Raw genomic sequence first — 112,212 nt, 5'->3', positions numbered from 1 at the left:
TCTTGGACACCACCACGAACAGCGTGCTCGCCGGGTCCAGGTCGGCGGTCTTGTCGTGGATGTCGGTCGGGTCGATGTTCGACACGAACCGGCAGCTGATGCCCGCGTCCCGGTACGCCTTCAGCGCCTCGTACGCCATCACCGGCCCGAGGTCGGAACCGCCGATGCCGATGTTGACCACTGTGGTGATCCGCTCGCCGGTGTGGCCCCGCCATGAGCCGGAGCGCACCCGCTGCGCGAACGCCGCCATGCGGTCCAGCACGGCGTGCACGTCGGCGACCACGTCCTGGCCGTCCACGGTGAGCGACGCGTCCGGCGGCAGGCGCAGCGCGGTGTGCAGCACCGCCCGGTCCTCGGTGGTGTTGATGTGCCGTCCGGCGAACATGGCCGCGATCCGGTCGGTCAGCCCGACCCGCTCGGCGAGCGCGCCGAGCAGCGCGATCGTCTCGTCGGTGACCAGGTTCTTGCTGTAGTCCACGTGCAGGTCGGCGACCTCACCGGTGAGCCGCTCACCCCGCTGCCCGTCGGCGGCGAACAGGTCGCGCAGGTGCGTGCCGCGCATCGCCTCGGCGTGCTTGCGCAGCGCCTGCCATTCGTCGGTGGTGGTGACGTCCACAGCCATCGGGTCGATCTTCTCCTTCACGACGGGCGGTCGGCCGGCCTGCGCCGGCGAACCCCACAAGCCTGCCACCCGGACCCGTCCCGCGCGACGCGACCCGGCGGCGATCACCGTGCGGGCGGCTGTTTCCGGCCACCGCGCCGGGACACGCCGTTGGGACGTCTGTACGACACGCCGGTCACTGAATGACATCTTTCGATAGCGGAACGTAGTATCCAGCGTTGCTGCCCGAACGTGTCGAGGGGGTGCCGTGCCCGGGGTGATCCGTCCTCGTCCACCGTCCGGCCCGGAGGAGCCTGCCGGGGAGACGACCCTGCCCGAGCTGGTCGATCCGCACTGGATGCACCGGGCCACCGAACTGGCCCACACCGGCTTCTGGTCGGTGGCGCGCCGGTTGCCCGCGCTGATCCGCGAGGCGATCAGTCTCGCCTGGGCGACCAGCCGCCGGGACACCGCCGCGTCGCTGGGCCTCAACGTCGCCGCCGGTGTCCTCACCACGCTGGGCCTGCTCGCCACCACCGGGGTGCTCCACCAGCTGTTCGCGGCCGGCCCGACGCCGGACCGGATCCGGGCCGCGCTGCCCGCCCTGGCGGTGGCGGCGGCTGGTGGCCGCCCGCGGGCTCTACCGCGACGCCCGGCTGCTGATCTGCGACGAGCCGTCCGCCGCGCTGGACGCGCGTGCCGAGCACGCCCTCTTCCAGCACCTTCGGCGGCACCCGGACCGGGCCGTCGTGCTGATCACCCACCGGCTGGCGAACGTCCGGCACGCCGACCGGATCTTCGTGATGGACCACGGCCGGCTCGTGCAGTCGGGTGACCACGACACGCTGATGGCCCAGGGCGGCCTCTACCGTGAGCTGTTCGAGTTGCAGGCGGCCGGCTACCTCGCCGGCAGCGCGGAACCCGCCGACGGTTGACCTCCAGCGCACTCGAACTCCTACCGTGGCCGGACCGCGCGCCACCCGGCCGCGCGGTGCGACCCAGGGAGTTCACATGCGCTATCGCGTCCTCGGCGGCACCGGCATCGAGGTCAGCGTCCACTGCCTCGGCACCATGATGTTCGGCGCGGTCGGCAACCCCGACCACGACGACTGTGCCCGGATCGTCCACGCGGCACTCGACCGCGGGATCAACTTCGTGGACACCGCCGACATGTACTCCGCCGGCGAGTCGGAGGAGATCGTCGGCAAGGCCCTGCGCGGCCGGCGCGACGACGTGGTGCTCGCCACGAAGGTGCACTTCCCGATGGGTGAGGGGCCGAACCGGGGCGGCAACTCACGACGGTGGATCGTCCGGGAGGTCGAGGACAGCCTGCGCCGGCTGGGCACCGACTGGATCGACCTCTACCAGGTGCACCGTCCGGACCACACCACCGACGTCGAGGAGACGCTCGGCGCGCTCACCGACCTGGTCCGGGCCGGGAAGATCCGTGCGTTCGGCTGCTCGACCTTCCCGGCCGAGGAGATCGTGGAGGCGCACCATGTCGCCGAGCGGCGCGCGCTCGGCCGCTTCCGCACCGAGCAGCCGCCGTACTCGATCCTGGCGCGCGGCATCGAGGCGTCGGTGCTGCCGGTCTGCCGCCGCTACCGGATGGGTGTGCTGGTGTGGAGCCCGCTGGCCTCCGGGTTCCTGTCCGGCCGCTACCGGCAGGGCCGGCCCGTCGACCTCGGCGCGGGCCGGCCCGCGCTCACCCCGGCCCGGTTCGACCCGGCGCTGCCGGGCAACGCCGCCAAGTACGCCGCCGTCGAGGACCTCGTCGCGCTCGCCGACGAGGTGGGCTGCACGCTGCCGCAGCTCGCCGTGGCGTTCACCGCCGCGCACCCGGCGGTCACCTCGACCATCATCGGACCGCGCACCATGGATCAACTGGACGCGCTGCTGGCCGGGGCGGAGTTGACGCTCGGCGACGCGGTGCTGGACCGCATCGACGAGATCGTCCCGCCCGGCACGAACCTCTACCAGCCCGACGGCGTCTGGTCCCCGCCCACCCTGACCGACCCGTCCCACCGCCGCCGCCCCCTTGCCGAGCGGGCCGCCGCCTGACCCACGCCCTTCCCGCCCGCCCGGTCCCGCCCGCTCACCCGCCCTTCCGCACGTCCCGCCTCCGTCCCGACCCTCGGCTCCCGGCTCGTCGATCATGGGCTTCCTGCCCCGGCAAAGAGCGCGAACCGGGCATCCGAGGGGCCGAAACCGCAAGATCGACGGGGCGGGGCGGGGCGACGCGGGAAAGGCGGGGCGAAGGGCGAGGCCAGGCGACGCGGGAGCGGCGGGAGGGCGCGGGGGGAGGGGGAGGGCGGGCAGGGGAACTGCGTCGACAGGGGACGGCTGCGGAATCACACTGGGCGGGTGGAGCATCGGGATCTCGTTCGGGTGAGCAAGCGGCTGTCGCTGGCGTTGCGGCACCGGCCCGACGCGTTCGGGCTGCGACTCGACCGCGCGGGCTGGGTGCCGGTCGCCGACGTGCTCGCCGGGCTGCGGATCAGCCGCGCCCAACTGGACGCCGTGGTCGCGGGCAACGACAAGCAGCGGTTCGCGGTGGAGACCGGCCCGGACGGGGCCGACCGGATCCGCGCCAACCAGGGGCACTCCGTTCCGGTCGACCTCGGCCTGACCCCGGCCGCGCCGCCGCCCCGGCTGTTCCACGGCACCGGCGAGGCCGTGCTGGACGCGATCCGGGCGCAGGGGCTGCGCCGGGGCGGCCGTCACCACGTACACCTGTCGCCTGATGTGGCGACGGCGCGGCGTGTCGGCGCGCGCCGGGGCGGCGCGGTGGTGGTGCTGACTGTGGACGCGGCGGCGATGGCCGAGGCCGGGTACCTGTTCTACCGCTCGGCCAACGGGGTGTGGCTCACCGACACCGTGCCGCCGCCCTACCTCAGCACCACCTGAAGCAGCGGTCAGCAGGCGGTGACCGGGTGGGCCACCACGGCGTCGAACAGGTATGCGAGGTCGTTCGGCGCGGCCCGGTCGGGCTGCCGCGCGCCGGTACTGTCGGTGGCGCGGGCGCGCAGGACGTGCCGTCCGGCGGCCGGCGGGCGCCAGCGGACCGTCCAGCGCTGCCAGGCGCCACCCCGGTCGGCCTCGACCAGGTCGGCGGGGCGCCACCCGTCGCCGGTGTCCACCTCGACGTGGGCGATCGGGCCGTTGCCGGACCAGGAACGGCCGGTCAGCAGCACCTCCTCCCCGGCCGGCACCCGGGCGTCCCAGGGCAGCTCGAACGCGCTGCGCACCGGCTGGGCGGTGAGCACTGTGCCGTCGGCCGGGTGACCGGGGCCGAACATCCGGTAGAACTGCGTGTTCCACGGTGAGAACAGGGGAGTGGTGGAGACCTCGATCGCACCCACCCACTTGATCGAGGAGATGCCGACCCATCCGGGCACCACGACCCGCACCGGGAAACCGTGGTCGGCGGGCAGCGGCTGGCCGTTCATCTCGTACGCCAGCAGCACGTCGTCGAGCGCCTTCGCGACGGGCATCGGACGGCGTACCCGGCCGAGGTTGACCCCGCCGCTGACGTAGTCCGGGTCGAGGCCCTCGGGCATCACGTCGACCGCCTCGTCACGCAGCCCGGCCAGGCGCAGCACCGTGCCGAGCCGGACGCCCCGCCACCGGGCCACGCCGACGCTCCCCAGCCCCCACGCCACGCCCGGGGCGGGCTCGTCCTGCTGCTCGGCGAAGTAGCGCCGCCCGTTGCCGGCGCACTCCAGCAGCGCCGCGTGCTCCTCGGCGGGCAGCCGGCGCAGCTCGTCGAGGTCGAACTCGACCGGGTTGTCGCGAGTGGGCGCACCGCGCAGGCCGTCGCCGAACAGCCGCAGCCGCCAGGTGGCCGCGTCCAGGTGCGGGGTGAGCGTGTGGTTGCGGACGAAGAAGCGGTCGATCGGGACCACGTACCCCTGGCCGGCCATCGACGGCCAGCGCATTTCGGCGTTGGTGTCCAGCGGGCGCAGCAGCTCCGTCGGCAGCGGCTTGACGATCGGCGCGCCGGGGTCGACGCCGACCGGCGCGGACGCCACCGCGACCGGCTCGCGTTCCGCGGCGGCGGCGGTCACCGCGGCCATCGCCGCGCCCACTTCCAGCAGCCGGTCGCGGTCGACGCCCGGCCCGTGCGCCTGCCCGGCGAGCCACTGACGGCTCCGGTCGGCGTCGTGGACGGCTTCGGCTGAGGACGAGGACTGACTCACGACTGACCTCCGGGGTGGGCGACGCTGCCTTTCCTATTCAATCAGTAGGACTTTTCGTCGATCCATCGCAGGTGGGCGGCGGCTCCGACAGTCAGCCGGCGGGTACGCCGAGGCGGTCGAGCAGGTGGCGGCGCAGCGCGCCGAGGGCCGGGTCGTCGGGGCTCGGGGACGGGCCGAGGCGTACCGGCACCTCCTCGGCGATCACTCCGTCGTCGAGGAGCAGGACGCGGTCGGCGAGCAGCAGCGCCTCCTCCACGTCGTGCGTCACCAGCAGCGCCGCGAAGCCGTGCTGGGCGCGCAGCCGCCGCAGCAGCCCCTGCATGCGCAGCCGGGTCAGCGCGTCGAGCGCGCCGAACGGTTCGTCCAGCAGCAGCAGGTCCGGTTCGCGGACCAGCGCGCGGGCCACCGCGACCCGCTGCGCCTGGCCGCCGGACAGCTCGGCCAGCCAGGCCCGGCCCCGGTCGGCGAGCCCCACCTCGGCCAGCGCGCGACCGACCCGCCCGCCCACGTCCGGCCCGGCCAGGCCGAGCGCCACGTTGCCGGCCACCCGCTTCCACGGCAGCAGCCGGTGCTCCTGGAACACCACGGCGGCGGTGCCGTGCACCGCGTGCTCGCCGCCCGCGTCGCCGTCGAGCCCGGCCAGCACGCGCAGCAGCGTGCTCTTGCCGGATCCGCTGCCGCCGAGCAGCGCCACCGTCTCCCCGGCGGCGATGGTCAGGTCCACCCCGGCCAGCACCACCGCCGGGCCGAAGGACCGGGTCACCGCCCGTGCGGTGAGCACCGGCCCGGTCAGGTCGCCCGCAGTCCGCGTCGCCACGCCAGCGTCCTCCTCTCCGCGTACCGGATGAGCAGGTCGGAGGCCAGCCCCAGCAGCGCGTAGACGAGCAGGCCGAGCACCACCACGTCGGTCTGGCTGAACTCGCGCGCCTCCATCATCAGGAACCCGACGCCGGTCTGCGCGTTCACCTGCTCGCCGACGACCAGGCTGAGCCAGGCCGCGCCGATGGCCAGCCGCAGCCCGAGGAACAGCGCCGGCAGCGCGCCGGGCAGCACCACGTGCCGCAGCCGGGCCGCCAGGCCGAGACCGCAGGTGCGCGCCGCCTCCACCAGCCGCTCGTCGATGTCGCGGATGCCGGCGTACGTGTTGAAGTAAATCGGGAAGAACGCGCCGAGCGCGACGAGCGTGACCTTCAGCGACTCGCCGATGCCGACCCAGATGATCAGCAGCGGGACCAGGCCCAGGTGCGGCAGCATCCGGGCCATCTGCACCGGCGGGTCGACCAGGTCGTCACCGAGGCGCAGCAGCCCGGCCGCCGCGCCGAGCACCAGCGCCAGGCCGCCGCCGATGAGCAGGCCGAGCGCGGCGCGGGTGAGGGAGTCGAGCAGGTGCACGCCGAGCGTGCCGTCGCGCGCCAGCCGCCACCCGGTGGCCAGCACCGCGCTGGGCGCGGGCAGCTTCTCGGCGGCGAGCAGCCCGGTCCGCGCGGCGACCTCCCAGCCGAGCACCAGCACGAGCGGGCTCACCGCGCGCCGCCACCGCCGCGAGGCGCGGACCCGCGACCGCCGCGGCGTCGCCCGATCGGGTACGACCGCCGGGGCGGCCTCGGCCAGCGCCGGACCACTCACTGGAACGCCTCGTTGAACCGGCCGTCCACCCGCCCGGCGATGTCGACCGGTCCGGGCACCAGCTTCAGCTCCACGAAGCTGTCCGCGATGGCCTGCAACTCGGCGCCGATCTCCGGGGTGACCGGGGCGAGCGGCTTGGCGCTGCGGGCCAGCGCCCGGGTGGTCACGTCGAGCGGGATCTTCAGCTCCGGGGCGAGGACGGCGGCCCGCTCGGCCGGATGGGCGATGCCCCAGTCCGTGGTCTGCCGGTACGTGTTCAGGAACGCCCGTACGTCGTCGGTACGGTTCTTCACCGCGTCCGGCGCGGCGAGCACGTACTCGCGGTTGCCGGCCAGGCCGGTGGCGTCGGCGAGCACCCGTACGCCCGGCTGCTCGGCCAGCGCGAAGTAGGGATCCCAGATGATCCACGCGTCGACCTGCCCGTTGTCGAACGCGGGCCGCCCCTCGGCGGGCTTGAGGTACTTCACGTCGATGTCGGCGAGCGTCATCCGGTTCGCCTCCAGCAGCTTCACCAGCAGCCAGTGCACGTTGGAGCCCTTGTTCAGCGCGACCGTCTTGCCCCGCAGGTCGGCGAAGCCGCGGTACGGGCTGTCCGCCTTGACCAGAACCGCCTCGCCCTGCGGGATCGGCTGCGAGGTGCCGACCACGGAGAACGGGATCTTCCCGGCGGCGGCGAACACCGGCGGCGCCTCGCCGACCTGGCCGATGTCGATCGAGCCGGCCTTGAGCGCCTCGGTCAGGGCCGGTCCGCTCTCGAACAGCGACCAGGTGACGTTCTTCGCGTCGCCGCGCGCCTTGACCAGGCTGAGCCCGCCGAAGCGCTGGTAGCCGATCCGCAGCGGCCCGTCGCCGCCGCTGGCGTCGGCCGCCTCGCCGCCGCAGGCCGTCAGCGCCGTCGCGGCGAGCAGCGCGAGGGTGGTGAGCAGCGCGGCCACCGGCCGGCGCGATCTGGGGGTACGCATGGCGACTCCTCGGGGAGGGATGGACCCGGCCGTCGGCGGGCGAGAGCAACCTACCAACCCGATAGGTTTTATGGGTAGTCTGTCGGCGCGGTCGTCCCACCACTCAGGAGGCGGCCCGTCCGATTCCGCACCGGAGGTACACCATGTCGCTCACCTTCCACTGGTTCCTGCCGACCTACGGCGACAGCCGGGACATCGTGGGTGGCGGTCACGGCGTACCGGTCGGCACGGCGGGTGGCGCGCGACCGGCCAGCGTCGCGTACCTGGGGCAGATCGCCCGCACCGCCGAGCAGCTCGGCTTCGCCGGGGCGCTCACCCCCACCGGCGCCTGGTGCGAGGACGCCTGGCTGACCACCGCCATGCTCACCGAGGTGACCGAGCGGCTGAAGTTCCTCGTCGCGTTCCGGCCCGGCCTGCTCTCACCCACCCTCGCCGCGCAGATGGCGTCCACGTTCCAGCGCCTGTCCGGCGGGCGGCTGCTGCTCAACGTGGTCACCGGCGGCGAGTCCGCCGAACAGCGGGCGTACGGCGACTTCCTGGACAAGGACGCCCGCTACGCGCGTACCGACGAGTTCCTGCACGTGGTGCGGGCGCTGTGGCGTGGTGAGACGGTCGACCACGACGGCGCCCACGTGCGGGTCGAGGGCGCCCGGCTCGGCCGGGTGCCCGACCCGGTGCCGCCGGTCTACTTCGGCGGGTCGTCCGGCGCGGCCGGGCCGGTGGCCGTCCGGCACAGCGACGTGTACCTGACCTGGGGCGAACCGCCCGCGCAGGTGGCCGGGAAGCTGGACTGGATCCGTGGGCTCGCCGCCGAGGCCGGTCGCGAGCTGCGGTACGGCATCCGGCTGCACGTGATCAGCCGGGACACCGCCGAGGAGGCGTGGGCCCAGGCCCGCAAGCTGCTCGACGGCATCCCCGAGGCCGACGTGCGCGCGGTGCAGGAAGGGCTGCGGCGCAGCGAGTCCGAGGGGCAACGGCGGATGCTCGACCTGCACGGCGGCTCCCGCGACGGGCTGGAGGTCTCGCCGAACCTGTGGGCCGGATTCGGGCTGGTACGCGGCGGCGCGGGCACCGCTCTGGTCGGCAGCCACACCGAGGTCGCCGACCGGATCGCCGAGTACCACGCGCTCGGCCTGGACGAGTTCATCCTCTCCGGTCACCCGCACCTGGAGGAGGCGTACTGGTTCGGCGAGGGCGTGCTGCCGATCCTGCGGCGGCGCGGGCTGTGGCGACACCCGGCCGGTGAGCCGGAGACCGAGGCGCCGGCCGCCGTGCCGTTCTCGCCCCAGCCGGTCCCGGCGCGCGGCTGACCGCGCCGTCCCCGTCCCGGGCTGAGCGTGCCGGGCCCTCCGGCGCTGCCGGATTCGTCGCGGTCAGTCCGGGCGTTGGCCGGCGAGGAAGTCGGCCAGCACCCGGGTGTGTGTGGAGAAGGCCAGCTCGACCGGGTCGGTGAGCACCAGCCACTCGGTGGCCTCCTCGGTCGGTGCCGACGGCGGCAGGTCACCGACCGGCCGTTCGGGCAGCACGCCGAAGACCATCATGGTGCCGCCCGCCGGTGCGCCGTGCACCGCGAACAGCCGCGCCTCGCCCGCCTCGGCCAGCAGGCCGGTCTCCTCGCGCAGCTCGCGGACGAGCGCCTCGGACCACTCCTCGCCGTATTCGATGAAGCCGCCCGGCAGCGCGAGCTGCCCACGCGCCGGTTCGATGTCGCGTCGCACCACCACCACGCCGAGCCCCTGCGGCGTGCGGACCGGCAGCACCGCCACCGCCACCGGCAGCGGATTGCGCCACACCGTCTCGCCGCAGGAGGAACAGACACGCGGCCACCCGGCGCCCGCCGGGTAGGCGGCGCCGCAGAACGAGCAGTGCGAGTACGCGGTCACGCCGCAGCACGTTACCCGCACCCCCGGCCCCAGGTCAGGCGTCACCCCCTCGGGCCGGCGAGCGTGGCGCGCGCCTCCATCAGGGCGAACCCGAGCAGGTTGTCGCCCCGCCACGTCGCCGGGTCGGCGGCGCGTGGGTCGCCGGCGGTCAGGCCGATGCCCCAGACCCGGTCGGTCGGGCTGGCCTCGACGAGCACCCGGTCGCCGGTGCCGAGCAGGAACCGCCGCAACGGCTCGTGCCGGGCGAACTTGGCGACGCTGCCGGCCACCACGATCTCGTAGCGCCGGGCCGCCCAGGTCGCCTCGTCGAAGTCGCGGACCTGCCGCCCGAGCGCCTTGGCCCGGTGCGGATGCCCGGCGGCCAGCACCCGCTCGGCGATCGCGTGGTCACCGAAGAGGGTGGCCTTGTGCCACATCATCCAGTGCTCGGCGGTGGCGAACTCGCGGCCGTCCACTGTGAACGCCGCCGGCCACCACTGGCTCAGGCAGCTCGCGCCGATGCTGCCGTCAGGCCGTGGCCGGTGCCCCCAGAAGTGCAGGTACTTGAACGTCTCGCCGGTGCCGAGCGCGGCGGTCAGGTCGGCGACGGAACGGATCGGCATGCCCCGCAGTCTGCCCCACCCCACCGACGTCCCACCCCCGCATTTCGCCCCCCGACAAGGCACCGCCCGCCTCCCGCGCACCGGCTTTGACCGTCTCGCCACGCCCGTCGCGCGTCTCCCGTCGACGCAGTCGCCCGAAGCCCGCCTCCAGCCCGCCTCCTGCCCGCCGCACGAGGCGCGATCTCCCACGTCGAGGGAAGTGCGTTCCGCATCCCGGGAGGCAAAGACATCTTGGTAGCAAGAGGCCCCTATGAGGGCCCTTTCCTACCAAGATCTCGGAGAACCCGGCGAGGAGCCGCACCATGTCCCGTGACCCTCGCCGATCTTGCACTTTGGTGGCCCCCAATCCAGGTGAAATTGGGCATCCCAAGGGCCCGAACTGCAAGATCAGCGAGGGCGAGGGCGAGGGCGAGGGTGGGTTACGGGGTGGGGGAGGCGGTGTAGAAGGACCGCACGCGCTCGCCTGCGGCGTGTGCCTCCTCGGCGGGGGTGCCGGCCTCGACGCTTGCCGTCGTCCAGCCGGTGCTGGACTCGGTGACGAAACGACGGCCCTCCTCCGAGGCCATCCATTCGGCTGCGGCGGCCGGGTCGACGCCCGTGCCGTCGGTGGCGAAGTGGGAGGCCAGGCCGACCAGCGCCAGGTCCCAGCCGATGCCGACCGCGCCCGGGCCGTACTCGGCCCACCGCTGGTCGTCGACGTGCGCGACGTGTTCCAGCTCGAAGCGGGTGCGCCCCGGTCCGGCCTCGCGCAACCGCACCTCGATCCAGCTCACCTCGCCGCCGAACTCCCAGGTGGCGGCGAAGCCGTGCGGCGGGTCGCAGCGTTGGACCGTGCCGCCGGCGTTGCCCTCCAGCTGGTACCGGCCGCCGAGGCTCAGGTCGCCGGTGACCGGCAGGAACCAGCGCGGTATGCGTTCCGGGTTCGTGCACGCGTCGAAGACGTCGGCGACCGGTGCGTCGTACGTCTGGGCGATGGTGAGCACCCGCGCCTGCCCGGCGGGGAGCGTACGGGCGCCGATGTGGCGCTCGACGGCGCTGATCTGTCCGGTCACGTCGATCATGGGTCGGTCCTCTCGTCGTCGGTGCTGTCCTCGCGCAGCCGTCGTTCGCGGCGGCCCCGGGCCAGCTCGGTGGCGAGCGCCGCCAGTGGCGGCGTCCAGAAGCGGCGGAACCCGTCCAGCCACGCGTCGATCTCGCGCAGCGGGCCGGGGTCCACGGCGTAGAGCCGGCGGGTGCCGTCGGCGCGCACCGTGGTGAAGCCGTGCTCGCGCAGCACCTTGAGGTGCTGGGAGACGGCGGGCTGGCTGATGCCGAACTCGCGCCGCACGGTCTCGCCGAGCGCGCCGGCGGGTTGCTCACCGTGGGCGAGCAGTTCCAGGATCCGGCGGCGGACCGGGTCGCCGAGGACGTCGAAGGCGTGCACCACGCCTTTGTATCAGACTCGGCTTATATAAGCGAGGAATGACACTGACACGACGCGGGGCGCCCGTCGCACCCGGGCGCCCCGCGTACCCCCGTGGTCAGCCACCGAGACGGGCGGCGACGGTACGGCGCAGCTCCGGCAGGCGGCCGTGCAGCAGGCCCGGGCACTGCGTGTCGTTGAAGTCCTTGTGCCCGTAGATCTCGGTGGGCGCGATGCCGTACTGCTGGCAGGTGAACGCGCAGAACGTGACCAGGCTGTTCCAGAGCGCCTGGGGCGGCTGCACGTCCACGTAGATGCCGTCGTTCTCGATGCCGATGGCCTGGCTGTTCTGCCCGACGCAGTGCGCGCCCTGCACCATGGTCTGGCCGTGCAGCAGCGCGTAGAGGCTGCCGTGCCGGCCCTCGGTCAGGTAGCCGCCCCGGCTGTTGGTGAAGTGCTGCCCGGAGTCGAGCCAGCCGTTGCTGTCCATGTGCAGGTTCTGGATGTCGCGGGAGTTGCGGTACGCCTGGGCGAGGCTGTAGTCGGTGGTGTTCGGGAACGCCGTGTGGTGGACGATGATCTTGTTGGGCCGACCGGCCACCACGCTCACCGGTGACGAGGGCGGGCGGGCGCCCCAGGTCGCGCAGTTGGCGATGGTCGGCTGGTCGACCCGGGTGGCGGCGGCCCGCGCGTCGGGGCCGGAGCCGATCCGGGTCAGCGCGCCGACGCCGGCGGCGGCGCCGAGCAGGACCGCGCCGCGCAGCACGGTCCGCCGGGGTGCGGGAAGGGACATCGCAACCTCCTCGGGAGAGAGGGGCGGCCGGGCGTGGCGGGACCGGCACCGCCCGCCACGCCCGGGCCGGGTCAGCAGGGTCCGTTGCAGGCCAGTACGCGCAGCCGGTCGAGCGAGCCGTTCCACACGTTCTGGTCACCGGGGAAGACGCCGGAGGAGGACCACTGCCAGAACGAGTACGTGCCCCAACCGGCCGGCAGCGTGCCCACGCTGCCGGCGTAGCGGGCGATCCACAGCGGGTTGTTGGCGGCGAACTGCGAGGTGTTGCCGGTGCAGGTGCTCCACCAGTCGGTGGTGGTGTAGATGGTGGCCCACCGGCCGGTGCGGGCGTAGTACTGGTTGACGAACGAGGCGATCCAGCTGCGCATCGACGCCTGGCTCAGCCCGTAGCAGGTCGCGCCGTACGGGTTGTACTCGATGTCCAGCGCGCCGGGCAGCGTCCGCCCGTCCTTCGACCAGCCGCCGCCGTGGTCGACGAAGTAGTTGGCCTGGGTGGCGCCGGTCGTGGTGTCCGGGCGGGCGAAGTGGTACGAGCCGCGGATCATCCCGACGTTGTACGAGCCGTTGTACTGCTGGGCGAAGTACGGGTTGGTGTAGTAGGTGCCCTCGGTCGCCTTGACGTACGCGAACCGGGCGCCGTTGGCCCACGCCCCGGACCAGTTCACGTTGCCCTGGTGGCTGGACACGTCCATGCCGGGCAGCCCGGCCGGGGCGGCGCCGGCGGGGGCCGCCCCGGACAGGACCGCCGCGGCGACGGTGGCGGTGGCGAGCAGCGCGGCTCCGGCCGCGCGCAGCGCCGATCGGATCGAACGGTGCATCTGTCCTCCCTGGGGGTTGCCGCGCTCCGGCGGCGGGAGTATGACGAAAGGAACTGTCGTCATTAGGTCACAGGGCGGAGAAACCTTTCAATAGATTGCATCGAAGAATCTCACTGGATTGGGTGCTCAGCCGAGCTGGGCGAGCGCCTCGGCGGCGGCGCGCTCGCCGGCGGTCACCGCGCCCTCCAGGTAGCCGCTCCACCGGGTCGCCGTCTCGGTGCCGGCCCAGTGCACCCGGCCCACCGGCGCACGCAGCTCCGGGCCGTACGCGCACCACGCGCCGGGCGGCAGGACGCCGCAGAAGCAGCCACGCGTCCACTCGTCGGCCGACCAGTCGTACTCGACGAGGTCGTCGGGGCGCGCGGCGGCCGGGCCGAAGATCGCGGCGAGCGCGTCGCGCAGCGCGTCCCGGCGCGCGTCGTCCGGCAGCCGGCGCAACGCCCGCGCCTGCGCGCCGTAGCTGAACGCGGTGAGCACCCCGCCCGGCGCGCCCGGCAGCGAGTTGTCCACCGTCTCCGTGAGCGGCCCGGTGTCGGTGCTGGACACGCCGGAGCGGCCGTCCGCGCGCCAGAACGGCTCCGGGTAGAGCGCGTGCACCTTGAGCGCCACACCCATCGGCATCCGCTGGGTCAGCCCGTCGCGCAGCGGCGGCAGCGGCGGGTCGTACCGGATGCGCCCGGCCAGCGCCGGTGCCAGCGCGACAACCGCCGCGTCGCCGCGGTACGTCTCGCCGCCGGCGCGCACCCGCACGCCGTCGCCGTCCTGCGCGACGCCGTCCACCGGCGCGCGCAGGCACACACTCCCCGGCGGCAGCGCGGCCGCCATCCGCTCGGCCAGCACAGCCGGGCCGCCGACCAGCCGGTCCTGCTGGGCGCCACCGGCCATGCCGAGCAGCGACCGGGTACCGCCGCCGCTGCGCAGGTAGAACAGCATGTGCAGCAGCGAGACCTCGTCCGGCGACGCGGCCAGCAGCCCACCGGCGAGCAGCCGGCCCGCGTACCCGGCGGTGACCGCGTCGGCGGCGCTCGCGTCGAGCCAGCCGCCCAACGTGATCCGGTCCCACCGGACCGCGTCGTCCGCCCGCCACGGCGCGGCCGGGTCGAGCCGGGCCGCCATCTCGTCGAGCGTGCCCAGCAGCGCGGACAGCCCGGGCGGTTCGCCGGTGGCCGGGCGCCCGCCGAGCAGCAGCGTCGGCGCGCCGTGCGCGGGGGAGGGGAAGGTGGCCGGACCGTACGCGGCGACGAGCGCGTACATCCGGTCCTGGGTCGGGCCGATCCACTGCGCGCCGAGATCCAGCCAGCCGCCTCCGGGCAGCGGGCGGCTCAGCGTCCGGCCGCCCACCCGGTCCCGCGCCTCCAGCACCCGCACCTGCGCGCCCGCCGCGTCCAGCGCGAGCGCGCACGCCAGGCCGGAGAACCCGGCGCCCACGACGACGACCCGGTGGCGGCGCACGCGACGGCGTACCCCGCTCCCGGCCGGATTCACCCGGCCCGGCGTGTCGAAACGGGCGTCAGTCGTTCGTGTGGAGGGTGAAGGGACGGCACCGGGCCGTCCGGCGGTGACGAGGAGAAGCCGATGAAGCAGTACCTGATCAGCATGTACCAGCCGGCCGGGCAGGGCCGTCCCGACCCGGAGTTCCTGGCCGGGGTGATGCGCGAGGTCGAGGCCATCGGCCGGGACCTGCGGGAGGCGGGGTGCTGGGTGTTCGGCAACGGCCTGCACGACCCGCAGACCGCCACCGTGCTGCGCCCGGCCGGTGACGAGGTGCTGGTCACCGACGGGCCGTTCGCCGAGGGAAAGGAGTACCTGGGCGGCGTCACCGTCATCCGGGCGCCGGACCTGGACGCCGCGCTGGACTGGGGCCGCCGCTACGCCCTGGCCACCACGCTGCCGATCGAGGTCCGCCCGTTCCAGGGCGAGGGATGACCGACGTCGAACGGGTCTTCCGGGCCGAGTACGGCCGCGCGGTAGCCGTCCTGGTCCGTCTCCTCGGCGACATCGACCTCGCCGAGGAGGCGGTCCAGGAGGCGTTCGCCATCGCCGTGACGCGCTGGGCCGCCGACGGGCCGCCGCCCAGTCCGGCCGGCTGGATCATCACCACCGCCCGGAACCGGGCGATCGACAGGTTGCGGCGCGAGGCGACCCGGGAGGCGCGGCACGCCGAGGCCGCCCTGCTGCACGCCGCCGACCCGCCCGCCGAGGAGGGGCCCGTGCCCGACGACCGCCTGCGCCTGATCTTCACCTGCTGCCACCCGGCGCTCGCCGCCCCCGCCCGGGTGGCGTTGACGCTGCGCCTGCTCGGCGGCCTGAGCACCGCCGAGATCGCGCGGGCCTTCCTGGTACCGGAGCCGACGATGGCCCAGCGCCTGGTCCGGGCCAAGGCGAAGATCCGCGACGCCGGTATCCCGTACCGGGTGCCGCGCGACGCGGACCTGCCGGACCGGCTGCGCGGGGTGCTCGCCGTGGTGTACCTGATCTTCAACGAGGGGCACACGGCGAGCGCGGGGGAGCGGCTGGGCCGCGCCGAGCTGGGCGCCGAGGCGATCCGGCTGGGCCGGCTGCTGGTGACGTTGATGCCGGACGAGCCGGAGGCGCTCGGCCTGCTCGCGCTGATGCTGCTCACCGAGGCGCGCCGCGAGGCCCGGACCGGCCCGGACGGTGTGCCGGTGTCGCTGTCCGAGCAGGACCGTGGCCGGTGGGACCGGGAGCTGATCGCCGAGGGGCAGGAGCTGGTCCGCCGGTGCCTGCGACGCGGCCGGCCCGGCCCGTACCAGATCCAGGCCGCGATCGGCGCGGTGCACGCGGACGCGGCCACCGCCGCCGCCACCGACTGGGGGCAGATCCTCGCGCTCTACGACCAGCTGACGGCCGTCGCGCCCGGGCCGGTGGTGGCGCTGAACCGGGCCGTCGCGCTGGCCGAGGTACGTGGACCGGCGGCCGGACTGGCCGCTGTGGACGGTCTGGACCTGGGCGGCTACCACGTGTGGCACGCGATCCGGGCCGACCTGCTGCGTCGCCTGGACCGCCCGGCGCAGGCCCGGGCGGCGTACGACGCGGCGATCGCCGGTACCGGCAACGCGGCGGAGCGAACGTTCCTGCGCCGTGCCCGCGACCGCGTGCCGGGATGATCGCACCGACCGTGCACGTAGGAGCCCGGGAGCCCGGAGAAAGGAGCCGTGATCGTCGGGGCATTGACGCGGCGGCAGAGAAAAGTACACTCCCGGTGTAATTAGTTTTTCCGCGCTCCGTCGACCGGCACGAGGTGACGATGAGCCCACCGGACACAGCCGCCGACGGCCTGGCGCTGCACCACGTCGGCGTACGCTTCGGCGGCCTGGTCGCCCTCGACGACGTCTCGCTGCGGGTGCCGCCCGGCCGGGTCGTCGGCGTGATCGGGCCCAACGGCGCCGGCAAGACCACGCTGTTCAACGTGGTCTGCGGCTTCGTCCGGCCGACCGAGGGGTCGCTCACCCTGGACGGCCGGCCGTTCCGGCCTCGCCCGCACGCCCTCACCCGGCTCGGCATCGCCCGCACCCTCCAGGGCGTCGGTCTGTTCGCCGGGCTGACCGTGCTGGAGAACGTGGTCGCCGGCGCGAGTCACACCGCCCGCGCCGGCTTCGCCGCCGCGCTGTTCGGCCTGCCCCGCAGCGACAACGACGAACGGCGGCTGCGCGCCCGGGCGCTGGACCTGCTCACCGAGCTGGGCATCGAGAAGTACGCCGACGCGGTGCCCGCCACCCTGCCGTACCCGGTGCGCAAGCGGGTCGCGCTGGCCCGCGCGCTGATCGCCCGGCCCCGGCTGCTGCTGCTCGACGAACCGGCCGGTGGTCTCGGCGCCGAGGACGTGACCGAGCTGGCCGACCTGGTCCGCGCGCTGCCCGGACGCGACGACGGCTGCGCCGTGCTGCTCGTCGAGCACCACATGGACCTGGTCATGTCGGTCTGCGAGGAACTGGTGGTGCTCGACTTCGGCAAGGTGATCGCGGCCGGCCCGCCGGAACGCATCCGCGACGACCCCCGGGTCACCGAGGCGTACCTGGGCGCCGACGTGCCCACCGAGGGGAGCACCCGGTGACCGCCGTGCTCGAGGTCGAGGCGCTCAGTTGCGGCTACGGACCCGTGCCGGTGCTGCGCGACGTCGCGTTCACCGTCCCGGCCGGCACCGTCACCGCCGTGCTCGGTGCCAACGGCGCGGGCAAGACCACGCTGCTGCGTACCCTTTCGGGTCTGCTCCGGCCCACCGGCGGCCGGGTCCGGTACGCGGGCGAGGACCTGCGCGGCGTCCGGGTGGAACACCTGGTCCGGCGCGGCCTGGCGCACGTGCCGGAGGGGCGCGGCGTGGTGACCGAGCTGACAGTGGCGGAGAACCTGCGCCTGGGCGGGCTGTGGCGGCGCGACCGGGCTGACGCCCGGCGCGCGCTGGACGAGGTGTACGAGCTGTTCCCCGCGCTGGCCCGCCGCCGCGACCACGCCGGACACCAGCTCTCCGGCGGGGAACGGCAGATGCTCGCGATCGGGCGGGCGCTGATCGCCCGGCCCCGGCTGCTGCTGCTCGACGAGCCGTCGCTCGGGCTGGCGCCCAAGGTGGCCGCGCAGATCATGGCGCTGCTGCGGCGGCTGCGCGACGAACGAGGGCTCACCGTGCTGCTCGTCGAGCAGAACGTGCGCACCGCGCTGTCCGTCGCCGACCAGGGCATCGTCATGTCGCTCGGGCAGGTCGTGACGGCCGCGCCGGCCGCCCGGCTGCGCGACGACGACCAGCTCCGGCACGCGTACCTCGGATTCTAGGAAGGGGTCGCGGATGGAGCGGTTCTGGTTCCTCACCTTCGACGGGCTCGCCGCCGGGGCGGTCTACGCGGCGTTCGCGCTCGCGCTGGTGCTCATCTGGCGGGCCGCCCGGGTGGTCAACTTCGCCCAGGGCGCGATGGCGGTGGCCACCGCCTACGTCGGGTACGCGGTCGTCTCCGCCACCGGCTCGTACTGGCTGGGCCTGGCCGCCGCGATCCTGTCCGGGCTGGCGCTGGGCGCGCTCGTGGAGCGGGTGCTGATGCGCTTCGCCGGCCCGGGCGGCCCGCTCAACCAGGTGATCGTCGCGCTCGGGCTGGTGCTCGTCATCCAGGCGGTGCTGGGCATGGTCTTCGGCAACGACTACCGGCCCGCCCCGGCGCCGTTCGACACCGACGCGCTCACCATCGCCGGGGTGGCCGCGCTGTCCCCGTACGACCTGTGGGTGCTCGGCGCGGCGCTGACGGTGGTGGCGCTGCTCGCGCTGCTGTTCACCCGTACCCCGGTCGGCCTGCGGATGCGGGCCGCCGCGTTCGCGCCCGAGGTGTCCCGGCTGCTCGGCGTCAGCGTCGGCCGGATGCTCACGCTGGGCTGGGCGCTCGCCGCCGGGGTCGGCGCGCTGGCCGGGATGCTCGTCGTCCCCACCGGACTCGGCCTGCACTCGCACGCCATGGACCTGGTCTTCGTGGTCGCGTTCACCGCCGCCGTGGTCGGCGGCCTGGACAGCCCGGTCGGCGCTGTCGTCGGCGGCCTGCTGGTCGGGCTGATCCTGTCCTACGTCACCGGCTACCTGGGACCGGACACCACCCCGCTGGCCGTCCTGGTGCTGCTGCTGTCCGTCCTGCTGGTCCGCCCCGGCGGGCTCTTCTCCGCGGCGAGAGCGAGGCACGTGTGACGAGCACACCCACCGAGATCGCGTCCGCCGCGCCGTCCCCGCTGCGGCGGCTGCTCCCCGGCGCGCCGGCCGGACGCGAGGCGCGCGGCTCCACGCTGCTGCGTCACCTGGCGGTGGCCGTGTTCGCCGGCACGCTCGTCGTGCTGGTCACCAACCAGCTCGCGCCGTACCAGAATCTCCAGGTGGCGCGCGTCTGCGCGTTCCTCTGCGTCACCGCCGGGCACACGGTGCTGGTCGGGCTCAACGGCCAGCTCTCCCTCGGGCACGGCGCGCTGATGGCCACCGGCGCGTACACCATGGCCCTGACCCAGCAGGCCCTCGACGAGCGGGCCGTACGCGGCTGGTGGACGCTGCCCGCGTCGCTGCTCGCCGCCGTCGCGGTGACCGCGCTCGGCGGGCTCGTGGTCGGGCTCGCGGCGGCCCGGCTGCGCGGGCCCTACCTGGCCGGCGTGACCCTGGCCGTGGCGACGCTCGTCCCGGCGGTCACCACGATCTTCACCGGCGTGTTCAACGGCGAGCAGGGACTGCCGTTCCCGGCGCAGACGCCACCGGCCGCGCTCGGCGCCTACTTCCAGCCCGAGCGCTGGCTGGCCTGGATCGCGCTGGCCGCCGCGCTGCTCACCGTGCTGCTGCTGGCCAACCTGGTGCGCAGCCGCTTCGGCCGGTCCCTGCGGGCGGTCCGCGACGACGAGGTCGCCGCCCGGCTCGCCGGCATCCCGGTGGCCCGCACGCAGGTGCTCGCGTTCGTGGTCAGCGCCGCCTGCGCCGGCCTGGGCGGCGGCGTGTACGCCATGCTCACCGCCACCGTCGCGCCCGGCAAGTTCCCGCTGGACCTGTCGCTGTTCCTGCTCATGGCGATCGTGATCGGCGGGCTGGGCAGCCTGGCCGGCGCGGTCTGGGGAGCGGTGCTGCTGGTGGCGCTCCAGGACCTGCCCGGCCTGCTCACCGAACACCTCAGCCTGTCCGCCGGGCTGGCCCAGCGGTTGGAGGGCAACCTCGCGCTCGCCGTGTTCGGCCTGGTCCTGATCGTCGTCATGCTCGCCGCCCCGGGCGGCCTGCAGGGCGGGGTGCGTGCCCTCACCACCCGCCTGCGCAGGGCTGTCCGCCGTCGTCCCGCCACCCGCCGGTCGCCGGACCGCTGACCTCACCGGTTCCACCCACACCGTTCGCACCGTCGCACCGGAATGGAGAACCATGCGCACCACCACCCGCCGCGTTCTCGCGGCCGCCGCCGGCCTGGCCCTGCTGGCCGCGCTGCCGGCTTGCGCCGACGACGAGAAGCAGGCCGCCGAGAACGTTCCCGGCGTCAGCGACTCCGAGGTCGTCATCGGCACCCACCAACCGCTCACCGGACCGGCCGCGCCCGGCTACTCGAAGATCTCCGCCGCCACGAAGGCGTACTTCGAGCACGTCAACAGCAAGGGCGGCGTGCACGGCCGGAAAATCGTCTACAAGGTCATGGACGACGGCTACAACCCCGCCAACACCGAGAACGTGGTCCGCAAGCTGGTGCTCGACGACAAGGTCTTCGCGCTGCTCGGCGGCCTGGGCACGCCCACGCACACGAACGTGCTGGAATTCGTCAAGACGCAGAAGGTGCCGGACCTGTTCGTCGCCTCCGGCAGCCGCAACTGGAACCAGCCGGACAAGTACCCGACCACGTTCGGCTGGCAGCCCGACTACACGGTCGAGGGCAAGATCCTGGCCAGCTACGTCAAGCGGGAGTTCCCCGGCGCGAAGGTCTGCCACTTCGGGCAGAACGACGACTTCGGGCGGGACTCGCTGGCCGGGGTCGAGCAGGTCCTCGGCCCGGTCGCGGCGAAGCAGACGTACACCACCACCAACCAGCAGGTCGGCCCGGCCATCGGCGCGCTGCGCGCGGCCGGCTGCCAGGTGGTCATCTCGGCGACCATCCCCGGCTTCACCGCACTGGCCATGGGCCAGGCCGCCGGGCAGGGCTTCAAGGCGCAGTGGGTGGTGTCCAACGTGGGCGCCGACTACACCACGCTGTCCGCGCAGCTCGGCGACAAGAAGGTGATTCTCGAGGGCATGGTCGCCGACAACTACCTGCCGATGGTGGGCGACACCGCGAACCCGTGGATCCAGGAGTTCACCAAGATTCACCAGAGGTACAACGCGGGCAACCCGGTCGACGGCAACGCGATCTACGGCTACTCGATGGCGTACACCTTCGTCCAGGCGATGCTCGCCGCCGGGCCCGACCCCACCCGGGAGAAGCTGGTCGAGGCCGTGCGCAAGGGCGGCTTCCGTGGCCCGGGCCTGACCCCGTTCCGGTACGCCGAGGGCGTGCACGCCGGCTACGGCGGCGTCCGGCTGACCAAGGTGAGCAACGGCGCGCAGGAGTACTTCGGTCCCGCGTACACCACCGACGACGGTGACGGCGCGGTCACCGAGTTCAGCGAGCCGCCGACGAACCCGCCGGCGGACGCCGTGCCGACGTCCTGACCGCGTGCTGTCGCCGGGCGGCCGGGTGCCGGTCGCCCGGCGGCACGCACGTAGAGTGGCCGCCGGCAGACGAGCAACAGGAGAGCCCGTACCCATGATCGAGCTGGAGACCGACCCGCCGGAGCGGGTGGACGGCCGGGCGGCGCGGGCCGAGCGGACCCGGGCCGCGATCGTGGAGGCGCACCTGGCCCTGATCGACTCCGGTGACCTGCGGCCCACCGGGGAACGGATCGCCGAGCGGGCCGGGGTGTCGCTGCGCACGCTCTGGACCAACTTCAAGGACATGGAGACGCTGTTCGCCGCGACCGGGCGTCGCGTCGGCGAGCGGCAGGCTTCGCTCTGGCGGCCGGTCTCGCCGGACCTGCCGCTGACCGCCCGGATCGCCGCGTTCTGCGACCAGCGCGCTCGGCTGCTGGAGGTGCTGGCGCCCTCGGCCCGCGCGTCGGCGTTGCGGGAGCCGTTCTCCCCGCAGTTGCGCCGCAACCGGGAGGCGGCCGTCGCCCGGGTCCGGCAGGAGATCGAGGCGGTGTTCGCCCCGGAGCTGGCGCAGGCCGGGCCGGGCCGGGAGCAGTTGCTGGACGCGCTCACGGTGGCCGGCACCTGGTCGGCCTGGTCGATGATGCGCGACTCGATGGGGCTCGACGTCGACACGGCCCGCGCCGTGATGGCCCGTACGCTCGGCGCGCTGCTGGTCGACGCGATCGCCGCCGGCCTGCGCTGAGCGCTCCCGGCGGCCCGGGCTGAGCGCCCGCGGCGGCCGGCGGCTGCCTCGGCCCCGCCGGCCTCCGCGTTCAGTCCTCGCGCAGCAGGCGCAGGATGCGGGTCAGTTCGGCCCGGTCGTCCGGCGAGAGCGCGCCGAAGAACCGTTCCGCCTCGGTGGCCCGCGCCTGCCGGATCGCGGTGCCCACCCGCTCGCCCTCGGCGGTGGGCGCGACCAGCGTGGCCCGCCTGTCGCCCGGGTCGGGTCGTCGCTCGACCAGGCCCCGCTCCTGCAACCCGTCGACCACCTCGGTGGCCGAGCGCGGGGCGATGCGCAGGTGCTCGGCGAGCGCGCCGGGCCGCAGCGCGCCGTGGCGCATCAGCACGCCGAGCGCCCGCGCCTGCCCGGGGCTGATCTCCCACGGCTGAAGCGCGCGCTTGGTCTGGTGCCGCAGCCGCCGGGTCACCGCCCAGAACGTCTCGGCCAGGCTCTCGTCGCTGCCGTTCACGGGGAATACGGTAGCAGGCTTTCGTGTTGTTCCCTCATGTTGAGGTAACCTCAGCATTGTCGGTAACCTCGGCATTCGTCCCCCACACGAGGAGCACCCTTGGATCGCATCCCCGACGGCCGCCGTGACGGCCGAAACGTCTCTCCCGCCGAGAAGGCCCAGGCCCGCGAGGTGTCCCTGCGCCGCATCGGCGGCCTGTTCACCGCCCACCGAGGCCCGCTCACCACCGTGGTGGCGATCATCGTGGCGTCCTCGATCATCGCGATGGCCACGCCGTTCCTGCTGCGTACGGTGATCGACCGGGCCCTGCCCGAGCGTGACCTGACCCTGCTGGCCTGGCTGGTCGCGGGCATGGTCGCGGTGGCGGCGGTCACCGCCGTGCTCGGCGTCGCACAGACCTGGATCTCCACCCGCGTCGGCCAGGAGGTCATGCACCGGCTGCGCGCCGACGTCTTCGCCCACCTCCAGCGGCAGTCGATCGGCTTCTTCGTGCGCACCCGCACCGGCGAGGTCCAGTCGCGCATCACCAACGACATCGGCGGCATGCAGGCGGTCGTCACCTCCACCGCCACCTCGATCGCCGCCAACCTCACCACTGTGGTCGCCACCACCGTCGCCATGCTGGCGCTGAGCTGGCGCCTCACCCTCGTCTCGACGGTCGTGCTGCCGCCCGCGCTCTGGCTCACCCGCCGGGTCGCCCGGCTGCGTCGGGAGATCACCGCCCGGCGCCAGCGCGAACTGGCCGACCTCACCGTGGCCATCGAGGAAGGGCTGTCGGTCAGCGGCGTACGGCTGGCCAAGACGCTCGGCACCGGCCCGGCCCTGGTCGACCGGTTCACCGCCTCCTCGGCCCGCCTGGTCGACCTGGAACTGCGCTCGGAACTGGCCGGACGCTGGCGGATGGCCGCCATGAGCATCGTCTTCGCCGCCATCCCCGCGGTGATCTACCTCGGCGCCGGCCTGCCCGGTACCGCCGGCACGCTCACCATCGGCACACTCGTCGCGTTCACCGCGCTCCAGGGCAACCTGTTCCGGCCGCTGATAGGCCTGCTCAACGTCGGCGTCACGCTCACCGCGTCGCTTGCCCTGTTCGCCCGCATCTTCGAATACCTCGACCTGCCCGTCGAGGTCGCCGAGCCGGCCCGCCCGGTCCCGCTGGACCCGGCCACCGCCCGCGGCCACCTGCGCGTCGAGGACGTCACCTTCAGCTATCCGGGCAGCGACACCGCCGCCCTCGCGGGCGTCAGCCTGGACGTCCCGGGCGGCACCAGCCTCGCCCTGGTGGGGGAGACCGGCTCCGGCAAGAGCACGCTCGCCGCGCTGATCAGCCGCCTGCACGATCCGGACGCCGGCCGCATCACCATCGACGGGATCGACCTGCGCGACCTGCGCCCGGCCGACCTCGCCGCCGTCGTGGGCGTGGTCAGCCAGGAGACGTACCTGCTGCACGGCACCGTGCGGGACAACCTCCGGTACGCGCGCCCGGACGCCACCGACGCCGACATCGAGGCCGCCGCCCGCGCCGCCCGCATCCACGACCTCGTCGCCGCGCTGCCCGACGGGTACGACACGATGGTCGGCTCGCGCGGTCACCGGTTCTCCGGCGGCGAGCAGCAGCGCCTGGCGATCGCCCGGACCCTGCTCCGCGACCCGCGGATCCTGGTGCTCGACGAGGCGACCAGCGCGCTGGACACGGAGACCGAGCGCGCGGTCCAGCGGGCGCTGGACGAGCTGGCCCGGGGCCGGACCGTGGTGACCATCGCGCACCGGCTCTCCACCGTCCGCGACGCCGACCGCATCGCGGTGCTCGACCACGGCCGGATCGTCGAATCAGGCACCCACGACGCGCTGCTGGAGCGGCGCGGCCGGTACGCCGCCCTGGTCGGCTGAACTCAGGAGAGCCAGCCGCCGGGACAGAAACCTGATCTGCAAGACGTGATTTACAGAGCACCAATGGGTAGAGTGGCGCGGTGCGCAGCGGAGTTCAGGCTCAGGTCCCGGTGCTGAACGTCGGTGACGCCGACGCGGCCGGCCGGTTCTACGCGCTGTTCGGCTACACCGGGCAGCGCGGTGAGGACGGCCGGTCGTGCCTGCGCTGCGGCGACCTGACCCTGCTGATCGTCGAGGGCACCCCGGCCCCGGCCACGCTCTACCTCCACGTCGACGACGTCGCCGCGACCACCGCACGCCTCGTTGCGGCGGGTCACCCGGTCGAGAACGCTCCCGGCGGCGAGTGCCGCACCGCCGACCCGGACGGCAACACGATCCTGTTCGCCCGCCCACCGGGCGTGCCCGCCCCGAAGGTCGAGCCGGACGGGCGACCCGTGCCGGTGCGCCGGGCCGCCCAGGTCGCCGCCCGGCGCGACGGCGCTCCCGGCCACTGCCAGATCGGCGGACCACGAGGCGAGCCCTGCACCGAGCCGGCCGAGGTCAAGCTCGCCGACTCGTGGGGTGACACGGCGTGGGGTTGCCTGACCCACGCCGACGAGACGCTGGTGAACGCGCGCGGCGCGTTCCTGGCCACCGAGGACGGCACCGGGCTCGCCGCGTACCTGGCCGCCCGGCAGGTCCGCCCCGAGACGGCCGCCGTGCCGGGCTGACCCTCCGGGCTCAGACCTGGGGTGGCTCCGGCTCGCCGGGGCGCGGGCGCTGTCCCGGGGCCGGGCGCGGTGCGGGCGGGGGGAGCAGTGGCTCCAACGGGGTGAACGACTCCACCGGTCCGTCCGGCCGCGATCCGCGCCGCGCCCGTCCCGCGTCGCCCGCCGTCCTCGCCTGCTCCGGCGGGTGGTCGCGCCGGTCGCGTTCCTCCGCGTACTCGGCGCGGCGCCGGGCCAGGTCGCGTTCGCACTCCAGCGCGATGCGCTGCTCCCAGTACGGCTGCAGCAGCTTGCGCACCCGCTCGTCCAGGTGCACTGTGACGTCCGGCTCGCAGGCGAACGTCACCTCACCACGCGCGTACGTCCAGGGCGACGGGTCGTCCTCGGCCAGCGCGGCGGTCAACGCGGCGTGCAGGTCGCGGGGGCGGTGCGGCGGCACCTCCGCCGCGCACCGGACGGCCAGCCGGTGCAGGCGCTGCGCGGCCTGCTGCTGGAAGTAGTCCACGTACCAGCCGAACAGCTCCGGCCGTGCCGAGTCCGACGACCAGGTGTAGGTGGCGCGGACCAGGAACACGTACACCTGGCCCTGCGCCGGCACCGCGAGCGGCTCCGGGACGCGCCGGTCGACTGTGGTCACCGGCGTCGGCGGCTCCTCGGTCCACCAGAGCTGCCGCAGCGTCGGCTGCGCGCCGTCCCAGAAGCGCCGGGTCCGTACGCGTGCCGCCTCGCCCAGCGCCCGCGCCCGTACGCTCCAGCGGCGCCGCCGGCTGTCGACCGGCGCGCCGGGCGCGGGCCTGCGGTCGCCCGGTCCCGGATCCTCCGGCACCGCGGTCATCGCACCCCCTCCATGCCGGATCGCCGCACCGCGTCCCGCGGCGTCACCGGGACGCGCGGGCCGTCGGGCGAGGGGTGGCCGGACCGCCGTGCGGTCCGCGATCCACGCTAACAACCCCGGCCGGTGTACGCGCGCAGCCGCGCGTCGGGTGTTGACCGATCGGACGAGCCGCCCCGTAGTCCTATCCGTGGGACTCGAAGCGGGTTCGGTCCCGTTCACGGGACCGACCATCCAGACTCGATCGGCACACCTTGATCCGTGTCCGTGCGGCTCCATAGCGTGAGATTCCGTGATCCTTCGGGGAGGACCAGAACGCATGGGTGTTGACGCTCGCCACGCCGCCGGCCGGACCGTGCGGTTCCTGCGGTCCCTCGCCGAGCGGCAGTACGACCGGGTCTGGACCCCGGACTTCCTGCACCTGACCCCGGACGTGCAGGGCTTCGCCGTGTTCCACCGCGGCGGCCTGGTGCTGGTCTACGGCGCGGTGTCACCGGAGGACCCGGCCCGCTGGGTCTTCCGGATGGCCTGCGTGGCCGGCGCCGACGTGCCCGACATCTCCGGGGCGATGGCCTGGGCGAACATCCGTAACCGGCTGGCGGAGGCCGGGCGCTACTACTGTGTGGTCAAGTCCGACCAGAGCGCCTGCCACGTGGTGTTCGCGCTCGACGTCCGCAGCCCGCTGCTCGACGACGTCACAGCGCCCGACGCGCAGGCGGTGCGGGAACTGCTGCACTTCTCGCTCGCGGTGTGCGTCCACAACGCCGTGGCGGACTTCCGCGACCTGGCGTCCTATCTGCCGGCCCGGCCGCTGGCGCCGACGGAGATCGACGCCTGGACGCTGTTCGCCGGCACCCAGGACTGACCGGGCGGTGGCGGCTCGCGGGCTCGGCGCAGCCCCGCGACCTGCACGAAGATGTCCCGCTTCGCGGTCGCGGTGCCCGGCGGTTGAGCACGTAGCCGGTCGGCCAGATCCAGCCCATGTGCGTCACCTCGGCGCCGACCGGCACGACCCGGAACGTCAGCGCCCGGTCGCCGCCGAACTGCACCGACGCGCGGCCGTCGACTCGCAGCAGGTCACCGGGTTGCGGTGCACGCACGGCTCTACCAGTGGCCGTCGTTCGGCGGGCGGCACTCGCGGGCGTGCATGGCCTGCCAGTCCCGCAGGGCGCGCTTCAGCCTGTCGTTCTCCTGCGCGAGCAGGCGTACCCGCCGGTGCAGCTCGGAAAGCTCGTCGGCGACCCGGGTCTGGAACTCGCGTACCTGATCGGGGTCGACACCCCGCCGATGCGGGTCGAAGGCGTGGGTGCGCACCTCGTGCGGGGTCATCCGGGCCGGTGGGCCGCTCAGGTGGAGCCGCCCTCGCAGCCCGGATCGGCGGTACGGAGGTGGAGCAGTCCGGAGGGTCGGGGCGGGTGCGCACCCGCCCCGACCGGGGGATGAGCCGAACTCGTTGCCACGCGAGGAGTGCCATGCGAGAAGTGCCGGATTACTGGCGCATCGCCGACGATGTGATCGCCGATGTCAGAGGGAAGAAGCTGAAGCCGGGGGACAAGCTGCCCTCAATCGCTGAGCTGCGCGATCGCTACCGCGTGAGTCATGGGACCGTCCAGATGGCGTATGCGCGTCTCGAAGCGTTGCGGGTGATCCGGCGGCAGCAGGGCAAGGGCGTCTTCGTGACGGACCCGAAGACCTGGATGCGCGAGCCGTAGCCGGCGTCGGTCCAGCAGTGCCGCAGTGGGTTGTCCAAGGCTCAACCCCCGACCCGCCGCCCTGCGACTCGCCATACTGTCGTCGATGACTGCGGACGTGCGTACCGAAGACGGTTGTCGCCTGTGGGCCGACCGGGTCGGCGCCGGCGCGCCACTGGTGCTCTGCCACGGCGGCCCGGGCATCTGGGACTACCTCGGCCCGGTCGCCCGGCTGCTCGACGGGCACGCCCGCGTCGTTCGGTGGGACCAGCGTGGCTGCGGGCGTTCTCAACGGCGCGGGCCGTACACGATCGGCCGCTTCGTCGCCGACCTCGACGCGGTACGCGAACACCTGGCCGGACCGCGAACGGCAGTGCTGGGCCACTCGTGGGGCGCGCACCTGGCGCTGCGGTACGCGATCGAGCACCCGGAGCGGGTCAGTCACCTGATCTACGTGTCCGGCACCGGCATCGACCCCGAACGCGGCTGGCATCCGCACTACGAGCGGAATCTCAGGCGGCGGCTCGGGCCCCATCTGAACCGCTGGGAGGCGCTGGGTGCACGCACCCTCACTCCTGCCGAGGAACGCGAACGGGCGGTCCTGCAATGGTCGGCCGACTTCGCCGACCCGGACGCCGCCATGCCGCACGCCGAGGGCATGGCCACGCCGTGGCTGGGCATCAACCACGACTGCAACCGGGCCGTCAACGCCGAGGTCAAGCAGGAACTCCGCGCCTCCCAGATCGCCGCGCGGTGCCGGACGCTCGACGTCCCCGTGCTGATCATCGACGGCCCCGAGGACATCCGCCCCCGCTGGGGCGTCGACTCACTGGAGCAGGCGCTGCCGAACTGCGAGCGGGTCAGTCTCCCCGGATCGGGTCATCTGCCGTGGGTCGAGAATCCGCGCGACTTCCGCCGGGCCGTGGCAGCCTTCCTCGCCGCCGTGCCGTGAGGCGGCGACGGACGGTGGTGAGGCTGACGGGTATCTGACTTCAGGCTCAGTCGTGTGTATGAAGATCCGCTAAGGTCACCCACAGCACCCGCATCGCTGCTTTGCGTATCGCTCGCCGACCATCTGGAGGTGTGATGGCGCCGACCAGGCGTTCGGCCGTGCTCATCGGAGTGAACACCTACGGGGCCGACCCGCAGTTGCCTGCGCTGCGCTTCGCCGAGGACGATGCGCGGGAGATGCGAGCCGTGCTGTTGGACCCGACCATCGGCACCTTCGACGACGTCGATCTCTTCGTAGGTCCTGACGCCAGATGGCGCAACATCAAAAGGCGGCTCCGGGGGATCGCTATCGATTCCAGTCCCTCCGACCTCCTGCTTGTCTACTTCGCCGGTCACGCGCTGGTGCCCGAGCGGAACAGCCAACTCGATGCGTACCTGGTCACCGCCGACCTGGACCCGGGCGCGCTGCGTATGGAACCCGACGACGGGTTGCGGCTGGCGTTTCTGAAGCGCGACGTGTTCGAGACGTTCGCCGGGACGTCCTTCCTCATCCTCGACTGCTGTCATGCGGGGATCTATCGGGATGCCGCCCTGCAGCACGCCGAGGTGGTGCAGACCTACCGCACGCAGGTTGATCGACACAGCGCACTTCTCGCCTGCCCCAACGGCTCGGCCGCGCGGGAGAGCGACGAACACCGACACGGTTTGCTGACCCATCATCTACTGCGTGGTCTGCGTGGCCAGGCTGGCGACAACGGGCGAGTGTCGTTCGGCCAACTGGCCGAGTACGTCGCGTCGCAGGGTCTTGAACCACCACCCGTACCGCTCGTCCAGACCTACGCGCCGACCACAGCCCTCACGCACCCGCCGGTGTCACGCCACGAGCGTCAAAAGCTGACCGCCTCTGCCAGCCCGGGCACGATCCAGCCGTGCAAGAGCCCTCTCGATGACCGCGCCAGTTCGATCCTGCAGATGCTCAGCCGAGTGTTTCCGGCCAGTTCTCAGCGATCTCCGGCGCATCAGCAGGGCCAAGTCGGACGCGTGGAACTCATCCGACACGCCCTCGATGCCGAATCTGCCGCAGTCGTCGAGTTCTCGGGCGGCCGGATCGGCGTGGTCAACTCGACCGCCCGTTTCGACAAGGACGAGTTGTGGCCGCTGCTTGAGCGTAGCGCCCCCGACACCATGCAGTTCCGCACCTCGGTCCCGGGGCACATCGTCTCGGATGACTCCGACCGGCGCCTGCTCTGCGTGCCCGTGTCGTTCGACAACGACCGGACGCTCGCGCTGATCGTAGCGAACCCCGCACTGGCCATGCTGGACATGGGTGAGCCGCTGGCCATCATCTTGCGAACGATCTGGGAGTCGGATCCGCTGGACAACCCGACGGAAGCCGAGATGCGAGTGATGACCGCCCTGCGCACCAACTTCGGGCGACTGCCGCTCACCCTCTACCAGTACGCCTTCAGCCTCTATCAGAAGCTGATCGGCTCGATGACGATGGTCTTCCAGCCGGTGGTGGAGCTCGCCCAGCGACCGGCCGGAGTGAGCATTCAGAGCTACGAGGCATTGGCCCGCCGTACCGAGAAGGAGAAGCGTGCTCCCTTCATGGCGCTGCAGATGGCGCATGTCTGGGGCGACCGGTTCATCATCGAACGCGATACTCAACTCCTCGAGAAGGCAATCACCTCCTACGCCGATGCTGATGCCGATGCGCCCTGGCAGGGTACGAAGCCGCTCTCGGTGAACGTGGCGGTCCGTTCCTTGCTCAGCGACTCCTACCTGAGTCATGTGAGCAGGGCGCTCGCTGAGGCCGGCTTCCACCCGCGAACCTTGACGCTGGAGATATCCGAACAGGACCCGATCCAGCCGGACCCGGGCGAACAATGGCCACAGGAACCGCTCGCCTACTTTCACAGGCGGCTTACCCATCTGGCTCGCGAGCTGCGGATTCAATTCGCGGTCGACGACTTCGGCGTCGGCTATGCGTCGCTGGCGCGCATGGCTGAGTTGCCGTTGACCCAGATCAAGGTCGATCGGGCTGTCCTGCACCATCCCTTGGCTGTGGAGGAACTCGCGCTGGTGGCCCGGGTGGCGCGAGATGCGCTCGACCGGGGGCACGCACCGCAGGCACGTGCGGTCATCGTGGAGGGCTACGACGACGAGGCGCCAGTGGGTCTTAAACAGATCTACGATCTCGGCATCCACCACGTCCAGGGGTACTTCTGCGGAGAGGTGGCGACGACCGCGTTGCATCCGCTCGATCAGACGGTCCGGGACCGTGTCGCCACCCGGGTGAGAGGTGAGGAATGACCACCGTCAAGTTGCTCTTGCCGGCGGACGTCATGGAGGAACTTGATCTTCCTTATGAGGGCGTTCGTGATGTCGCTGCGATAACCCTCGCCGTCGACGCGGTAGCCGTCATGGCGAATCTCGCCACTTTGGCCACCTTGCAGCCTCAACTCGGTGAGCTGGTCGCGGCAATCCGCAACTGGCGGCTTCGTGATCCCCGGCCCTCGGCGACCCTGACCGTCAAAGGGCCAGGAATCGACCTGAAGGTTGACCTGCCCCGAAACGTCAGCAGGGCCCAGCTACTCGCGCAGCTCCAGCCACTCCTCGAGGACGAGTGACCCAGGCCCGACACGCCTCCACGGCTCGAACAGACCGCGATCCGCCGCCGCCGCGCAGATCTTGGTACGAAACGGCCTCCATGAGGGCCGTTTCGTACCAAGATCTATTCGTATCTCGTCTAGTGGGAGGTCCGTCTCGAGGCCGCACGGGTGGAGCCGCCGTGGCACGCCGCCGAGAAATCGACGCAGCAACATTTACGGATGTTCGGATGGTGTCGGACGGTTGATCGTCCTGGTCGGATGGCGGAACGGACATCGCCGTTCGACGATGACAGGAGGGACCGTGCGCACACCATCCCGTGCGTTGACGGGGACCACCGCGCTGCTGCTGGCAGCCGGTCTGGTCCTGACCGCCGCTGGCGGCGGCCAGGCGGCACCCCGGGAACAGACCCGTACCCAGGCGCCACCCGACCACCTGCCGGGCGACCGGCACGACACCAAGGCCAAGGACAACCGCAAGGGCCGCGTCGCCGCCAGCGAGCGGCAGCGGGACCGGGCCGCCGCGCTCGGCGCGCGCGTGCGCTGGACCGACTTCGGTACGCCTGCCACGCTCACCTCGACCGGCAAGCCGTTAGCCACCGGACTGCCCGCCGACCCGGCCGCCGCGGCGCGGGCGTACGTGGCCGCCAACCGGGACGTGCTGGGGCTGACCGCCGAGGGCGCCGCCGCGCTGGAGCTGCTGACGGTGGCGCCGATGGGGCAGGGCGCGACGGCGCTGTTCCGGCAGCGCTTCGGTGATCTGCCGGCCGCCGTCGACGGCATGCTGTCGGTCGGCGTACGCGACGGAGCGGTGTGGCACGTCAGCTCCTCGCTGGCCCGTGACGCCGGTACGCCGGCCCCCGCGACGATCAGCGCCGAGCAGGCCCGCCAGGCTGCCATCGCCGACGCCGGCCGTGCCGACGCGCAGGTCGTGCGTACCTCCTTGGTCGCGGTCCCCACCGCGGACCGTGGGCCGCGCGCGGCGTGGGAGGTGGTCCTCGGCGCGGACACCACCGGTGCGGACCCGGCCGCCTACGCCACCTACGTGGACGCCCGCGACGGCGCCGTGCTGGTCCGCGAGGACCTGATCGACCACGACGCCGACCACCCCTCGTGGGAGGTCTTCCCGAACTCGCCGCGTGTCGACGGGTCCTCGGTCGACACCCGCAAGCGGTGGTGCGCCGTGCCGGCGCGCGGCTGCGCCGAGGTGGTGGGCGTGCCCGGGCACCCGGCGTGGGACGTGGACCCGGCCACCGGCCAGTCCACCACCACGACCATGGGCAACAACGCGATCGCGGTGCAGAACTGGAACAGCAACGACCCGTTCAGCGTCGGCACCGAGACCGCGACGCCCCGCCCGGACCGCAGGTACGACTACCCGTGGACTAACCAGTGGCAGGAGCAGCGCTGCAACCCGGAGGTGTTCACGTCGCCGCAGGCCAACGACATCGACGCGGCGCGGGCGAACCTGTTCGCCATGCACAACCGGATGCACGACTGGACCTACCACCTCGGGTTCACCGAGGAGACCTGGAACATGCAGCAGGACAACCTCGGCCGTGGTGGTCTCGGTAACGACCCCGAGCAGGGCAACGCGCAGGCCGGCGGCATCAGCGGCGGTCCACCCGCGTTCGCGGCGCGTAACAACGCCAACCAGATCACCCCGCCGGACGGCATCGCGCCGACCACCAACATGTACCTGTGGCAGCCGATGGCGGGCTCGTTCTACGCGCCCTGCGTGGACGGCGACTTCGACATGTCGGTGATCGCCCACGAGTACGGCCACGCGGTCACCAACCGCATGATCGCCGGCCCGAGCGCGGGGGTCAGCTCGCCGCAGGGCATGAGCGAGAGCTGGTCGGACCAGCTCGCCATGGAGTACCTGTTCGAGCACGGGTACGCCGCACCCGGCCGGCGTGGCTTCACCATCGGCGAGTACACCACCGGGGACCCGAACGCGGGCATCCGCAACTACAACATGAGCGACAGCCCGCTGAACTACAGCTCGGTCGACTACGACTTCGTCGGCCTCCAGGTGCACGCCTCCGGTGAGCTGTGGAGCGCCACCAACGCCGACATCCGCGCGGCCATGATGCGCCGCTGGGGCAGCGGCACCCCGGCCGTGCAGAAGGCGTGCGCCACCGGCGCCCGCGACGTGACCGCCTGCCCGGGTAACCGGCGCTGGATCCAGCTGGTCTTCGACTCGTTCCTGCTCATGTCGGTCAGCCAGGTCAGCATGGTCGACGCCCGGGACGCGATGCTCGCCGCCGACCGGATCCGCTTCGGCGGGGCCAACCAGGACCTGCTCTGGAACGCCTTCGCCGGGCGCGGCCTCGGCGAGACCGCGGCCAGCGTCGGCCACACCGACCCCGACCCCACGCCGGGCTTCACCTCGCCGTACGCGCGGGAGGGCTCGCTGCGCCTTCTGCCGGTCGGCGAGCGCGGGCCGGTGGCCGGCGCGCAGCTGTTCGTCGGGCGCTACCAGGCGCGGGCGGTGCCGGTGGCGGACACCGACGCGGCCACCCCGCTCACCGACCGGGTGGACCTGGTGCCCGGCACGTACGAGTTCGTGGTGCGGGCGCCCGGCTACGGCCACACCCGCATCGGCCCGGTGAAGGTCAAGGCGGGCCAGAACCGGACGCTGGCGGTGACGTTGCGGCCCAACCTGGCCTCGGCCACCTCGGGCGCCGCGGTCACCGGCGACGGGATCAACCTGCCGCAGATCGCCGACGACGACGAGGCCACCAACTGGGCCTCGCTGGGTGCGCCGGTCGCCGGCCGGCAGGTCACAGTCGACCTGGCCGGTGACGTCCAGCAGGTACGCCGGGTGCAGGTGAGCGCCATGCTGCGCCCGCCGGTCGCCGGTGACGCCGACGCCGGCACCCAGAGCCGGTACTCCGCGGTGCGGCAGTTCCGGGTCCTGGCGTGCACCGCGACGGGGCCGGTGACCTGTGCCGACGCGGCGGACTTCCGGCCGGTCTACACCAGCCGGCCGGACGCGTTCCCGGCTGTGGCGCCGCGTCCCCGGGCGCCCGAGCTGATCATGCGGTCGTTCGACATCCCGCGCACCAAGGCCACGCACCTGCGCGTCGAGGTGCTGACCAACCAGTGCACCGGCGCGCCGGACTACGCCGGTGAGCAGGACGACGACCCGCGGGCGGCGACCGACTGCGCCACCGCCAGCCCGCAGGCGCAGAACGTGCGGATCGCCGAGTTCCAGGCGTTCACGCACTGATCCACGAGGCGGGTGCGGACGGGCGGCTCGGGTCGTCCGTCCGCACCCGCCATCGTGTGTTCACACGGGGTTCGGGACTCCGTCGCCGGATCGGGGCTGTACCGCGGGCAGGATCCTCGACAGACTGAGCGGCGACCAGCCAACGATGCTGGTCGATGTCCTGCCGGCTCGCTCAAGGAGGATCCCTTGGCCCCGTTCCGCGCCGCCGTCACCCGCGTTCGCCGCGCCCTCGCCGTGTCCGCCCTGGTCACCGCCGTGGCCGCCGCCGCGCTCGTCGCCCCGTCCACGGTCTCCACCCGGCTCGCCGAGCCCGCCGCGGCCGCCGTCTACGGCTCCTGCACGCAGTCCCGCTGCGCCGACGCGCGCACCGCCCGTTCCGGCTGGTCCGCCAAGAGCTTCCCGACCAGCCGCGGCTGGTACTCGTGGAGCGGCGGCCAGTGCAACTTCGCCGGTGGCCGGTTCTACAACTACGAGGGACAGCTGCCCACCGGCGCCACCTACTACGAGTACGACGTCTACCCGCGCGCCTGCAACGCCTCCCGGGACGCGTACCGGATCGTGGTCGACAAGAGCACCGGGGTGACCTGGTTCTCGCCCGACCACTACGCCAACTTCTACCGGCTCTGAGCAGCCTCGACGCCGGCCGGGCACTCCCCGCCCGGCCGGCGCCGTCGGGAAAGGACGGATCCATGGGCGCGGCGTCCTCGCAGGCACCGGCCTGGCTCGCGTACGACGGCACGCCGTCCGAGCCGGACGGCGGCGCGACCGTACCAGGCTCGGACGGCGGCCCACAGTCGGGCGGCGCGGCGCTGCCGGGTGGCGGGGTGCTGCCGGGTGGCGTGCTGATGTCCGGCGCGCAGGCCCGGACCCGGGCCACGCTGCACGAGACGCTGGCCGGGGCGCTGGAGCTGCCCGGCTGGTACGGCCGCAACTGGGACGCCCTCGCCGACGCGCTCGCCGACCACCTCGACGCCGGCCCGCTGACAGTGGTCGTGACCGACGCGGCGGACCTGCTCGCCGACGAACCGCCCGCCCAGCTCGGCACGCTGCTGGACGTGCTCGGCGCGGCCGCCGCCGGTGGGCACGAGACGCTGCGGGTGGTGCTGCGCGACCACCCGGACCGGCTGCCCGCCCTGCGCGACCGCGTCGCCGCGGTGCTCGGCGGCCACGTAGGCGCCCCACCCCCCGCCGACTGACCCCCCGCGACCCATCACCCGCGCCCGCCACTCGCGGACCGGGCGGTGATCAAGGACTTTGTGTCCGGATCAGGCCCCTACGGCGACACAAACTCCTTGATCAACGCCAACGGGCGGGGCGAGGGGAGGGCGATCATGAAGTTGGCGGCGGTGGGGAGCGCTCTCCGGGCGGTCAACTTCATGATCGGCGGGGTGGGGGAGGGGGCGGGTGGGGCGGGTGGGGTGGGTGGGGTGGGTGGGGGTCAGGCAAGGGGGTCGAGGATGGCGCTGAAGCGTTCCTCGGCCAGGTCGAGCTGGGCGAGGATGTGTTGCTTGACCGGCGGGGACAGCGGTGTGTCCGGGCGGGCGACCAGGTCGCGGAAGACCGGCACCAGCGGGCGGTACTTGGCGGCGGCGCGGGCCACCTTCGGCCCGACCGTGTGGATCACGCCCACGCCGTTGTCGGTGAAGTCGGACACCTTGATCACCCGCGCCCAGGGCTCCCGTTCCAGGCTCGCCGCCACGTGTTCCCGGTACTGCTCGTCGCGGTCCCGGCCCGGGTCGTACGCCGGGTTGGTGACCGCCGCGACCAGCCGGGCGACCCGCGACCCGAACCGGTCCGACAGCGCGGCGAGCGCCGCCGAAGTCACGTCGCACCCGGCGGCCGCGGGGTCGAGTCCGGCCAGCTCGGCGGGGTGGTCCTCGACCGCGTCGTGCAGCAGGCCCGCGACGATCACGTCCACGTCACGCACCTGGTAGTGGTGCATCAGCCGGATCGCCACCCGCAGCAGGTGGTTGAGGTAGGGCTCGCGTACCCGCCGGTCGTCGCGGTGCAGGTCGGCGGCCAGGTCGAGCGCCTCGGTCAGCCGGTCGCGGGCGGCCTCGTCGAACGCCTCGATCTCCAGCCGGAACCGGGCCAGCAGGCCGGGCTCACCGTGGATCTCGGTGATCGCGTGCATCGGCATGGTGGCGAGGTAGGCGGGGAACTCCATGCGTCCCTTATAGCTGATCTTCGCTGGATCCGGCGCCCGCCGGGCCGCTCACATCGCCGGTGAGGCGCTTGACCAGGCGTACGCAGGTGCCCTCCGGCGTGCCGACGATGGTGGCCTCGTCCATCACCCGCGCCATGATCAGCCGCCCGCGGCCCCGGTCGCCGCTCTCGTCGCCGTCGGCCGCGCGCCAGCCGCCGTGGTCGCGTACCTCGATCTCCAACCGGTCGCCGCGCAGCTCGGCCCGCAGCGTGGTGATCCCCTCCCGGGCGAAGCGGTAGCCGTGCTCGATGGCGTTGGCGCAGGCCTCGCCGGTGGCGATGAGGACGGTGTCGACGTCCCACTCGCTCACGCCCTGGGCGTGCAGCCAGCCGCGCAGCCGCTCCCGCGTGGTGGCGAGCCGGGCCGGGTCGGCCGGCAGGTCGATGGTGAGGACCGGGCCGACGTCGCCGGATGTCCCACCCGTCACGTCCGGCCCTCCGTCCCGTGCCCGTCCCCGGACCTGGGCGCCCACTCGCGCTGTCACCGCCTGATTCTCACCCTGTTGTCCCCGGTGACCGCCGATTCATTCGCCCGGCGGCGCTGTCCGTCAGACGTGATCATTGCGCATCGGGGGCGGCGTGTCAGCCGGTGGGCCGGTGACCACGCCGGGGCGGGTTCGGCTGAGGTCAGAGCGGCAGCCGGCCGGCGCCGGCCCAGGCGTCGACGACGAACGGGACCAGCGGGGTCGGCAGCGGCCGGGCGGCGCGCAGCGTGGGCGTCCACCCGGCGTCGCCGCCGAGGTCCGGGTCGTGGGCGGCGTTGTACGCGGCGCGCAGGTCAACCGGCCGGGGCAGGCGGTCACCCTGCCGGACCCAGCTGCCCCGCTCGGTGAGCGCGGTGCCGCCCCAGTCGTACAGCAGGTCGGCCGGGGTGGTGTCGCCGGTGAGCGTGAAGAAGTTGTTCTCCGCGTACAGGGCTGACTGCACGCCGACGCCGAGGGCGTACGCGAAGCCGGGACCGCCGAGCCGGTAGTGGTTCTCGTGCACGTCGACCTGGCCGAACCGCACCCGGGGCAGCCGTTGCAGCGTGCCGTCGAACAGGTTGTGCCGCACTGTGACATTGAGCCGGCCCACGTCCGGGCCGACGGTGTTCGACGAGCCGATGAGCATCACCTTGTCCCGGCCGGTGAACCGGTTCCACGACACGGTGACCAGGCTGGCGGTGTGCGTGACGTCCAGCGAGCCGTCGTGCACCTGCCAGGGCCGCCCGAAGTAGACGGGCTGCGCGCTGTCCGGGTTGTCACCGTCGGTGAACGTGTTGTGGTCGATCCAGACGTGTTCGCTGCGCCGGACGGAGATCTGGTCGTACTGGGAGTTCCAGTTGCCGGTGTCGCCGTCGGTGGGGGACCAGGCCGGGAAGCAGTCCCGGGCGTCGGCGAACTCGATGTTGCGCACGATCACGTTGTCCACCCGGTCGATCATCAGCGTCAGGCCGCTGAGCCGCGCGCCGCGCAGCCCGACGATCGTGGTGTTGGAGCCGACGTTGATCTGGGTCTGCCGGGTCTGGGTGGCCACCGACCGTACGCGCGCGGCCTCCAGCGGGCCGCTCGGGTTCGTCCGGCCCCAGGTCGCCGGGTCGTACGCGGCCAGGTAGGCGGGCAGCGAGTACTCCGGGTCGGCCAGGTCCGCGCAGTCCAGCGGGGTGCCGTCCGGGCCTTCGAAACCGTTGACGGTTCCGGCCACGTACACGATCTTCGGGGTGGCGTCGGCGGCGTTCGTGGCGTTGTCGCCGCCGAGCGCGGCGACCAGCTCGGCCCGGGTACGCACGACGCGTACCCGGTCCGGCGCGGCGGCCGACCCGCCGGTGGTGCCGGTGCCCGCGGCGGCCCAGCCGTTGTTCGCCGGGAGGGTCTGGCGGGCGAGCAGTTCGGCGGCGCGGGACGGCCCGCCGGGTGCGGCCGGCGCGGGCGCGGCGGTGGTGAGGACGAGCGCGGCGGTCAGCGCCGCGACGACTGCGGTTCGGGTACGCATGACTCGTTCCGTTCTCCTGGAGGGACATTCACTGCGCGGGCAGGTCCACCACGTACGGCGGGAGCGCCCACGGCACGCCCGCCTCGGACGGCAGCGCGCCGGACTCCGCGGCGGCCCGCAGCACCGCGCCGACGCCCCGCACCATCCGCACCCGCTGCGGGCCGTCGCCCGCCTCGCGCACCAGGTCCCCGTCGAGCAGCGCCGGAACGGGTGCGTCCCGCAGCGCGTCCAGCACCGCGGTGAACGGCTCGGTACGCGCCAGCGGCGCGATCAGCGGCGTGCCGTCCGCGCGGTGGTCGAGCAGGTTCGCCAGCAGTCCCCGGCGGCCGGGCACCGGGCGGAGCGCGTCGTCGCCGGGTAGCCGCAGCCGGTCGGTCGGGTACTCCAGCACCGCCCGGCCCCGCTCGCCGGTGACGAGCACCTCCCCGGCGACGTGCTCCTCGGCGGCGAGGGTGAGCGCGGCCAGCACCGGCGGCCCGGCGTGCGGGGTCAGCCGCAGCACGGCGGTGTCGTCCACCTCGATCGGGCGGACCCGGTAGCGCTCGACCTCGATCCGGGCCGGGCGTACCGGCGCGCCGGTGACCGATTCGGCGACGGCGAGGCACTGCATCAGCGCGTGCGCGAGCGGGTTCGCCAGCGCGCCGTCCAGCGCCGGGCGGCCGTCGACCGACCGCCGTCCGGCCCAGGGGGAGCGGGCGTAGTAGGCGTCCGGGCGTTGCCAGGCGGCCAGTGTGGCGATGCCGGCGACCAGGCCGAGCCGCCCGAGCGCGCCGGTCAGCTCGGTCAGCGCGGCCGAGCCGAGCGCCTGGAAGTTGACCTGCACGGCCCGGCCGGCGGCGTCCGCGGCGGCGGCGAGCATCCGGTGTTCGGCGAGGTCGAGCACCGGCGGCTTCTCCAGCAGCAGGTCCGCCCCGGCGGCGAGGGAGTCGAGCGCGATCGGCAGGTGGGTGTGCGGCGGCGTGCAGACCACCACCACGTCGGGGCGGGCCGTGGCGAGCATGGTCCGGTGGTCGGTGAGGACGCCGGTCTCCGGCGGGACCGGCGCGTCCGGCTCGGCCTCCAACGGCCGCACGTCGACCAGCGCGACCAGGCGCAGCCGTCCGGCCGCGTGCAGCGCCGCGATGGTCCGGCGGTGCCAGCGGCCGTGCCCGTTCGCCCCGATCAGCGCCACCCGCGGCAGCCCGCCGCCGCTCACCGCTCACCTCCGGCCGATCGGCGCCCACTCGGCCTGCTCCCGCTCACCGGGCGTCCGCCAGTGTCGCCCGGACGCCGTGGCGTTCCAGCGCGGTTAGCCAGCCGGTCACATCGGCGCGGACCTCGTCGTCGGCGGCCAGGTCGGCCGGGAACACCTCGCGCAGCGCGAAGACCGCGTCCACCACCCCGGCCGGGGTGTGCGCTCCGGCGGCGAGCGCGGCGCGCAGCCGGTCGGCGAGCGGGTCGTCCAGCGGCAGCGGCCGGCCGTCGTCGGCGTACCCGAGCAGGAACCGCAGCCACGCGGCCACCACGAGCGCGCTCCACCGCGCCGACCGGCCGGCCGCCCGCAGGTCGGTGATGGTGTGCAGCACCCGCTGCGGCAGCTTCTGCGAGCCGTCCATGGCGACCTGCCACGTGCGGTGGCGGATCGCCGGGTTGCCGAAGCGGGCGAGCACCTGTTCGCCGTACGCGGTCACGTCCACGCCGGGCGGCGGGGTGAAGCTGGGCGCGATCTCCTCGGTGACCAGCCGCCGCAGCACCGTGTCCAGGTGCGGCAGCGTCAGCGCTTCGGCCACCGTCTCCGCGCCGGCGAGCGCACCCAGGTACGCGGTGGCGGAGTGCACCCCGTTCAGTGCCCGCAGTTTCAGCCGCTCCCACGGGCCGGCGTCGCCGGTGAGCACCGCGCCGGATCGTTCCCAGGCCGGTCGCCCGCCCGGGAAGTCGTCCTCGATCACCCACTGCGACCACGGTTCGGCGGCGACCGCCGCCAGGTCGGTGACACCGAGCGCCCGCCGGGCGGTGTCCCGGGTCTCGTCGGTGCTGGCCGGCACGATCCGGTCCACCATGGTGCCGGGGCAGGTGACGGCGGTGAGCACCCGCTCGGCTGTGGCGTCCGGCACCCGGGCCAGCGCGAGGCACTGCTCCACCAGCCCTCGCAGCCGCCGCCCGTTGGCGGGAAGGTTGTCGCAGCTCACCAGCGCCAGCGGCCCGGCGTCGGCGGCGGCGCGGGCGAGCAGACCGCGGACCAGCAGACCCGGCACGGTACGCGGGGGACGGCCGGTGGTCAGGTCGGCGGTCAGGTCCGCGTCCACTGTCAGCGCGGCTGTCACCGGGTCCAGCCGGTACGCCTTCTCGGTCACCGTCAGCGTGACCACCCGGATCGCCGGGTCGGCGAGCAGGCCGACCACCGCGTCCGGATCACTCGCGGCGTGCCGTACCCCGGTCAGCGCGCCGACCGCCCGGGTGGCCGCGCTCTCGGCGGCGAGCGTGGTGACGCTGAACAGGCAGTCCTGCGCGCTGAGGGCGTCGACCACGCCGGTGCTGCGCGGCGCGACCCCGATGATGCCCCAGTCGCCGCCGGCCGCACCGACCGCCGCCTCCGTGTGCACGGCCTGGTGGGCGCGGTGGAACGCGCCGAGGCCCAGATGGACGATGCCGGCCGGCACGGTGCCGGGGCGCAGCAGCGGCCGGGACTCCGGCGGCAGCCGGCGCAGCGTGGCCAGGCCGAGCCGGTCGGTGGTCAGCGCCATGCCGGCCCGTCCGGGAAGCGGAACTGCGCGATCGACTCCGGCCGCATGGTGGCGCTGTAGCCGGGCGCGGTGGGCAGCAGGTAGCGCCCGCCCCGGGTGCGGACCGGGTCGGTGAAGTGCTCGTGCAGGTGGTCGACGTACTCGACCATGCGCCCGTCCAGGCTGGTGCCGACGCGCAGGTGGTCGAAGATCGCGAGGTGCTGCACGTACTCGCACAGGCCCACGCCACCGGCGTGCGGGCACACCGGCACGCCGAACTTGGCCGCCAGCAGCAGTTCGGCGAGCACCTCGTCCACGCCGCCGACGCGGCACGCGTCGACCTGCATCACGCCGATCGCCTCGGCCTGGAGCAACTGCTTGAAGATGACCTTGTTGGCGGCGACCTCGCCGGTGGCGACCCGGCAGCGTCCGCCGGTCAGCTCCTCCACCGCGCGGGCGATCCGGGCGTGCCCGAGCACGTCGTCGGCGTGTGTGGGCTCCTCGATCCAGTACGGGTCCACCTCGGCCAGGACGCCCATCGCGGCGATCGCCTCGTCCACGTCCCACACCTGGTTGGCGTCCATCATCAGCAGCGCGTCCGGCCCGATCTCGGCCCGGATGACCCGGGCCCGCCGCAGGTCGTCCTCGATCCGCCCGCCGACCTTCATCTTCATCGCGCGCCACCCCTGCGCGTACGCCTCGCGGGTCAGCGCGCGGACCTGTTCGTCCGGGTAGCCGAGCCAGCCGACCGACGTGGTGTACGAGGGGAACCCGTCGCGTTCCAGCCCGGCCAGCCGGTCGGCCAGGCCGTCGCGTCCCTTGTCCAGGATGGCGGCCGCCTCGTCGGGGGTGAGCGCGTCGGTGATGTGGTGGAAGTCGACAGTCGCGACCAGCTCGTCGGTGGGTGCCTCGGCGAGGAAGCGCCACATCGGCTTGCCGGCGAGCTTGGCGCGCAGGTCCCAGACCGCGTTGACGAGCGCACCGGTGGCCATGTGGATCACGCCCTTCTCCGGGCCGAGCCAGCGCAGTTGCGCGTCGGCGGTGAGCGAGCGCCAGAACGCGACAGGTTCGGCGGCGATCTCGGCGACGGTGCGTCCCCGGACGTGGTGGGCGAGCGCGCGTACCGCCGCGCAGGTGATCTCGTTGCCCCGGCCGTTGGTGAAGGTGAACCCGGCACCGGTGGGCCCGCCGTCGGTGGTCAGCTCCACGTACGTGGCCGAGTAGTCGCCCCGGTTGATCGCGTCCGAGCCGTCGCCGCTGGCCGCGGTGGGGAAGCGCACGTCGTGCACCTCGACGTCGACGATCGTGGTCATGAAGGCCCACCTCCGAACTTGAAGACCTGCTTCGGCAGCCGGTACGCCAGGTCGACGATCGTCTCGGCGGCCTCGTCCCCGGTCATCCGGTGCTCGGCGACGAGGCGGGCGAGGAATCCGGCGTCGACCCGGCGGGCCACGTCGTGGCGTACCGGGATGGAACAGAACGCGCGGGTGTCGTCGACGAACCCGGCGGTGTTGTAGAAGCCGGCCGTCTCGGTGACCGCCTCCCGGAACCGGCGCAGCACCTCGGGGGAGTCCAGGAACCACCAGGGCGCGCCGAGGCGCAGCGCCGCGTACCCGCCGGCCAGGGGCGCGAGTTCCCGGGTGAACGTGTCCTCGTCGAGCGTGTAGAGCACCACTGTGAGCCGGGGGTCGTTGCCGTGCGCGTCGAGCAGCGGCGCGAGCGCGTGCACGTACTCGGTGGCCTGCGGCACGTCCCCGCCCACGTCGCGGCCGTGCCGGGCGTGCAGCCACCGGTTGTGGTTGCGCACCGCGCCGGGGTGCAGCTGCATGACCAGGCCGTCGTCGAGCGACATCCGGGCGAACTCCAGCAGCATGTGCGCCCGGAACCCCTCGGCGTCGCCCGTGTCGGCCAGGCCGCGCCGGCCCTTGTCGTACAAGGCGGCGGCCTGAGCCGGGCCGAGATCGAGGGTACGGGCGGTCGGGTGCCCGTGGTCGGTGGAGGTGGCCCCGGCGGCGGCGAACGCCTCCCGCCGCGCCCGCAGCGCCGCCAGGTAGCCGGCGTACGTGCCGGTGTCCTCCCCGGAGACCTCGGCGAGCCGGTCCACGTTGTCCGCCCAGTTGCCGAACTCCATGTCCACCACGTCGTCGGGCCGGAACGTGGTGACCACCCGGCCGCCCGGCCCGCCCCAGCCGTCGGCGGCGAGCTTGGCGTGCCGGCCCAGGTCGTCCAGCGGCGACTCGGTGGTGGCGAGCACCTCGATCCCGAAGCGTTCGAACAGCGCCCGGGGCCGGAAGCCGGGCTCGGCGAGCCGCTCGGCGAGCGCGTCGTAGACGGCGTCGGCGGTGGCCGGGCCCAGCGGCGTGTCGACGTCGAACACGTTGCGGAACGTCTGCTCCAGCCACAGCCGGGACGGGGTGCCGCGGAACAGGTGCCAGTGCGCGGCGAAGCGCCGCCAGATGGTCCGCCCGTCGGTCTCCACCGGGCTGCCGTCGACGCTCGGCACGCCCAGGTCGGCCGGGGGTACGCCCTGGCTGAGCAGCATCCGGGTCAGGTAGTGGTCGGGCACGATCAGCAGCCGGGCCGGGTCGGGGAACGGCTGGTCCTCGGCCAGCAGCCCGGGGTCGACGTGCCCGTGCGGGGAGATGATCGGCTGCTCGGCGGCGAGCGCGTACAGCTCGCGGGCCAGGGCGCGCAGCCCAGGCTCGGCGGGCAGCAGCAGGTCACCGCGGGAGATGATCGGCACAGCGAGGACTCCTCGGTCAGGGCAGGGTGAGCAGGTCGGCGACCCGGACGGGCGCGCCGGTCTCCAGCGAGCGGTTGGCGGCCAGGCCGGTGAGCAGGGCGAGCGCGCCGTCGCGGGCGGTGGCGGCCCGGCCGAGCGGGTCGGGTTCGCCGCCGAGCAGCACCCGGGTCATCCGGGCATCAGCGCCGCCGTGCCCGCGCCGGGTCCAGCCCTCCACCGGGATCTCCACCGGCGGCGCCCAGAACGGGCGCAGCGTGAGCCGGGCCCCGCCCTGCTCGACGGCGGCCTCGTCGCCGTGCAGCGCCGCGCCTTTGAGCGCCCCGGCGACGGACGGGCTGACGTGATCGCTCTCGGTCACCTCCAGTTCGAGGCGGCCCCGGCTGCCGTTGACCATCACCCGGTAGCCCTCCCAGGGGGCGTACGCGGTGAGGTGGTAGGTCATCGTCGCGCCGGTGTCGTAGCGGGCCAGCAGCGCCAGGTCGTCCTCGATGGTCACGCCGGGGGCGAAGACGTTGCGGTCGCGGTGGTAGCCGTCCTCGGCCTCGGCGTCGAGGTACAGCTCGCGCAGCCTCGGGTGGTCGGCCAGGCGCAGCGCGAACGGGTCGCCGTCGGCGGCGGGGGAGCCGTGTGCCCGGTCGTAGTCGCGGGCGTAGCCGTGCCGGCGGCCGTCCTCGCCGTAGAAGAACAGGCGGCCGTACGCGTGCACCTCGACCGGACGCGCGTCCAGCCACCAGTTGACCAGGTCGAAGTGGTGGCCGGACTTGTGCACCAGCAGCCCGCCGGAGACGGACTTGTCGCGGTGCCAGCGGCGGAAGTAGTCGGCGCCGTGGCGCACGTCGAGCAGCCACTCGAAGTGCACCGACCCGATCTCGCCCACCGCGCCGTCGGCCAGCAGCCGCCGGACCTGCTCGTGCAGCGGGTTGTAGCGGTAGTTGAACGCGACGGTGACGCGGCGGCCGGTCTCGGCGACCGCGTCCAGGATGCGCCGGCACCGCTCGGCGTCCACAGTCATCGGTTTCTCCACGACCACGTCGCGGCCGGCCCGCAGTGCCGCCGTCACGTACTCGTCGTGGGTGGCGTCCACGCTGGTCACCAGCGCCACGTCGACCCGCTCCTTCGCCAGCATGGCGGCGAAGTCGGCGGCGGCGTAGGTGGGCACCGGCGGCCGGCCCAGCTCGGTCAGCCAGCGGTTGTGCGCGTCCATCCTCCTCTGGTTGACGTCGGCGAACGCGACCAGCTCGGCGGTGTCGGCGTGGTCGAGGGCCAGCGCGCGGACGAACATCTCGGCGCGTGCCCCGGCACCCACCAGGGCGTGGCGGACCCGTTCCCGGGCCGGTGGTGACATGACGTCGGCCTCCCCGGCAGTCGGCTGCAAAGGTTTGCAGCCGAAGAAACCATGACGATGGATGCGTCGTCAACGGTTGCCGCCCAAGCCGCCCTATCCATCCGCATTGATGTGCTTTCCTGCATGCGGCGGGAACGCCGGCGCAATCGAGCCGCAACAATGGACCGTTGACACGGGCGCAACCGTTTGCATTAATGGGCGGCACCCGTGACCCCCACCACATCGGACGAGGGAGCCCGCCGTGCCAGCCACCATCCGGGACGTCGCCCGCGCCTCCGGTGTGCACATCTCCACCGTGTCCCGTACGTTCTCGGCCCCGCACCTGGTCAACCCGGAGACCCGGGTCCGGGTGCTGGCCTGCGCGGAGGACCTCGGCTACCGGCCCAACCGGGCCGCCCGGGCCCTCATCACCGGGCGTACGCACAACATCGGCCTGATCGTGGCCGACATCGCCAACCCGTTCTTCCCGCCGCTGATCAAGGCGGCGGAGGGGCAGGCCCGGCACCGCGACTACCACGTGTTCGTGGCCGACACCAACGAGGACCCGGTCGCCGAGGAGGACCTGGTCCACGCGCTGGCCAAGCAGGTCGACGGCGTGCTGCTGTGCAGCCCCCGGATGAGCAACAGCCTGATCGAGCAGGTCAGCCGCGAGGTCCCGGTGGTGGTGATAAACCGCCAGGTCGCCGGCCTGCCCTGCGTGATGATGGACGTCGGGCAGGGCGCCCGGGCCGCGATCGAGCACCTGCTGGGGCTCGGCCACCGCCGGATCGCGCTGCTCGGCGGCCCGCGCGGCTCCTGGACCGCCCGGGAGATGCGCCGCGCCGCGACCGCCGCCGCGAGAGGCGGGGGAGCGGAGCTGACCGTCCTCGGACCCAACCAGCCCACCGAGACCGGCGGCGGCGCCCTGGCCGAACAGGTACGCCGCAGCGGCGTCACCGCCGTGCTCGCCTACAACGACCTGATGGCGATCGGCCTGATCGAAGGGCTGGACGCGCTCGGGTCGCGGGTGCCGCACGACGTCAGCGTCGTCGGCGTCGACGACATCGCGCTGAGCCGGCTCACCCGCCCCAAGTTGACGACGGTGGCCACGCCGACCGCGGCCGCCGGCCGGACGGCCGTCGACATGCTGCTGCAACTGGACTCCGACGCGCCGCGCGGCGCCCGGGGCCGGGGCACGGCGACCGGCGACCGTCGCACCACCGCACAGGTAATGCTCCAGACCGAACTGGTCGTCCGCGACTCGACCGGGCCCGTCCCCGCGCCCGGCCGGGACGGCACCGGAGCCTGAGCAGGTGGCCCGGGCCCGCACAGCACTGCGGACCCGGGCGGCCCGTGGACGGCCGCCGGTGACGTCGTCGCCTCCCACAGCCGAGGAGTGAGCGCAGATGCACCCCGCAACGTCCCCCACCGCCGGCGCACCCGCCGGGCGGCATCACCGTACCCCCCTGACCCGACGCCGACTCGTCCGCGGCCTGGCCGCCGTCGCGCTCGCCGTGCCGCTCGCCCTGGGCGCGGCCGGCTGCGGAGACGACTCCGGCGGCGGCGACGGCGGCCCGGTCAAACTCTCCGTCTTCTGGTGGGGCGGCGAGGCCCGGGCCAAGCTCACCGAGGACGCCCTGGCCCTCTACACCAAGAAGCATCCGGACGTGACGTTCGAGAAGACCTGGCAGGCAAACCAGGGCTACTTCGACAAGCTCGCCACGCTGACCGCCGGTGGCAACCCGCCGGACCTGTTCCAGATCGACGACAACTACCTGGCCGAGTACGCCGGCCGCAGCACCACGCTCGACCTGGGCAGCTACCGCGACTCAGGCAAGCTCGACGTGTCGAAGTTCCCCAAGAGCCTGCTGGAGTACGGCGTGGTCGACGGCAAGCTCGCCGGTGTGGCCGCCGGGGAGAACACCCAGGGACTGGTCTACAACAAGACGCTGCTGACCAGGAACGGGCTGCCCGAGCCGACCACCGGGATGAGCTGGGAGGAACACATCGCCTGGGCCGAGCAGGTGGCGAAGAAGACGAAGATCCCCGGCACCCAGGACCCGAGCGCCGACTACAAGGCGTTCTGGGTGTGGCTGCGCCAGCAGGGCAAGGACCTGTACAACGGCAAGGAACTCGGCTTCACCGCCGAGGACGTGACCAAGTGGTTCGAGCTGTGGAAGGGCGCGCGGGACCGAGGCGCCACCCCGACGCCCGACGTCATCCACGAGGGCAACTCCAGCGACATCACCAAGCAGCTCGTGGTCACCGGCAAGTCCGCCACCTCCTGGGTGTGGGTCAACCAGATGCCGGACCTGAAGAAGAACACCAAGGACGAGCTGGGCGTCGTCGCGTACCCGGGTGACCCGAGCGCGCAGTGGGCGCGCGCCTCGATGTACTGGTCGGTCTTCAAGGGCAGCAAGCACAAGGACGTCGCCGTCGATGTGATCAACTTCCTGAACAACGACCCGGAGGCGGTGGCGCTGCTCGGCACCGACCGGGGACTGCCGTCGAACATGGATCTGCGCGCCAAGGTCAGCGAGACCGCCACCGACCCGGCCATGAAGCAGTCCATCCAGGTCGAGTCCGACCTGGCGCAGAAGTTCGGCGCCTCGCCCCAGGTGCCGATCAAGGGGCACAGCAAGGTCAAGTCCGAGCTGGTCAAGGCCGCCGAGAACGCCCAGTACGGGCGCGCCACCCCGGCCCAGGCGGCGGAGCAGTTCATCACCGCCTGCAAGTCCGCGATCGCCTGACCCGACGAAAGGACCGGTCCCGTGGCTCTCACCACGGCACCCGGCCGGACCCCGCGCACCGGACCGGCCGGCCCCCGCCCCACGCGGCGCGGGGCCGGCCGGGCCCGGCTCGGCGAGGGCCTGGCGGGGTACGTCTTCCTCTCGCCCTGGCTCATCGGACTGATGGGCGTCACGGCGATCCCGATGCTGCTGTCGCTCTGGCTGAGCTTCACCGACTACGACATCCTCACCCCGCTGTCCGAGGTGCGGTGGGTGGGACTGGCCAACTACGAGCGGATGTTCACCGCCGACCCGTCGTACTGGCACGCGGTCCGGGTCACGCTGACGTTCGCGCTGATCGCGGTGCCGCTGAAGCTGGCCGCCGCGCTCGGCGTGGCGCTGCTGCTCAACCGCGCATGGCGGGGCGTCGGGCTGTTCCGCAGCCTGTTCTACCTGCCGTCGCTGCTCGGCGGCAGCGTCGCGCTGGCCATCGTCTGGGTCAACATGTTCAACCGGGACGGCGCGTTCAACTCGTTTCTCGCCCTGTTCGGCGTCGAGGGGCTGCCCTGGGTCAGCGACCCGGACTGGGCGCTGGAGACACTGATGGTGCTGGCGATCTGGCAGTTCGGCGCACCCATGGTGATCTTCCTGGCCGGGCTCAAGCAGGTGCCCACCGAGCTGTACGAGGCGGCGGCGGTGGACGGCGCCGGGGCGTGGCGGCGCTTCCGCGCGGTCACCCTGCCCATGCTGTCCCCGGTGATCTTCTTCAACCTGGTGCTGGAGACCATCAACGGCTTCCAGGGCTTCACCGCCGCGTTCGTACTCAGCAACGGCACCGGCGGCCCGGTCGACTCCACCCTGATGTACACGCTGAAGCTCTACATCTCCGGCTTCACCGACCTGGAGATGGGCTACGCGTCGGCGATGGCGTGGGTGTTCCTGGTGGCGATCGGCGTGGTCACCGCCGTCTTCTTCAGCACCGGCCGGTTCTGGGTGCACTACTCGGACGGAGACGACTCATGACGGCGCTCGCTGCCACCCGCCGGCCGGGCAGCGGCCGAAACGTCCTGCGGCTCGTCGTGCTCGTGGCGATCGTCGCGGTGGTGCTCTACCCGCTGTTCTGGATGCTCGGCACCTCGGTCAAGTCGCAGGCCGAGATCGTCAACAACGTCGGCCTGCTGCCGGAACGGTTCACCCCCGGCAACTACCTCGACGGCTGGACCAACTTCGACATCAGCTTCGGCCGGTTCTTCCTCAACAGCGCGCTGGTCAGCGGGCTCACCGTCGTCGGCAACGCGCTGTCCTGCCTGCTCGCCGCGTACGCCCTGGGCCGGCTGCGGTTCCGGCTGCGCAAGCTGTGGTTCACCGTCATGATCGGGACGCTGCTGCTACCCGGGCACGTGCTGATCGTGCCGCAGTACATCCTGTTCCGCAGCCTCGGCCTGGTCGGCGGCGACTGGCCGTACCTGCCGCTGCTGGTGCCGCAGTTCCTGGCCACCGAGGCGTTCTTCGTCTTCCTCATGGTGCAGTTCATGCGGGGCATCCCGCGCGAACTGGACGAGGCGGCCACCATCGACGGCGCGTCCCCGTACGGCGTGTTCCGGCACGTCATCCTGCCGCTGAGCCGGCCGGCGCTGGTCACCACGGCGATCTTCTCGTTCATCTGGACCTGGAACGACTTCTTCCGGCAGCTCGTCTTCCTGTCCAACCTGGAGGACTACACCGTCCCGGTGGCGCTGACCCTGTTCATCGACTCGACCAGCCAGAGCGCCGTCGGCCCGATGTTCGCCATGTCGGTGCTGTCCCTGCTGCCGGTGTTCCTGTTCTTCCTGGCGTTCCAGCGGATGCTCGTCGAGGGCATCAACACCAGCGGGCTGAAGGGATGACCGCCGTGCCTGCCCTCAGCGACGCCGTACCCGCCCACCCCGACAGCGCGCCGGCCCGCGCCGACTGGCGGGACACGCTGCGCGAGGCGACCGACCTGGCGCTGCTCGGCTTCGCCGTGGCGCTGGCCGCGCTGCCGGTGCTCACGCTCGCCCCGGCGGTCGCCGCCGCCGGTGCCGCGCTGCACGACCGGTCGATCAGCGGTTCCTGGCCCGACGCGCGGACCAGCCTGCGCCGGTTCGGCCGCGCGCTGCCCGCCGGGCTGGCGGTCAGCGCCGTCGCGCTCGCCGCCGCCGCGCTGCTCGCCGCCGACCTGCTCGCGCTCGCCACCGGCCGGGTGCCCGGCGGCGGGCCCGCGCTCGCGCTCACCGCCGTCGTGGTGGCGGTCCTGCTCGGGTACGCGGGCCTGGTCGCCGTCGCGGTCGGGCGCACCGGCGGCCGGGGGTGGCGGACGGCCGCCCGTGAGGTGGCCCGCACCTGCCCGCAGCGCCCCGGCACCTGGGCCGCCGCCTCCGGCGTCTGCGCGTTGGCAGTGCTGCTGGGCGTGCTGGTCACGCCGGTGGCGGTGCCGATCCTCGGCGGGTACGCCCTCGCGGCGCTGCACGCGCTGGACGCCCGCCGCCCGGTCCCCGCCCCGGACCCGTCGTGACCGCCGAGCCGCGGCTGGTGGTGGACGGTGCCGAGGTGGCCCGGTACGTGGTCCGGCCGGACCTCGACCCGCGCCACGGACCCCGGCCCTACCTGCACCCGGTGCGGACCCGGGCCGGCACGCCGGTCACCGACGCGCTCCCGGCCGACCACGTCTGGCACCTCGGCGCGTCGTTGGCCGTGCAGGACGTCGACGGCGCCAACCTGTGGGGCGGCCGGACGTACGTGCGCGGCACCGGCTACACCTGGCGCGACGACCACGGCGTCATCGCGCACACCGGCTGGCGGGAGCGGGCCGCCGACCGGCTCGACCACGACCTGGAGTGGCGGGACCGGCACGGCCGGGTGCTGCTGCGCGAGCACCGGCGGATCACCGCCGCCCCGGCCGGCGACGACGCCTGGTGGCTGGACCTGTCGGCGACGCTCATCGCCGCCACCGGCGCGGACGTGCACCTGGGCAGCCCGGCCACGAACGGCCGCCCGGGCGGTGCCGGGTACGGCGGCTTCTTCTGGCGGGCGGTGGCCGACGGGGAACCACTCGTGCGCACCGCCGGCGCGGACGGCGAGGAGGCGGTGAACGGGTCGGCCGCGCCCTGGCTGGCGCTGTCCGCCTCCGCGCCGGGCGGCGGCGCGTACACGCTGGTGTTCACCGGTCTGGGGCCGGGCGACAGGTGGTTCGTGCGCACCACGATGTACCCGGGCGTCTGCGTCGCGTACGCCTTCGACAGCCCGGCGGTGGTCGCGGCCGGGCGGCCCCGGCACAACCGGCACCGGGTGCTCGTCGCCGACGGCCACCTGGACCCGGCCGACATCGCGGCCCGGCTGGACGCGGCGGTCGTCCGGTGAGCGAGCCGCTTGGCTCCGGGGTCGCGGGCCGAGGCCGCGCCGGGGGCGGTCCGGAGGTGGTCTGCGTGGGCGAGACGATGGTGGTGCTCGCCCCTGATGACGGCGGGTCGCTGGAGCACGCCGCGCGGCTGACCGTCGGCGTGGGCGGCGCGGAGTCCAACGTGGCGGCCGGGCTGGCCCGGCTCGGGCACCGCGCGGCGTGGGTCAGCCGGGTCGGCGACGACCCGTTCGGGCGCCGGGTGGTGGCCGAGGTCGCCGCCGCGGGCGTGGACGTCTCAGTGGTCGCCGTGGATCCGGACGCGCCGACCGGGCTCTACCTGAAGGATCCCGGGCCGGACCGCACCCGCGTGCACTACCACCGCGCCGGGTCGGCCGCGAGCCGCCTCGGCGCCGCCGACCTCGCGCGTCCCGGGCTGGCCGGGGCGCGCCTGCTGCACCTGTCCGGGATCACCGCCGCGCTCTCCGGCACCTGCCGCGACCTGCTGGAGCACGCGCTGACCGGCCGGTCGCTGCCGGGCGCGCGGGTCAGCTTCGACGTGAACCACCGGCCGGCGCTCTGGCCCGCCGAGCGGGCCGCACCGGTCCTGCGCGACCTGGCCGACCGCGCCGACGTGGTGCTGGTCGGGCTGGACGAGGCGGCGGCGCTCTGGTCGGCGGGCGATCCGGCGGCAGTCCGCGCGTTGCTGCCCGGCCCGGAGCTGGTGGTGGTCAAGGACGGGCCGGTCGGCGCGACGGCGCTGCCGCGTACCGGGCCGGCGGTGTTCGTGCCGGCGTTGCCGGTGGAGGTGGTGGAGCCGGTCGGCGCCGGGGACGCGTTCGCCGCCGGGTTCCTCTCCGGACTGCTGCGCGACCTCGACCTGCGCTCCTGCCTGCGGCTGGGTCACCTCACCGCCGCGCCGGTGCTGACCGTGCCGGGCGACACCGCGCCGCCACCCGACCCGGAGACGACCGCGCGGGCGCTGGCGTTGCCGGACGAGGCGTGGACCGAGCAGGCGCGAATCAGGGGAGGGAGCGGGAGATGAGCGGGCACGACTTCGAGGCGCTGTTCGGCGACGCGCGGGTGATGGTGATCCTGCGGGACCTGCCCGCAGGCGAGACGGTCCGGCTGGCGGAGCTGGCGTGGGATCTCGGCATCGCCGTGGTGGAGGTGCCCATCCGTACCCCGGAAGCGGTGCCGGCGTTGCGCGCCGCCGTGACGGCCGGGCGGCGGCGGGACCGGATCGTGGGCGCGGGCACGGTGCGTACCCCGGAGCAGGTCCGGCAGGCGGTGGCCGCGGGGGCGGCGTTCACCGTGGCGCCGGGCCTGGACCTGGCCGTCGCCGACGCGGCGGCCGGTCTCGGCGTGCCGCACCTGCCGGGCGTGGCCACCCCGACCGAGGCGCAGCGGGCGCTCGACCACGGCCTGGTGTGGCTCAAGGCGTTCCCGGCGGTCAGCCTCGGCCCGGCCTGGTTCCGCGCGGTCGCCGGGCCGCTGCCGGAGGCCCGGTTCGTGGCGACGGGCGGCGTCGACGCCGGGAACGCGGCCGACTTCCTCGCCGCCGGGGCGCGCGTGGTGGCGGTCGGGTCGGCGCTCACCGACCCGCAGCAGCTGCCGCGCCTGGCCGCGCTCGCGGCCGGCACGGTCACCTGACCGTACGACCGGATGTGGTGGCGGTGGTCCGGATCGCCTTGACGATCGCCGGGATCGACCCGATCAGCAGCACCAGCGCCCAGATCAGCGCCACCACGGCGAACACCACGGCGCCCAGGTCGTCGAGGATGCTGACCAGGATCACCGGCACCAGGCCGTGCAGGAACTGCAGCACCACTGTGCACAGCAGCGTGGTCAGCGCCAGCGCGACGAGGCCCTTGTTGCGCAGGAACCGGGGCTGGGCGGCGAGCAGCAGCGCGGCCCAGACCAGTTTGAGCAGCAGCGCCAGCCCGAGCAGCACCGCCGCGTCGTCGACCGGGAAGAACCCCCAGACCGCCAGGTAGGCCAGCGTGCCGAACGGCGGCGCCAGGAACAGCGACACCATCACTGTCAGCTCGACGAACGCGACGATCAGCAGGACCAGCGACACCAGCAGCAGCACGACCGAGAAGACGAGCGTCGCCACGCCCTGCACCCGGCCCTGCACCCGGTCCGGCAGCACCAGGCTCAGGCAGAACAGCCCGGTCGTCCAGAGCGCCACCACGTCGATCAGCGCCAGGTAGCCGATGCCCCGACCGGACGGCTCGGACACCGCGCCGACGTCGCCCAGCTCGACGCCGAGCTGACCGGCGCGCTCCCGCAGCGCGCCGCTCGCGTCCCCGCCGCCGGTCAGCGCCGCCGCGCCCAGCTCCACGCCGACCACGAGCGCCACCGCGAGCAGCGCCAGCAGCAGGAACGGTTTGCGCAACTCACCCATGCCGCGTCTCCGTCCCGGTCAGGACCGGGCCAGCGTGACCGCACATCCGCCACCTCCCGGACAGCGCAGGAGCACCTCGGTCTCCCGGTCGACAGCCACCTTCGCCACCGCCGGGCCGTCCGCGCCGGGCGCGACCTCGTCGGTGACCGTGACGTCCGCGTCGCCGGGTGCGGGGGCGGTCACCTCGAACGGCGTCGTACCCCGCAACACGAGCGTGCGCAGCGCGCCCGGGTCGGCCACCCGCAGCCGGCACGCGGTGCCGAACGCGAGCGTCACCCCGTCGGCGGTGGTGGCCGGATCGGCGGCCGGCGGCAGGCACGTCACCGCCACCGTCGCCGGGTCCACCGTCCCGGTCCCGCGCCCCAGCCGGGCCAGCGCCCCCGGCCCGGCCGCCGGATCACCCGGGTCGTCGCGGCGCCCGGCCACCGCCACCACGTACAGCGCCACCAGCAGCACGGCCACCGCCACCAGCAGCACCTTCTGCTTCGTGCTCACGGTGCCGTCTTGGTTCGCGACTGCGGGGCTCGCAACACCGGCTCACTCCTCGCGCTCACGGTGCCGTCTTGGTTCGCGACTGCGGGGCTCGCAACACCGGCTCACTCCTCGCTCACGGCCGGACGACGGGGGTGAAGCGGATCTCGTCCACCCCGGCGAAGTACCTGTCGGTGCCCTGGGTCTTGCTCACCGCGACGAGCGTCAGCTTGTGCGGGCCGCGGGTCAGCTCCACGGTGCCCACGTCCACCTCGTCGGTGCGGACGACCGTCGGGCTGAACCCGAAGAACGTGTCGCCGACCTGCCGGCCGTCGACCAGCCAGATCGTGTTCGCGTAGTCGAACGACGTGGTGCGCACGGTGGAGAACCGCCAGGTGCCGTCGGACGGCACGTCCACCTGCACCGTCACCCGGTCGCCCACGCCCCGGCCCAGGAAGAACAGCTGCGCGTCGCCGGACCACACCACGTCGCAGCAGTTCTCCTGCGCCACCACCTCCGCCTTCGCGCCGGTGGGGGACTGGACCGCCGCGCCGGAGACGAGCGTCTCCGCCTCCACCGTCACCGCGTCGGCCCGCGGCGGGGGCGGGGTGTCCGGTCCGCGGGTCACCAGCCAGGTCACCACCCCGGCCACGACCAGCACCAGCGCCGCGGCGGCCGCGATCCACGGCCACGGCGCGCGCTTCGGGGGTACGACGGCCCGCACGTCGTACGTGACCCGGCCGCTGGACCGGGAACTCTCCTCCGGCGCGGTGTTCGCCGAGTACGCGAACCCGGTCATGTCGTAGCGCCGGGGCGGTGTACCGGGCGGTACGGCGAGCCGGACCAGGAACGACACCGAGCCCTGCCCGGGCACCACCCGCTGCGGCTCGGCCACCGTGAACCAGCCGCGCTGGCTGCCCTCACCGGGCGCCACGTCGAACACGACGGTGTCCGGCGCGGTACCCGGGTTGGACACGGTGAACGTCAGCTCACCGGCGTTGCGGGCGTCCAGGGTGAACTGTTCGGCGGCGGCGACGACTGTCCATTCAGTGGTCATGACGGCTCCTCGGGCGGATCGTGGGCCAGGGGGGCGGGTACGTGCGCCCGGCCGACCGCGCGCACCGAAGCCACCCCGGCGGCGGGCACGGCGACGTCCGGCTCGGGCGACGTCGGGTCGGAGGGCGGGTCGGCTCGGGCGGCGACGACCTCGACGGTGACCGCCGCCGGTTTCTCCGCCTCGACGATGCGGGTGACCAGCGCGAGCCGGTCGGCGGCGGCCGGCGGCACCCGCACCACCAGGTGGAACGGCCGCTCGGGCGGCTCGTCCAGCACGAACCCGGTGACGCCGGTGGCCAGCTCCAGCGCGGTCCGCATCCCGTACGGGGTGCCGCGCCACCGGGCCAGCAGCGCGCCGTGCGCGACCAGGTCCCGCAGCCGGCCCACCGGCAACGGCAGCGGCGCGTCGGCGCGCGGCGCGGCGACCACGTGGTCCATCGCCACCCAGCGCGTCAGGTACGCCACGAACCCGTCCGGCGTCCGGTACGGCCCGAACAGCGCGTCGACGTCGGCGAGCACCGCCTCGTCCGGGGCGTGCAGCGCCTCCATCACGTCCAGCAGCGCGCCCAGCACGCTGCCCGGGCCGGCGGCCCGCTGGTACGCGGTCGGCAGCAGCCGCTCAATCGCCGCTCGGCGCATCCTGCCGCACCACCTCGATGTCGTGCTCGCCGGAGCAGAGCAGCCAGGTGCCGGGGACGGTGACCACGTCGGCGGTGGCCTGGTTGGCGCTCGCCGTCCAGTCCTCGCCGTCGCCGCTGCGGAACACGCCGCGCTCGCCGCCGGCCAGCACGAGCCGCCCGGCGCCCGACGTGCCGGTGGGCGCGGTGGCGGCGATGGCGTCGACCGGGACGAATCGGGTCCGGTCCCGCAGCGGCAGGCCGCAGTTCACCATCACCGGCGACCACTGCGGCTGCCCGGCCAGCGTGTCCAGCCGGACCACGCCGCCGCTCTGCGTCGCCGCCAGCGCGAGCGGGCCGCTGAACGCCAGGTCCCGGCAGGTGCCGCCGATCCAGCCGGACGCCATCGACTGCCACTTCACGTCCGACTCGAACAACCGGGTGCGATGGCAGCCCTGACCCGGTTTCTTCGGGTCCGGCTCGCCCGCGCCGCACCACAGCAGCGTGGCCGGGCCGTCGTACTGCACGGCGAGCACCCGGTTGTCCACGTTGGCGAGGCCGACGTGGGCGAACGTGCCGGGCCGTCCCGCCGCGGTGGACAGGTAGACCCCGAATCCGGCCTGCGCGGCCACCGCCACGCCGGGCGCGCCGCGCTCGGAGACGAACGCGCGCACCGCGTAGAAGCCCCGGTCGGCGTCGGCCGGGTCGACCAGGATCTGCAACGGCACCGCGCCGGGCAGCAGCGGCACCTCGTACAGGCCGGTGTCGGTGGCAAGCAGCAGCGCGCCGGTGCCGTCCCGGTCGATCCAGGCCAGGTCGCGTACGCCGGAGTCGAGGTCGGTCAGCAGCGTCCACGTCTCACCCAGGTCGGTGCTCAGCCGGACCCGGGAACCGCCGGCGTCGCGGGTGGTGACCACCGCCACCGAACCGGCCCGGGGCACGACGCCGGGGCGTACCGGGGCGGGCGCGGGAACCACCCGCACCACGGTCTCGTCGTCGAACCGGCCCGCCGGTTCCCAGCCCGCGCCGGCGTTGGTGGAGCGGAACAGCACCGGGCCGCCGCCCGCGTACCAGGTGTCGGCCTGGTACTGGTCCACCGCCACGGTGCGCACCCGCGCGTCGGGCGCCTCGTCGACCACGAACCGCACCGACTCGACGTAGCGCACGCCCGGCTCGGCGTGCTCCAGCATCCGGTACACGTTGGAGGCGCGCAGCGGCTCGCCGAACGCCCAGCCTGCCGGGTTCAGCGGCGTGGGCAGCGGGCTCAGCGTCTGGTGCAGCCGGTCGTGGATGCGGCGGCGCACCGCGTCCACGTCCTCCTCGCGGCGCACCACCACCCGCGCCTGGATGGACACCGCCTTGTACCGGGCCCAGCCCGCGCGCACCGCCGTACCCAGGGCGCGGCGCCGTTCCAGGTCGGCCTCGACCCGGCGGCGGGCCTCCTCCACCTCGTGCTCGCGCAGCACCGCCACCGGCAGACGGCCGCCGGGCCGGGCCGCCTCCGGCACGTACGGCACCAGCACCACCTCGACCTCGCCGGGCCGGGCGAAGCTGTAGACGGCGGCCCGGGTGAACGCCCGCGCCCGTGCCACCGCCCCGGAGCCGGTGGCCAGGATCTCGAAGTCCCGGGCGGTCACCGCTCGCTGCTGGGCGAAGAACTCGTACGGCCCGCGCGCCAGCACCGACTCCAGCGACTCCAGTTCCCGGCCGCCGGTGGCCGGTTCCGGGTTGTCCACCTTCACCCCCGGCAGCGGGTCGCGCAGGCTGGTGAGCACGCCCGCCGCGACGTTGCCGGCCGGACCGCCGCCGCAGCGGTACCAGAGCCGCACCTGCCGCCCGGCCGGCGGCACCGCCGCCACCGTGGTCGCCCCGGCCGCCCCCTCGACGGCCGGGGCGCCCCCGTCCGGGCGCAGGTCCAGCGCCGGGGCGAACGTGACCACCCCGGAGGCCCGGTCCACCAGGTAGACCTTCGCCTGCGGGCCGACACCGGCGAAGCTGTCCACCGGCCGCCAGATCTCGTACGTGCGCCCCTCGTGCTCCCGGGCCGCCGCGCCCAGCTCCACCGAGCCGGGCGGCACCTCCACGCCGAGCAGCAGGTCCAGCGCCTCGGTGGTACGCGTCAGCGGCGCGCGGGCGGCCCGGAACACCTGACCGGGCTGCCCGGTGCCGGTGCCCAGCAGCTCCGCCTCGACCGGCTCGCAGTGGTGCACGCGTACCGTCGCCGTGGTCTCGCCGGCGGGCAGCACCGCCGGTTCGGTGGTCACGAAGACGACCGGCCGGGGGTCCGCGCCGCGGGCCGCGGCGACGCGGGTGCCGGCCGGCACCCGCACCGGGCCGCGATCCGGGCCGGTGCGGGTCAGACGCACGTCCGCCCAGGCCGCCGCCGGTGGGTGCCGGGTGACGCCGAGCAGGTTCAGGAACGCGACGTACGCCTTCTCCGGCAACTGGTTCAGCCGGTAGATCATCACCTCGGTCAGGTACGCGAACGCCTCCACCAGCGCCATGCCCGGGTCGTGCGCGGACAGGTCGGTCCAGTCCGGGCAGGACCGGGCGATGCGTTCCCGCGCCTCGGTGACCAGGTCGAGGAAGGCGCGGTCGTCCAGGTGCGGCACCGGCAGCGTCATGGCGTGCCCTCCTCGTCAGCGGTGTCGCCGGGTCCGGTGCCGGCGGGTTCGTCGTCGGCGGGCAGCAGGTCGACGGAGAACACGAGGTGGCCGGGGGAGAGGCTGGCCCGGACCCGGTAGTCCAGCCGGATCACCAGGCGCCACGGGTCGTCCGGGTCGGGACCGGCGTCCACGTCCAGCACCTCGACCCGGGGCTCCCAGCGCCGGATCGCCTGCCGCACGTAGTGGATCGCCAGCCCGGCCGTGGTGTCGTCGTTGGGCGCGAAGACCAGCCGGTGCAGCCGCGACCCGTACCCGGGACGCATCAGCCGCTCCCCGGGCGTGGTGGACAGCAGCAGGTACAGCGCCTGGCGTACCGTCTCGTCGCCGTCGGTCATGGCGAGCCCGCCGGCGGCGGTGAGCGCGAGACCACCGGCGCGGCCGGCGTCGAAGCCGGCGCCGACGAAGCGGAAGGCCCTCATGCGTCCGCCCCCAGGAAACCCTGCCGCACGTCGCGGACCTGGTGGTGCACGGTGCCCGGCGGGGTACCGTCGGTGAGGCCGTCCAGGTGCGACAGCACCACCGGCTGCCGGTCCACCCGCACCCACGTGCTGTAACCCACGCTGACGGTGCGCGTGTGCAGGCACGGTTTGATGGTCGGGCCGTAGTTGGGGCAGGCGGTGATGTCGCGCCCCTCCGGGTCGGGACGCACCAGCACCGGCACGCCCCGGACCGTGACCCAGTCCTGGGACGGGCGGTTGCGCACCCGCCCGTCGTGTCCGCAGGTGATCAGCGAGTCGCGGTGGATCCAGCGCATCAGCCACCTCCGGCGGAACGGGCGAGCGTACGGGCCTGCGCGGCGGCGGTTTCGGCGTCCTCAGCGGCCGGGGCGTGCAGGAAGTCGACGGTGCGGCCGCGCACCACGACGGCCCGGCCGGGCGCGGAGAGCACCAGGTCACCCGCCGCGTGCACGGTGGTCAGCTCGGGACGAAGCTCGACGAAGCTGCCCGCGTCGGTGGCCAGCCGCAGCGTGCGGCCGTCGTCGTCGATCACGATCGACTGCCCGGTGCCGGTCCGCATCGACCAGCGGCGCGAGCGTCCGGAGACGATGCCCGCGTCGTACGGCTCGACCGCGCCGAACAGCGAACCGAGCACCACGCCCGAGGCGGGCTCGCCGCCGGGCAGCGCCACCAGCACGGTGTCGTCCGGATCGGGCAGCGCGACGATCCCCTTGCCCCGGCCCGCGCCCGGGCAGAGCACCGCGAGCCAGCCGGCGTCCAGATCGCCGTACGCGGGAAGCGTCACCCGGGCCCGTCCCAGCCCGTCCGGGTCGTCGACGTCGGTGACCGTGCCGAGCGTGACCGTGGCCGCCGGGGGCGCGGCCGACGGCGGCGGGCCGGGCGGCGCCGTGGAGAACCGGCTCAGGTGCCCGTCCGCGTCCACCGTGTGCACCACCTCGGTGAGCACGTACACCCCGGCGACCGGCTCCGGGACGCCGGCCAGGGCGATCCGCCGTCCCGGCCGCAGCGCCGGGTCGCCCTCCGCGGTGCCCTCGGCGGTGACCAGCGCCGCCACCCGGGCGTCCAGCCCGGCCTGGGCCAGCGCGGCCAGCTCGTCGTCGCTGCGCCCGGGCTGGTCCACAGCGGTACGCACGCCGTTCGCGCCCACGTCGCCCGGGTCCGGGCGTAGCGGGATCCGCCGCCCGCTGCGCGCCTCGTCCGCCCGTCGGCCCAGCGGCTCCGCGCGCTGCGGATGCCAGCCGAGTACGGCGCACTCCGCGCCCGCCCGGTCCAGGTTCTCGGTCACCCGCAGCGCGTGCACCGTCTCGCCGAGCGTCAACGGCAGCGGCTCCCCGTACCCGTCCAGGGTGAACAGCCGCAACCGGTCACCGTCGACGCCCAGGTGCAGCCCGGCCCGGCCGGCCACCTCGCACAGCAGGTCCAGGTCGGTGTGCCGGTGCTGGAGAAGCCGGTCCAGGCGCGGCCCGTCGTCCTCGGCCGCCACGCTCAACCCCAGCCCGGCGCACAGCTCACCGGCCAGCTCGGCGGCGGTCACCGACTCGAACACCCGCAGCTCCTGCCGCTTGCGCAGCCGGTGCAGCGGGTCGTACGCCCGGATCCGCGCCAGCGCGGCGCCGTCACCGGCGTACTCCCGCTCGACGGCTGTCACCTCGCCGGTGAACAGCGCCTCCGACTGCCCGTCCAGGCGTACGCCGACCGTGGCGCCGGGGCGTACCGGGGGGTCGAGCGGGCCCGCGCCGGGCGCGGCGGTGAGCGTCAGCTCGCACTGCGCCGGCCGGTCCAGGCGGGCGGCCACGCGGATGCCGCGCAGCCGGGCCGGGTCGGCCAGCGGCCGTCCGTCCACGGTCACGAAGGCGGCCCGGCTCACGGCGCGCCCCGGGTGGCTGCTCGCCGGGCGGCGCCGGTCGAGTGGCGCGTCACGGGGTGCCTCCCGTGGTGACGGCGTCGGGCGGGGCCGGGGCGGCACCGACCGGAGGAACGGCGAGCGCGGTGCCCGCGGGCACCGTGAGCGGGTCGGTGATGCGGTTGTGCTCGGCGAGCAGCCGCCAGCGCAGCGGCGAGCCCAGCGCGTCGTGGGCGAGCAGGTCGAAGCGCACCCCGGACCAGCCCGGCTCGGCTGCGCCGTCGGCGGCGGCGACCACCGCCGACCCGGGCGTGACAGTTGGTGTGCTCGCCGCGGCCAGTTCCTCCTCGAACCCGGCGCGCGCCGCTTCCGCGCCCTCCGCGACGCGGACCAGCTTCAGCCGCAGCCAGGACCGCCGGGGCGTACCGGTGAGGGTGAACGCGTCGAAGCGTTCCGCGACGGCCGTGATCACGCCGGGGACGTTCCAGGTCTTGCCCCAGACCAGACGGACCAGCGGCGGGCGCAGCCAGCCGTGCTCGACCGCCGAGTTCTCGGCCAGCATCCACAGCGGCCGGGTCAGCGCGCGGACGTCCTCCGGCCGGGCCGGTGACTCCACGAAGTCGACGTCGAAGAGCAGATCGAGGACCAGCTCGGTACGCCCGCCGCCGGTGAAGACGAGCGGGTCGTCGGCCAGCCCGGCACCGGTGAGCGGCCCGTCCGGCCCGCCGCGCGGGCGTACCCCGGCCAGCCGGGTCACCTGCACGGTCTCCGGGTTGAGCAGGCAGTCGACCCGGGTGCCGGACTCGTCCACGAGGAAGGCGACGCGCTCCATCAGTCACCCGCCTGTTCCCGGTCCAGCCGGGCCGTGTCATCCCACGGGGTGGCCCGCGCCGCCGGGGTCCACCACACCGGTTCGCCCGGCAACGCCGGCCACGGATCCGCGTGTGCTCGGCCGTCGCTCGCCCGGCCCGCGCCGGCCGGGCTCGGCGTCCGGGTCGAGCCGCCGTCGTCCGGCAGCGCCGGCCACGGGCTCCCGGAGGTGGGCCCCTGCCACCGTCGCGTCCGGAACTCGCCGCCCGGCGCCGGGTCGCGTCCGTCCGGGTACGGCGAGCCCGCGGCCCGCCCCGGGTGGTGGTCGACGGGTCCGTCCCCGGTCCCGCCGTGTCCGGCCGGCCCCTGCCGCCGGTGCGGTGACGCGGCCGCGAACGGGAGCGGGAGTACGTCTTCCCGAGCGGGCGACGGTTCCGTCCCGCTGGCGTCCGGCCGGTGCCGCTCCCGGCTCCGGCCGGCCCGAGCACGCCTGGCGAGGGCGTCCGCCCGATCCGCGTCGACGCCGGGCCACCGCGTGGGCGGCGACTGCCGGTCCGGTCCGCCGGACGCCGGTGTGCCGAATGATCCAGCCGTGTCCGCGGCGCGCGATCCGGCCGTGTCCGTGCCGCCGGTGGTGCCCGCCGTACCCGCCGATCCGGCCCCATTCGCCGACCCGGCCGCATTCGTCGATCCGGTTGGGCCCGACCCGCCCGCTGCGCCCGGCGTTCGTGCCCTTCCCGGTGTGCCCGCGGATCCGGTTGCGTCCGCGTCGCCTGCCGTCGTCCGCTCGCCCGGCGATCCCGCCGGACCGCGCGATCCCGTCCCGCACCGGCACACCGGCGGGAGGGCAGGCGCCGAGGCAGCGCCCGGCCCTGCGTCGTAACGGGTGTGGAACCCGGCAGTGGCCGCCGGTGCGGAAGACGCGGCCCCGGCCGATCCGCTTCTCGCCCCCGCCCGCCCCGTTCCGCTCTCCGCACCGGCGGTTCCGCTCCCCGCACCGGCGGTTCCGCTCTCCGCACCGGCGGTTCCGCTCTCCGCACCGGCGGGCCCGCTCCCCGGCCGGGCCGATCCGCTTCCCGGACCGGTCCAGGTAGACGCCGCCCGGATCGGTCCTGCGGCGGCGCGGTTCGCTGCTGCGCCCGGCTCTGCCGATCCCGGCGCCCCCGTCCCGCCCATCGGCACGCCCTGAAGATCTTGGTAGGAAATGGCCCCTGTGGGGGCCGGTTCGTACCAAGATCTCGACGACGAACCCGGATCGGCCCCGTGGGGGTGACGCGTTCGGGAACGGGTTGAGCCGAAGCGGTCGGCCAACCGCGCCTTCCATCCTCGCCACAACCGGCCCATCCCGCGCCGGCTCGTCTCCTCCCGTCGCACCGGCGTCCGGTCCGGGCTGCCGTTCGCGGACGGGCCGGTGAGAGGTCCGTGCTCGACGGTGGACGGGGGCGGGGGAAGGTCGCGCAGGAGGCCGGGAGCGTGCGCCGCCACCAGCCGTCGCCAGTGCTCGGGCGGCTGACCGGGCGGGCGCGGCACGTCCGCCGGAGAGCCCGGGGAGCCCGGCGAGCTCGGGGAACTCGGGGAACCCGGGAAGCCCGTTGAGGACGGTGCGTCCGGTGAATCCGGAGCGGACAGGCGGTCGGCGGTGGCCCGCAGGGCGCGGGCCACCCGGTCACGCGGTCGCCGGGGCGGCGGCACCGCCGGCCTCCAGCTCCAGGCCCTCGTACGCCAGGGTCAGCGCCTCGATGGCGATCTCCTGCGACAGCGTGTTCAGGTGCGCGCCCCGCCACCGGGTCGGCCAGGCGTTGATCATGTTCCAGCGCAGCACCTCGGCGGTGCCGGCCGGGTCCAGCAGCACCACCGACACGTTGCGCCGGTTGACGGTGCCCTTCGCCGCCGCGTTCACCCAGTCCCACAGTTCGCGTGAGCTGGTCAGGCCGAAGTGGAGGGTGACCGGGGCGTACTCGACCTGGCCGGGCACGGCCCGGATGCGCTCGTTGCCCGCCTCCCGGTACGACAGCGCCGGTATCGCCACCTCGAAGCCGCTGACCTCGGTGAAGTGCCCGTTGGTGATCCCGTTGATCAGCAGCTTGAAGTGGTACGCCCGGTACGGGTCGACGGGTGCTCCCGGCTGCGGCGTCGCGGTGGTGGGCATGTCAGCCTCCGATCGTCTCGGTCTCGGTGCCGCCGGCCCACTGGCTCAGCTTGAACACCACGAACTCCGCGGGCTTGACCACCGCGATGCCGATGTGGGCCACCACCATCCCGGCGTCGCGGACGTCGGCGGGGTTGGTCTCCTCGTCGCACTTGACGAAGAACGCCTCCTCGGGCGTACGGCCGAGCAGCGCTCCGTCGCGCCACACCCGGGTGAGGAACGCGCCGATGTCGCGGCGGATCGAACGCCACAGCGTGAAGTCGTTGGGCTCGAACACCATCCAGCGGGTGCCGCCCGCGATGGCCTGCTCGATCGAGATGGACAGCCGCCGCACGTTCAGGTAGCGCCACTCGCTGGCCTCGGCGGCGAGCGTACGGGCGCCCCACAGCCGGATGCCCTCCCCGGCGAAGAACCGGATCACGTTGACGCCCTTGGGGTTGAGCACGTCGTGCTCGGGCCGGGTCACCCGGTACGCGAGGTCGACCGCGCCGCGTACCGGCTCGTTGGCGGGCGCCTTGTGCACGCCGCGCAGCGCGTCGGTGCGCGCCCAGATACCGGCCACGTGCCCGCTCGGCGGGGTGAGCACCAGGTCGCCGCTGAGCGGGTCGCGGACCCGGATCCAGGGGAAGTAGAAGGTGGCGTAGTCCGACTGCCGGGGCCGGTCGCCGCCGGTGCCGGGCGGTTCGCCGTCGCCCGGCGTACCCTCTGCGGGTTCGTCGGCCGACGCGGACGCCGCGGCCGACCCGGAGGCCGCAGCCGACCCGGACGACGGGGCCGACCCGGACCTGGCCGGCTTGCCCGGCGTGGCGACCCGGGTGAGCCGGGAGACGTCGGTGACCTCCGGCGGCGGGTCGCAGATCGCCACCATGGTGCGCAGCCGCTCGGCCATGCTGATCAGGGCCTCGTGCGAGACCGGGTCGTGGTAGCCGGGCGCGGCCAGGATGGAGATCTCGTCGATCGCCTCCAGCAGTTCCAGGCCGCCGCGCCGCCCGCCGGTGCCGGTGAGCCGGCCGCCCTCGCCGACGTTGACCACCCAGCAGCGGGTGCCGCCGTTGTCCAGGAAGCCGAACACGGCGCGGGCCAGCGGCGTGCTCTCCAGGTGCTCGCCGTCGGCGTACAGCCGCAGGAACTCGGTCCAGCTGTTCACCGCCAGCGCCTCGCCGACGTGGGCGCCGCGGTCGGGCGCGATCCCGACGAACGCGGCGGTGCTCATGCCGACCGGCCCGATCGGGCGGGCCCCGCTGGGCACCTCCTCGACGTAGATGCCGGGGGAGAAGTAGGTGGGCATCGGTCCTCCTCGGGACGTCAGTCGGGGGCGCGGACGACGATCAGGCCGTCGCCGGCCGGGTCGAGCTCGGCGGTGTGGACGCGCCCCGCGCCGGTGAGCCGGATCCGCACCGGGGCGTCCGGCGCGTCGGGGTCGTGCGGGACGCCCGCGAGCCGGAACCGGCCGGCGGCGTCGGTCTCGGTGGCCTGGGCGGCGCCCACCAGCTCCACCCGGACGGCGGCGAGCGGCTGGTCCTGCGGCCCGACCACCCGCCCGTCGAGCGTGCGCATGCCGAGCTGGCGCAGCCGCAGCGGCTGCCGTACCGGCGGCGCGACCGGGACCGGCCGTTCCACCCGGGCCGGCGCGTCCAGCAGCAGCGCGGGCCGGGGCACCACGCCGAGCGCCCGCCACAGCGCCGGGTCGCCGGCGGCGAGCACCAGCTCCGGCCGGCCCGCCGTGGTGGCGGCGGCGAGCACCCGGTCCAGCGCGGGCAGCGCCGCCGGGCCGCCGCCGGCGACCAGCAGGCGGACCACGAACCGGTACGGCTCACGCGTCGCGCCGCCGGTCGCGGTCTGCCGGGCCGGTCGCAGCTCCAGCGGCCAGACCGTGAGGCCGCCGTCGGGGTCGTCGCGCGGCGGACCGACCGGTACGGGCTCACCCGCGGCCCCGGCCAGCCAGCTCGCGACGTCCGCGACGGCCGCCTCGATCGCGCCGGTCATCGCGGTGGCGTCCCCTGGACCCGGTACGCGATGGCCTCGTTCCACACGTGCGGGTAGACGCCGATCTCGAAGTAGCGGGTGAACCGGTTGATCGGCGCGTTGGTGTGGTCGTGCCAGAGCAGCCACACCGGGGCGACGGTGAACAGCACGTAGTTGAGCGCCACCAGCGGCAGGTAGAACGGGCCGAGCAGCCGGGCCTGGAACACGTGCACGTCCTCGTGCCGCTGGATGCCGGGGCTGGACCCGGCGCAGACGGTGCCGATCGTGGTCGCGTACCGGGGGGAGACGCCCTCGACGACGTTGACCCGGCCGCTGCCGGCCGAGACGACCCGGTCGAGCTGGTGGCCGAAGACCAGGTGCAGCGCCAGGAACAGCGCCCCGGCGAACGTGTTGAGCAGGCTCCAGGTGTGGTCGACGACGAAGAGGAAGACGCCCTTCGGGCCGGCGCCGTACGTGCCGGCCGACGCGGACGCCCAGCCGAACGGCGCGCCGACGAGCAGTCCGACGACCGCGCCGACCAGCAGGCCGACGGTGCCGGCGGCGAGTTGGCCGAGTACGGCGCCGAAGACGACCTGGACGGCCGCGCTGAGGATGCCGAAGATCATGGGGTCACCTCTCTCAGACCCAGGAGCGGACGAAGCGGGGCTCGCGCCCCTGGGCGAGCTGGGTCGGCGACGCCTGCGTCGCCTGCCGGTTGCCAGGGGGGAGCTGGTTGACGCCGAGCGCGGCGGAGAAGATCACCAGTCCGTTGAAGAACGCGATGACCCACTTCTCCGGTCCGGCGTCGGTGGCGAACGCGGCGGTCAGGTACGACAGCAGGAGCGCGACGCCCAGCGCTATCCACTTGCGCGCCTTGTCGCCGCTCGGGCCGATCAGCCCGCCGAGGACGTTGGTGGCGAGCAGGGTGGCGGCGCTGGCGCCGGTGAGGCTGCCCAGGGCGGCCCAGGTGAAGAGATCGTTCACGGCGATCCCCCTCTTTCCACGGTGCGGTGGTGCGGTCGGGGTGGGATGGTGCGGCGGCGTCCGGGTTCACCGAACCCGGGTTCCGCCCGGTGTGCTGGTGGGCCGCCGGCGCGGGCGCCGTCGGTGGTCGGTGGGTCTCAGGCCGGCGGACCGGCGGGTGGTGCCGGTGCGGCCGGAGGGTTCGGTGCGGCCGCCGGTGCCGGCTCGGCGGGTGCACCCGGGCCGGTGGTGGCGCCCGGGCCGGTGGTGGGCGCCGCGTCCGGCCCGCCGGGGGAGCGACGGCGCCGCAACAGCAGCACGACCGCCACGGCGACGACCAGCAGCAGGACGACCGCGCCGGCGACGACCGGCAGCCAGGGGAAGGAACCGTTCCCGGTGACCACGGCGGCCGGGCTGGTGGCGGGCGGCGGGGGTGCCTGGGCGATGGCGCGCAACTCGGCCGGTTTCGGCTGGTTGGCGACCACCTTCCAGCTGACCGAGCGTCCGGTGACCGTGCCGTTGGTGTCGAGCACCCGGCCGGGGAACGTCACCGAGATCTCGAACTCCATCAAGGTCATGAACGCCTGCTGCTGACGCGGATCCTGCTGCCCGAACTTGCCGCCGTATTTCTTCGGGTCCAGCGGGAGCGAGAAGCGATAGAGATCGTCGTCCCGAACAAGATTCACGCTTTCGCTCGTGAATTGCGCCAGCGGCGTTTTCCGGTACGTGATCTGAATGCCGTACGAGGTGGCGTCCTCGTACCGGGTCTCCGCTCCGGGCGGAAGTGAGGGAATGTTCGGCCGCAGTTCGGCGAACGCCACCGCCGGGTCCGGGTTCCGCTGCTTGAGCACGGACTTCGGCGCGGTGAGCAGGAGCTGGCCGGAGACCGTGTCGTCGTCGTTCACGGTCAGCCCGAGGTTGAGCTGCATGCAGCCGCTCAATATCGCCACGAGGGCGAGACACACCGCGAGGCCGAATGCCCGGCTGCGGCGGAGTCTCGTATTCATGCGCCCAGTGTGAGCCGGTACCGGCCGCCGGGCAGTCCGTGATCGGTCGCCGTTCTGTCGCCGATCTTACCGGCTTCCTCTCCCGTTCGGACGACCTCGAAAAGGTGAGCGATCGATATTCTGAAGGATTGTCGCGGCGCTGATCCGCCGGGGGTGTCGGCAGCGACCCGGCCGGCGGTCGGCGGTCAGCTCGGCGGCTGCCAGTCGGCGTACCGGGCCATGCCGCGCAGGGCCGTCCTCGACGGGGTCAGCCGGATCGCCGTGTCGCGCAGGGCCACCGCCACCGGGTTGCGAAGTTGCTGGCCGTACCGGGCGGTGCGCAGGGCCGCGCGGGCGACGGCCTGACTGCGCGGTCGCCGCTGCCGGTCGTACGAGGCCAGCGCGCCGGCCAGGTCCGCCGTGCCGCTCGCGCAGACGGCGCCCAGCACCACGGCGTCCTCGATCGCCTGCCCCGCGCCCTGACCGAGGTGCGGCGTCATCGCGTGCGCGGCGTCGCCGAGCAGTGCCACCCGTCCGCGTACGTAGGTCGGCAGCGGGGTGTCCAGGTGCAGCAGATCCGTCCGGAGCACCGCCTCCGGCGGCGTGGCCGCCAGCAACGCCGGGATCGGCTCGTGCCAGTCGCCGAACCGCTCCCGCACGGCGGCCAGTTCGTCCGGCTCGTGCCCGCCGGGCGGCGCGACGTCCGCCGCGTACCAGTAGAGCCGTCCGTCGCCGAGTGGAACCGTGCCGAACTCGCGGCCGGGCCCCCAGGTGACGGCCGTCACCACGGGCGTGGGCCAGGGGATGGCCGCCCGCCAGGCCGTCGAGCCGGAGTACGCCGGTGGCGGCGCCGCCGGCCACAACCGGCGCCGGAGCGTGCTGTTCAGCCCGTCCGCGCCGACGACCAGGTCTGCCGTGAGGACCTCGGTCGTGCCGCCCGTCCGGCAGGCCACCGACGGCCCGGTGGCGTCGACGTCGACCGCCTCGACGCCGGTGCGGAGTGCCCCGGACGGCAGCGCGTCGCGCAACAGGCGGTGCAGGGCGGTCCGGTGGATGCCGAGCGCCGCGGTGCCCAGGGCGTCCTCCAGGTCGGCGCCCTCGATCCGGGACAGCCATCGGCCGTCGCTGGTGCGAAGTCCGCCGGGCGTGTCGGGCCGGCCGTCGCGCCGGACGGCGGCACCGAGGCCGAGCGCGTCGAGCCCGCGCAGCGCGTTGGCCATCAGCGTCAGACCCGTGCCGAGTTCGCGCGGGCGGGCGGCGCGCTCCAGCACGGTGACGCGCCATCCGCGCCGGTGCAGCGCGACGGCCGCGGCCAGCCCACCGATCCCCGCGCCGACCACCGCCGCGTGTGGTTCGCCCACCCCGCACCTCCTTCTAGAGATGTAGAAAGGAATCCTGCACCACGGCAGCGTCCTCCGCGTCCAGGCCCGCGAACTGCTGGCCCGGGCGGGCGCCCCGGACCCGCTCCGGCGGGGCGACCAGTTCGTGGCGTTCGTCGACGGACTGCTCTGCGACCGCCTGGTCGGCGCGGGCGCGCTCAGCGCGTCACCGCCCGGCACCCCGGCCGGCCGGGACGATCTCCGGGCGGCCGTGCGTACCCTGCTGCGCGCGTTCACCGGAGCCTGAGCCGGGCCGTCACCGTGCCGAGGATTCCTCCGCAACGATCCGGAAGACCGGGATGCCGGCGGCCACCCGGGCGAAGTCGGCGAGCGGGGCGTGCCGGTCCACCGGCGCGTGCGGGCGCGCGCCGGGGGCGAGCGCGAGGTGCCGGCGCAGGATCGGTGGCCGCTGCGCCACCGGCACCTCGACCAGCCGGACCGGCTCGCGGCGGCGACGGCGCAGCACCACCCGCCCGCCCGCGGCGCGCACGTTCGCCACCCAGTTGGCCCGCTCGCCCAGCATGGACACGACGTACCGCTCGCCGTCGTGGTCGGCGACCACTATCGGCACCGAGACGGTCCGCCCGGTGCGGCGGCCGGGCACCTCCATGGTCATCCAGTGCCGTGGGGCGAGGCCGGCGCCGTACTGCCACGCCGACAGCCCGTTCATCATCCGGGCCAGCCGGTTCGGCCGGCCACCCCGGTACATCCACGTCATGACTCCGCCCATCGGACCCCTCCTTCTCCCGTGTCCATTGACGGACGGGTGCGCGGCGGCGGCCAGGGCCGACCGGCCCGAACGCGCCCACCGCAGCGTGAACCGGCCGGGTGGCTACGACGCGGCCGGCGGCCGGTGCTCCAGGACACCCTGGCGGCCACAGTGGGGCCGCGCGCCGCGACGCCGGACCGGGTCGACGCGACCGCCGCCGGGGGCCGGGCGGCCGGTCAGGCGCTCTCCCGGGTGACCAGCGTCGACGGGAACGCGGTGCTCGGGGCGGCCGGCGCGCGCGTCAGCACGGCCGTGGCCGCCGCGGCGGCGATCCGGTCGACCGGGTGGGTCGCGGTGGTCAGCGGCGGGCTGCTGATCGCCGCGTACGGCAGGTCGTCGAACCCGGCCACCGCCACGTCGTGCGGCACCCGCACGCCGCGCCCGCGCAGGGCGGCGATCACCCCGAACGCGGTGGCGTCGCTGGCCGCGTAGACCGCGTCGGCGTCCGGCCACCGGCGCAGCGCCTCCAGCGCCGCCCGGCCGCCCTGTGCCGTGGTGAAGTCGCCGGTGACCAGCCGCTCCGGCGACCCCGACTCCCGCATGAGCTCCCGGTACGTGGTGACCGAGCGCTCGGCGCAGGTCAGCCAGCGCGGACCGGTGACCATGACGATGCGGCGCCGGCCGGTGGCGTACAGGTGGCGCAGCACCTCGCCCGCCCCACCGGCGTTGTCCACGTCGAACGACGGCACCGTGGCCGAGCCCTGGCCGATCGAGACGACCCGGCCGCGCAGCCTCGGCGGCACGGCGTCCAGCGCCGCCCGGGTGGTGTTGACCAGGATCACCCCGCAGACGCCCCGGTCCGCGCCGAGCCGGGCCAGCCCCGACGGATCGGCCAGCGGCAGCCACTCCAGCGCCACGCCGACGCCGTGCGGCGCGCACACCCGCGACGCCGCGCCCACCACCCGGTGCACGTACGGGTCGTCCAGCACCGCGTCGTCGCGGCCCACCACGGCCACCACCAGGCGTACCCCGGCCCCGCGCACCAGCGATCGGGCCGCGAGATCCGGCACGTAGTCGAGGCGCTCGGCGGCGGCCCGCACGCGGGCACGGGCGTCCGCCGAGGCGAACCCGTAGCCGCCGAGCACCCGGGAGGCGGTGGCCCGGGACACCCCGGCGTCGCGGGCGACGTCTTCGAGCGTGGCGGGACGTGCGGTCGGCGTACCCATGTCCGCATCATGCCTGCTCCGGCGCGGATGGGCGAAGCCTTAACCGCGCTTGTGGTGGAAGCGCTCTCAGGTGTGCGATTGTCGTCGGGATCAGACGGGGGAAGGGACCACCGCACCGTGAGCAGCACCATCGACGCACCGGCCGGGAAGCGGCCACCGGCGCCCCGGGCGGTGCTGACCGCCCGCAACGGCGTCGCCGTCGTCTTCGCCCTCAACGGGCTCGCGGTGGCGAGCTGGTTCTCCCGGGTCCCGGCGGCCCAGGAGGCGCTCGACTTCAGCCCGGGCCGGCTCGGCCTGCTGCTGTTCTGCGTGTCCGCGGGCTCGCTGCTGGCCATGCCGACCGCCGGCCTGGTCACCCAGCGGCTCGGGCCGACGCGCACGGTGGCCGTCTCGGTGGTGCTCGTCGCGCTCGGCCTGACCGGGGCCGGTCTCGCCGCCAGCCTGGCCGGATCGGCCGTCGGGGTCGGGCTCGGGCTCGCCGCGTTCGGCTTCGGCTCCGGCATGTGCGACGTGGCGATGAACGTCGAGGGCGCGGCGGTGGAGAAGCGCCTCGGGTACACCATCCTGCCCCGGTTCCACGCCGCCTGGAGCCTCGGCTCGGTGGCCGGGGCCGGGCTGGGCGCCGGGGCCGCGCATTTCGGCGTACCCGTCGGGGTGCACCTGCCGGTCCTGTCCGTGCTGGTCCTGGCCGGCACGCTGCTCGGCGCCCGGGCGTTCCTCGCCGCACCGGCCGAGGCGGCCGGCGACGGGGAGCCGGCGGCCCGCCGGCGGGCGCTGCTGGCCGCCTGGCGCGAGCCCCGCACCCTGCTGATCGGGCTGCTCGTGCTGGTCATGGCATTCACCGAGGGCAGCGCCAACGACTGGCTCGCGGTGGCGTTCGTGGAGGGGTACGAGGTCGACGAGGCCGTCGGCGCCGCCGTGTTCGGCGTGTTCGTGGTGGGCATGACGCTCGGCCGCACCGTCGGCACGATCGCCATCGACAGGTGGGGACGGGTGCCGGTGCTGTACGGGACCATCGCGATGGCGTCCGCCGGCGCCGCGCTCGCCGTGCTGGCCGGCTCCGGCCCGCTCGCCGTGGCCGGCGTGGCGCTGTGGGGCATCGGCGCATCGCTCGGCTTCCCGGTCGGGATGAGCGCCGCCGCCGACGACGAGGACAAGGCCCCGGCCCGGGTGAGCGTGGTGGCCGTGATCGGCTACACCGCCTTCCTCGCCGGCCCGCCGCTGCTCGGCTTCCTCGGCGACCACTTCGGGGTGCTGTCCGCGCTCGGCGTGGTGCCGCTGCTCCTGCTGCCCACGCTCGCGCTGGTGCCGGTGCTGCGGGAGCGCCCCGCCGCGCCGGACGCGCAGCCCGGCGCCCCGGCGGCGAAGGTCGGCTGAGCCGGTCCAGCCGACTCCCACCGCGCTCCCAGCCGCCTGCCAGGCGGGCGTGCTGCACTGGATCGAACGCGAGGAGAGGAGGCGGGCATGGGCTGGTTCAGCCGCCGGGCCGCCGACCCGACGACGCCCACGAAGCTCGACCGCGAGGCGAACAAGGAGGACCTGGCGCAGCTGGAGGCGTTCGTCACCAGCCGGCGCGGGGTCGAGTTCTACCTGGAACCGGAGACCACCGCCACCGACACCACAGTCGTCGCCATCGCGCACGACGGCGAGTGGATCCGCCGCCGTACCGGCTCGCCCCGGGTCGCCGGCAAGATCGCCCAGAAGCACGCGGTGCCGCTCTACGAGGCGGCCCGCACCGGCTACCCGGAGCGGATGCGGGCGTGGAACCGGGCTCACCCGGAGCGCCGGGCCCGTTGACGGTCCACCCGCTGACCGGCGCGGTCAGCCGGTCAGCGCGGTCACGGCCGCGTAGCCCAGGAACGCCGCGCCGAGCCCCGCGACCGTACTGAGCGCCACATTCGCGTACGCGAGGCGGCGCTGCCCGGTGCGGGCCAGGCGCAACGTCTCGTAGCTGAGCGTGGACCAAGTGGTCAGCGCGCCGCAGAAGCCGGTGCCGACCAGCGCGGTCACGCCCGGGCCGACGGGTGCCGCGAGCAGGCCGCCGAGCAGCACCGACCCGGCCACGTTGACGGTCAGCGTTCCCCACGGGAACGGCGAGCCGTGCCGGGCCTGCACCGCCCGGTCGGTCAGGTAGCGCAGCGGCGCGCCGATCGCGGCGCCGAGCGCGATCAGCAGGACCGTCATCGGTCCGCCGCCTTCCGGGCGCGCAGCGGCGCGACGCTCACCGCCGGCTCCCGTCCCGGGCGCCCAGGAGCCGGGCGGTCACCGTGTCCCCGGCCGCGACCGCCGCCAGCGCGCCGAGCACCGTCGCGGCCAGGTAGACGCCCGCCGTGCCGGCCGCGCCGCCGGTCAGCAGCCGCTGCGCGTCGACCGCGTACGCGGAGAACGTGGTGAACCCGCCGAGCACGCCGACGCCGAGGAACGGCCGGGTCAGCGGGCGGGCCGGGCGGGCGGCGAGTACCGCCATCAGTACGCCGATGAGCAGGCAGCCGGTGACGTTGACGGCGAACGTGGCCCAGGGGAAGCCGCCGGGCTGGTGCGGCACGGCGGTCTGGGCGCCGGCCCGGGCCAGCGCGCCGAGCACGCCACCGGCGGCGATCACGCCGAGCACCGCCGCCGGGTGCGCGGACAATTCGCTCCGGTCCGCCGGTACGCGCAGGTCGACGTCCGGATCGACGCGGGGATCGGACACGGCACCTCCCACCAGGACTCGTCACTGGCAGGGACCGTTGGCGACGTCGCGGTTCTCCCGGCACCCGCCGGAACGGCGGGCCCCACCGCCACCGCGAGCATAACCCCGCCTCGCCCCGCCCCGCCGCGCCCCGCCCCGCCCTTCCGCCCTCGCCCCGGGCTCTCGGCGATCTTGCGTCTTCGGCCCCGACGAAGTTCGCGAAGGGGACACCCGCGGGGCCGTGAGTGCAAGATCGCGGGAGAGGGGCGGGGGAGGAGGGAGGGGGCGGGCGTACGGTGGGCGGCAGCGCCCGGCGCGGCGGCGTCCGGGGCCCCTCGTGCCAGGAGGTCACCGTGCAGGACCGCACCCCTCGTCCGGAGGAGCTGGATCCCGTCGAGCGGATCGGCGTCGACGAGCTGCGCGCGCTGCAACGGGACCGGCTGCGGCACTCGCTGCGGCACGCGTACGACAACGTGCCCCACTACCGGCGCGCGTTCGACGCCCTCGGCGCGCACCCGGACGACCTGCGTGAGCTGGCCGACCTGGCCGGCTTCCCGTTCACCGCGAAGGCGGAGCTGCGGGAGAACTACCCGTTCGGCATGTTCGCGGTGCCCCGCGAACGGGTCGCCCGGCTGCACGCGTCCTCCGGCACCACCGGCCGTCCCACGGTGGTCGGCTACACCCGCGCCGACCTGGACACCTGGGCGAAGCTGATGGCCCGCTCGATCCGGGCCGCCGGGGGCCGCCGCGGCGACCGGGTGCACGTCGCCTACGGGTACGGGCTGTTCACCGGCGGCCTCGGCGCGCACTACGGCGCCGAGGAGCTGGGCTGCACTGTCGTCCCGGTGTCCGGCGGCATGACCGAGCGCCAGGTGATGCTGATCCGCGACCTCGAACCGGAGGTCATCATGGTGACCCCGAGCTACATGCTCGCCATCGTCGACGAGATGGAACGTCAGGGCGTCGACCCGCGCGCCACCTCGCTGCGGGTGGGGATCTTCGGCGCCGAGCCGTGGACCGAGGACATGCGCCGCGAGCTGGAGCAGCGCCTGGACATGCACGCGCTCGACATCTACGGCCTGTCCGAGGTGATGGGGCCGGGTGTGGCGGTCGAGTGCGTGGAGACCAAGGACGGCCTGCACCTGTGGGAGGACCACTTCTATCCGGAGATCATCGACCCGGTGACCGGGGAGGTGCTGCCCGACGGGGAGCGGGGTGAGCTGGTACTGACCTCGCTGACCAAGGAGGCCATGCCGGTGGTCCGCTACCGTACCCGCGACCTGACCCGGCTGCTGCCCGGCACCGCCCGCCCGATGCGGCGGATCGAGAAGATCACCGGGCGTACCGACGACATGATGATCGTCCGGGGGGTGAACGTCTTCCCGACCCAGATCGAGGAGCTGATCCTGCGTACCCCGGCCCTGTCGCCGCACTTCCAGTGCGTGCTCGACCGGCGGGGACGGCTCGACACGCTCACCGTGCACGTGGAGCGGCGGGCGGGCGCCGCCGCCGACGAGGCCGAGCGGGCCGGCGCGACGCTGGTCGAGCAGGTCAAGAACACGATCGGGGTGTCGGTGACGGTACGGGTGATCGAGCCGGACGGGGTGGAACGCTCGATGGGCAAGATGCGCCGCATCGTCGACCAGCGGCGGGAGTCCTGAGATGGCCGGTGACGGCGGCCGTACCGCGGCCCACGACATGTTCGACGCCGACGTGGCGTCCAAAGGGCTCGGCATCGAGCTCGTCTCGGCCGGCGACGGCGCGGCGGTGGCCCGGATGCGGGTCACCGCGGCGATGCTCAACGGGCACACGATCGGGCACGGCGGCTTCGTGTTCCTGCTCGCCGACACCGCGTTCGCGCTGGCCTGCAACAGCCACGGCCCGGCCACCGTGGCGGCCGGCGGCGAGATCAGCTTCCTGCGCCCGGTACGCGAGGGCGACCTGCTGGAGGCGTACGCCACCGAACGGGTCCGGCACGGCCGCAGCGGCATCTACGACGTGACGGTACGGCGGGGCGACGAGGTGGTGGCCGAGTTCCGGGGCCGCAGCCGCACCGTCGCCCGGGACTGATCACCGGCCCGCGCCAGCACGTCTGCGTGCCGGGTGACGTCCGGGCCGGAGTGGCCCCGTGCCCGCTCCGACCCGGACGTCATGCGGCCAGCCCGAGCGCGTGCCCGCCGGGCCCGGTTCTTCGCCGGCCCACCCGTCGGGGCGGACCGGTCGGCCCGGGCCACGACGGAACCACCGGTGGCGGACCGGTCCGCCCGGGCCACGACGGAACCACCGGTGGCGGGCCGGTCCGTTGCCCGGGCCACGACGTGACCTCGGGTGGCGGGCCGCCGCGCCACCCGGACCGCTCCGCCGCATCCGACACGGCCCGTGTCGCGCCGCCCGTCACCGGTCCGGCGCGCGCCGGCTGCCCGGGCACCGCCCGGAGCACGGCGGCCCGTCCGGGCTGTGTGAGGACCGGATCCCCGGGCACCGGACGGCGCGCGCCGGAGCGATCGAGCCGGTCCGGCGGGACGGGCGCCGGTCGGGCCCCTCCACCCGACCGGCGCGACCGTCCCGCCCCGAGCGGGCAGACCTCCCGCCCGCCGGCGTCCCGGGACGGGACACCGGTTCCCGCTCCCGGCACCAGGCCGGCAGCGGTGTCCTTCGCGGCGCGCAGGCGGCGGGCGAAGTCCGCGCGTACCGCACGGGACAGCCGCAGCGCGGCCACCCGCGCCACCAGCGCGTCGATCGACCAGCCGCCGGCCGTGACCGGGTGTACCAGCCCCGCCGCGGCCAGCGCCCGCAGCACCGGCTCGGCCCGGCCGGCGGGCCAGCCGAGCATCGCCTCCACCACGGCGGCCACGACCGGACCACCCCGGGCGGCGCCGGCCAGCAGGACCGCCCGGTGCGCACCGTCGAGCCGGTCCAGGCGGGCGTCCACCAGGCGGCGCGCGGCGGCGGGTACGCCACCCGGCTCGCCTGCCGGATCCGCCGACGCGTACGCGGTCGCGACCGCCGGACTGCCGCCGGCCAGCGGAAGCAGTCGCGCGGCGAGCGCGGCGGGCCGCCCGGCCCGGTCGAGCAGGTGCCGCAGCAGCCGCCCGGTGTCCAGCGGGCCCAGCGGCTCCAGCGGGATCCGCCGCGCCGGTGCGGGCAGCGGGTCGGCGGAGCCGGAGCCGCACGTGGTGACCACCGCCAGCGGCAGTCCCCGCTCACCCGCCGCCACGTGGAGCTGGTGCAGGAACCGGCGCAGCGCCGGGGCGGCCCGGTCCAGGTCGTCCACCGCGACCACCACCGGCGCGTCGGCGGCCAGGCCGAGCAGCGCCTCGCGGCAGGCGGCCACGGCGCGGGCCGCCACCGTGTCGTCGTCCGGCGCGGCGAGGAACGCGGCGAGCACGCCGCCCGGACCCTCGGCGGCCGTGCCGTCCGGCCGGGGACGGACCAGACCGGCCAGCGGCGCCAGCTCCCCGCACGGGTACGGCGGGCAGGCCGTCACCCGGCGGCGCACCGGCACACCGTCCACGTGCGACACCGCACGGGTCACCTCGTGCAGCAGGCGGCTGCGGCCGCTGCCCGGCGGGCCGACCAGTGAGATCCACCGGGGACGTCGCTCGCGCAGCGCCCGGGCCACCTCGTCGGCCGCGCCGGCCAGCTCGTGGCGGCGGCCCACGAGCGGGACGCGGTGCCGGGCCGGCCTGCTCCCGGCCGCCCCGGTCACCCGCCACACGTCCAGCGGGAGCGCCTTGCCGGCGAGCGTCAGGGTGGCCAGTGGACGCTGCTCGACCAGGCCGGCCACCGCGCTGCGGGTGACCGGGCAGACCACGACCCCGCCCGGCGGCGCGTGCTCCTGGAGGCGGGCCGCCGTGGTGATCACCGCGCCGCTGGCCGCGCCGTGGCCGCCGTCGCGGAGCCCGGCCAGGTCGAGCAGCACCTCGCCGGTCGCCACGCCGACCCGCACGCGGAGCCGGATGCCGGCCGGCCGCCGCCGCTCCAGCGCGGCCTGGATGTCCAGCCCGGCCCGCACCGCCCGGTACGCGTCGAGACCGTCCGAACCGGACGCGCCGAACAGCGCCATCACCGCGTCGCCGACGTACTTCTCCACCACGCCCCGCCAGCGGCGCAGCACCGAGGCGACGGTGCCGAAGTAGGCGCGCTGCAACGCGCGGACGTCCTCCGGGTCGAGCCGCTCGACCAGCCGGGTCGAGCCGACGATGTCGACGAAGAGGACGGTCACGGTACGTCGTTCCTCGGGCACCGGTCGGCACGCCGCGATGACGGCTTTCCGACTCCCCGCGGGCGTGGTGATCAACATCGCACCCACCCTTTCCCGTTCGTGGTGCCCGACGACCTCAGCAGACTTTCACCACCGGGTTCTCGGGGGATCTGTAGGACGACGTATGTCGGGCACCCGCAACCATTAGTCGTGTAGTCGACGCGAGAGGTACCGGTCCGGCCCCGAGGCCGTAGAACGGTGCGGGGACCTGTGACTAGGCTGCGTCCCATGGCCAGCGACGTGGACACGGCACCTCTCGTCGGCCGTACCGGGACCATGGCGACGCTGCGGTCGGCGCTCTACGACGACCTGCGGCCCGGGCAGACCGGCGCGGTGTTCCTCACCGGAGAGAGCGGGGTGGGCAAGACCCGCCTGCTGACCGAGGTCGGCGAGCAGCTGCGGCAGGCCGGCGCCCTGGTGCTCACCGGCACGTGCCTCGACATCGGAGACGCCTCGCCGCTGCACCCGGTACGGCAGGCGCTGCGCCGGCTCGACGCCGAGCAGGCGCAGGCGCGCACCACGTCGGCGATCCGCGGGGTGTTGCAGGTCTTCGACGAGGAGACCCCCGGCCCGGACGGCGCCGGCGCGCTGCTGGAACGCGTCGCCCAGGGCCTGCACGTGGTGGCCGGTGGACGGCCGCTGGTGCTCGTCCTCGACGATCTACAGTGGGTCGACCGCAGCACCCGGCAGCTCCTGCTCTATCTGCTGGCCGGCCTCGGCGACCTCCAGCTCTCCGTGCTGGCCGCGATCCGGGCCGAGTCGCTGCGCGGCGCGCACCCGCTGCGCCGGGTGCTCACCGAGCTGCGCCGGCTGCGCTCGGTGCGGGTGATCGACCTGCTGCCGCTGGACCGGTCCGCCACCGACGAACTGGCCGCCGCCGTGGTCGGCGCGCCGCTGCCGCCGGAGGCCGCCGACCAGCTCTGGCAGCGCAGCGGCGGCAACCCGTTCGTGGTGGAGGAACTGGCCCGCGACCGGCGCGACGGCCGCGACGGCCTCTCCGACACGCTGCGCGAGGTGTTCCTCGACCGGGTCGACGCGCTGCCCCAGCCGGCGCACGCGGTGGTGCACGCGGTGGCGGTCGGCGTCGAGCCGGTCGAGCACTGGCTGCTGGCCCAGGTGGTGCGGCTGCCCGAGGAGGAGCTGCTCGACGCGGTCCGCGAGGCGGTCGCGCACCGCCTTCTGGTCGGCGCCGACGACGGTTACCGGCTGCGGCACCGGCTGGTCGCCGAGGTGCTGGCCCACGAGCTGCTGCCCGCCGAGCGGGCCGCGCTGCACCGCCGCTACGCCGAGGCGCTCACCGCCGTACCGGCCGAGCTGCACCAGGCACGGCTGGCCCATCACTGGCGGCACGCGGGCGAGCCGGCCCGGGCACTGCCCGCCGCGATGGCCGCCGCCCGGGAGGCGGAACGGCTGCACGGGTACGCCGAGGCGCACCGCCACTGGTCCGCCGCGCTGACCCTGGCCACCGAGCCGGCCGCCGTGCTGCCCGACGGGGCGCGGCCCGAGCCGGTCGAGGTGGACCGGGCCGAGCTGCTCAGCCACGCCGCCGAGGCCGCGCACCACAGCGGGGAGCACGCCCGCGCCCTGACGCTGCTGGAGGAGCTGGCCGACGACCCGTCCGGCCCGCCGGTCTGCGCGCTGCGCATCCGCCGGGCCCGCTACCTGGCCGCGGCCGGCCGGTCGGCCCCCGCCGAGCAGGAGTACCGGCGGGTGCTGGACTCGCCCGACTGCACGCCGCGGGAGCGGTGCACCGCCGCCGCCCGGCTGGCCGAGCTGCTGCTGCACCTGGGCCGCTACGCCGAGGCCGGCGACCAGGCCCGGGAGGCCCTCGCGCTCGCCGCCGACGTTCCCGGCACCACCTCCGAGGTGGTGATGGCCAGCGCCGCGCTCGGCTTCAGCGAGGCGTTCCTGGAGGATCCGGCCGCCGGGCTGGCGGTGATGCGCCAGGCGCTGGACACCGCCGAGCGGTCCGGCCGGCCGGAGGACGTGGCGTGCGCGTACCTGCACCTGGCCGAGCTGCTCACCGGGCCGCTGAACATCCTCGAGGAGGGTGTGGTGGTGGCCCGCCGGGGCGCCGACCGGGTCGCCGAGCTGGGGCTCGGCCGTACCTGGGAGACCCGGCTGCTGGCGGTGGCGACGAACGGGCTGTTCCGGGTGGGGCAGTGGGCCGAGGCGGAGAAGGTCGTCGCCGCCGCGCTGCGGCACCGCCCGTCCGGGGCCGACGCGGTCGAGCTGCTGCTGGCCCGGTGCCGGCTCTCCGTCGGGTACGGCGACGTCGAGGCGTCCGACCGCGACCTGGAGGCGGTCGCGACGGTGCTGGCCGGCGGCGGCGCCCGGCACGTGCTGCCGATGCTCATCCTGCGGGCCGGCCTGGCCATGTGGCAGGGCCGGCACGACCTGGCCCGGCAGGCGGTGCAGCGGGGCCTGACCGAGAGCCGTTCCGACGACGTGATCGTGCTGGCCACGCTGGCCTGGCACGGACTGCGCGCGGAGGCCGAGGCGGCGGCCAGCCGCACGATCGAGGTGGACCCGAACGCGGTACGCCGGCTGCGCGAGGTGGTCGACCGGGTGACCGGCAAGAGCGCCAAGGCGGGCGCACCGGTGCGCTACGTCGCGGAGGGGTTCCTCGCGCTCTGCGACGCCGAGCTGAGCCGGCTCGACGACGGCCGGGGCGACCCCGCGCTGTGGGAGCGCTCCGCGCTCGAGTGGGACCGGCGCAACCACCCCTACCCGGCCGCGTACTCCCGGTTGCGGCAGGCCGAGGCGCTGCTGGCCCGCCGTAGCCGGGTGGCCACCGCGGGCAAGCTGCTGCACCGGGCGTACGCGATGGCCCAGTCGCTCGGCGCGGTGCCGCTGACCGCGGAGATCCGTACCATCGCCTCGCGGGCCCGGGTGACCCTGGACGCCGCGCCGGATCCCGCGCCGGTGCCCCGGCAGCGGGCGGCGGCGCCCGCCGGGCCGGCGGTGGACGAGCTGGCGACGCTCACCGCGCGGGAGCGGGAGGTGCTCGCCGCGGTCGCGGAGGGGCTGACCAACCGGGAGATCGGCCAGCGGCTGTTCATCAGCGAGCGGACCATCGGCGTCCACGTCTCGCACATCTTCGACAAGCTCCAGGTCCGCACGCGCGTGCAGGCCAGCGCCATCTTCCTGCGCAACGGCGCGGAGTAGGCGTACGCCGGCAATACGTCGTTCGACGGATCCGCGGTGTGTACGGCGGCTGGCAGGCTGTCCCGCGGAACAGGGGTGGTGGCGTCGTGGGGGCGCCGGCCGTTGTGGAGGAGAGATGACCGAACCGGTCTGGGGTCCTGTGCACCAGGACATCGTCGGGCTGCTGGCCGACCACCCCGCCGACGTACCGGCGGTCGTGGACCATCTGACCAAGCTTCAGGATCTGCTGGTCCGGCTGCCGCCGCTGGAGGAGAGCTGCCCGCTCGCCGACTTCAACAAGCTCTACCTGGTCATCACCAGCACCGTGCTCGACGGCCTGTACGACGACCGGTTCTGCGACCCGGCGTTCCTGGCCCGGCTGGACGTGGAGTTCGCGGCCCGCTACTTCGAGGCGCTGCGGTTCTGGACCGACTCCAGCCCGAGCACCCCGAAGGCGTGGTCGTGCCTGTTCAAGCGGATGCGCGGCCCGGACGCCCGGCCGCTGCCGTCGGCCGCCGCGGGCGTCAACGCGCACATCAACTACGACCTGCCGTTCGCGCTGGTGACCACGTTCGACAGCCTGGAGTCCGAGCCGATCGACGGCAGCGACCAGCACCGCGACTACCTGGAGATCAACAAGATCTTCGCCGAGCGGATCCCGGAGCTGCGCCGCGGCTACCTGGACAACTGGCAACTCATGATCGACATGGTCAACGGCGACATCGACGACTGGTACCAGGGCGAACTGGTGGAGTACACCCGGAACGTGGCCTGGCGCAACGCGCAGAAAATCTGGCGCTGCCGGCACGACCCGGACGCCCGCGAGTGTGAGCGGACGCGGCTGGACGACAACGCCGCGCTGCTCGGCCGGCTGCTGCTGTCACCCCTCGGGGCGTTCCTGCAGTAGCCGGGACGGGGGGTTCCCGCGTCCCGCCGTCCGGGCGCGGGACGCGGGAACGCCGCCCGCGGGTGTCGAGTGCGCCGCACCGGGTACGTCGTCGCCGTGCCGCGAGACGAACCGGCCGGCCCCGGGGCGCTCCCGCCGGGCCCGGTCCGCCGCTTCCCGTTCCGCTTCGACCCGGCGTTCCGGCTGCCGCTGGCGTTGCTCGGGGTACGGCCTACCACGGCCTGGCTCGACTGGGGTCCGGACGCGCTCGTGGTCCGGTTCGGGCCGTGGCTGCTGCGCACCACGCCGGGCAACGTGACCGGCGCCGAGCTGAGCGGGCCGTACCGCTGGTGGCGGGCGATCGGCCCGCACCTGTCGGCGGCCGACGGCGGGGTGACCTTCGGCGCGAGCGTGGCCGGGGGCGTCTGCCTGCGCTTCGCCGAGCCGGTGCCGGGGCTGGCCCCCGGCCCGTGGCTGCGGCACCCGGCGGTCACCGTGACAGTGGCCGACCCGGCGGCGGTGCGCGACGCGGTGGCCCGCGGACCGGATCTTTGACCGGTTCGGCCGGGTCGCGGCCGGGACAACCCCTACCGTCTTCATAGGGACGAAGGGGAGCAGATGGGGCAGGCGGGAGACGCGGAGCAGCCCAGGCGTACGCGGGAGCGGCGCCGGGAGGCGCACGCGGCCGCGGCGGCCCGGGCCGGGCGGCACGGCGACCACGCCGAGCGGTCTGGCCGTACCGTGCCGGAGCTGCCCGAACGGGTGGCGGCCCCGACGCGGCCGGCGCCGCCGGCGGGCCGGCTGCACCGGTGGTTGTTCGCGCACCGGGTCGAGCCGGTCGGCCCGGAGGTCCGCGAGCACCAGACCCGGTCCCACCCGTGGTGGCAGGTGATGTGCCTGACCGGCGTCGACTACTTCTCCACGCTGTCCTACCTGCCCGGCATCGCCGCCGTGGCGGCCGGCGCGCTCAGCCCGCTGGCCACGCTTCTGATCGTGGCGCTCACCCTGTTCGGGATGCTGCCGATGTACCGCCGGGTGGCCCGGGAGAGCCCGCACGGGCAGGGCTCGGTGGCGATGCTGGAGCGGCTGTTGCCGTTCTGGCGCGGCAAGGTCTTCGTGCTGGTGCTGCTCGGCTTCGTCGCCACCTCGTGGATCATCACGATCACGCTCTCCGCCGCCGACGCCAGCGTGCACCTGCTGGAGAACCCGGTGCTGCCCGCGTCGTTCCCGCACGGCGGCACCGCGGCGGTGCTGGTCACCGTGGCGCTGCTGCTCGTGCTCGGCGGCGTGTTCCTGCTCGGGTTCAGCGAGGCCGTGCAGGTCGCCATCCCGCTGGTGGCGGTGTTCCTGGCGTTGAACGCGGTTGTGGTGGTCGCCGGGGTGGCCGAGGTCGTCGCCGACCCGGGCCTGCTCGGCGACTGGACCGGCCGGCTGGCCGACACCGGCGGGCCCGGCGACGTCGTGGCCACGAGCGTGCTGGCGTTCCCGCTTCTGGTGCTCGGCCTGTCCGGGTTCGAGACCGGGGTGAGCATGATGCCGCTGGTGCGCGGCGAGGGCGAGGACGCGCAACGGCGGCTGGACGCCCGGATCCGCAACACCCGCCGGCTGCTCACCGCCGCCGCGCTGATCATGTCGGTCTACCTGATCGCCACCACGTTCGTGACCACCGTGCTGATCCCGCCCGAGGCGTTCGACCCCGGCGGGCCGGCCAACGGCCGGGCGCTGGCGTTCCTCGCCCACGAGCACCTCGGCGAGGCGTTCGGCACCGTCTACGACATCAGCAGCGTGCTCATCCTCTGGTTCGCCGGCGCGTCGGCGATGGCCGGTCTGATCAACATCGTGCCGCGCTACCTGCCGTCGTACGGCATGGCGCCGGAGTGGGGGAGGGCGGTGCGCCCGGTGGTGCTGGTCTACACCGCCATCAGCATCGCCATCACGATCGCCTTCTCCGCCGACGTGAACGCCCAGGCCGGCGCGTACGCCACGGGCATCCTCGCGATGATGGTCTCCGGCGCGATAGCGGTGACCATCGCGGCGGTGCGCGGCCGCAGCCGCGCCGCCGCGGCCGGCTTCGCGCTGCTCACCGCCGTGCTGCTGTACGCGCTGGTGGAGAACGTGGTGGAGAAGCCGGACGGCATCACCATCTCCGGGTTCTTCATCGCCGGGATCGTCGCGGTGTCGCTGATCTCCCGGGTCACCCGGACCACCGAGCTGCGCGCCGAGCGGATCGAGTTCGACGAGGCGGCCCGCCGCTTCGTCGACGAGTCGGTCGCCCGGGACGGGCGGCTGCACCTGATCGCCAACAAGCGGCAGCGCGGGTCGGTCAAGGAGTACCGGGTCAAGGAACGGGCGCAACGGTCGATGAATCCGGTGCCGGGCGCCGCCGACGTGCTGTTCCTGGAGATCGACGTGAGCGACCCCTCCCAGTTCAGCCAGGTGCTGCGGGTGCACGGGGTGGAGTCCGGCGGATACCGGATCCTGCGCGCCAGCAGCCCGGCCGCGCCGAACGCGATAGCCGCGATCCTGCTGGCGCTGCGCGACGCGACGGGTGTCCGCCCGCACTGCCACTTCGAGTGGTCGGAGGGCAACCCGATCGCGCACCTGCTGCGCTACCTCATCCTCGGCCGGGGCGACACCCCGCCGGTGGTGCGGGAGATCATCCGCAAGTCCGAGCCGGACCCGACCCGCCGCCCCGGCATCCACGTGGGCGGCTGACGCGCGGGCTACGACCCCAGCGCGCGGACCCGGGCGAGCAGGTCCCGGGCGCAGAAGTCCAGGAAGCCGTCCGGGTCCGGCCCGGCGTTCTGCAGCACGATGTGGTCGAAGCCCGCCTCGACGTACGTCCGCGCCTTCTCCACATGGGGCGCGGCGTCCGGGCCGACGGAGAACTGCTGTCGGATGTGGTGGTCCTCGACCCAGGCGGTGGCGGCGTCGAAGTTCACCGGGTTGGGCAGCTCGCTCATCACCTTCCAGCCGGTGATCGCCCAGCGGCTGGTCTCCTTCGCCGCGCGTACCGCCGACTCCTCGTCGGCGGCCCAGGCCATCGGCACCTCGGCGTAGCGCGGGCCCTGGCCGCCGGCGTTGCGGTACTGGTCGACGATGGACGACTTCGGCTCGGTGGCGAACAGGCCGGTGCCCAGCTCGGCCGCGAGACCGGCTGACTCCCGGCCGCTGGCGGCCACGGCGATCACCGGTGGCTGTTCGGGCAGGTCCCAGATGCGGGCGTCCTCCAGCTTCAGGTGCCGGCCGTCGTACGAGCGGTAGCCGCCCTGCCAGAGCAGCCGGATGATCTCCAACGCCTCGCGCAGCCGCTCGTGCCGTCCCCGGATGCTGCTGGGGAACCCCTGCCCGACGACGTGTTCGTTGAGCCGCTCGCCGGCGCCCACCCCGAGCGTGAACCGCCCGTCGGAGATCAGTGCCATGGTGGCGGCGGCCTGCGCGACGATCGCCGGGTGGTAGCGGACCGACGGGCAGGTGACGCCGGTGGCGAGGCCGAGGGTGGTGGTGCGGGCGGCGATCGCGCCGAGCGCGCTCCAGGTGAAGCAGGAGTGTCCCTGCACCTCCAGCCAGGGGTGGTAGTGGTCGCTCATCTCGACGAAGTCGAAGCCGGCCTCCTCGGCCCGGACCGCCTGCCGGATGAGTTCCTGGGGTCCGAACGCCTCCGAGGCGAGCTTGTAGCCGATCCGCATGCCGGTTCTCCGTTCCGTCGTCGGCGAACCGCTGCCGTTCCCACCGGTCCGGCAGGCAAACCACGCGAAACCCAGCCTCCTAGGACGCTGGAGGGGTGGTGACGGGCCGCACGACGGGTACGGAACGGCCCGCGCTCGCCGGGCGGGCGCGGGCCGGGAGGGGAGTACGGGGGCGGCGGCCTACTTCGACGGCTCGGGGAGCTTGCAGTCCACCTTCGGGTTGGCGCCGATGTAGTTCAGCGGGCCGGCCACGATGGTGACCAGGATCGTGCCCGCCTCCGCGCAGTTGGTTTCGTCGTTGCCGTAGTAGCCGCGCTGACCGGCGGCGATGGCGCCGATGATGAGCCAGATGACGACCAGGACGCCGACTATCGAGGTGCCGCGCATCAGTTGCCTCCACTGGGGTTGTGGTGGATTCGAGGTGGAGGCCATGTACCCCGTGCGGGTGATCCGCCAAACGGCGCAGCGGTGCCGGCACGGCCGATTCCGATTACCTCAGTGCGGTGGCATCGGCTCCTCCGGCGGGCGGCCGCGGCTGCGGCGGTAGTCGGCGCACGCCACCCCGGCCAGCACCAGCATCGCCCCGGCCGAGGCGTAGACCGGCGCGAGGAACAACCCGGCCGGGGCGATCGTGAGCAGCGCCAGCACGCCGCCGGGCCGGGACGAGGAGATGCGGCTGAACACCTCGTACTCGAAGGCGGCCCGGCCGGTCAGGAACAGCGCCGGGCCGCCGAGGATCACCGCCAGCCAGGCCGGCGGCGTGTGGCCGGTCGGTTCCAGCAGGACCAGGTCGAAGCCCGCCGCTGTGGTCACCACGCCGGCCACCATCAGCAGATGGGTGTACGGCGCGGTGTTGAGGAACCGGCTCGGCTGGGCGGCCCGGGCGATGGCGTGCGGCAGCAGCTCACCGGACTTGTGTACGTAGATGCGCCAGAGCAGCAGTGTGGTGGCGAACGCGGTGGCGAAGGCGGCCAGGTTCTCCGCCTCGGAGTGGTGCGTGCTGAACACGGTGCCCGCGACCAGCACGGCGTCGCCGAGCGCGATGATGAAGAACTGCTGGTACCGCTCGGACAGATGCTCGGCGGTGACGTTGCGCTTGGCGTCGGGCACCGCGCCCAGCCCGGGCACCGGGTACGCCAGCCGGAACCCCAGATAGTCGATGGCCAGGGCGCCGGCCCAGAGCCACAACCGGGCGGCGCCGTGCGCGGCCAGTGCGCCGATCAACCACGGCACCGCCGACACGGCGAACCAGATGAAGATGCGGATGGCCCGGCGGCTCGTCTGCGCGTCCCGGCGCACGGCGGGCATCAGGAACAACCCGCGTCCGAGATGGATCGCCACGTACGTGCCGGCGAACACCAGCCCCCGGGAGCCGAACGCCTCCGGGATGGTGGTGGTCATCAGCAGCGCGCCGAACATCACCGCCACGATCAGCAGCTTGATCTCGGTGCGCTGCGGGTCGTAGAGGTCGGTGACCAGCGTGGTGATCGCCCAGGTCCACCAGAGCGCCATCAGCATGACCAGCGACTCGGCGGCCCGCTCCCAGCTCAGCGACCCGACCAGGTTGCGCGAGATCAACGCGAGCGCGACCACGTAGACCAGGTCGAAGAAGAGTTCGAGCAGCGTCACCCGGCGCGGCGCCTCCGGATCGCGGACCGGCGGTCGCCGGCCGGCGGGCTCCGGCGCTGCGGTGGGCACGAGATGCTCCTGCGGGTGGCGGTACGCGCGGCGGGCCCTCCCGGCCCTTCACCGACGGTAGCAACGCCCGTCCCCGTCCGGTCGGCTTTCCGACACAACGCCCCTGCCGGTCACCCTCCGCCATCGTTCCGGGCCGGGCGAGGTGACGCCCGCCATCCCAGGGGCCGCGCCGGCCAGGCCGCACGTCCGGGATCGGCCCCGCGAAACGCGCCGGGCCGGTGGCGACCACTGTCACCACCGGCCCGGAACGCGGGTGCGGACTACTCGGCGCCCGCCGGCAGCACCCGCTCGGCGTCGGCCGGGGCACCGGCAAGCACCTTGGCCTGCTGCGGCCAGGAGGCGAGACCGGGAGCGGCGCGCAGCCCGGCGGCCTTCACGGTCTGCCGCAGCGTGGCCTCGTCCAGCTCGGCGAGCTGCCGGTAGGTGCGGATTCCGGCGTCCTGGAGCGCGGCGGCCATCTTCGGCCCGATGCCCTGGATCCGCCGGAAGTCGTCCGGCGCGTCCCCGGCGGCGTCCGCCGGCACGTCGTTCTCGGCCGAGGCCCGCGGCGCGGGCACCACGGCCGGCGCGGCTACCGGCTCGGCCGTCTCGGCCGGCGCGACCTGCTCGGCCGGCGTGACCTGCTCGACCTGCTCGACCGTCTCCACCTGCTCGGCGGTCTCCACCGGCGACGCCGCTGCCTCCGCCGTGGCCGAACCAGCAGTCGACGTCGTTGCCGGAGCCTCCGGCTCGTCAGCGGGCGCCGACTGCGCCGGCACGGCGACGGGCGCCCGCTCCGGCTCCACCGCGAGGGGCTCCGACTCGGCGACGAGCGCCGGAGTGGCGACCGGCTCGTCCACACCGGTGGAGGTCGAGGTGGTGGCGGGCTCGTCCACAACGGCGGTCGTGGAGGCGGGCACCGGCTCGTCCACCGGACGGTCGGCGGCACCGGTGACCGGCTCGGCCACGGCCACCGGCTCGTCGGCGGCACGGGCGGTGGTGGCGACGGCCGGCTCGGCGGTCGCCGTCTCGGTGGGCGCGGGCTGCTCGGCCACCGTGGCGGTCGCCGGGGGCTCGTCGACCACCGCGACCGGGCGCGGCTCGTCGACCGTGGCGGTCACCTCGGGGGCGGTCTCCACCGTGGGCGTCGCCGGGGCGCCGGGCCGGCGGCGGCCGACGACCACCCAGCCGGCGACGAATCCGATGAGCAGGGCCAGTATCACGAACAGCCACTGCCCGAAGCTCGACGGCATGGCCAACCTCCTTCTATGTACGTGCACGACGGTGGCGAAAGACTCGGGGCAGCTTCGCACACGCGCGCGGCGCACGACAGGCAGCCCGGGGGCGGGCCGCGACAGTGGGACCGGCGATGTCGGCCGGTGCCCGGAGGATGACCGAGCGTGTGCCGGAGACCGGGGTCGAGCGGCTTCGGAGGGCAGGGAGACGCCCCGGAACCTGGGTGCCGTGCGTGGTTCCGGGGCGCCCCGTCCGTCGCCCGTGGCCGTTCAGTGGATCCGGTCGGGCGCAGGCGTGCCGGCGGCGTCCCAGCTGTAGAAGCAGCCCGCCACCGCGTCGCGGGGGGAGTGCCAGGTCGGCAGGTACGGGGAGGTGTGCGCGGAGAGCCGCTTGTTGACCTGCTCGTAGAGCGGGTTGTCGCGCAGTTCCGCGGTCAGCCCGGGGGCGACGTCGACGGTCTCCATCAGATGGACGCACAGGTCGTGCAGGTAGTACAGCGACCGGTGCCGGACGCCGGTGAGGTGGGGAAGTTCGGTGGCGTCGGCCTCGGCGAAGATCTGCGCCACCCGCCCCTGCGCGCCCGGCACGATCCGGCTGACCACCAACAGTCGACTCATCGTGACCCCTCTCGCCGCCGCGGTGCTGGCCTCACCGTGCCGTTCGCGCTGTCACCTCGCCGTCACCGCGTACTCCGGCGCATTGATGGTGGTGGCGACGGCGCGGTGGGGGCGCGCGGCGCCGGTTTGGCGGTCCGGTCCGTGCGGCGCGGCGGCGGGTCCGGGCGGCTGGCCCGGCGGATCGGCGCGAGGGTGTCGTCGAGCAGCGCGGTCATCGCCGGGGACGGTTCCAGGCGCAGCTCGCGCAGGAGCAGATCCCGGTAGACGTAGAAGGAGTGGACCGCCTCGAACGCGTTGCCCTCGGCGAGGTGGATGCGGACCACCAGGCGGTGCGGGGTCTCCCGCAGCGGTTCGGCGGCCATCGCCTCCAGCGCGGCCTCCAGCGCCTCGCCGTGCCGCCCGGCGGTGAGGTGGTTGCCGGCGAGTTCCTCCAGCATGTGCAGGCGTAGCTGGCGCAGCCGTTCGCGTTCCAGCAGCACCCAGTCGTCGTACCAGCCGGGAAGCAGGTCGTGGCGGCCGGCGCCGGCGGCGCCGCGCGGGACGGCGCCCTCGCGGACCAGCGCCGCGGTCTCCACCAGGTCGTCCACGTCGAGGCGGACGGTGGGTCCGAGGCGGACGGTGTCGCCGTCGGTGCGCAGCGGGCAGCACGGGTCCTGCCGCAGCCGCCACAGCGCGGTCCGCAGCGACGACAGCGCCCGCTCCTCCGGCGTCTCGGGCCACAGCAGCCCGGCGAGGTGGCTGCGGGTCGCGGCCGGGCGCAGGCCGATCAGCGCGATGACGCGCTGCAACCCCCGGGGTACGACCACGGGCGTGTCGTCGTGCAGCAGCTGGAAGCCGCCGAGCAGGTGCAGTGACACCCGGGGCGCGGGTTCGCCCGCCGTCGGCATTTTCGATCCACCCGACACGGCGCACCCCCCAGCACCGGAACCCTCGTCCCGACCGTTTGCGTTGCCCGGACCGCCGCCCGCGAAGCCGGTGTCGGAACGCCTCCGCCACGGTTGGGAACCTCCGCCGTGGCCGGGCTGACCGAGACGGAGAATATCAACGCCTGTTACTCTCAGTCAACGGTCGGTCGGTCACCTGACTGTCCGTAGTGGGCTCGGTAATGCGGCCGTGATCTGCGAAGAAGTGTCGTCACCCGGAAACCGGAAGGCGATCTTCCCATAGCTCGCGCACAGCTTGCGTCAACGCAGCGTCACCATGTTTGTGGCGCGATGGGGCCCGGTTGACGCCCGGTAGACGCCGCCGGCGCGACCGTGTGGCAATCCGTGCGGCGCGACCGGTTCGCCGCGCACCGGGACGTGCAGGAGGCGCGAATGGACCGTTCGCTCATCGTCGCCAAGGTGGTGCCGACGGCCGAGGACCGGGTGGCCGAGATCTTCGCCGAGTCCGACGCGACCGAGCTGCCCGGCCTGGTCGGGGTCCGGCACCGCTCGCTGTACCGGCTGCACGACCTCTACGTCCATCTGCTGGAGACGGAGACACCGGCACAGGGCGCCGTGGAGGACAACCGCGGGCATCCCGAGTTCGTCCGGATCAGCGAGCGGTTGCGGCCGTACATCTCGCCGTACCTGCCGACGTGGCGATCGCCGCGCGACGCGATGGCGCACTGCTTCTACCGCTACGACGCGCCGGCCCACGACATCGCCGGGCGGCCACAGTGACCACGACCGCACCCCGCGACGAGCAGCTCTGGTCGAGGTGCGACGGATGCTCGTCGCTGCTCTACCGCAAGCGGCTGCGCCGCAACCTGGACGTCTGCCCGGAGTGCGGGTCGCACGCGCGGCTGGACGCGCCGGACCGGGTGGCGCAGCTGGCCGACCCGGACTCGTTCGTCCCGCTGCCGGACCGGGCGGTACGCGTCGACCCGATCGAGTTCGTCGACGAGCTGCCGTACCCGCACCGGCTCGGCGGGGCCCGCGCGGCGACCGGCCTGGACGAGGCGGTGCTCTGCGGCACCGCCCGGCTGGGCGGGCACCCGGTCGCGCTGGCGGTGATGGACTTCCGCTTCCTCGGCGGCAGCCTCGGCTGCGCGGTCGGTGAGCTGATCACCCGGACCGCCGAGCGGGCGCTGGCCGACGGCGTCCCGCTGGTGCTGGTGACCGCGTCCGGCGGGGCGCGGATGCAGGAGGGCGCGCTGTCACTGATGCAGATGGCCACCGTCAGCCAGGCCCTCGCGGGGATGCGGGAGGCGGGCCTGCTCACGGTCAGCGTGGTCACCGATCCCACGTACGGCGGGGTGGCCGCCTCCTTCGCCACCAACACCGACCTGGTGCTGGCCGAGAGCGGCGCCCGGCTGGGCTTCGCCGGGCCCCGGGTGATCCGCCAGGTCACCGGCGCCACGCTGCCGGAGGGCTTCCAGACCGCGGAGTACCTGCTGCGGCACGGCCAGGTGGACATGGTGGTGCCCCGGCACGCGTTGCGGGGCCGGCTCGCCGCGCTGCTCGCCGCCGCCGAGGCGGGCCGCCGCGCACCGGAGACCTCGCCCGCCCCCCGCCCGCCGGCCACCGCGCCGACCGCGACGACGCGCCCGGACCGGGATCCCTGGGAGACGGTACGCACGGCGCGGCACCCGGGCCGGCCGACCACACTGGACTACCTGGAGACCGCGTTCGACGGGTTCGTGGAGCTGCACGGCGACCGGCTCGGCGCGGACTGCCCGGCGGTCGTCGGCGGCATCGCCCGCCTCGACGGCCGGCCGGTGATGGTGATCGGCCACCAGAAGGGACACACCACCGCCGAGCTGGTGACCCGCAACTTCGGCATGGCCAGCCCGGCCGGGCACCGCAAGGCGCTGCGGTTGATGCGTCTCGCGGCGCGGCTGCGGCTGCCGGTGGTGACGCTGGTGGACACGCCCGGCGCGGACCCGGGGGTGAGCGCCGAGCAGCAGGGCCAGGCGGCGGCGATCGCGGAGAACATCCTCGCGCTCACCGTGCTGCCCACGCCGGTGGTGGCGGTGGTCACCGGGGAGGGCGGCAGCGGCGGCGCGCTCGCGCTCGCGGTCGCCGACCGGGTGCTCATGCTGGAACACGCCGTCTATTCGGTGATCAGCCCGGAGGGCTGCGCCGCGATCCTCTGGCCGGACAGCTCGGCCGCCCCGCAGGCGGCCCGCGCGCTGCGGCTCACCGGCGCCGACCTGTGCCGCCTCGGCGTGGTCGACGAGCTGGTGCCGGAGCCGCGCCCGGCCGCGCACGCCGACCCGGGCGGCGCGGCCGAGCTGCTGCGCCGGGCGGTCGCGGCGAACCTCGCCCCGCTGCTCACCGTCCCTCCGGCCACCCTGGTCCGCCGCCGCCGGCAGCGCTTCCGCCGCTTCGGCGCGGCCCGCTCGGCCGCCGCCGGCCCGTCCCCGGCCACACCCGCGGCGGGTCGGGCGGAGGTGGCGTGATGGCCGACGCCGAGGCCGAGCAGGTGCTCGACGGGCTGCGCCGGCAGGCCCGCAAGCTCGTCGCCGACCTGGCCGGGCCGGTACGCCGGGTGCGGCTGCGCAGCGGCGAGTCGGTGCTGGAGGTCGAGTGGCACGATCCGGCGGCACCCGCGCAGCGCGCCGCCGAACCGGCCGAGGCGCTCCCCGCCCGGGCCGCCGAACCCGCCGCACGCGCGGCGCCGGTGGCCGACCGGCCGGCCGTGCGCTCACCGGTGGTCGGCACGTTCTACCGCGCCCCCGAGCCCGGGGCGATGCCGTTCGTCGCGGTCGGCGACCTGGTCCGCCCGGGCCAGGTGGTCGGCATCGTCGAGGCCATGAAGCTGATGAACGAGGTGACCGCCGGCCAGGCCGGACGGGTGGTCGAGGTGCTCGTCGACGACGGCAAGCCCGTCGAGTACGACCAGCCGCTGATCGCCCTGGAACCGGTCACCGGACAGGACTCCTGATGTTCGACAAGGTGCTGATCGCCAACCGGGGCGAGATCGCGCTGCGGGTGCTGCGCGCCTGCCGGGAACTCGGCGTGCGCACGGTGGTGGTGCACTCCAGCGCCGACGCCGACTCGCTGCCGGTGCGGCTGGCCGACGAGGCGGTGCGGATCGGCCCGGCGGCCAGCCGCCGCAGCTACCTCAACGCCGCCGCGATCGTGGAGGCCGCCCGGCAGACCGGCGCGCAGGCGGTCCACCCCGGTTACGGGTTCCTGTCCGAGGACGCCGACTTCGCCGAGATCTGCGCCGAGAACGGGCTGGTCTTCGTCGGCCCGCCGCCGCAGGTGATGGCCGCGCTCGCGGACAAGTCGACGGCCCGGGCGCTGATGAGCCGGGCCGGGCTGCCGCTGCCGCCGGGCAGCGTCCGGACCCTGCCCACCGTCGCCGAGGCGCAGGAGGTGGCCGCCGAGGTCGGCTACCCGGTCATCGTGAAGGCCGCGGCGGGCGGTGGCGGGCGCGGCATGACTGTGGTGCGCTCGGCCGCCGAGCTGCCCCGCGCGTACGCCCGCACCCGCGCCGCCGCCCAGGTCGCGTTCGGCGACGACCGGGTGTACGTCGAGCGGTACCTCGCCGACGCCCGCCACGTCGAGGTGCAGGTGCTCTGCGACGGCCACGGCAACGGCGTGCACCTGGGCACCCGGGACTGCTCGGTGCAGCGCCGGCACCAGAAGCTGATCGAGGAGGCGCCCGCGCCCGCGCTGCGGCAGGCCACCCTGGACACGGTCGCCGAGGTGGCGCTGCGCGGCGCGCTGTCGGTCGGCTTCACCGGCGCCGGCACCGTCGAGTTCCTGGTCGACGAGGCCGAACGCTGCCACTTCCTGGAGATCAACTGCCGGATCCAGGTGGAACACCCGGTCACCGAGATGGTCACCGGCATCGACCTCGTGCAGGAACAGCTGCACGTGGCGTTCGGCACCCCGCTGCGGCTGCGCCAGTCCGACGTACGCCTGGACGGCGTGGCGATCGAGTGCCGGGTCAACGTGGAGGACCCGGACCGCGACTTCGCGCCCGCACCGGGCCGGCTGGACCGCTTCCGCCCGCCGGGGGGCCCGTTCACCCGGGTCGACACCCACGGACACGTCGGCTACCTGGTCAGCCCGCACTACGACTCGCTGCTGGCGAAGGTGGCGGTGTGGGCGCCGGACCGGGACGCCGCGCTGGACCGGCTCGACCGGGCGCTGGCCGAGTTCGACGTGGCCGGTCCCGGCGTGCGTACGACCATCCCGTTCGCCCGGCGGGTGCTGCGCGACCCGGCCTTCCGCGCCGCCCGGCACACCACCGCCCTGGTGGAACGCCTGCTCGCCCCACCGGCCGACGACTCCCCAACGACCGACGCCCCACCCGCCGGTGACGGCCCGCCGGCCGAGGCGGCGCGGGCCGTCGTGCCCGACCCGCGCGCCGAGCCGGGCGGCCGTACCCCCGTCAGCGCCGTGCCCGCCGCCGGCCCGACCACCTGGAGGAACCGATGACCGTCGCCCCCGACCGCCCGCTCGCCCGCGAGATCACCGACATCCTGGTCACGCACTGCGGCCTGGACCCGGACGCCGCCGCCGGCGCGCCCGCCGCGAGCCTGGAGGAACTGGGCATGGACTCGCTGGCGCTGCTCGAACTGTCAGCGGTGGTGGCCGACCGGTGGCGGGTGAAGATCCCCGAACAGGCCGGACAGCTCAGCATCGCCGGCGTCGCCGACCTGGTGGCCCGCAGGGCGGACCCGCCCGGGCACACCGAGAACGCGGTGGAGATCGCCGCGCCGCTGCCGCTGGTCTGGGAGATCACCAACGACGTCGCCCGGTGGCCGGACCTGTTCACCGAGTACGCGACGGCGGAGATCCTGCACCGCGACGGCGACACCGTGCGCTTCCGGCTCACCATGCACCCCGACGAGAACGGTGTGTCGTGGAGCTGGGTCAGCGAACGCACCGCCGACCCGGCCAGCCGCGAGGTGCACGCCCGGCGCGTCGAGACCGGCCCGTTCGAGTACATGCGCATCCACTGGCGCTACGACGAGATCCCCGGCGGCACCCGGATGACCTGGACGCAGGACTTCGCGATGAAGCCCGACGCACCTGTGGACAACGCCGGCATGACCGACCGGATCAACACCAACAGCACGATCCAGCTCGCCGTGATCAAGGAGAAGATCGAGCGGGCGCACGCGGGAGGCGCGCGATGACCGACACCACCACCGCCCGGGTCTCCGTCCACGACGTACCGGCCGACCGCCGTCGCGGCGGGGAACTGCGGGTGCTGCTCGGCCCGAAGACAGTCGGCAGCACCTCCGGATTCATGGGGGTGGCCACGCTCGCGCCGGGGGAGCGGATCGCCGAGCACTACCACCCGTACAGCGAGGAGTTCCTGTACGTCGCCCGCGGCGCGATCACCGTCGACCTGGACGACGTGCCGGTGCCGGTGGCCGCCGGGGAGGCGCTCTACGTACCGAAGGACGTCCGGCACCGGCTGCGCAACACCGGCGACGAGCACGCCGAGGTGGTGTTCCACCTCGGACCGCTCGCGCCCCGCCCGGAACTCGGCCACGTCGACACCGAGAGCGCGGCGCCGCCGCAACGGGAGCCGTCGTGACCGGCCGGCGCACGGTCGTCACCGGCATCGGCGTCGTCGCGCCCGGCGGCGCCACCCGGGACCGGTTCTGGAAGACGATCACCGAGGGACGTACCGCCACCCGGCGGATCAGCTTCTTCGACCCGTCGCCGTTCCGGTCGCAGATCGCCGCCGAGTGCGACTTCGACCCGGACGCCGCCGGGATCACACTCGCCGAACGGCAGCGCGCCGACCGGTACGTGCAGTTCGCGCTCGCCTGCTCCGCCGAGGCGCTCGCGGACAGCGGCCTCACCCTCACCGACGCGCAGCGGGAACGCGCCGGGGTGGTGCTCGGCACCGCCGTCGGCGGGACCATGGCGCTGGAGCAGGAGTACGTGCGGGTCAGCGACTCCGGCCGGCACTGGCTGGTCGACCACGCGCTCGGCGGGCCGTACCTCTACCAGGCGCTGGTACCCAGCAGCCTGGCCGCCGACGTGGCCTGCCGGCACGGCCTGCACGGCCCGGCGCAGGTGATCTCCACCGGCTGCACCTCCGGCATCGACGCCATCGGGTACGCCCACCAGCTCGTCGCCGACGGCGAGGCCGACGTAGTGCTGGCCGGCGCCGCCGACTCGCCGATCTCCCCGGTCACCGTCGCCTCGTTCGACGCGATCGGCGCGACCAGCCCGGACAACGACGACCCGGAGCACGCCTCCCGGCCGTTCGACGCCGACCGGCATGGGTTCGTCCTCGCCGAGGGCGCCGCGGTGCTGGTGCTGGAGGAGGCCGAGCACGCCCGCCGCCGCGGCGCGCACGTCTACTGCGAGGTCGCCGGGTACGCCGGCCGCAGCAACGGCTTCCACATGACCGGGCTGCGCCCGGACGGCGCGGAGATGGCGGTGGCGATCAGCGACGCGCTGCGGCAGGCCCGGCTCGCCCCGTCGGCCGTGTCGTACGTCAGCGCGCACGGCTCCGGCACCCGGCAGAACGACAGGCACGAGACGGCCGCGTTCAAGCGGGCACTGGGGGAGACGGCGTACCGGGTGCCGATCAGCTCGATCAAGTCGATGGTCGGTCACTCGCTCGGCGCCATCGGCTCGATCGAGATGGCCGCCTGCGCCCTGGCCATCGAGTACGGCGTGGTCCCGCCCACCGCCAACTGGACCACCCGCGACCCGGAGTGCGACCTGGACTACGTGCCGAACGAGGCGCGGGAGGTGCCGGTGGACGTGGCGCTGTCGGTGGGCAGCGGGTTCGGCGGCTTCCAGTCGGCGATGGTGTTCCGCCGCCTCGCGGTGACACCGTGAGCGCGAGGAGTGAGCCGGGTTTGCGAGCCCCGCAGTCGCGAACAAGGACGGCACCCGTGAGCGCGAGGAGTGAGCCGGTTTTGCGAGCCCCGCAGTCGCGAACAAGGACGGCACCGTGACCGCGCGGGCCGTGGTGACGGGCATCGGTGTGGTCGCACCCAGCGGCGTCGGCGCCGAGGCGCACTGGGACACCGTCCTCGCCGGCACCCGGCGCACCGGGCCGATCACGCTGTTCGATCCGGAGCGCTACCCGACCCGGGTGGCCGGGGAGGTGGCCGGCTTCGATCCGGCCGGGTTCAGCGACACCCGGCAGCGGGTGCAGACCGACAGATGGACGCACCTCGGCTTCGCCGCCACCAAGCTGGCGCTGGCTGACGCCGGGCTGCCCGAGGTGTCGCCGGACCCGTACAAGTGGGCGGTCACGCTCGCCAGCTCGTCGGGCGGCAACCTGTTCGGGCAGCGGGAGCTGCAACGGCTCTGGGGCGGGCCGAGCCGCACCGTCGGGGCGTACCAGTCGATCGCCTGGTTCTACGCCGCGAGCGTGGGGCAGCTGTCGATCCGCCACCAGTTCAAGGGACCGTCCGGAGTGACCGTGTCCGAGTCCGCCGGCGGGCTGGACAGCCTGGCGCACGCGGTGCGCACCATCCGCCGGGGCACCCCCGTGGTGATCGCCGGGGCGACCGAGTGCCCGCTGAGCCCGTACGCGCTCGCCTGCCAGCTCCGCTCCGGCCTGCTCAGCGACGTGCCCGACCCGGAGCGGGCGTACCGGCCGTTCGACGTCGCGGCCTCCGGGTACGTGCCGGCCGAGGGCGGTGCGGTCTTCGTGGTGGAGGAACTCGGCCACGCGCTGGCCCGGGGCGCCCGCGTCTACGGGGAGGTCACCGGCTGGGCCGCCACCCACGACGCCGCGCCCACCGACCCGGCCACCGGACCGGACCCGTCCCACTACGCCAGGTCGATGCGGCTGGCGCTGGAGCGCGCCGGGGTACGCCCGCACGACGTGGACGTGATCTGGCCGGACGCGCTCGGCGTGCCCGCGTACGACCGGGCCGAGGCGGCGGCGCTGCGTGCCGTGTTCGGCGACCGGACCCCGCCGGTGACCACGCAGAAGCCGCTGACCGGGCGGGCGCACCAGGGCGGGTCGGCGCTGGACGCGGCCACCGCGCTGCTGGCGTTCCGCCGTGGGATGCTGCCCGCCTCCGCCGGTCCGGACGAGCCGGCGCCCGGCTGCGAGCTGACGTTCCTGCGGCAGCCCCGCCCGCCGCGCAGCCGGATCGCGCTGGTCGGCGCGCGCGGCTTCGACGGGTTCAACAGCGCGCTGGTGCTGCGCGGCGCGGCGCCCCCGCCGGCCGGGGAGGGCTGACGAAGCCCGGTCAGTCGCGTCGGTCGACGCGCTGCCGGAGGGAGCGGCCGGCCCGGAGGGCGCGCCGGGGGAGCCACACCCGCAACCCGACGAGGACCAGGATCAGCCCGAGGAGCAGGACCAGGTAGAGCCAGCGCATGACGCCTCCGCTCGTTCGGGGTGGACCGGTGGTGGCCGCTGGCACCTCTGTGCCCGGTGCCGGCGCCGGTGAATCGTTCCCTGCGGCCCGGCCGTCCGAGGGTGCGCGTCGTCGCCCGGCGGTCTCACCCGGGCTGTTCCACGCCGTGCTCGGCGGCGATCCGGGCGATCTCGGCGGGCGTGCCGGCCATGATCGTGCGGGCGTGCGCGGTGACGAGGTCGGTGGGCCAGTCCCACCAGGCGGCGCGGCGGAGCCGCACGATGTCGGCGTCGTCGAAGCGTTGCCGGATCGGCCGGGCGGGATTGCCGCCGACGATCGTGTAGGGCGGCACGTCGGCGGTGACCACCGCGCCGGTGGCGATGACGGCGCCGTCGCCGATCCGCACGCCCGGCATGACCACGGATCCGAAGCCGAACCAGACGTCGTTCCCGACGACGGTGTCGCCGCGGCTCGGCATGGCGGTGACGATGTCGAGGGTCCGTTCGGCCCACTCGCCGCCGAACATGGTGAACGGGTACGTGGACACGCCCATGCTGGGATGGGCCGCCCCGGCCATCAGGAACCGGGTGCCGGAGGCGATCGCGCAGTACTTTCCGATGACCAGCCGTTCCGGTCCGTAGGCGTACAGGACGTTGCGGTGCTCGAAGCCGGTCGCGTCGTCAGGATCGTCGTAGTAGGTGTAGTCACCCACGACGATCTTCGGTGACGTCACCAGTGGCTTGAGGAACACCACGCGGTCGAAGGCGGGCAGCGGGTGGACGGTGCGGGGGTCGGGTGTCATCGGTCGGCCTCCTGGTGGGACGGTCGGTGTGCGGTCTTGGTGCCGGCTCAGGCGTGCAGGTCGGCCAGGATCCGGGCGCGGGTGGGGTGGCGCAGCTTCCGCAGCGCCTGGCTCTCGATCTGGCGGACCCGCTCCCGGGTCAGCCCGATCCTCGTGCCGATCTCGTCGAGCGTGCTCGGCCGGTCGTCGTCGAGGCCGTACCGCTGGCAGATGACGGCCGCCTCGCGCTCCGACAGGGTGCCGAGCACCTCGTCCAGGTAGCGGCGCCGCCAGGACGACACCACGACGCCGGCCGGGTCGGGCGCCTCGTCGGGGACGAGGTCGCCCAGCTCGGTCGTGCCGGCAGCCCCGGCGACCGGCGTGTGCAGGGAGACCGGCTCGCGGTCGTGCCGCAGCAGCAGTTCCACCTTTTCGACGGGCACCTCGAGCCGGGCGGCGACCTCGGCGGGCGTCGGCTCCCGGTCGAGTTCGCCCGCCAGCGTGCGGCGGGTCCGGTTCACCCGGTTGAGCACCTCGACCAGGTGCGCCGGCAGGCGGATCGTGCGGCTCTGGTCGGTGAGGGCCCGGCCGATCGCCTGCTTGATCCACCAGGTCGCGTACGTCGAGAACTTCAGTCCACGCCGGTGGTCGAACTTCTCGACCGCCCGCATCAGGCCGATGGTGCCCTCCTGGATCAGGTCGAGCAGTGGCAGCCGGCCGGCGAGCGCGTACCGTTTCGCGACCGAGACGACCAGCCGCAGGTTGGCTTCGATCATGTGGTGCCGGGCGCGCCGCCCGTCGGCGACGAGCCGCCGCAGCCGGTCCCGCTCGGCCGCGCCGACCCGGTCGCCGTCGTCGTCCAAGCGCCGCTGCGCCAGGCTGCCGGCCTCGACGCGGGCGCCGAGGCACGTCTCCTGCTCGGCCGTGAGCAGCGGCGTGCGTCCGATCGTCCGGAGGTAGTCGGCCACCGCGTCCGTGGTGTGGCCGGTGGCTGCGGGGTGGGTGGTGGCGAGCAAGAAACGTGCTCCTTCCGGGACGGTGCGGGGCTCGGGACGGGTGGCGGGTCAGCGGCGGCCGGGGATCCGGCGGGGCTGACGCCGGGGGGCGACCACGGGGACGTGCGGCCGGCGCGCCGGAGCGAGGTGCGGGCGGCGGGGCTTGCCGGCGGCGATGTCGCGGGTGTGGGCGGGCATGTCAGGCTCCCTTCCGTGTCGGCGTCTCGCCGGCACGACATAAAATTAGAACCGACCTAAGAAAATGTCAAGGATAATTTTTGGTCGGTACCAGGTATGGTGGATGCATGACCGCGCAGAGCACCGGCCTCAGGGCCTTGAAGAAGCGCCAGACCAGGGAGAACATCTCGAGCCAGGCCACCCGCCTGTTCCTCGAACGCGGCTTCGACAACGTGACGATCGCCGAGGTGGCCGCCGCCGCGCAGGTGTCCAAGATGACCGTCACCAACTACTTCCCTCGGAAGGAGGATCTGGCGCTGGACATGCACGACGAGTTCGTGCGGCAGTTGGCCACCGTCGTCCGGGAGCGCGAGCCCGGCGAGTCGGCGCTGGCGGCGCTGCGCCGCGCCTACCTCGCCGCGGTGGCCGCGCACGACCCGGTCATCGGGTTCTCCGGTCCCACGTTCGCCCGGATGATCGCCGCCAGCCCGGCGCTGGTGGCCCGCCTCCGCGAGTTCCACGACGACCGGGAGAAGGCCCTGGCCGCCGCCCTGGCCGAGGAAACCGGGAGCCCGGAGGGCGACGTCCTGCCCCGGGTTGCCGCCGCGCAGCTGGCCGGCGTCCACCGGCTGCTGTTCGAGGAGACCATGCGCCGCACCGTCGCCGGGCAGGACGACGACGACATCGCGCGTGCCGTCACCGGCTACGCGCACGTCGCCTTCGACGCCCTCGCGCCCGCGCTCGCGGACTACGCCGTCCGCCCGGCGGATGGGCGGGCACCGGGGTGAGGCTGGAGGGCAGCATCCGGCGGCCGGCGGACTACCTTGCCGGCGTGGCCCGATCCTGCCTGTCCGATCGAGCCTGAGCAATCCACCCAGCCGCTGTTTTGGATCTAGCCATTTGCATCTGGCGATGCCGAAGAGGGGCGTCGTAGGGTTCCGCCATACCCCGAACGACGTACCCGCTGGGCGGATCCGCCCAGTTCCTCAGTGGAACGGTGGCTGGTCGTGACTGCACATCCCGTGGCGGAAGATCCTGCCTCGACGACGGTGGACTGGGTGGACGACATCCTGTTCACCGGACGCGACACCGACGTCTGCCTGCGCCTGCCCGAACCGGTCGACAAGGGCACGCTGCGCCGGCTCGTCGGCGAGGCCCAGGACCGGCTCGCCGGGGCCGGGCTGCGCGCCGGAGGCGCCGCCGCGCTGCGCCTGCCGCCCTCGCTGGCGTACGTGGCGCACCTGCTCGCCACCTGGCGTACCGGCGCCCAGGCGGTGCTGCTCGACCACCGGCTCACCGACCACGAGGTCGACCAGGCGTTGCGCCGGCTCAGCCCGCAGGTGGTGGTCGCCCCGGTCCGCTCCGGCGGCGGCGCGCTGCGGATCTTCGTCGACGTCACCGCCGGGGTCAGCGCGTACTCCGACCGCCCGGCGGGCAGCCCGCACGCGGTGATCCAGCTCAGTTCCGGCTCCACCGGACCGTCCAAGGTGATCGGCCGCACCGCCGCCGACCTGGTCGCCGAGGTGCACCGCTACACCCGCATCGACGGTGTCGCGCTGCCCGGCGAGCGGATCATCCTGCTGCCCAGCATGGTGCACGTGCTCGGCCTGGTCGGCGGCCTGCTCTACGGGCTGCACGCGGGTGTCGAGCTGTGCCCGCCGGAGCGGCTCAGCGGCGACGCGATCCTCGCCGCCGTCGCCGCCCAGGACACCCCGGCCACGGTGCTCGGCGTCCCGTTCCACATCGGGCTGCTCGCCTCCACCACACCGGTCGGGCCGTTGCCCCAGCTCAAGCGCATGACCACCGGTGGCGAGCTGGTGCCCGCCGCCGTGGCGGACGCGTTCACCGACCGGTACGGCGTGCCGCTGGGCAACATGTACGGGATGACCGAGGTCGGCGTCATCGGCACCGACCTGTACGGGCGGCACCGCCCCGCCATCGCGCCCGCCCCCGGCATCGAGGTACGCGAGCGCGACGGCGAGCTGTGGGTGAGCTGCCCGGCCAACCCGTACGTCGGGCCGGCCGACCCGACCCGGTGGGCCGACGGCTGGCTGCACACCCGCGACGCCGGCGTGGTCGATCCGGAGACCGGTCTGGTCACCGTCAAGGGCCGGCTGGACTCGCAGGTGTCGGTGGGCGGCCTGAAGGTCGACCTGACCGAGGTGGAGGCCACGGTCGCCGGGCTGCCCGGCGTCACCGCCGCGGTGGTGGTCTGGGACGAGGGCATCACCGCGTACGTCCAGACCGACGGCTCGCCGACCGAGGAGACGCTCGACAAGCTGATCGCCGAGCGGCTGGCCGGCTTCAAACGTCCCCGCACGCTGCGCCTGCTGGACCAGATGCCCCGCACCACCACCGGAAAGCTGGTCCGGTCCGTGCCGGCGCTGCGGGACGCGGCGTCGTGACCGGCCCCCTGTACGAGCCGCACATCTGCCGGACGCCCGCCGGACGTCCGGTCCACCCCGAATCCCGCCCCGGACCGGCCGGGCAGCGCGCCACCCGCGCGCCCGAGCCTGCCGGTTCCCACGCACACGGTGTCCCGACCGGGCACCGTCAGCCGGTACACGGAGAAGAGGTCTGAACCCATGCGAGACGAGGTCCGCACCTTCGTCGTCGAACAGCTCGCCGACATGAACTACGACGTGGAGGAGCTCGACGACGACACCACGCTCGGCCCCTCCGGCGTCGACCTGGAGTCACTGGCCCTGGCCGACCTCGCGGTCCGCGTCGAGGACCGCTACGGCCTGAAGTTCGCCGACGACGAGTCGGAGAAGATGGCGCTGATGACGGTCGGCGAGTTCACCACGATGGTCGCCGACCGGGTGGCCGCGAACAGCGACAAGTCCTGATGTCCGGTCAGCCCGACCTGGGGCGAGCTGACCTGGTGAGCATGCTCGCCGAACTGACCGCGAAACCCGCCGACCAGGTGCCGGACCGGCTCGGCTCGATGGAGCTGGCCTGGCTGGTGCACATGGTCGAGCAGCGCTACGACCGCCGGCTGGACCTGAGCGACGACCAGCTCGCCGGCATCCGCACCGTCGACGACGCGCTCGCGGTGTTCCGTGGCTCTCTCACCGCTCCCGCAGATGGCTGAGCGGGAGACCGTACGGATCACCGGCACGTACGCGCTCAGCGCCCTCGGCAGGGGCGCCGACGCGCTGCTGGCCGGGGTGCTCACCGGCACCCCGGCGTTCACGCCGGTGCGCCGTTTCGACACCGCCGGCCGCCGGGTGACGGTGGCGGCCACAGTGCCGGACGTCGGCACGCTCGCCGGCGAACTGGCCGACGCGATCGACACCGCCGCCCGGGCCGCCGGACTGGACCGGGCCGGGCGGGCGGAGTCGGCCCTGTTCCTGGCCACCCACGGCGGGCCGTACTCGCTGCCCGTACCTCGGGGGTGGGACGAGCCGACGGTGCCGGCGCTCGCCGGTCACCTGGCCGCGCGGTGCGGCCTGCGCGGGCGTACCCGGATCTACACCACGGCCTGTGTGTCGGCGAGCAGCGCGGTCGCCGACGCGGCGGCGCTGATCCGCCGGGGCGACCTGGAGCGGGTCGTGGTCGCGGCCGGTTACCTGGTCGAACCGGACCAGTACGCGCTGTTCGACGCCGGCCGGGCGCTCGCCGCCGACGGCGCGGTCCGCCCGTTCAGCGCCGGCCGCAAGGGGCTGCTGCTGGGCGACGGGGTGGCCGCCGTGGTGCTGGAGTCGGCGGGCGCCGCCGCCCGGCGGGGCGCCGAGACGCTGGCGACGGTGGCCGGGTGGGGCCGGGCGGGGGACGCGTACCACCCGTGCCAGCCGCACCCGGACGGGCTCGGGCTGGCCCGGGCGGTCGAGGCGGCGCTGCGCCGCGGCGGGCTGCCACCGGACGCGGTCGGCTACGTCAACGCCAACGCCACCGGTACCCCGTTCAGCGACGCCTCCGAGGCGGCGGCGCTGACCCGGGTGTTCGGCGAGGACGCCGGGCGGCTGCCGGTCAGCTCCACGAAGTCGGTGCACGGGCACGCGCTGGAGGCGTCCGGGCTGCTGGAACTGGTGGTCACCGTGCTGGCCCTGCGGCACGGCAAGCTGCCGGTCACCGCCGGGTGGCTCGGCACCGACCCGCAGTGCCCGCTGGACGTCATCCGCGACGCACCCCGCCCCGCGCGCACCGGACACGCGCTGACCCTCAACGCCGCCTTCGGCGGCGCCGACACGGCCCTCCTGGTGAGCACCTCATGACCGCGCCCACGCCCCACCCCGGCTTCCCGCGATCTTGCACTCACGGCCCCGGCGAAACGGGCACAACGCCCGCCGAGGGGGCACCAACCGCAAGATCGCGCAACGGGGTCGTGGTGCTCGCGGAGGCGCGGTGGCCCGAGGCGGGGGATGAGGGCAGTGCGCCGGCGGGGGTGGCGGGGTTCGTGCACTCGCCGTTCGCGCCGCTGGTGGCGGCGGTGGCGCAGCGGTGCCTCGCGCGGCGGTACGGCGACGGGCCGCTGCCACCGGGCAACCGGACGGCTGTGGTGCTGGTCAGCGCGGGCGGGGACACCGCCGGCGCGGCGCACGTACGCGCCACTGTGGACGCGGGCGGGCGGATCGGGCCGCTGTTCTTCTTCCAGTCGGTGCCGAACAGCGTGGCCGGGCACGTCGCGGCGCGCTGGCGACTGGACGGGCCGGTGGTGTGCCTGAGCCCGACCGGCGACGCGCGGGCCGAGGGGGAGGCCGAGGCGGACCTGCTGCTGTACGACGGCGACGCCGCACAGGCGTTGCTGATCCTGATCGAACTGGCACCGGACGGTACGCCGGGCGAGGCGACCGCGGTGCTGCTGGGGGAGGGAACACGTCAATGAGGACGAAGGGACTGCGCGGCGCGCTCGCGGCCGACGCGGAGCTGGGCGCGGGCAACGTGCTCGCCCGGGTGCTGGCCCACGGCGCCGACCCGGACGGGCCGGGGCTCACGTTCGACACCGAGGTCGACGGCCACCCGGCCGAGACCCCGCTCACCCTGGGCCGGCTCGACCGGATGGTCGCCGCCCGGGCCGCCTGGCTGCACGAGCGCGGGGTGAAGCCACGCGACCCGGTGGCGGTCTGGGCCGGCACCGCCGCCGACATGGTGCTGTCGTTCCTGGCGCTGACCCGCCTCGGCGCCATCCCGGCGCTGATGAACGGCAGGCTGCGCCCCGAGATCGCCGCCGAGTACGTCCGCCGGCTGCGCGCCGCCGGTGTGCTCGCCGACGCCGCGCACGCCGAGGTGCTGGCCGGGCACGACCTGGGCGCGCCGATGCTCGGCGAGCCCGCGCAGGCCGGGACCGGCGACCCGGACGCCGCGCCCGCGCACTACCGGCACCACCCGGACGACCCGATCGTGATCACCCACACCTCCGGCACCACAGGCGTGCCGAAGGCTGTGCTGCACTCGCACGCCAGCCTGTTCGCCGCCACCCGTCACCTGCTGTCCATGCCGCAGGCGCAGGGCACCACACGCATCCTCAACGCGCTGCCCGCCCCGCACACCGCCACCGTGCTCATGGTCAACCAGGCGCTCGGCAACCGGGCGGAGATGTTCCTGCTCTCCGAGCAGGGCGGCGAGCGGGTGCTCGACGCGATCCAGCGGTGGCGCCCGGACGGCGTGTTCGGCTTCTCGGTCACCTGGGCCGAGCTGGCCCGCTTCGACCTGTCCGGCTACGACCTGGACTCGGTGCGGCTGTGGTTCAACACCGGCGACTGCTCGCACGAGCCGCACGTACGGCGGCTGGTCGCTGTGGGCTCCCGGGACGTGATGACCCGCGGCGGCGTGACCCGGGTACCCGGGTCGGTGTTCATCGACGGCCTCGGCTCCAGCGAGATGGGCCACTCGATGTTCCACATCACCCACACCGCCGACACCGACCGGTACGGCCGCTGCGTCGGCCGCCCGTACCGGTTCACCGGGGTCGCCGTGCTCGACGCCGACGGCAACGAGCTGCCGCCCGGGCAGGTCGGCTGGCTCGGCATCGACTCGCCGTCGCTGTTCCGCGGCTACTGGAACGACTCGGTCACCACGTACCGGTTCCGGCTGCGCGGCTGGTACCTCACCGGCGACCTGGTGTACGCCGACGACGACGGCCGCTACTACCACCTGGACCGGGCGGTCGACTCGGTCGAGGTCGGCGACGGGAAGCGGTTCTTCACCGCGCTGTCCGAGGAACGCATCCTCGCCGCCTGCCCCGACGTGACCGACTGCACAGTGGTGATCGTCAAGGCGGACGACGGCACGGTCACCACGGACGTGCTGCTGGAGCTGGCCGCCGGCGCCGACCCGGAGACGGACCGCACCGAGCGCATCCGTACCGCGCTCGGCCCGGACGTGGCGGCCACGCTGCGCAGGGTCGTCCCGGTACGCGCCGACGACATCCCGGTCACGGTCACCGGCAAGGTGCGCAAGGTGGCGCTGCGCGAGCGCTACCTGACCGAGGCGCCGTCGTGAGCGCCGTCATCACCGGCATGGGGCTGTTCACCCCGGCCGGGCGCGGCGCGGCGGACACGTTCGACGCGCTGATCTCCGGCCGGTCCGGGCTGCGCCGCCCGCCCGAGGGGCACCCGGCAGCGGGCAGCCTGGAGGTGGCCGGGGTGCTGCCGGACATCGACCCGCGCAGCGTCGCCTCCGGACCGGAGACGAAGGTGCTCGACCGCGTGGTGCTGCTCGCCCTGATCACCGCCGCCGAGGCGCTCGCCGACGCCGGCATCGAGGTGGGCCGCGACGTCGACCCGGAGCGTATCGCGGTGATCGTCGGCGGAGTGGGCGGCATGTCCACGCTGGAGGGCCAGGTGCTCGCGCGGGCCGCCCGGGGCCGGGCGGCCGTCAGCCCGTACCTGCTCACCGGCATCCTGCCGAACATGCCCTCGGCGCGGATCGCCATCGCGCACGGCATCCGCGGCTACAGCTCGTCGGTCGGCACGGCCTGCGCCTCCGGCGCCCAGGCGGTCGCCGACGGGGTACGCCTCATCCGCTCCGGCGAGGCCGACGTGGTGGTGTGCGGGGCGAGCGAGGCGCCGCTGTTCGGCACGTTCGCCGACACGTTCGGCAACGCCCGGGCGCTGGCCCGGGGCTGGGACGAACCGACCGAGGCGAGCCGCCCCTTCGACAAGCGGCGCAACGGTTTCGTGCTGTCCGAGGGCGCGGCGCTGCTGGTGCTGGAGCGCGCCGGGCACGCCGACGGCCGGGGTGTGCGCGGGTACGCCGAGGTCGCCGGCTTCGGGGCGAACACCGACGCGTACCACCCGACCGCGCCACGGCCGGACGGGGCCGGCGCGGCGGCGTGCATGCGCCGGGCCCTGGCGGCAGGCGGCGTCGAGCCCGCCGACGTCGGGTACGTCAACGCGCACGGCACCGGCACCAGACTCGGTGACGTCGCCGAGACGGTCGCGCTGGCCGAGGTGTTCGGCACCGGCGGTGTGCCGGTCAGCTCCACCAAGGCGCTCACCGGGCACCTGCTCGGCGCGTCAGGGGTGCTGGAGGCCGCCGCCACCGCGCTGGCGCTCGACGGTGGCCTGCTGCCACCCACCTACCACCTGGACGACCCGGACCCGGAGTGCGAGGCGGACCACGTCCGCGCCGTGCCCCGGCCCACCCGGGCCGGCCACGCGCTGACGAACTCGTTCGGGTTCGGCGGCCAGAACGTCAGTCTGCTCCTGCGCCGGCTCTCCGGGCCGGCCCGCCGGGCCGCCACCCCGGCCGCCGGCTGACCGGACTCCAGTCCCGGGCGTCCGTCCGGGTCGCGATCACGGGGGGAACAGGGGAAGCCCATGACCATCAACGGGATAGATCATCTCGAACTGTACGTGGGGGACGCCCGGCAGGCGGCCTTCTACTTCGACAACGCGGTCGGTTTCCGGCTGTGCGGGCAGGGCGGTCCGGAGACCGGGCTGGACGGGCAGCGTTCGCTGCTGCTGGCCCAGGCCGGCATCCGGCTGCTGCTGACCACCGGGCTGTCCGCCGAGCACCCGGCGGCGACCTACGTGCACCGGCACGGCGACGGCATCGCCGTGGTGGCGCTCGCCGTCGACGACGCCGCCGGGGCGTACGCGGAGCTGGTGGACCGGGGCGCGACGGCGGTGAGTCCGCCGCGCGCCTTCACCGGCGCGGACGCCGAGGTGGTGGTCGCCGAGGTGGGCGGCTTCGGCGACGTGGTGCACCGCCTGGTCGAGCGGCGCGGCGACCCGGGTGTGTTCCTGCCCGGCGCGATCGAGCCGGTGACCGCGCCCGGCGGGACGGACACGCTGCTCGCCGAGGTCGACCACCTGGCGATCTGCGTGCCGCCGGGGCAGCTCGACGAGACTGTCGCGCACTACGAGAAGGTGTTCGGCTTCGCCGACATCTTCACCGAGCACATCGAGGTCGCCGGCCAGGCGATGAACTCCAAGGTGGTGCAGAGCCCGTCCGGGAAGGTCACGTTCGTGCTGCTGGAGCCGGACACCGGCGCCCGGCCGGGGCAGATCGAGGATTTCCTGCGCTGGCACGCCGGCGCCGGGGTGCAGCACCTGGGCCTGCGCACCGACGACATCGTCACCGCTGTCGGCGCGCTCGCCGGGCGCGGGGTGCGGTTCGCCAGCACCCCCGGCGCGTACTACGACGGCCTGGAGCAGCGGGTCGGCCGGCTGGACGCACCGGTGGACCGGCTGCGCGAGCTGAGCATCCTGGTCGACTCCGACCACGACGGGCAGCTGCTGCAGATCTTCACCGAGTCGATGCACGTGCGCCGCACCCTCTTCCTCGAACTCATCGAGCGGCGCGGGGCGCGCACCTTCGGCAGCGGCAACATCAAGGCGCTCTACGAGGCCAAGGAACGCGAGCTGGCCGCGGCGGGGGCGACCCCCGCCGTCGCGGCCGGAGGGGTGACGGCATGAGTGAACGCACCGAGCGAAGCGAGGGCCGTGAGGCCATGCCCGGCCGGCCCGGCATGACCACCATCGATCCCGGGCTGACCGCCGAGGAGGAGGCGCTGCTGCCCTCCGACGAGGACGTCCGGCACTACGCCGAGCACGGCTGGTACCTGTCGAAGAAGCTGCTCACCGACGACGAGGTGGACGAACTCGTCGCCGCCACCGACAGCTACTACGCCGGGGAGCGCGACCGGTTGCTGCCGGTACGGCCGCCGAAGCTGGCCTACTGGGAGCCGTCCCGGGGTGACGTGCAGCGGCACAACGACTACGTCCACCACGAGCACGACGGCATCGCCCGCATCCTGCGCAAGCCGCTGATCGGTGCGGTCGCCGCCCGGCTGGCCCGCGCCGCCGAGATCCGGATCTTCCAGTCCACGCTGATCTGGAAGCCGCCGATCGCCGGTGAGCCGTCGAACATCGTGCCCTGGCACTTCGACAAGCACTACTGGGCGTCCTCGTCGTCGGAGAACATGCTCACCGCGTTCATCCCGTTCCACGACTGCGGCGAGGAGATGGGCACCATCACCATGGTCGACGGCTCCCACCGCTGGCGGGAGATCGGCGCCGACGACACGGTGGTGCGGCACTTCGCCGACCGGGACCGCGACCAGCTCGAAGCGATGCTCGCCGAGAACGCGGCGTACAACGGCGCCGAGATCCGCAAGATCCCCATGGTGATCCCCAAGGGACACATGAGTTTCCACCACTGCCGCACCTACCACGGCAGCGGCGCGAACGTCAGCGGGCGGCCCCGCCGGGCCGTTTCGCTGCACCTGCAGGACGGCGACAACGCCTGGCGGGAGTATCCGCTCTCCGACGGCACGCTCGCCGCGTACAACCACGACGTGCTGGTCCGCCGCACCCACGAGGGCCGGCCGGACTACGCGGACCCCGATTACTGCCCGGTCATCTGGCGCGACCGCGCCCAGCAGGGAGGCTGACAATGTCACGGTACGACTGGGGTAAGACGCACCCGGGCATCGAGCGGCTGGAGCGGGCGGTGACCGAGCGCCGCGACGTGGTGGTCAAGCACCCCCTCTACGCCAACCTGGACACCCACGACGCGCTCGTCACGTTCATGGAGCACCACGTCTTCGCCGTCTGGGACTTCATGTCGCTGCTGAAGTCGTTGCAGCGGCAGCTCACCTGCGTCACGGTGCCGTGGATCCCGACCGGACCGACCGGCAGCCGCCGCCTGATCAACGACATCGTCATGGTCGAGGAGAGCGACGAGCTGGGCGACGGCTACATCAGCCACTTCGAGCTGTACGTGCAGGGCATGACCGAGGCCGGCGCCGACACCACCGCCGTGAACAAGCTCGTCGACCTGCTGCGCGACGGCACCCCGGTCACCGAGGCGCTCGGCGCCGCCGGCGTCCCCGCGGCGTCGGCCGCGTTCGCCGGCACCACCTGGCGGATCATCGAGACCACCCCGGTGCACTGCCAGGCCGCGGCGTTCGCGTTCGGCCGCGAGGACCTCATCCCGGAGATGTTCACCCAGGTCGTCGCCGTCAACGAGCGCAGCAACCGGCTGAACAGTTTCGTCGACTACCTGGAGCGGCACATCGAGGTCGACGGCGAGCAGCACACCCCGATGGCCATGCAGATGCTGGCCGACCTGTGCGGCGACGACGACACCAAGTGGCAGGAGTGCGCCGACACGGTGAACGCCGCGCTGGCCGCCCGCGCCCGCCTCTGGGACGACATCCTCGCCGCCGTCAAGGAGGGCCGTCCGGCGTGACCGGCTCCGACCCGCTCCGGCTCTACCGGACGGTCCGGCTGATCCGCCGCTTCGAGGAGCGCGCGATCGAGCTGGTCCGCGCCGGGGAGATCGTCGGCGGCATCCACCCGTACCTCGGTCAGGAGGGGATCGCCGCCGGGGTCTGCGCGGCCCTTTCCGCCGAGGACCTGGTCACCGGCACCCACCGCGGGCACGGGCACGTGCTCGCGAAGGGCGCCGACCCGGCCCGGATGCTGGCCGAACTGTGCGGCCGGGTCACCGGGCTCAACCGGGGCCGGGGCGGGTCGATGCACGCCGCCGACTTCGGCGTCGGCGTCCTCGGCGCCAACGCCATCGTCGGAGCCGCCGGCGCGATCCTCACCGGAGCGGTGTGGGAGCGCCGGCGGCGCGGCGCCGACATCGTCGGCGCCACCTTCTTCGGCGACGGCGCGGTCAACGAGGGCATGCTCCTGGAGGCGTTCAACCTGGCCGCGCTCTGGCGGGTGCCGGTGCTGTTCGTCTGCGAGAACAACGGCTACGCCACCACCATGCCGGTCGACGGCGCGGTCGCCGGCACCATCGCCGGGCGGGCCGCCGCCTTCGGCATGCCGGCGGCCGTCGTCGACGGGCAGGACCCCGAGGCGGTACGCGAGGTCACCGCCGCCGCCGTCGCGCGGATGCGCGCCGGCGGCGGACCCGAGCTGGTCGAGGCCCGCACCTACCGCTTCGACGCCCACCACACCTTCGAACATCAGGTACGCCTCGACTACCGGCCGCCGGAGGAGGTGGCCGAGGGCCGGTCCCGCGATCCGGTCGACATCGCCGGAGCGCGGCTGGACCCGGCGGTGCGGGCCGAGGTGGACGCCGCCGTCGAGGCGGAACTGGACGCCGCCGTCGAGTACGCGCTCGCCGGGCCGCACCCGGACCCGGCGACCGCCCTGGACCACCTGTACGCCAGCGGGCTCACCGCCCGGACCGGAGGTGGCTGAATGCCCCGGCTCTCCTACCGCAGGGCGCTCACCCGGGCGCTGGCCGACGAGATGACCCGCGACGAGTCGGTCGTGGTGCTCGGCGAGGACATCCGGGTGGCCGCCGCGAACGTCACCACCGGCCTGCTGAAGAAGTTCGGCCCGGAACGGGTCCGCGACACCCCGCTGTCCGAGCAGGCGTTCACCAGCTTCGCCACCGGCGCGGCGCTGGCCGGTGCCCGCCCGGTGGTGGAGTTCCAGATCCCGTCGCTGCTGTTCCTGGTCTTCGAGCAGATCGTCAACCACGCCCACAAGTTCCCGCTGATGACCGGCGGCCAGTGCGCGGTGCCGGTCACC

The 112,212-nt window shown here is 74.3% G+C and carries 113 protein-coding genes and 1 pseudogene (2 of these 114 cut by a window edge); 60 read left to right on the top strand and 54 right to left on the bottom strand.

From position 1 onward, the window contains the following. Positions 1-622, bottom strand: the 5' portion of a protein-coding gene (gene pgi / locus V6U82_RS01615; RefSeq protein WP_334458725.1) for a glucose-6-phosphate isomerase. Its footprint begins 1,013 nt before the window's first position; 622 of the gene's 1,635 nt are visible here — the first part of the coding sequence; the start codon lies at positions 620-622; the stop codon falls past the left edge of the window. A gap of 587 nt (positions 623-1,209) precedes the next feature. Here pgi and V6U82_RS01610 point away from each other — a divergent pair. The 3 genes and pseudogenes from V6U82_RS01610 to V6U82_RS01600 form a co-directional block, all read left to right on the top strand. After that, positions 1,210-1,536, top strand: a pseudogene (locus V6U82_RS01610) (ABC transporter ATP-binding protein); the annotation flags it as partial. A gap of 76 nt (positions 1,537-1,612) precedes the next feature. Beyond that, complete coding sequence (locus V6U82_RS01605) at positions 1,613-2,662, top strand: aldo/keto reductase (RefSeq protein WP_334458722.1); 1,050 nt, start codon at positions 1,613-1,615, stop codon at positions 2,660-2,662. 303 nt (positions 2,663-2,965) lie between these two features. Further along, positions 2,966-3,508, top strand: a complete 543-nt coding sequence (locus V6U82_RS01600) for an RNA 2'-phosphotransferase (RefSeq protein ID WP_334458720.1) — start codon at positions 2,966-2,968, stop codon at positions 3,506-3,508. Between the two features lie 8 nt (positions 3,509-3,516). Here V6U82_RS01600 and V6U82_RS01595 read toward each other — a convergent pair whose 3' ends face one another. The 4 genes from V6U82_RS01595 to V6U82_RS01580 form a co-directional block, all read right to left on the bottom strand. Then, entirely contained in the window at positions 3,517-4,800 is a 1,284-nt protein-coding gene (locus V6U82_RS01595; protein ID WP_334458719.1) for a sulfite oxidase, read from the bottom strand. A gap of 91 nt (positions 4,801-4,891) precedes the next feature. After that, complete coding sequence (locus V6U82_RS01590; protein WP_334458718.1) at positions 4,892-5,617, bottom strand: ABC transporter ATP-binding protein; 726 nt, start codon at positions 5,615-5,617, stop codon at positions 4,892-4,894. Next, entirely contained in the window at positions 5,590-6,426 is an 837-nt protein-coding gene (locus V6U82_RS01585) for an ABC transporter permease (RefSeq protein ID WP_334458717.1), read from the bottom strand. Before V6U82_RS01585 ends, V6U82_RS01590 begins: the two co-directional genes overlap by 28 nt. Beyond that, on the bottom strand, positions 6,423-7,388 hold the full coding sequence (locus V6U82_RS01580; RefSeq protein ID WP_334458716.1) for a sulfonate ABC transporter substrate-binding protein: 966 nt from the start codon (positions 7,386-7,388) through the stop codon (positions 6,423-6,425). The genes V6U82_RS01585 and V6U82_RS01580 overlap by 4 nt, the downstream gene beginning before the upstream one ends. 143 nt (positions 7,389-7,531) lie before the next feature. Between V6U82_RS01580 and V6U82_RS01575 the strand changes: the two genes are divergently transcribed. Next, the gene (locus tag V6U82_RS01575) at positions 7,532-8,698 is read left to right on the top strand and encodes an LLM class flavin-dependent oxidoreductase (protein WP_334458714.1); all 1,167 of its coding nucleotides are present in this window, start codon (positions 7,532-7,534) and stop codon (positions 8,696-8,698) included. Between the two features lie 63 nt (positions 8,699-8,761). Here V6U82_RS01575 and V6U82_RS01570 read toward each other — a convergent pair whose 3' ends face one another. The 7 genes from V6U82_RS01570 to V6U82_RS01540 form a co-directional block, all read right to left on the bottom strand. Further along, complete coding sequence (locus V6U82_RS01570; RefSeq protein WP_128138014.1) at positions 8,762-9,271, bottom strand: NUDIX domain-containing protein; 510 nt, start codon at positions 9,269-9,271, stop codon at positions 8,762-8,764. 41 nt (positions 9,272-9,312) lie between these two features. Next, the gene (locus tag V6U82_RS01565) at positions 9,313-9,873 is read right to left on the bottom strand and encodes an NADAR family protein (protein ID WP_334458712.1); all 561 of its coding nucleotides are present in this window, start codon (positions 9,871-9,873) and stop codon (positions 9,313-9,315) included. A gap of 419 nt (positions 9,874-10,292) precedes the next feature. Further along, positions 10,293-10,934 carry an SRPBCC family protein gene (locus V6U82_RS01560; protein ID WP_334458711.1) on the bottom strand — a complete coding sequence of 214 codons (642 nt, stop codon included), beginning with the start codon at positions 10,932-10,934 and terminating at the stop codon, positions 10,293-10,295. Continuing rightward, entirely contained in the window at positions 10,931-11,296 is a 366-nt protein-coding gene (locus V6U82_RS01555) for an ArsR/SmtB family transcription factor (RefSeq protein ID WP_334458710.1), read from the bottom strand. The genes V6U82_RS01560 and V6U82_RS01555 overlap by 4 nt, the downstream gene beginning before the upstream one ends. 97 nt (positions 11,297-11,393) lie before the next feature. Next, positions 11,394-12,068 carry a peptidoglycan recognition protein family protein gene (locus V6U82_RS01550; RefSeq protein WP_128138989.1) on the bottom strand — a complete coding sequence of 225 codons (675 nt, stop codon included), beginning with the start codon at positions 12,066-12,068 and terminating at the stop codon, positions 11,394-11,396. A 71-nt stretch (positions 12,069-12,139) separates the two neighbouring features. After that, positions 12,140-12,886 (bottom strand): lysozyme, encoded by a 747-nt coding sequence (locus tag V6U82_RS01545; RefSeq protein ID WP_334458709.1) that lies wholly within the window; start codon positions 12,884-12,886, stop codon positions 12,140-12,142. 126 nt (positions 12,887-13,012) lie between these two features. Next, a complete protein-coding gene (locus V6U82_RS01540) occupies positions 13,013-14,371 on the bottom strand; it encodes a flavin monoamine oxidase family protein (protein ID WP_334458707.1) in 1,359 nt (452 codons plus the stop codon). A gap of 90 nt (positions 14,372-14,461) precedes the next feature. Between V6U82_RS01540 and V6U82_RS01535 the strand changes: the two genes are divergently transcribed. The 8 genes from V6U82_RS01535 (at position 14,462) to V6U82_RS01500 (ending at position 21,753) form a co-directional block, all read left to right on the top strand. Beyond that, positions 14,462-14,812: a YciI family protein gene (locus V6U82_RS01535; RefSeq protein WP_071094667.1), complete on the top strand. Its 351-nt coding sequence runs from the start codon at positions 14,462-14,464 to the stop codon at positions 14,810-14,812. After that, positions 14,809-16,014 (top strand): RNA polymerase sigma factor, encoded by a 1,206-nt coding sequence (locus V6U82_RS01530; protein ID WP_334458705.1) that lies wholly within the window; start codon positions 14,809-14,811, stop codon positions 16,012-16,014. Before V6U82_RS01535 ends, V6U82_RS01530 begins: the two co-directional genes overlap by 4 nt. Positions 16,015-16,154: 140 nt before the next feature. After that, the gene (locus V6U82_RS01525) at positions 16,155-16,961 is read left to right on the top strand and encodes an ABC transporter ATP-binding protein (RefSeq protein ID WP_334458704.1); all 807 of its coding nucleotides are present in this window, start codon (positions 16,155-16,157) and stop codon (positions 16,959-16,961) included. Next, positions 16,958-17,674 (top strand): ABC transporter ATP-binding protein, encoded by a 717-nt coding sequence (locus V6U82_RS01520; RefSeq protein WP_071094673.1) that lies wholly within the window; start codon positions 16,958-16,960, stop codon positions 17,672-17,674. Before V6U82_RS01525 ends, V6U82_RS01520 begins: the two co-directional genes overlap by 4 nt. Before the next feature lie 13 nt (positions 17,675-17,687). After that, on the top strand, positions 17,688-18,566 hold the full coding sequence (locus V6U82_RS01515; protein ID WP_128138012.1) for a branched-chain amino acid ABC transporter permease: 879 nt from the start codon (positions 17,688-17,690) through the stop codon (positions 18,564-18,566). After that, positions 18,563-19,708 (top strand): branched-chain amino acid ABC transporter permease, encoded by a 1,146-nt coding sequence (locus V6U82_RS01510; protein ID WP_334458703.1) that lies wholly within the window; start codon positions 18,563-18,565, stop codon positions 19,706-19,708. Before V6U82_RS01515 ends, V6U82_RS01510 begins: the two co-directional genes overlap by 4 nt. A 52-nt stretch (positions 19,709-19,760) precedes the next feature. Next, a complete protein-coding gene (locus V6U82_RS01505; protein WP_334458701.1) occupies positions 19,761-21,032 on the top strand; it encodes an ABC transporter substrate-binding protein in 1,272 nt (423 codons plus the stop codon). Between the two features lie 94 nt (positions 21,033-21,126). Beyond that, positions 21,127-21,753 carry a TetR/AcrR family transcriptional regulator gene (locus V6U82_RS01500; protein WP_128138010.1) on the top strand — a complete coding sequence of 209 codons (627 nt, stop codon included), beginning with the start codon at positions 21,127-21,129 and terminating at the stop codon, positions 21,751-21,753. Positions 21,754-21,823: 70 nt separating this feature from the next. On the opposite strand, the gene V6U82_RS01495 is transcribed toward V6U82_RS01500, so the two are convergent. Beyond that, positions 21,824-22,240 carry a MarR family winged helix-turn-helix transcriptional regulator gene (locus V6U82_RS01495; protein WP_334458698.1) on the bottom strand — a complete coding sequence of 139 codons (417 nt, stop codon included), beginning with the start codon at positions 22,238-22,240 and terminating at the stop codon, positions 21,824-21,826. Positions 22,241-22,339: 99 nt separating this feature from the next. Here V6U82_RS01495 and V6U82_RS01490 point away from each other — a divergent pair, with 99 nt between their 5' ends. Continuing rightward, entirely contained in the window at positions 22,340-24,130 is a 1,791-nt protein-coding gene (locus tag V6U82_RS01490) for an ABC transporter ATP-binding protein (RefSeq protein WP_334458697.1), read from the top strand. Positions 24,131-24,210: 80 nt separating this feature from the next. After that, positions 24,211-24,840 carry a VOC family protein gene (locus V6U82_RS01485; protein WP_334458696.1) on the top strand — a complete coding sequence of 210 codons (630 nt, stop codon included), beginning with the start codon at positions 24,211-24,213 and terminating at the stop codon, positions 24,838-24,840. A 10-nt stretch (positions 24,841-24,850) separates the two neighbouring features. Here V6U82_RS01485 and V6U82_RS01480 read toward each other — a convergent pair whose 3' ends face one another. Beyond that, positions 24,851-25,672: a hypothetical protein gene (locus tag V6U82_RS01480; protein WP_334458695.1), complete on the bottom strand. Its 822-nt coding sequence runs from the start codon at positions 25,670-25,672 to the stop codon at positions 24,851-24,853. A gap of 316 nt (positions 25,673-25,988) precedes the next feature. Between V6U82_RS01480 and V6U82_RS01475 the strand changes: the two genes are divergently transcribed. Further along, a complete protein-coding gene (locus V6U82_RS01475; RefSeq protein ID WP_334458693.1) occupies positions 25,989-26,534 on the top strand; it encodes a hypothetical protein in 546 nt (181 codons plus the stop codon). A 239-nt stretch (positions 26,535-26,773) separates the two neighbouring features. Here the strand turns inward: V6U82_RS01475 and V6U82_RS01470 are convergent, their stop codons facing one another. Then, positions 26,774-26,998: a DivIVA domain-containing protein gene (locus V6U82_RS01470; protein WP_334458692.1), complete on the bottom strand. Its 225-nt coding sequence runs from the start codon at positions 26,996-26,998 to the stop codon at positions 26,774-26,776. Between the two features lie 143 nt (positions 26,999-27,141). Between V6U82_RS01470 and V6U82_RS01465 the strand changes: the two genes are divergently transcribed. The 7 genes from V6U82_RS01465 to V6U82_RS01435 all read left to right on the top strand — a co-directional run bounded on the left by V6U82_RS01465 (position 27,142) and on the right by V6U82_RS01435 (position 35,351). Next, the gene (locus V6U82_RS01465; RefSeq protein WP_116506312.1) at positions 27,142-27,381 is read left to right on the top strand and encodes a winged helix-turn-helix domain-containing protein; all 240 of its coding nucleotides are present in this window, start codon (positions 27,142-27,144) and stop codon (positions 27,379-27,381) included. Between the two features lie 85 nt (positions 27,382-27,466). Next, a complete protein-coding gene (locus V6U82_RS01460) occupies positions 27,467-28,312 on the top strand; it encodes an alpha/beta fold hydrolase (protein WP_334458690.1) in 846 nt (281 codons plus the stop codon). Positions 28,313-28,470: 158 nt separating this feature from the next. Continuing rightward, on the top strand, positions 28,471-30,624 hold the full coding sequence (locus tag V6U82_RS01455; protein ID WP_334458689.1) for an EAL domain-containing protein: 2,154 nt from the start codon (positions 28,471-28,473) through the stop codon (positions 30,622-30,624). Beyond that, entirely contained in the window at positions 30,621-30,941 is a 321-nt protein-coding gene (locus V6U82_RS01450) for a hypothetical protein (protein ID WP_128137164.1), read from the top strand. The genes V6U82_RS01455 and V6U82_RS01450 overlap by 4 nt, the downstream gene beginning before the upstream one ends. 304 nt (positions 30,942-31,245) lie before the next feature. After that, the gene (locus tag V6U82_RS01445) at positions 31,246-34,155 is read left to right on the top strand and encodes a M36 family metallopeptidase (protein ID WP_334458688.1); all 2,910 of its coding nucleotides are present in this window, start codon (positions 31,246-31,248) and stop codon (positions 34,153-34,155) included. Positions 34,156-34,341: 186 nt separating this feature from the next. After that, positions 34,342-34,782 (top strand): ribonuclease domain-containing protein, encoded by a 441-nt coding sequence (locus tag V6U82_RS01440; protein WP_334458687.1) that lies wholly within the window; start codon positions 34,342-34,344, stop codon positions 34,780-34,782. Positions 34,783-34,844: 62 nt separating this feature from the next. Next, positions 34,845-35,351, top strand: coding sequence for a barstar family protein (locus tag V6U82_RS01435; protein WP_334458684.1), 507 nt, complete (start codon positions 34,845-34,847; stop codon positions 35,349-35,351). Between the two features lie 242 nt (positions 35,352-35,593). On the opposite strand, the gene V6U82_RS01430 is transcribed toward V6U82_RS01435, so the two are convergent. The 8 genes from V6U82_RS01430 to V6U82_RS01395 form a co-directional block, all read right to left on the bottom strand. After that, positions 35,594-36,322, bottom strand: a complete 729-nt coding sequence (locus tag V6U82_RS01430; protein WP_334458683.1) for an HD domain-containing protein — start codon at positions 36,320-36,322, stop codon at positions 35,594-35,596. 7 nt (positions 36,323-36,329) lie between these two features. Next, entirely contained in the window at positions 36,330-36,788 is a 459-nt protein-coding gene (locus V6U82_RS01425; protein WP_334458682.1) for an ATP-binding protein, read from the bottom strand. Positions 36,789-36,987: 199 nt separating this feature from the next. Continuing rightward, positions 36,988-38,331, bottom strand: a complete 1,344-nt coding sequence (locus V6U82_RS01420) for a pectate lyase family protein (RefSeq protein WP_334458680.1) — start codon at positions 38,329-38,331, stop codon at positions 36,988-36,990. Between the two features lie 28 nt (positions 38,332-38,359). Continuing rightward, entirely contained in the window at positions 38,360-39,526 is a 1,167-nt protein-coding gene (locus tag V6U82_RS01415; RefSeq protein ID WP_334458679.1) for a Gfo/Idh/MocA family protein, read from the bottom strand. Between the two features lie 43 nt (positions 39,527-39,569). Continuing rightward, on the bottom strand, positions 39,570-41,054 hold the full coding sequence (locus V6U82_RS01410; protein ID WP_334458678.1) for a mannitol dehydrogenase family protein: 1,485 nt from the start codon (positions 41,052-41,054) through the stop codon (positions 39,570-39,572). Further along, the gene (locus V6U82_RS01405) at positions 41,045-42,346 is read right to left on the bottom strand and encodes an enolase C-terminal domain-like protein (RefSeq protein WP_128138689.1); all 1,302 of its coding nucleotides are present in this window, start codon (positions 42,344-42,346) and stop codon (positions 41,045-41,047) included. The genes V6U82_RS01410 and V6U82_RS01405 overlap by 10 nt, the downstream gene beginning before the upstream one ends. Continuing rightward, positions 42,343-43,776 carry a glucuronate isomerase gene (gene uxaC, locus V6U82_RS01400; protein ID WP_334458676.1) on the bottom strand — a complete coding sequence of 478 codons (1,434 nt, stop codon included), beginning with the start codon at positions 43,774-43,776 and terminating at the stop codon, positions 42,343-42,345. Before uxaC ends, V6U82_RS01405 begins: the two co-directional genes overlap by 4 nt. 16 nt (positions 43,777-43,792) lie before the next feature. Next, positions 43,793-45,121: a Gfo/Idh/MocA family protein gene (locus V6U82_RS01395; protein ID WP_334458675.1), complete on the bottom strand. Its 1,329-nt coding sequence runs from the start codon at positions 45,119-45,121 to the stop codon at positions 43,793-43,795. 241 nt (positions 45,122-45,362) lie between these two features. Here V6U82_RS01395 and V6U82_RS01390 point away from each other — a divergent pair, with 241 nt between their 5' ends. The 8 genes from V6U82_RS01390 to V6U82_RS01355 all read left to right on the top strand — a co-directional run bounded on the left by V6U82_RS01390 (position 45,363) and on the right by V6U82_RS01355 (position 52,837). Next, the gene (locus V6U82_RS01390; RefSeq protein WP_334458673.1) at positions 45,363-46,409 is read left to right on the top strand and encodes a LacI family DNA-binding transcriptional regulator; all 1,047 of its coding nucleotides are present in this window, start codon (positions 45,363-45,365) and stop codon (positions 46,407-46,409) included. A 97-nt stretch (positions 46,410-46,506) separates the two neighbouring features. Beyond that, a complete protein-coding gene (locus V6U82_RS01385) occupies positions 46,507-47,850 on the top strand; it encodes an ABC transporter substrate-binding protein (RefSeq protein ID WP_334458672.1) in 1,344 nt (447 codons plus the stop codon). A 21-nt stretch (positions 47,851-47,871) separates the two neighbouring features. After that, the gene (locus V6U82_RS01380) at positions 47,872-48,852 is read left to right on the top strand and encodes a carbohydrate ABC transporter permease (protein WP_091417601.1); all 981 of its coding nucleotides are present in this window, start codon (positions 47,872-47,874) and stop codon (positions 48,850-48,852) included. After that, positions 48,849-49,715, top strand: a complete 867-nt coding sequence (locus tag V6U82_RS01375) for a carbohydrate ABC transporter permease (protein WP_334458669.1) — start codon at positions 48,849-48,851, stop codon at positions 49,713-49,715. The genes V6U82_RS01380 and V6U82_RS01375 overlap by 4 nt, the downstream gene beginning before the upstream one ends. After that, entirely contained in the window at positions 49,712-50,362 is a 651-nt protein-coding gene (locus tag V6U82_RS01370; RefSeq protein ID WP_334458667.1) for a hypothetical protein, read from the top strand. Before V6U82_RS01375 ends, V6U82_RS01370 begins: the two co-directional genes overlap by 4 nt. After that, positions 50,359-51,207 (top strand): PmoA family protein, encoded by an 849-nt coding sequence (locus V6U82_RS01365; protein WP_334458665.1) that lies wholly within the window; start codon positions 50,359-50,361, stop codon positions 51,205-51,207. The genes V6U82_RS01370 and V6U82_RS01365 overlap by 4 nt, the downstream gene beginning before the upstream one ends. 65 nt (positions 51,208-51,272) lie before the next feature. Beyond that, positions 51,273-52,229, top strand: coding sequence for a sugar kinase (locus V6U82_RS01360; RefSeq protein ID WP_334458663.1), 957 nt, complete (start codon positions 51,273-51,275; stop codon positions 52,227-52,229). Then, positions 52,226-52,837 carry a bifunctional 4-hydroxy-2-oxoglutarate aldolase/2-dehydro-3-deoxy-phosphogluconate aldolase gene (locus V6U82_RS01355; protein WP_334458661.1) on the top strand — a complete coding sequence of 204 codons (612 nt, stop codon included), beginning with the start codon at positions 52,226-52,228 and terminating at the stop codon, positions 52,835-52,837. Before V6U82_RS01360 ends, V6U82_RS01355 begins: the two co-directional genes overlap by 4 nt. Here the strand turns inward: V6U82_RS01355 and V6U82_RS01350 are convergent. The 16 genes from V6U82_RS01350 to V6U82_RS01275 form a co-directional block, all read right to left on the bottom strand. Then, positions 52,830-53,594, bottom strand: coding sequence for a hypothetical protein (locus V6U82_RS01350; RefSeq protein ID WP_334458659.1), 765 nt, complete (start codon positions 53,592-53,594; stop codon positions 52,830-52,832). The two genes, V6U82_RS01355 and V6U82_RS01350, sit on opposite strands and share 8 nt — an antisense overlap. Positions 53,595-53,612: 18 nt before the next feature. Next, positions 53,613-54,089: a hypothetical protein gene (locus V6U82_RS01345; protein WP_334458658.1), complete on the bottom strand. Its 477-nt coding sequence runs from the start codon at positions 54,087-54,089 to the stop codon at positions 53,613-53,615. Between the two features lie 112 nt (positions 54,090-54,201). Next, positions 54,202-55,122, bottom strand: coding sequence for a hypothetical protein (locus tag V6U82_RS01340; protein WP_334458657.1), 921 nt, complete (start codon positions 55,120-55,122; stop codon positions 54,202-54,204). Next, positions 55,119-55,760 carry a phage tail protein gene (locus V6U82_RS01335; RefSeq protein ID WP_334458656.1) on the bottom strand — a complete coding sequence of 214 codons (642 nt, stop codon included), beginning with the start codon at positions 55,758-55,760 and terminating at the stop codon, positions 55,119-55,121. The genes V6U82_RS01340 and V6U82_RS01335 overlap by 4 nt, the downstream gene beginning before the upstream one ends. Continuing rightward, positions 55,741-58,362, bottom strand: a complete 2,622-nt coding sequence (locus V6U82_RS01330; RefSeq protein WP_334458654.1) for a putative baseplate assembly protein — start codon at positions 58,360-58,362, stop codon at positions 55,741-55,743. Before V6U82_RS01330 ends, V6U82_RS01335 begins: the two co-directional genes overlap by 20 nt. Continuing rightward, entirely contained in the window at positions 58,359-58,823 is a 465-nt protein-coding gene (locus V6U82_RS01325; protein WP_334458652.1) for a GPW/gp25 family protein, read from the bottom strand. The genes V6U82_RS01330 and V6U82_RS01325 overlap by 4 nt, the downstream gene beginning before the upstream one ends. After that, positions 58,820-59,158: a hypothetical protein gene (locus V6U82_RS01320; RefSeq protein ID WP_128139107.1), complete on the bottom strand. Its 339-nt coding sequence runs from the start codon at positions 59,156-59,158 to the stop codon at positions 58,820-58,822. Before V6U82_RS01320 ends, V6U82_RS01325 begins: the two co-directional genes overlap by 4 nt. Next, positions 59,158-60,729, bottom strand: coding sequence for a phage baseplate assembly protein V (locus tag V6U82_RS01315; protein ID WP_334458651.1), 1,572 nt, complete (start codon positions 60,727-60,729; stop codon positions 59,158-59,160). The genes V6U82_RS01320 and V6U82_RS01315 overlap by 1 nt, the downstream gene beginning before the upstream one ends. 49 nt (positions 60,730-60,778) lie before the next feature. Next, complete coding sequence (locus V6U82_RS01310) at positions 60,779-61,537, bottom strand: CIS tube protein (protein WP_334458649.1); 759 nt, start codon at positions 61,535-61,537, stop codon at positions 60,779-60,781. 1,644 nt (positions 61,538-63,181) lie between these two features. Continuing rightward, positions 63,182-63,664: a phage tail protein gene (locus tag V6U82_RS01305; RefSeq protein WP_013286679.1), complete on the bottom strand. Its 483-nt coding sequence runs from the start codon at positions 63,662-63,664 to the stop codon at positions 63,182-63,184. Between the two features lies 1 nt (position 63,665). Beyond that, complete coding sequence (locus V6U82_RS01300; protein WP_334458647.1) at positions 63,666-64,952, bottom strand: phage tail sheath family protein; 1,287 nt, start codon at positions 64,950-64,952, stop codon at positions 63,666-63,668. A gap of 17 nt (positions 64,953-64,969) precedes the next feature. Then, positions 64,970-65,650, bottom strand: coding sequence for a carboxypeptidase-like regulatory domain-containing protein (locus V6U82_RS01295; protein WP_334458646.1), 681 nt, complete (start codon positions 65,648-65,650; stop codon positions 64,970-64,972). Beyond that, positions 65,647-66,255, bottom strand: coding sequence for a glycine zipper family protein (locus tag V6U82_RS01290; protein WP_334458645.1), 609 nt, complete (start codon positions 66,253-66,255; stop codon positions 65,647-65,649). Before V6U82_RS01290 ends, V6U82_RS01295 begins: the two co-directional genes overlap by 4 nt. 13 nt (positions 66,256-66,268) lie before the next feature. Beyond that, positions 66,269-66,613: a hypothetical protein gene (locus V6U82_RS01285; RefSeq protein WP_128138921.1), complete on the bottom strand. Its 345-nt coding sequence runs from the start codon at positions 66,611-66,613 to the stop codon at positions 66,269-66,271. Between the two features lie 137 nt (positions 66,614-66,750). Next, positions 66,751-67,599 carry an LppM family (lipo)protein gene (locus V6U82_RS01280; protein WP_334458644.1) on the bottom strand — a complete coding sequence of 283 codons (849 nt, stop codon included), beginning with the start codon at positions 67,597-67,599 and terminating at the stop codon, positions 66,751-66,753. A 185-nt stretch (positions 67,600-67,784) separates the two neighbouring features. Then, the gene (locus tag V6U82_RS01275) at positions 67,785-68,939 is read right to left on the bottom strand and encodes an FAD-dependent oxidoreductase (protein ID WP_334458643.1); all 1,155 of its coding nucleotides are present in this window, start codon (positions 68,937-68,939) and stop codon (positions 67,785-67,787) included. Positions 68,940-68,970: 31 nt separating this feature from the next. On the opposite strand from V6U82_RS01275, the gene V6U82_RS01270 reads away from it, so the two are divergent. Further along, positions 68,971-69,204: a hypothetical protein gene (locus V6U82_RS01270; protein WP_334459031.1), complete on the top strand. Its 234-nt coding sequence runs from the start codon at positions 68,971-68,973 to the stop codon at positions 69,202-69,204. A gap of 9 nt (positions 69,205-69,213) precedes the next feature. On the opposite strand, the gene V6U82_RS01265 is transcribed toward V6U82_RS01270, so the two are convergent. Then, positions 69,214-69,687, bottom strand: a complete 474-nt coding sequence (locus tag V6U82_RS01265; protein ID WP_128139299.1) for a nitroreductase/quinone reductase family protein — start codon at positions 69,685-69,687, stop codon at positions 69,214-69,216. Between the two features lie 215 nt (positions 69,688-69,902). Continuing rightward, on the bottom strand, positions 69,903-70,892 hold the full coding sequence (locus tag V6U82_RS01260) for a LacI family DNA-binding transcriptional regulator (protein ID WP_334458642.1): 990 nt from the start codon (positions 70,890-70,892) through the stop codon (positions 69,903-69,905). Between the two features lie 117 nt (positions 70,893-71,009). Between V6U82_RS01260 and V6U82_RS01255 the strand changes: the two genes are divergently transcribed. Beyond that, complete coding sequence (locus V6U82_RS01255) at positions 71,010-72,269, top strand: MFS transporter (RefSeq protein WP_334458641.1); 1,260 nt, start codon at positions 71,010-71,012, stop codon at positions 72,267-72,269. Positions 72,270-72,356: 87 nt separating this feature from the next. Then, positions 72,357-72,689 carry a hypothetical protein gene (locus tag V6U82_RS01250; RefSeq protein WP_334458640.1) on the top strand — a complete coding sequence of 111 codons (333 nt, stop codon included), beginning with the start codon at positions 72,357-72,359 and terminating at the stop codon, positions 72,687-72,689. Positions 72,690-72,713: 24 nt separating this feature from the next. Here the strand turns inward: V6U82_RS01250 and V6U82_RS01245 are convergent, their stop codons facing one another. Further along, positions 72,714-73,076, bottom strand: a complete 363-nt coding sequence (locus V6U82_RS01245) for a fluoride efflux transporter FluC (protein ID WP_334458639.1) — start codon at positions 73,074-73,076, stop codon at positions 72,714-72,716. Between the two features lie 37 nt (positions 73,077-73,113). Further along, a complete protein-coding gene (locus V6U82_RS01240; protein ID WP_442933412.1) occupies positions 73,114-73,596 on the bottom strand; it encodes a FluC/FEX family fluoride channel in 483 nt (160 codons plus the stop codon). A 320-nt stretch (positions 73,597-73,916) separates the two neighbouring features. On the opposite strand from V6U82_RS01240, the gene paaK reads away from it, so the two are divergent. Then, positions 73,917-75,224 carry a phenylacetate--CoA ligase PaaK gene (gene paaK, locus V6U82_RS01235; protein WP_334458637.1) on the top strand — a complete coding sequence of 436 codons (1,308 nt, stop codon included), beginning with the start codon at positions 73,917-73,919 and terminating at the stop codon, positions 75,222-75,224. A 1-nt stretch (position 75,225) separates the two neighbouring features. Next, entirely contained in the window at positions 75,226-75,633 is a 408-nt protein-coding gene (paaI, locus tag V6U82_RS01230) for a hydroxyphenylacetyl-CoA thioesterase PaaI (protein WP_334458636.1), read from the top strand. Positions 75,634-75,712: 79 nt separating this feature from the next. Here the strand turns inward: paaI and V6U82_RS01225 are convergent, their stop codons facing one another. Next, the gene (locus tag V6U82_RS01225) at positions 75,713-77,866 is read right to left on the bottom strand and encodes an adenylate/guanylate cyclase domain-containing protein (protein ID WP_334458635.1); all 2,154 of its coding nucleotides are present in this window, start codon (positions 77,864-77,866) and stop codon (positions 75,713-75,715) included. 189 nt (positions 77,867-78,055) lie between these two features. Here V6U82_RS01225 and V6U82_RS01220 point away from each other — a divergent pair, with 189 nt between their 5' ends. The 4 genes from V6U82_RS01220 (at position 78,056) to V6U82_RS01205 (ending at position 84,575) form a co-directional block, all read left to right on the top strand. Continuing rightward, positions 78,056-80,995: a helix-turn-helix transcriptional regulator gene (locus V6U82_RS01220; protein WP_334458634.1), complete on the top strand. Its 2,940-nt coding sequence runs from the start codon at positions 78,056-78,058 to the stop codon at positions 80,993-80,995. Positions 80,996-81,110: 115 nt separating this feature from the next. Beyond that, on the top strand, positions 81,111-81,881 hold the full coding sequence (locus V6U82_RS01215) for a DUF5995 family protein (protein ID WP_013286663.1): 771 nt from the start codon (positions 81,111-81,113) through the stop codon (positions 81,879-81,881). Between the two features lie 96 nt (positions 81,882-81,977). Continuing rightward, entirely contained in the window at positions 81,978-82,415 is a 438-nt protein-coding gene (locus V6U82_RS01210; RefSeq protein ID WP_128139217.1) for a hypothetical protein, read from the top strand. Positions 82,416-82,478: 63 nt separating this feature from the next. Continuing rightward, a complete protein-coding gene (locus V6U82_RS01205) occupies positions 82,479-84,575 on the top strand; it encodes an amino acid transporter (RefSeq protein WP_121685268.1) in 2,097 nt (698 codons plus the stop codon). 8 nt (positions 84,576-84,583) lie between these two features. On the opposite strand, the gene V6U82_RS01200 is transcribed toward V6U82_RS01205, so the two are convergent. The 6 genes from V6U82_RS01200 to V6U82_RS01175 form a co-directional block, all read right to left on the bottom strand. After that, a complete protein-coding gene (locus V6U82_RS01200) occupies positions 84,584-85,549 on the bottom strand; it encodes a TIGR03557 family F420-dependent LLM class oxidoreductase (RefSeq protein ID WP_334458633.1) in 966 nt (321 codons plus the stop codon). 180 nt (positions 85,550-85,729) lie between these two features. Then, on the bottom strand, positions 85,730-85,936 hold the full coding sequence (locus tag V6U82_RS01195; protein ID WP_013286658.1) for a hypothetical protein: 207 nt from the start codon (positions 85,934-85,936) through the stop codon (positions 85,730-85,732). 108 nt (positions 85,937-86,044) lie between these two features. Beyond that, positions 86,045-87,247 (bottom strand): low temperature requirement protein A, encoded by a 1,203-nt coding sequence (locus V6U82_RS01190; protein WP_334458631.1) that lies wholly within the window; start codon positions 87,245-87,247, stop codon positions 86,045-86,047. Between the two features lie 260 nt (positions 87,248-87,507). Further along, entirely contained in the window at positions 87,508-88,479 is a 972-nt protein-coding gene (locus tag V6U82_RS01185; protein ID WP_334458629.1) for a helix-hairpin-helix domain-containing protein, read from the bottom strand. 252 nt (positions 88,480-88,731) lie between these two features. Further along, positions 88,732-89,079: a TcmI family type II polyketide cyclase gene (locus V6U82_RS01180; protein WP_128139073.1), complete on the bottom strand. Its 348-nt coding sequence runs from the start codon at positions 89,077-89,079 to the stop codon at positions 88,732-88,734. 62 nt (positions 89,080-89,141) lie between these two features. Then, entirely contained in the window at positions 89,142-89,966 is an 825-nt protein-coding gene (locus V6U82_RS01175) for an AfsR/SARP family transcriptional regulator (protein WP_128139074.1), read from the bottom strand. 429 nt (positions 89,967-90,395) lie between these two features. On the opposite strand from V6U82_RS01175, the gene V6U82_RS01170 reads away from it, so the two are divergent. The 8 genes from V6U82_RS01170 (at position 90,396) to V6U82_RS01135 (ending at position 98,196) form a co-directional block, all read left to right on the top strand. Further along, positions 90,396-90,743: a TcmI family type II polyketide cyclase gene (locus V6U82_RS01170; RefSeq protein WP_334458628.1), complete on the top strand. Its 348-nt coding sequence runs from the start codon at positions 90,396-90,398 to the stop codon at positions 90,741-90,743. Next, positions 90,740-92,464: an acetyl-CoA carboxylase carboxyltransferase subunit alpha gene (locus V6U82_RS01165; RefSeq protein ID WP_334458627.1), complete on the top strand. Its 1,725-nt coding sequence runs from the start codon at positions 90,740-90,742 to the stop codon at positions 92,462-92,464. Before V6U82_RS01170 ends, V6U82_RS01165 begins: the two co-directional genes overlap by 4 nt. Next, positions 92,464-92,949, top strand: coding sequence for an acetyl-CoA carboxylase biotin carboxyl carrier protein (gene accB, locus V6U82_RS01160; RefSeq protein WP_334458626.1), 486 nt, complete (start codon positions 92,464-92,466; stop codon positions 92,947-92,949). Before V6U82_RS01165 ends, accB begins: the two co-directional genes overlap by 1 nt. Further along, positions 92,949-94,457: an acetyl-CoA carboxylase biotin carboxylase subunit gene (locus tag V6U82_RS01155; RefSeq protein ID WP_121685262.1), complete on the top strand. Its 1,509-nt coding sequence runs from the start codon at positions 92,949-92,951 to the stop codon at positions 94,455-94,457. The genes accB and V6U82_RS01155 overlap by 1 nt, the downstream gene beginning before the upstream one ends. Continuing rightward, positions 94,454-95,161, top strand: coding sequence for an SRPBCC family protein (locus V6U82_RS01150; RefSeq protein ID WP_334458624.1), 708 nt, complete (start codon positions 94,454-94,456; stop codon positions 95,159-95,161). Before V6U82_RS01155 ends, V6U82_RS01150 begins: the two co-directional genes overlap by 4 nt. After that, the gene (locus tag V6U82_RS01145; RefSeq protein ID WP_334458623.1) at positions 95,158-95,568 is read left to right on the top strand and encodes a cupin domain-containing protein; all 411 of its coding nucleotides are present in this window, start codon (positions 95,158-95,160) and stop codon (positions 95,566-95,568) included. Before V6U82_RS01150 ends, V6U82_RS01145 begins: the two co-directional genes overlap by 4 nt. After that, entirely contained in the window at positions 95,565-96,833 is a 1,269-nt protein-coding gene (locus V6U82_RS01140) for a beta-ketoacyl-[acyl-carrier-protein] synthase family protein (protein WP_334458622.1), read from the top strand. The genes V6U82_RS01145 and V6U82_RS01140 overlap by 4 nt, the downstream gene beginning before the upstream one ends. A 115-nt stretch (positions 96,834-96,948) precedes the next feature. Next, positions 96,949-98,196 (top strand): beta-ketoacyl synthase N-terminal-like domain-containing protein, encoded by a 1,248-nt coding sequence (locus V6U82_RS01135; RefSeq protein WP_334458621.1) that lies wholly within the window; start codon positions 96,949-96,951, stop codon positions 98,194-98,196. 10 nt (positions 98,197-98,206) lie between these two features. On the opposite strand, the gene V6U82_RS01130 is transcribed toward V6U82_RS01135, so the two are convergent. The 4 genes from V6U82_RS01130 to V6U82_RS01115 all read right to left on the bottom strand — a co-directional run bounded on the left by V6U82_RS01130 (position 98,207) and on the right by V6U82_RS01115 (position 100,288). Next, positions 98,207-98,335, bottom strand: coding sequence for a hypothetical protein (locus tag V6U82_RS01130; RefSeq protein ID WP_258545576.1), 129 nt, complete (start codon positions 98,333-98,335; stop codon positions 98,207-98,209). Between the two features lie 124 nt (positions 98,336-98,459). Continuing rightward, positions 98,460-99,116 (bottom strand): CatB-related O-acetyltransferase, encoded by a 657-nt coding sequence (locus V6U82_RS01125; protein ID WP_128139179.1) that lies wholly within the window; start codon positions 99,114-99,116, stop codon positions 98,460-98,462. A 47-nt stretch (positions 99,117-99,163) separates the two neighbouring features. Further along, entirely contained in the window at positions 99,164-100,111 is a 948-nt protein-coding gene (locus V6U82_RS01120) for a sigma-70 family RNA polymerase sigma factor (RefSeq protein WP_334458620.1), read from the bottom strand. Between the two features lie 48 nt (positions 100,112-100,159). Further along, positions 100,160-100,288 carry a hypothetical protein gene (locus tag V6U82_RS01115; protein WP_013286642.1) on the bottom strand — a complete coding sequence of 43 codons (129 nt, stop codon included), beginning with the start codon at positions 100,286-100,288 and terminating at the stop codon, positions 100,160-100,162. A gap of 107 nt (positions 100,289-100,395) precedes the next feature. Between V6U82_RS01115 and V6U82_RS01110 the strand changes: the two genes are divergently transcribed. The 13 genes from V6U82_RS01110 to V6U82_RS01050 all read left to right on the top strand — a co-directional run. Next, entirely contained in the window at positions 100,396-101,055 is a 660-nt protein-coding gene (locus V6U82_RS01110) for a TetR/AcrR family transcriptional regulator (protein WP_334458619.1), read from the top strand. Between the two features lie 219 nt (positions 101,056-101,274). Continuing rightward, positions 101,275-102,672 carry a class I adenylate-forming enzyme family protein gene (locus V6U82_RS01105; RefSeq protein WP_334458618.1) on the top strand — a complete coding sequence of 466 codons (1,398 nt, stop codon included), beginning with the start codon at positions 101,275-101,277 and terminating at the stop codon, positions 102,670-102,672. A gap of 180 nt (positions 102,673-102,852) precedes the next feature. Continuing rightward, a complete protein-coding gene (locus V6U82_RS01100; protein WP_120569629.1) occupies positions 102,853-103,116 on the top strand; it encodes an acyl carrier protein in 264 nt (87 codons plus the stop codon). Beyond that, complete coding sequence (locus V6U82_RS01095) at positions 103,116-103,361, top strand: acyl carrier protein (RefSeq protein WP_128139144.1); 246 nt, start codon at positions 103,116-103,118, stop codon at positions 103,359-103,361. Before V6U82_RS01100 ends, V6U82_RS01095 begins: the two co-directional genes overlap by 1 nt. Then, positions 103,354-104,484, top strand: a complete 1,131-nt coding sequence (locus tag V6U82_RS01090) for a beta-ketoacyl-[acyl-carrier-protein] synthase family protein (protein WP_334458616.1) — start codon at positions 103,354-103,356, stop codon at positions 104,482-104,484. The genes V6U82_RS01095 and V6U82_RS01090 overlap by 8 nt, the downstream gene beginning before the upstream one ends. 110 nt (positions 104,485-104,594) lie before the next feature. Then, positions 104,595-105,095: a beta-ketoacyl synthase chain length factor gene (locus tag V6U82_RS01085; RefSeq protein WP_128137483.1), complete on the top strand. Its 501-nt coding sequence runs from the start codon at positions 104,595-104,597 to the stop codon at positions 105,093-105,095. Next, positions 105,092-106,711, top strand: a complete 1,620-nt coding sequence (locus V6U82_RS01080; protein ID WP_334458615.1) for a class I adenylate-forming enzyme family protein — start codon at positions 105,092-105,094, stop codon at positions 106,709-106,711. The genes V6U82_RS01085 and V6U82_RS01080 overlap by 4 nt, the downstream gene beginning before the upstream one ends. Continuing rightward, the gene (locus V6U82_RS01075; RefSeq protein WP_334458613.1) at positions 106,708-107,970 is read left to right on the top strand and encodes a beta-ketoacyl-[acyl-carrier-protein] synthase family protein; all 1,263 of its coding nucleotides are present in this window, start codon (positions 106,708-106,710) and stop codon (positions 107,968-107,970) included. The genes V6U82_RS01080 and V6U82_RS01075 overlap by 4 nt, the downstream gene beginning before the upstream one ends. A 60-nt stretch (positions 107,971-108,030) precedes the next feature. Continuing rightward, complete coding sequence (gene hppD / locus V6U82_RS01070; protein ID WP_334458612.1) at positions 108,031-109,131, top strand: 4-hydroxyphenylpyruvate dioxygenase; 1,101 nt, start codon at positions 108,031-108,033, stop codon at positions 109,129-109,131. A gap of 53 nt (positions 109,132-109,184) precedes the next feature. Then, on the top strand, positions 109,185-110,108 hold the full coding sequence (locus V6U82_RS01065) for a phytanoyl-CoA dioxygenase family protein (RefSeq protein ID WP_334459030.1): 924 nt from the start codon (positions 109,185-109,187) through the stop codon (positions 110,106-110,108). 2 nt (positions 110,109-110,110) lie between these two features. Beyond that, positions 110,111-110,908 (top strand): DUF3050 domain-containing protein, encoded by a 798-nt coding sequence (locus tag V6U82_RS01060; RefSeq protein WP_334458611.1) that lies wholly within the window; start codon positions 110,111-110,113, stop codon positions 110,906-110,908. Then, positions 110,905-111,876 (top strand): thiamine pyrophosphate-dependent dehydrogenase E1 component subunit alpha, encoded by a 972-nt coding sequence (locus tag V6U82_RS01055; protein ID WP_334458609.1) that lies wholly within the window; start codon positions 110,905-110,907, stop codon positions 111,874-111,876. The genes V6U82_RS01060 and V6U82_RS01055 overlap by 4 nt, the downstream gene beginning before the upstream one ends. Continuing rightward, on the top strand, positions 111,877-112,212 hold the 5' portion of the coding sequence (locus tag V6U82_RS01050) for an alpha-ketoacid dehydrogenase subunit beta (protein ID WP_334458608.1). It continues 630 nt past the right edge of the window; only the first 336 of its 966 coding nucleotides appear in the window; its start codon is at positions 111,877-111,879; the stop codon falls past the right edge of the window. It begins immediately after the preceding gene.

Origin of the sequence: Micromonospora sp. CPCC 205554 (assembly GCF_036902745.1) — a bacterium.
GTDB lineage: Bacteria > Actinomycetota > Actinomycetes > Mycobacteriales > Micromonosporaceae > Micromonospora > Micromonospora tulbaghiae.
The sequence above is the reverse complement of the archived record's forward strand: the minus strand, read 5'-3'. Positions and strand labels throughout refer to the sequence as shown.

Bases quoted from the DNA above. Each gene is read 5' to 3' on its own strand.
- V6U82_RS01410 (WP_334458678.1), bottom strand. From the start codon at position 41,054: ATGGCGCTGACCACCGACCGGCTCGGCCTGGCCACGCTGCGCCGGCTG.
- V6U82_RS01110 (WP_334458619.1), top strand. From the start codon at position 100,396: ATGACCGCGCAGAGCACCGGCCTCAGGGCCTTGAAGAAGCGCCAGACC.
- V6U82_RS01215 (WP_013286663.1), top strand. From the start codon at position 81,111: ATGACCGAACCGGTCTGGGGTCCTGTGCACCAGGACATCGTCGGGCTG.
- V6U82_RS01500 (WP_128138010.1), top strand. From the start codon at position 21,127: ATGATCGAGCTGGAGACCGACCCGCCGGAGCGGGTGGACGGCCGGGCG.
- hppD (WP_334458612.1), top strand. From the start codon at position 108,031: ATGACCATCAACGGGATAGATCATCTCGAACTGTACGTGGGGGACGCC.
- V6U82_RS01300 (WP_334458647.1), bottom strand. From the start codon at position 64,952: ATGCCCACCTACTTCTCCCCCGGCATCTACGTCGAGGAGGTGCCCAGC.
- V6U82_RS01535 (WP_071094667.1), top strand. From the start codon at position 14,462: ATGAAGCAGTACCTGATCAGCATGTACCAGCCGGCCGGGCAGGGCCGT.
- V6U82_RS01480 (WP_334458695.1), bottom strand. From the start codon at position 25,672: ATGACCGCGGTGCCGGAGGATCCGGGACCGGGCGACCGCAGGCCCGCG.
- V6U82_RS01100 (WP_120569629.1), top strand. From the start codon at position 102,853: ATGCGAGACGAGGTCCGCACCTTCGTCGTCGAACAGCTCGCCGACATG.
- V6U82_RS01430 (WP_334458683.1), bottom strand. From the start codon at position 36,322: ATGGAGTTCCCCGCCTACCTCGCCACCATGCCGATGCACGCGATCACC.
- V6U82_RS01465 (WP_116506312.1), top strand. From the start codon at position 27,142: ATGCGAGAAGTGCCGGATTACTGGCGCATCGCCGACGATGTGATCGCC.
- V6U82_RS01470 (WP_334458692.1), bottom strand. From the start codon at position 26,998: ATGACCCCGCACGAGGTGCGCACCCACGCCTTCGACCCGCATCGGCGG.
- V6U82_RS01525 (WP_334458704.1), top strand. From the start codon at position 16,155: ATGAGCCCACCGGACACAGCCGCCGACGGCCTGGCGCTGCACCACGTC.
- V6U82_RS01115 (WP_013286642.1), bottom strand. From the start codon at position 100,288: ATGCCCGCCCACACCCGCGACATCGCCGCCGGCAAGCCCCGCCGCCCG.
- V6U82_RS01280 (WP_334458644.1), bottom strand. From the start codon at position 67,599: ATGAATACGAGACTCCGCCGCAGCCGGGCATTCGGCCTCGCGGTGTGT.
- V6U82_RS01095 (WP_128139144.1), top strand. From the start codon at position 103,116: ATGTCCGGTCAGCCCGACCTGGGGCGAGCTGACCTGGTGAGCATGCTC.
- V6U82_RS01575 (WP_334458714.1), top strand. From the start codon at position 7,532: ATGTCGCTCACCTTCCACTGGTTCCTGCCGACCTACGGCGACAGCCGG.
- V6U82_RS01395 (WP_334458675.1), bottom strand. From the start codon at position 45,121: ATGTCACCACCGGCCCGGGAACGGGTCCGCCACGCCCTGGTGGGTGCC.
- V6U82_RS01565 (WP_334458712.1), bottom strand. From the start codon at position 9,873: ATGCCGATCCGTTCCGTCGCCGACCTGACCGCCGCGCTCGGCACCGGC.
- V6U82_RS01505 (WP_334458701.1), top strand. From the start codon at position 19,761: ATGCGCACCACCACCCGCCGCGTTCTCGCGGCCGCCGCCGGCCTGGCC.
- V6U82_RS01175 (WP_128139074.1), bottom strand. From the start codon at position 89,966: ATGCCGACGGCGGGCGAACCCGCGCCCCGGGTGTCACTGCACCTGCTC.
- V6U82_RS01435 (WP_334458684.1), top strand. From the start codon at position 34,845: ATGGGCGCGGCGTCCTCGCAGGCACCGGCCTGGCTCGCGTACGACGGC.
- V6U82_RS01515 (WP_128138012.1), top strand. From the start codon at position 17,688: ATGGAGCGGTTCTGGTTCCTCACCTTCGACGGGCTCGCCGCCGGGGCG.
- V6U82_RS01460 (WP_334458690.1), top strand. From the start codon at position 27,467: ATGACTGCGGACGTGCGTACCGAAGACGGTTGTCGCCTGTGGGCCGAC.
- V6U82_RS01320 (WP_128139107.1), bottom strand. From the start codon at position 59,158: ATGCGCTGGATCCACCGCGACTCGCTGATCACCTGCGGACACGACGGG.
- V6U82_RS01370 (WP_334458667.1), top strand. From the start codon at position 49,712: ATGACCGCCGTGCCTGCCCTCAGCGACGCCGTACCCGCCCACCCCGAC.
- V6U82_RS01150 (WP_334458624.1), top strand. From the start codon at position 94,454: ATGACCGTCGCCCCCGACCGCCCGCTCGCCCGCGAGATCACCGACATC.
- V6U82_RS01350 (WP_334458659.1), bottom strand. From the start codon at position 53,594: ATGGGTGAGTTGCGCAAACCGTTCCTGCTGCTGGCGCTGCTCGCGGTG.
- V6U82_RS01125 (WP_128139179.1), bottom strand. From the start codon at position 99,116: ATGACACCCGACCCCCGCACCGTCCACCCGCTGCCCGCCTTCGACCGC.
- V6U82_RS01325 (WP_334458652.1), bottom strand. From the start codon at position 58,823: ATGAGGGCCTTCCGCTTCGTCGGCGCCGGCTTCGACGCCGGCCGCGCC.
- V6U82_RS01355 (WP_334458661.1), top strand. From the start codon at position 52,226: ATGAGCGGGCACGACTTCGAGGCGCTGTTCGGCGACGCGCGGGTGATG.
- V6U82_RS01475 (WP_334458693.1), top strand. From the start codon at position 25,989: ATGGGTGTTGACGCTCGCCACGCCGCCGGCCGGACCGTGCGGTTCCTG.
- V6U82_RS01335 (WP_334458656.1), bottom strand. From the start codon at position 55,760: ATGCGCCGAGCGGCGATTGAGCGGCTGCTGCCGACCGCGTACCAGCGG.
- V6U82_RS01295 (WP_334458646.1), bottom strand. From the start codon at position 65,650: ATGACCGGCGCGATCGAGGCGGCCGTCGCGGACGTCGCGAGCTGGCTG.
- V6U82_RS01205 (WP_121685268.1), top strand. From the start codon at position 82,479: ATGGGGCAGGCGGGAGACGCGGAGCAGCCCAGGCGTACGCGGGAGCGG.
- V6U82_RS01145 (WP_334458623.1), top strand. From the start codon at position 95,158: ATGACCGACACCACCACCGCCCGGGTCTCCGTCCACGACGTACCGGCC.
- V6U82_RS01200 (WP_334458633.1), bottom strand. From the start codon at position 85,549: ATGCGGATCGGCTACAAGCTCGCCTCGGAGGCGTTCGGACCCCAGGAA.
- V6U82_RS01185 (WP_334458629.1), bottom strand. From the start codon at position 88,479: ATGCCGTCGAGCTTCGGGCAGTGGCTGTTCGTGATACTGGCCCTGCTC.
- V6U82_RS01180 (WP_128139073.1), bottom strand. From the start codon at position 89,079: ATGAGTCGACTGTTGGTGGTCAGCCGGATCGTGCCGGGCGCGCAGGGG.
- V6U82_RS01195 (WP_013286658.1), bottom strand. From the start codon at position 85,936: ATGCGCGGCACCTCGATAGTCGGCGTCCTGGTCGTCATCTGGCTCATC.
- V6U82_RS01155 (WP_121685262.1), top strand. From the start codon at position 92,949: ATGTTCGACAAGGTGCTGATCGCCAACCGGGGCGAGATCGCGCTGCGG.
- V6U82_RS01605 (WP_334458722.1), top strand. From the start codon at position 1,613: ATGCGCTATCGCGTCCTCGGCGGCACCGGCATCGAGGTCAGCGTCCAC.
- V6U82_RS01375 (WP_334458669.1), top strand. From the start codon at position 48,849: ATGACGGCGCTCGCTGCCACCCGCCGGCCGGGCAGCGGCCGAAACGTC.
- V6U82_RS01220 (WP_334458634.1), top strand. From the start codon at position 78,056: ATGGCCAGCGACGTGGACACGGCACCTCTCGTCGGCCGTACCGGGACC.
- V6U82_RS01265 (WP_128139299.1), bottom strand. From the start codon at position 69,687: ATGGGCGGAGTCATGACGTGGATGTACCGGGGTGGCCGGCCGAACCGG.
- V6U82_RS01450 (WP_128137164.1), top strand. From the start codon at position 30,621: ATGACCACCGTCAAGTTGCTCTTGCCGGCGGACGTCATGGAGGAACTT.
- V6U82_RS01545 (WP_334458709.1), bottom strand. From the start codon at position 12,886: ATGCACCGTTCGATCCGATCGGCGCTGCGCGCGGCCGGAGCCGCGCTG.
- V6U82_RS01130 (WP_258545576.1), bottom strand. From the start codon at position 98,335: ATGCGCTGGCTCTACCTGGTCCTGCTCCTCGGGCTGATCCTGGTCCTC.
- V6U82_RS01560 (WP_334458711.1), bottom strand. From the start codon at position 10,934: ATGATCGACGTGACCGGACAGATCAGCGCCGTCGAGCGCCACATCGGC.
- accB (WP_334458626.1), top strand. From the start codon at position 92,464: ATGGCCGACGCCGAGGCCGAGCAGGTGCTCGACGGGCTGCGCCGGCAG.
- paaI (WP_334458636.1), top strand. From the start codon at position 75,226: ATGGCCGGTGACGGCGGCCGTACCGCGGCCCACGACATGTTCGACGCC.
- V6U82_RS01550 (WP_128138989.1), bottom strand. From the start codon at position 12,068: ATGTCCCTTCCCGCACCCCGGCGGACCGTGCTGCGCGGCGCGGTCCTG.
- V6U82_RS01260 (WP_334458642.1), bottom strand. From the start codon at position 70,892: ATGGGTACGCCGACCGCACGTCCCGCCACGCTCGAAGACGTCGCCCGC.
- V6U82_RS01405 (WP_128138689.1), bottom strand. From the start codon at position 42,346: ATGACCACGATCGTCGACGTCGAGGTGCACGACGTGCGCTTCCCCACC.
- V6U82_RS01580 (WP_334458716.1), bottom strand. From the start codon at position 7,388: ATGCGTACCCCCAGATCGCGCCGGCCGGTGGCCGCGCTGCTCACCACC.
- V6U82_RS01420 (WP_334458680.1), bottom strand. From the start codon at position 38,331: ATGCGTACCCGAACCGCAGTCGTCGCGGCGCTGACCGCCGCGCTCGTC.
- V6U82_RS01330 (WP_334458654.1), bottom strand. From the start codon at position 58,362: ATGACGCTGCCGGTGCCGCACCTGGACGACCGCGCCTTCCTCGACCTG.
- V6U82_RS01080 (WP_334458615.1), top strand. From the start codon at position 105,092: ATGAGGACGAAGGGACTGCGCGGCGCGCTCGCGGCCGACGCGGAGCTG.
- V6U82_RS01340 (WP_334458657.1), bottom strand. From the start codon at position 55,122: ATGACCACTGAATGGACAGTCGTCGCCGCCGCCGAACAGTTCACCCTG.
- V6U82_RS01245 (WP_334458639.1), bottom strand. From the start codon at position 73,076: ATGACGGTCCTGCTGATCGCGCTCGGCGCCGCGATCGGCGCGCCGCTG.
- V6U82_RS01385 (WP_334458672.1), top strand. From the start codon at position 46,507: ATGCACCCCGCAACGTCCCCCACCGCCGGCGCACCCGCCGGGCGGCAT.
- V6U82_RS01225 (WP_334458635.1), bottom strand. From the start codon at position 77,866: ATGTTGATCACCACGCCCGCGGGGAGTCGGAAAGCCGTCATCGCGGCG.
- V6U82_RS01290 (WP_334458645.1), bottom strand. From the start codon at position 66,255: ATGATCTTCGGCATCCTCAGCGCGGCCGTCCAGGTCGTCTTCGGCGCC.
- V6U82_RS01530 (WP_334458705.1), top strand. From the start codon at position 14,809: ATGACCGACGTCGAACGGGTCTTCCGGGCCGAGTACGGCCGCGCGGTA.
- V6U82_RS01305 (WP_013286679.1), bottom strand. From the start codon at position 63,664: ATGCCCACCACCGCGACGCCGCAGCCGGGAGCACCCGTCGACCCGTAC.
- V6U82_RS01060 (WP_334458611.1), top strand. From the start codon at position 110,111: ATGTCACGGTACGACTGGGGTAAGACGCACCCGGGCATCGAGCGGCTG.
- V6U82_RS01065 (WP_334459030.1), top strand. From the start codon at position 109,185: ATGACCACCATCGATCCCGGGCTGACCGCCGAGGAGGAGGCGCTGCTG.
- V6U82_RS01170 (WP_334458628.1), top strand. From the start codon at position 90,396: ATGGACCGTTCGCTCATCGTCGCCAAGGTGGTGCCGACGGCCGAGGAC.
- V6U82_RS01250 (WP_334458640.1), top strand. From the start codon at position 72,357: ATGGGCTGGTTCAGCCGCCGGGCCGCCGACCCGACGACGCCCACGAAG.
- V6U82_RS01310 (WP_334458649.1), bottom strand. From the start codon at position 61,537: ATGGAGCGCGTCGCCTTCCTCGTGGACGAGTCCGGCACCCGGGTCGAC.
- V6U82_RS01090 (WP_334458616.1), top strand. From the start codon at position 103,354: ATGGCTGAGCGGGAGACCGTACGGATCACCGGCACGTACGCGCTCAGC.